The organism is Arthrobacter sp. NPDC080086, assembly GCF_040702285.1.
Genome location: NZ_JBFBKP010000001.1, coordinates 111,588 through 226,930 on the forward strand (window position 1 = coordinate 111,588; position 115,343 = coordinate 226,930).

Consider the following 115,343-nt stretch of genomic DNA (forward strand, 5'->3'; position numbering starts at 1 on the left):
ACGTTAAGCGAATACGGTGTTGGGTAGCCTTTCGGTTCGCGGACCTTCGCGTCAGACGTCAGTCCGTCGGAAAATGTGCTGTCCTAGAGGGACCACTTACTGACAACCTGTTCGGGAATATCTGCACGCACCCCGCGTATCGCCGCGACGCCGTCCAAGAAATTTGTCTGGAACATGTGCAACTGAACTGCGCACCCACGTTGAGTCCATATCTCGAAGCGACTCAACTTCCCATTCGAATTCGGGCGGGAACGGAGCTCAGTAACGTCCGACATTGGAACAACGAGTGGCTCTACTAGCCCAAATGCTCGCTTGGCCACAATCCGCTTGGGCTCAATCGCGACGACATACGTCAGTACCCACAATGCATAGGGAAACATGAGCCCCAAGACTGGATACAAGGCGTCGCTCCACTTGTGCAGAGACCAATGCGCGAGAAGCGCGTAGGCATACAAGCATGCACAGCCGGCAACAAACCAGAATGTTGCTCGAGAGTCGAGGGTCACTGTCATCGGGGTTGTATTTGCCACGTCTGGTATCTCGCGAACAAGGATTCTGATTTTGCTCATCAAGAGCAGCCATCATAGCTGCCTTCTTCCGACGGTCGCGTTAGAAGGCTCCCTGCTAGGAGCAGGTAGCGTGGGGGCCTGTAAGCACGGGGCCCAGCGCTATCGGGCTTCTTTTGGCCGGAGGTGGACGCTGACTGCAGCGCGTTCGCCATCCATGCTGTGACGGCGCTAGGCTAAGCCAGCGGGGCCGGCAGTGCAGTTCCATCCTCAAACGCGCCTAGTTCGGTTCGAGCAATCCTGAACAAGCGCTCGACTTCGACGAAAGGCAAGCCGCTATCGAATAAGGAGACTTCCAGCGAGTTGTTAGCATCGCGCCGGAAGACCTCAGCAACCACCTCTCCACTATCGTTCAGCAGTTCAAGTCCGAGGCCATCGCGCCGGACATCCGATGCAACCTGAAGTCGGAATCCCATTCCCTGTCCTCTTAAACTGTGAGCCATTGCCTTGCGTGGACGAAGCTTCGCTGTGACCGCCTCTCAGAAATGGCCGTCATAAAGGTGAGAGTCTTCTTTTGGCCGAAAGCGATCAGTTAGCCGACAGGGGGCCGCCTCATAAAGCGACTGCTCTTACGCTCTGCTCACTATTCCGCGATTTCCAGTTTCACGATTGTGTTGCCGACGTAGGACACGCGGACTTGCAGCCCCTCATGAATTGGACCGCCATGAGACCTCGTGTTGTTGAACCCGCTCGTGACTATGTAATCGGAATACTCGAAACACTTCCCCGACACGCAGAACCGTTCCATAGCGTGACCAGTCACTGGCATTGGCTTGAAGTCAGTCACCAGCCCTTCAACAACTCGAACGCAATTGTCTGCCCTGGCCTTCGACAGCGCCGAGTACTGACTGAATGTGGAAATCGCCGCCGTGCTGGTCCACAAAATCGCGAAGCCGAAGAAGTAAAAGACGAACGCGGTACTTGCTCTGGGGTGCCACTTCGACCAGCCCGGAAGCCTCTTGCGGTACGCAACGAGCACACCACCGATAGCAACGAAAATTAGGCCGAATGCAGGGAAGGTCCACGCTTTATAGCCCACTTCCGCCACATCGAATACGGTCCGATATTCCATATTCCTCACGCCTCAATAGGCGACCTGAAATACATGGATGTTAGCAGGCAATACTCGACACCACCTGGCGTGTATCGCCGAGCGATGGACTGCATTTCGGCTTCGGCATATATCGCTGTGAGACGAAAACCGGCGGATGGCATAGATGAATGTCACCTCAGCGCCGCGAGCGGACCAACATTTTGTCGGCCATCACGACTTCTTCGTGTCAGTCTCTCCCTGGCCCTGCCCTGGCGAAAGAATAACAACCCCAACAAGTACTAACCCAACAGCGACCGGTGTCGAGAACACCGCCAACAGCACTGGGACCGCGGCATGCTTAAATACGTAGGCGCTGGTGAAAAAAAGTATCCCCGCCAATGCGCACCTGACGAGAATCTTCCCGGCGAATTGAAGGGCCTTCTTATCAGTTCTCATATGCAGGCATTCCTATGCAGCGCAATCAATGCTTCCCTCCAGTGGCGGTTGCGTCGGGCGTTCTAATCAACTCGTTGGAAGGAATTGAGCTGTCCAGACGACCGCTTCTGACCGGAAACCGACGGTCGGCCTTCATTGGCGTGGAGGCACATTGCCACACCTATCCGCCAGAGCTTGTGCAGGTGCTTTCAAGGGGAGCCCCAAGGGCTGCGGCGCTGACGACTCACCTCTTGGCGTTTTGAGCCGCAACTCTCCGTCAGAAGTAATTTCGTACGTTAGCGTTGTCCCGAAAGAGGATGCTTGACGCCATGTACGCGGAATCAAGACATCGTCGTGGTCTCGTAGTCGAAGCTTCTCTTGGCTGAAATGAAGTCCGCCAAACCAAACCGTCGAACCGACGCGAATCATCATGGTGGGCGTGTGGTTGACGACGCCCGACTTGATTAAGGTTGATTCCCCGGGGTTGGCACGATACCCATCATGTTCTTCTATCACCGTTACACTGCAACTAGTGCTATTCAGAATGTAGACACGGTCGCCGGTATATCGACTGCCGATGGTGATGAGTATGGCCGGCACCGCAAGTACAAAAAGCAGAAGTGCCACAATGCGGGCAAAGCGAACAATGATGTGCATTCACGTCCTAACAGATATGCAATTCGGCAAACCTTAGCGGGCGAACTGAACCGTTCCTATCCCCAGAATGGGCAATCAATGTCCGCAATGCTGGGTTGCGGCCTGACTGGGCCGCTTTTGGCTGGAAGCGGACCGCCGACATCATCCAAAGCAGACATCGACCGCACTCCGTGCCCTAATTCCTCACGCCGTGGAGGACCCTGGCAAGGTAGGTTTGTGTTTTACACCACGGAAGAGAACGAGCGCCACGCCGAGCATAATTCCAACGTCTGCGACGTTGAACACACCCGTTCGCAATTGCCCGATGCCTATGTTCAGAAAATCAAAAACCCTGCCATCGTAGACACAACGATCGAACAGGTTGCTGAGCCCTCCACCCAGAATGCAAGCTATCGCAATGACTTCGGTGTGGCCGAGCTTGGGCGAACGCAGAAGCCAACCGAACAGGCCGACCAGAATCGCCAAAACGCCATATATGAAAATGATATTGCGAGTCGCATCAGACATTCCCGCCCCGAGGCTTAGGAACGCACCATGGTTATAGGTAGGAAGAACCAGCAGGCCTCCTGAAAGAAATGACACGACTTCGCCGGGCGTCAATATTTGTTTGAATAAAGCCTTCGTCGACTGGTCGATGATGATCCAGGCGAGCGCGCCAAGGAGCGCAGTGGCAATTCTTTGTTTCGTCGTCATCCGAGAGGTCATCTGTAGGCAGGATCCCATTCTAGTCGGAGTTAGATTCCGGGATCGGAAGCAGGAGCGCGGGGATGGTCAACAACCGCTCTGACGATATGGACAGGCCGCTTTTGGCCGGAAGCTGCCCCGCAGGAACCCGTTCGATCGACGACCGCTTCCGACCCGTTGCGGCCAGTGAAACATCTCGGCAATGACGTCCGCTTTCGGTGCATGAACCGCCGGAGCCGGCTGCGCGGATGTGGGTCACAGCGTGTCGCCGTGAATCGGGTCGCGCAATGACATGGAATGGTGTCAGCCCGGCGATGAAGCGTCCGTATCGGGCAGCGCCGCGGGCTGCGCGTCATCTTGTTCCGCTGAAGATTGCCCATAGTACAACTCACCCAGCCTGATCCGCTCGCGTCCTGTAGTGATGCGATGCTTGTTGGTATCGCGTAACGAATAGACGCACCCGCAATATTCCTGCTGATAGAAATTCTCGCGCTTGCTGATTTCGATCATGCGAGCCGAACCACCACCCTTGCGCCAGTTGTAATCCCAATACGATAGTTCCGGATAGTGAGAGGCCGCGCGTTTGCCGCAATCGTTGATCTGCTGCATGTTCTTCCAGCGCGAAATGCCAAGCGAGCTGGTGATCACCGGAAAGCCGTGTTCGTGCGCGTACAGCGCCGTGCGCTCAAATCGCATGTCGAAGCACATCGTGCAGCGAGCGCCGCGCTCGGGTTCGTTCTCCATGCCGCGGGCGCGCGCAAACCAGTTGTCGCGATCGTAGTCGGCATCCACAAATGGGATGCCGAATTTCTCGGCAAAACGGATATTTTCATCCTTGCGCAGGTCGTACTCCTTGCGCGGATGAATGTTCGGGTTATAGAAGAAGATCGTGAAATCGATCTCCGAAGCGACCATGGCTTCCATGACTTCCCCGGAACACGGCGCGCAGCACGAATGCAGCAGGACCTTCCGATGGCCGCCCGGCAAGGGCAGGGATTTGCGTTCGAACATGGGATTGGAGTCTTGGAAGGAAAAAGTATCTGACACTCAGGGCCGAGTCTCAGGCGCGAGCATTGCATGATGGTGCAGCACGGTCCGACGCAGGATACGGGTTCGCAGCTGGCCAAACGGCCAAAACGCTTCGACGAAAATCATAGAGGCTGAGCCGTGCAATATGAAATGGCATCTTTTCATCTTGCGATTAGTTTTGTTCATGTTTCAAAGCAAAACTAGTCTCGCATCTTCGATTCCGCCCATTTCCATTCCCGCGCCGCCTTCACAAACGCCGCAAGATAATCGATGTCGTCATCAGTCTTGCGCGTGCCCAGGAAAATCTGCTTCGCAATACCTTTCTTTCCAAGTTGCACGGGCGTGAGCGGCATCCAGCCCGCGTATTCTTCCGCGAGCCAGCGAGGTAATGCCGCCACGCCTCGGCCGCTCGCCACCATCTGCAGCATGATGTCGGTCGTCTCGATCACCTTGTGGCGCTTCGGCACCCGATTCGCAGGCGTGAGGAACTGCGTGTATATATCGAGCCGGTCCGTTTCGACCGGATAGGTAATCAGCACCTCATGCGACAACTGCTCCGGCGTCACATAGGCTTCCCCGGCCAGCGCGTGGTCGTCGCCGACCACCAGCACCTGCTCGTAATCGAACACTGGCTGAAAATGCAGCTCGGATTTCTTGAGCGGGTCGGGCGTGACGAGCACGTCGATTTCATAGCCGATCAACGCGCCGATGCCGCCGAACTGGAAGCGCTGCTTCACGTCAACGTCGACATCCGGCCAGCGCGCGAGATATGGCGACACCACCTTCAGCAGCCATTGATAGCAAGGCGCGCATTCCATGCCAATCCGCAACGTGCCGCGCTCGCCCTGAGCGTACTGCTTCATACGCTCTTCGGCGAGTTCGAATTGCGGCAGCAGCCGGTTCGCGAGGCCCAGCAGGTACTGTCCGGCCTGCGTGAGCCGCATGGACCGTCCCTCGCGCGTCCACACCGGCGTACCGAGCTGCTGCTCGAGCTTCTTCACCGCATGGCTTAGCGCCGACTGCGTGAGATTGAGGGTATCGGCGGCGGCCGTGAGCGAGCCCTGCCGCTCCACTTCCCGCACGACCTTCAGATGACTGCGATCCAGCATCGCTCACTCCATGAGTAGTTTTAATGTTTGCATGAAATAAATCCATTTTTATTCATGTAGGGGGCACTATATCATCGCTGCCAGTCACTTTTCTGCTGATCGGCACACGGCACACGGTCCCTACGCAATCCACGCGTACACCGCACCATGAGCATGACTAATGGTTGCATGAAGCTGCTTCATGCCCAGTCAGCCGGAAGCATTGAAAAGCAAAGAACAGATGCGGTTTTCATTTCAGAAATCAGGGTGCAAGAATCACGATGAGTAACGACTTCACATTTTCCATTAACAGCATCCCGTTCGATGAAGACTATCGCCCTTCAGAAAATACGCGCATTACGACCAATTTTGCCAATCTGGCTAGAGGAAAGAGTCGCCAGGAGAACCTGCGCAACACCTTCAGGATGATCGACAACCGCTTCAATGCGTTGGCGCACTGGGACAATCCTGAAGGCGATCGCTATACCGTCAAACTCGAAATCATTTCCGTTGAAATGAATGTCAAAGGGAAAAGCAGCGATAATTCACTCCCTTTGATCGAAATATTGAAAACCAATATTATTGACCGAAAAACCAACGAACTCACTGAAGGTATTGCGGGAAATAACTTCTCCTCCTATGTGCGCGATTATGACTTCAGCGTGGTATTGCTTGAGCATAACAAGAAACAGCCTGGATTCAGCACGCCAGATAATTTTGGCGACCTGCACGGAAAGCTGTTCAAGGCCTTCATCAATTCCAGCGCTTACAGACACAATTTCGCCAAACCGCCCGTTATATGCCTGAGCGTTTCGAGTAGCAAGATCTATCACCGGACTGCCAATCATCACCCGGTATTGGGCATCGAGTACCAGCAGGATGAATATTCTCTGACTGACGAATATTTCAAAAAAATGGGTTTGAAGGTTCGCTATTTCATGCCTCCAAATAGCGTTGCGCCTTTGGCTTTCTACTTTACCGGTGACCTGCTGGCTGATTACACCAATCTCGAGCTTATCGGCACCATCAGCACGATGGACACCTTCCAGAAGATTTACCGGCCCGAGATTTACAACGCGAACTCTCCAGCAGGAAAATTCTATCAACCCAGTTTGAATCACCAGGATTTTTCTTTGACTCGAATTGTTTACGATCGGGAAGAACGTAGCCGGCTGGCCGTCGAGCAGGGAAGGTTTGTTGAGGAGCAATTTATCAAACCATACCAGGCCATTCTTGAGCAGTGGTCCGCTGACTACGCTCTTTGATCAGTAACAACGCAAGGTCGTCTACCATGAAAAAACTGCTACCCACATCCACTGCCGGCAGCTTACCCAAACCCTCCTGGCTTGCAGAGCCCGAGAAACTCTGGTCGCCCTGGAAATTGCAGGATCAGGGGTTGATCGAGGGTAAACAGGATGCTTTGCGTTTGTCGTTGCAAGAACAGCAACATGCAGGCATCGACATCGTCAGTGACGGCGAGCAAACGCGCCAGCATTTCGTGACCACGTTCATCGAACACCTCAGCGGCGTTGATTTCGAGAACCGCAAGACCGTTCGAATTCGCGATCGTTATGATGCAAGCGTGCCGACGGTCGTCGATGCGGTTGCCCGACAGAAACCGGTTTTCGTTGAAGATGCCAGGTTCTTGCGCCAGCAGACCACGCAGCCCATCAAATGGGCTTTGCCGGGCCCGATGACAATGATCGATACGCTTTACGACGATCATTACAAAAGCCGCGAAAAACTAGCCTGGGAATTCGCAAAGATCCTGAATGAGGAAGCCAGGGAACTGGAGGCTGCCGGGGTCGATATCATTCAGTTTGACGAGCCCGCATTCAATGTCTTCTTCGATGAGGTGAATGAATGGGGCGTCGCGACCCTGGAAAGGGCGATTGAAGGTCTCAAGTGTGAAACCGCCGTGCATATCTGCTATGGCTATGGCATCAAGGCAAATACGGATTGGAAGAAGACGCTGGGGTCGGAGTGGCGGCAATACGAGCAAGCCTTCCCCAAGCTGCAAAAATCCAGTATCGGTATGGTTTCGTTGGAATGCCACAATTCTCACGTTCCCATGGATCTGATCGAACTCATTCGCGGCAAGAAGGTGATGGTGGGGGCCATCGATGTGGCAAGCAATACCATTGAAACCCCCGAGGAAGTCGCCCGCACGTTGCGAAAAGCACTTCAATTCGTGGATGCCGACGATCTCTATCCTTGCACCAACTGCGGCATGGCTCCCTTGTCGCGTGCCGTCGCGAGAGGCAAGCTGAGTGCTTTGAGCGCGGGCGCGGAGATCGTCCGAAAAGAACTCTCGAACTAGTTTCCGGCTGAACCCGGCAGTAGTGCTCGAGGGATCGAAGGCGGTGTGGATTTCAGGGAGTGCCATGAAATGGCTCCCTGAATCTGTCGGAATACGCCACCTCGACATGTCCGAGCTGCGCCCAGTTTCACCATCTACCATGTCACTTTCCAGCATGGCCATCGAGCCTTTTAGCTTTCGCGAAGCGCTCGGGCATTACGCATCCGGTATCACGGTGATTGCATCGCACGTCGATGGCGAGCCGATCGGCTTCACTTGCCAGTCTTTCTATAGCGTGTCGATGAGCCCGCCGCTGGTGTCATTTAGCGTCATGGCCAATTCAGCCAGCTATCCAAAAATTCGCCAAGCGGGTCGGTTCGTCGTCAACATCCTGTCTGACCAACAAGTCGGGATTTCCAACCAGTTTTCCCGACGAGGCGCGGACAAGTGGCGTGGCGTCGACTGGCAGGAATCGCCGCTGGGTAATCCGATCATTGCCGGCAGCCTTCACTGGCTCGATTGCGAAATCTACGCCGAACACGCCGCGGGCGATCACCTGATCGTGATTGGTGAAGTGAAGGCGTTAGACCTGCAAGAAGCTGCTGCTACGCAGCCATTGCTGTACTTCAAAGGGCAATATCGCAACATCGCCGCGCGTAGCGCGGTTTGAGCGCGAACCTTCGCTCGGCGCCCACGCAATTGTTCCTGTTCCATGCCGCCAGCTTGCTGCTGGCGGCCATCGCAGATGTTGCCCAGCGCTATCACGAAGAGGCTGCTGCTGCTGCGCCCCTCTGATTTAAAAGGTATCGAGCTGTCTTGAGTTCATTAAAACAGGCGCTAAACGAAGGACGCTTCGTCTGCGTGCTTGAGGTCGTTCCTCAATAGTCCCCTTCGCGTCTGGCCGCGGACAACGGGCACCGCAGCTCCTGGCCTGAATGGTTCAAGCCGGAAGATGCTACGCGGGGCGTTGAATCAAACCCCGGAGAATGATAGGGGGCTAGGCGATCTTCAAGATGCCGACCTCGAACACCACCAATGGGCTCGATCACGCCCCCCGTGACCACCATCTCGCTGCGGTGCGGCACCATCAACGGCAGTGATCCGGTCTTGCATGCCCCGAACAATCCGGAACATCAGATTTCGATATTTTTCATCGAGATTCGCAAAGAATTCCCGATAGCATCGTGCCGGACACGCAGCGCTACGCGCAATGGCGCCGCTCGCGGCCGCAGGCGCAGCAGCCCAACAACAAAAGCTGATCGCAAAAACCTTCACTACGGAGCCGCGGTCGGCAAGAGCGCGGCGCTTCCTGATTGCCCCATGTCGTGGTACTCGCGAGGAACCCCAAATGTTTGCTGATATCGTCAAAGGCGCACAGCGTGGCTTGCTGCTGCGGCCGCTGTTCGGTCTGATGACCACGCTGGAGCTGCGCAACCACGATACCGATACCCAGCGCGCGGTGTTGGCGCTGGTGCGCAGCCTGAACCAGGCCGTGGAAAATGCGCCGCAACCCAGCGGACTCGTCACAGCGTTCTCGCCCGAACTGTGGGGCCGCTGGCACAACCGTGAAATCCCGGTGAGCCGCCGCGTATTGGATCATTCGCCCAAGCTACGCAATACCGGCGGAGACGTGTTCCTCTTCCTGAAGACGCCGGATGCACAGACCGCCGAGCGATTGATGAGCGATTTCCGCACCGAGCTGGCCGCGCTTTCCAGCCGGATGGATGAAGTTGCGGTGGGCAAGCGCACGGACGGGCGCGTGATTGGCGGGCGGTATCTGGACGGCATCACGAACCCGAATGACCCGGTCAGCCTGGCGGAAGACATTCTGGTGGACGGCCCGTACGCGGGCGCAGCCTTCGGCTTCACGCAGAAATTCCTGTTCGACTGGACGGGCATCGCAGCCATGGCGCCCGATACCGAGGACGCCATGCTCGGTCGCGATCCGACTGGCGCCATCCTGCCGCAGAACGCCACCGACGCCCACATCCACCGCGCCCACGCGCTCGATGCCAACGGCGACAACCGGAAGCTGCTGCGCCAAGCCCTGCCTTTCGGCGAACAGGCCGGCCACCCGGCGCGCGAGGAAGGATTGATGTTCGTGGCGTTCTGCAATGAGCAGGAACGCTTCGAGACCATTTTGCACCGCCTCATGGGCGACATGCCGGACCGCCCGGCCGACCGTCTCATGAGCGTGGTGCAGGGTGTGGCGGGCGCTTACTGGTATGTTCCAGCCGCGGCGGAGCTGGGCGTGCCCAGCGTGACCAGCCTATCGGAAGCCGCCGAGGATCCCCACTGGCAGGTGCGCAGCAGCAACGGATATCTCTTCTACAACTCGCAGGATTATCTGCACCAGATGGCGGAAGGCCGCTATGCGCCCGGCGACCCGCCGAGTCCACGCTTGCTGGCCTTGCTGGGGCGGACGTTCTCCCACTGGAACGATGGGTGGCTGCGTCGCAAGTCGTTCCCGCGCTTGCCGCATCTCTCCACGCTGGTGACGCCGCAAGACGCCGATGTGATGCAGCGTTCGGCACAACTGCGCAAGGGGCTGGCCAACAAGAAGACCTTGGCCGACCTGCTGTCCGCGCCAGCGTCGCCGATTGCCCGGGATACCCAACTGCTGCGCATCTATCCGGAAGAGCTGATCGTCGGCGTGATTCCCGACTTCACGCTGGGACGCGGCAAGGAGGTGGTGCCGTATCTGAGCGAAGACGAAACGGTTGCAGCCTGGCTCAAAGGTGAACTCAACGAGTGGTCTGCCATGGGCCACGTGGTGCCGGATTACCAAACACTCGTAGCGCAGGGAATCGGTAACCTGCTGACGGATCTACGCCAAAAGCAGGCGCAGGCGGGACTGTCTGTCCAACAGGCCGAGTTCTTCCAGTCGGCAATCTGGTCGCTTGAAGGCGTGCAGGCTTATCTGCAGAACTGGGCCCTGCTGGCCGACCAGGCTGCCGCCCGCGCGCAGCAGCCGGACGACGCACAGAACATGCGGGATGTGGCGGCTCGCTTGCGGCGCCTGACCATGGACAAGCCGGCAGACTTCCACGATGGCGTGCAACTGATCTATTCGTTCCACTGTTGCCTGCACCTCGTGGGCGAGTTGACCTCGTTTGGCCGGTTGGACCAGATTCTGTGGCCGCTGTTGCAGCAAGCGCCCATCGATGACGCGCGCGCGCAGGACATCATCGACTGCCTGTGGCTCAAGATCGGCGAGAACGCCTTCGTCAACCGCGCCAACATCACCGACTACGTGAACTACGGCACCACCGCAGTCTGCGGTTTGGGCGGCAACTTCCCGCAAGGCGGTGGCATCAACCAGTGGGTCCAGCAGATCACGGTGGGCGGCTACCTGGCCAATGACGATGCCACCCCCACGGGCGGCGTGAACCCCGTCACCATGCTGTGTCTCAAGGCCGCGCGTCGGATTCCCGTCAACGCTCCGACGTTGTCGCTGCGCGTGTACAAAGACATGCCGCAGGCCGTGCTCGATGCTGCAGCGCAGTCGCTGCTCGCGGGCGGGGCTCATCCCATCCTGTACCAAGACGACAAGCTGTGTGAAGCGCTTCATCGTTCCGGCAGCGGGGTTTCTCTGCGCTGGGCGCGCGACTATGCCGCCGACGGCTGTTATGAGCCGATGTTCGCCGGTGCCACGGAGTTTGCGTTTGCCAACGTCACGCCAATGCTGGCGCTCGAGCAGGCGCTGAACCAGGGGGCCACCTATGGTGCGGCGGGGCCCGTCTATTTGCGCGGGCTCAAGCAAACCTTCCGGTCACCGCCCGTACAGGAGATCGATAGTTTCGAGAAGCTGCAAGCGCAGTTCCTGCACCAACTCGAATGGTTGGTGATCCAGACCTACAACGTCATCCTTGGGGCCTACGGCAACCTCGCAGGCATCTGCCCGAGCCCGCTGCTGTCGGTGCTAATCGATGGCTGCGCAGCGTCTGGACGTGACTTGACGAGCGCCGGCGCGCGCTTCCATGTCATCGCGCCGCTCTGCGTGGGTGTGTCGAATACCATCGACTCGCTCTATGCCATCAAGAGGCTCGTGTTCGAGCGCGACAGCGCCATCGCCACCCTGCCGGAGCTGGTGGACTGCCTGATCAACGACTGGGGTTCCAACCTGGTCGAGCCCTATCAGAACAGCTTGATGGGCCCGGCGGCGGCCGGCGAACGCACGCGCCGCTACCAGGAGTGGCGCGAAGCCGCATTGCAACTGCCCAAATGGGGCAGTGGCCATGCCGAGGTGGATGCGCTGGGTGCCTGGTTGATGGAACATCTGGTGCGGCTGTGCGTGGACGTCGTCCGGCGGCCACACCCGGCACTGCAGCCCGCGCTGGACAATATCGCCAAGACGTACGGTGCGTTCGAATTCGTCATCACCCCGGGTATCGGGACCTTCGAAGGTTATGTCGGCGACGGTCAGGGTTGCGGTGCATCAGCCGACGGCCGGCGCAACGGCATGCCGATCGCGTCCGACCTGTCGCCAGCGCCAGCACCACAGGATCTGCCGGCCAGCCCCGCTTTCCGCAACATTTACCAGTCGCTCAACAGCTGGAAGGTAGACGCCATCGACTACGGCTTGTCGAACGCGTCGCCGGTGGACATGAACATCCCGGAGAGCTTTGCGCTCGACGACCTCAAGCGCTTTCTGCGCGTCTATGCGGACGGCGAGACCGGCTCGAACCTGATCACGCTTACCTGCGCGGATCTCGCCACGTATCAGGCGGCCAGCAACGATCCGGAACGCTATGACCTGCTGCGGGTACGCATGGGCGGGTGGACGGAGTTTTACGCCGTCATGTTCCCGATGCATCAGGAGCAGCACCAACGGCGCCAGTACTTTACGCCGTAAGCGTCCCAGGCATCAGCATCAACCGGAGGGGGTGGTACGGGACCGATACAGGTCGCTTCGCAGCAAATCGCCATAAACAAAAACGGGGGTGGACGATGCAATGCAGCACACCGGAAGTCGACCAATGCCAGGCAAGCCGCCCGGCGAATCCAGCGGGCCGAACTGCTGGCGGCAGGACGTTGCGCACCGCCGCGCTGGGTGCCTTTTTCCTGAGCGGATTGGCGTGGCAGCCCGCAGTTGCGCAGGCGATGGACAACCTCTTCGCCAACCCGCCGTCCTTGCCGCAGGTGGCGCCCTCCCAAGAGGCCCTTACCACGCCGGGAGTGCCGCACGCCATGTCGGCACTCAGTCTGGCCACCACGGCCCAGCAGCACGCTGGCAGGGAGCGTGCCTTCGATCTGCATATCGACTACAAGGATGGGGCGCTGTATGACCCCGGCCAGCAGCGTTACCAGAAGGTGAGGCTGCGCGGCTATATCGGGACCGGCGTGACGTCGGACGCGTTTGTCGCCCCGCAGATCGACGTGACACCGGGCGATACCGTCCGCATCACGCTGCACAACGACCTGAAGGGCAACGACGGCTGCACTGGCGACACCGCTCCGGACAAGCCGCATTGCTTCAACGGCACCAACCTGCATTCGCATGGCTTGTGGGTCAGTCCGGCCGGTAATAGCGATAACGTGCTGCTGTCGCTAAACCCGCAGACCAGCTTCCAGTACGAGTACAACATCCCGGCCGACCATCCGGCCGGGACTTTCTGGTATCACCCGCACCGTCACGGCTCGACGGCGCTGCAGGTGGCCAGCGGCATGTCGGGCGCTCTGGTCATCCACGGCAACCGTAAGCCCACGCCCAGAGTCAATGGCGACCTGGACACCCTGCTCGTGGATGGGAACGGCCAGCCGTTCAAGGATCGCACGCTACTGCTTCAGCAGATCCAGTACTACTGCCTCGACGGCACGCAGCAAACGTGGGACTGCAAGCCCAACCAGACCGGCATCATCGAGTCTTATGACGACATGGGCCCCGACACCTGGGGCGAATCGGGCCGCTGGACGAGCATCAACGGCAAGGTCATGCCGACCTTCGCCGATGCGCGTGCGGGCCAGGTGGAGCGCTGGCGCCTCATCCATGCCGGCATCCGCGAAACCATCACGGTGCAATTCCGCAAGATGGCAAGCACCGCGACGTCCAACGCGCGTCCGACAAAAGCTGGCATGGCGCAATTTCTGGACAGCGTCTGCACGGGGCCTGTCGTGCCCTACCAGGTCGTGGCCGCCGATGGCCTGACCATGGGCAACACGCTGACCAGCGATACCGTGACGCTGCAGCCGGGCTACCGCTATGACCTGCTGGTGGTCTTCCCGGAAGCTGGCAACTACTGCGTCACCGAGGTGGCAAAATCCGGCGCCGCCACCGTCAGCCGATCGGCGACGCCGCGCGGCATGCTGGGCGTGGTGACCGTGCGTGGCGGGGCACCCACGCACGACCCGACCGGCACGCTGGTCCACCAGTTGGTCGATTCGGCACGCCGCCACATGCCGGCCGACGTGCGCGAAGACATCATCCATGACCTGACGGCCAAGGACAGCGCCGGAAAGCGGGCCGTCCGCCTGACCCGCTTCGTGCCGCATCCGACCATCACGGACCAGGAGATCGGAAACACCCCGCAGCAGGAGATGGTGTTCTACCTGGGTACCGGTATCGATCCGCAGCCCGCCGCGTTCAAATTCACCGTGGGCAACAGCTTCGAGGTTGTGCAAGGCTCCACCGGCCAATGGGTACCGAAGGGCGCATCGCCCTACGCCCCCGCCCGCGTCGACCGGCCCCTGATCCTGGGCAAGGCCCAGCAATGGGAGCTGCGGTCTTACAGTGTCAGCCACCCTTTCCACATCCACGTCAATCCGTTCCAGATCGTTGCCGTGCTGGACCCGAAAGGCAACGACGTCAGCGTGCCGGGTTATGTCGAGGCGGATGGCGACAACCAGTTCGCCGGGCTCAAGGGCGTATGGAAGGATACGCTGTGGGTCAAGACCGATCTGACACCCGAGGACAAGCTCACCAACCCGCCGCAGAAGAAGTACTACCGCCTGATCGTGCGCACGCGCTATGAGCGCTACATCGGGGAGTTTGTACTGCACTGCCACATCCTCGACCACGAGGACCAGGGCATGATGCAGAACGTGGCAATCGGCCTGAGTGATGGTGCTGGCGGCCTGGCCCACGCGCATCACTGATCGGAGCGGCAGCGAGACATGAGGGAGCGGGCGAACCCGCTCCCTTCCCTGATGATCCCGTGTCTTCCAAGCCTTACGTGACCACCATGAGTGAGTCCGCCGGTCAAGGCTTCATAAAGGCGCTGCCTCGATAAATTCCGGCGCATTTGATCCGCTTATACAAATCGCCAAATACTCAATGAGAGTGAGGCCCATAGGCTGGCATTCGATTGATTCCATGCAGCCATGTCGAATCTGAAGTTATCGACGCGGGCAATTAAACCAAATATAAAAAAAAAGCGTAATACAAAATATCTAGCAGGGACGCCATGTCACGCCGACTCCCTTCCAGATTCATGCCTTGCCGGTATATCAGATAAAGAAAAATTTCATTGGCAGGATGAGCATGACCGACCAAACCTTCTGATTAGGGTCTGGCTGCATGATAGGCATCGCTACAACAGGCTTGCGAGGTTCCAGGGTAAAGCGGTCGCGCCTGGTCGTCAGCGTAGTAACGCGGACGATATTGGCGGCGAGCCTATGAAGCAGGCATATCCATTCAAACAAAGACAACAACGGGAGAAATCAGGATGAGCACGCCCATTGCGACCACCCAGGCGGTCCGTGAGAGGTACCTCGATACGAAGGTTCGTGTCCGCCGTCACGGCACACTGATTTGGTTTCGGCTGGCACTGGCGGTGGTATTGGCCGCCTTCGCGCTCGTGCTTGCGTCCACCGCGCCCGCGCAGACGAAAAAGCCAAACGGAATCGATTACTCGATGTACTACGTGGCGGACGTGCGTGACAACGAGCACTGCAAGATGACCGTCGACAAGAACGGCAAGTGGTCAGTCGATGAGCGCATCAGCAATCCCGCCATGACCTGTCCGGACATGACCTCTTGGCGGCTGTTCGCCACGGCGGTGCGTGACCGCTTCTGGAGCGATTGGGCCGATGAAGACCAGAATTGGCCCCAACAACCATGGCCACTCTGCACGGCCACCACCGGCCCCAACTGCTGCGACCCCCACTCCTCCAAGAACGACCCGCAACACTGCCCCATCTTCCCCGGCGATACCCGCGAGCACGGTGCGATGTTGCTGAAGTCAGGCGCACCCGCGCTCCGGATCGGCCGCCCTGCCATCACGCAGCACCTGCAGGAAATTGCCACGCCGATCGATCTGGACAAGACCACGGCGGAGTTCAACGCGATACGGGCGCTGAGCGCCCAGGCGCCCGAAATGCCGCAGTGCTCAGACACGGTGGTGGACAAGCTGGTGCCCAAGAGCTACGAAAGCATCGGCCGGGTGATTCGCCAAACCAATTCGGAAATCACCATCCGCAACCGTGCTTTCCACAACTACCTGTTCGAAAACAATCTCTACAACAGCAACGGGGTGGCCGCCGTGTTTGCGGCGAACGATGAGAACCAGCGGAAGAACGCGCCATATGCGTTGGACAGTCGTTCCGCAAGCCAAGGCCAACCTGCGAAGCTGGGCAAAATCGACTTCCCGCCAGATGCCATCATGATCAAGAGCAACTGGTTGTACGAGGGCTTCGCCAAGAAGCTTGGCATCGCCAACACGCGCGAGAAGCCTTTCATCACCCAGAAAATGTCCACGGTGGTCCAGTACAACGAGGGCGCCACGTCCGTGAGCTGCAAGCTGACCGGTGTGCACTACTTGATGGCGTTCCACGCTTCGTCCAAGGACGTCCCCAACTGGGTCTGGACGACGTTCGAGCACGTTGCCATGCCCGGTCGATGCGACTTCATCGGTTGCAACGACGCCTACGGCTACAAGTCCACCGACCCGCTGCCCAGTGGCGTGGCCCGCAACTACATCGCGCCGCACGTCAAGTCAGACGGCCTCGTGATGTCACCATCGACCGTGTTCGATCACGACAAGCTGTATCCGATGGAAGCGATCAATCCCGGGCTCGACCAAATCTTTAAGAACCTTGGCATCGGCACCGCCATGAGCACGAACAGCGAGCAAGCATCGATCTCCGACCTGGGCTGGCGCAGTTACCGGCTGAAGGGTTCCCAGGTCGAGTTCACGAACTCCATGGGCCGCAAGACCGTGCTGGGCAATTCCATCACCGAGGCCGGCTTCATGAACAATTCAAGCTGCATGACGTGCCATGCCCGAGCCGGCATCCATGTGGAACGCGACAAAGCAAACTTCTTCCGGTTGAGCGTATTCAACAAGGATCAGTCCGATTACGGCTATGCGTTGAGCTATCACGGCATCCCGAATCCGGCATGGTTCCACAATGACAACAATGGCGGCACGCTCGACGTGATGCAGGTCGACTTCGTTTGGGGCTTCCTGAACGCGAACGCCGTTGTGGCTCCGACAGCGAGGGAAGGTAGTCCGCGGGCACCTTGAGCCTGTCCTGAGCATCCTGATGGGCGAACGCCCGGCGCTGATCTCGCCGGGCGTTTTTTGTTAGTGCCCGAGAATCGACGATCCACAGCAAAGGACGTAGCTGACAGCATTGCGCCTCACTCGATACATCGCTCGTATCGCCCAGGGAATCGAGGGCCTGCACTGGTGCGCAAGCTGCGCGTCCGCCCACCGAAAGGTGGCAGATTACTGGGCCTCTCGCGCTGCGCTATCGACGCTCGACGAGCGTCGAGACTTCCGCCATCGTCGGCGCATACGCCCCGCGATGCGCGCAGACAACCGCAGCGCACGCCGCTGCATGGCGCAAATGCTCGATCGCTGACGCGTCAGGACGGGCAAGCAAGCTTGCCATCCAGCCGCCGACGCTCGCGTCGCCACAGCCGACGGTATCCACCACCGCGGCCGGAAACGCCGGCTGCTCGAACACGTCATCACCGTGCAGCAGTCGCATGCCGAAGGCGCCGCGCGTCACCAGCACGGCAGCCGTGGGCGCCCACGCGCGCAACTGCGCGAGTGCTGCGGCCTCATCGAGCTCGGGAAATAAACCGCGCAGGTCTTCGTCAGACACCTTGATGTAGTTGGCTAGGGCCGTCATTTTGCGTAGCGTCGCACGGTATGACGCATCGGCCATTGGCGCACGAAAGTTCGGATCGAACGAAATGCGTTTGCCTGCATCGCGCACGGCCTGCGCGACCTCGATCAGGCGCGAAGCCAGCGGTTCGCGCACCATCCCGAGCGAACCCACATGAACAATCTCCACGGCATCCAGCCAGCCGTCTGGCAAGCTGGCCGGATCGAACGCGAGATCGGCACTGTTCTCGCCAATAAAAAAATACTGCGGCGGCTGTTTCGACACGACCATCGCCAGCAACGGCGCGCGGTCGACTTGACACATGAAGCGCATGTCGAGCCCGGCCTCGGCACTCTGGGCCATCAACTCGTCACCCAGCATGTCACGGCTCACCGTGCCGGCAAAACCGGTTGGCACGCCGAGTCGGGCGGCGACACGCGCGACGTTCCAGCATGAGCCGCCTGCAACGCTGCGCCAGTGGCCTGCGTCCTCGCGAATGAAGTCCGTCAGCGCTTCACCGAATACGACCAGTCGGGGGAGGTTCATCGTCTTATCGCGTGCTCACATGTGTCAGGCGACGGCGCCGCGCCTTGTATCGGTCAATCAATTGGTTGGTGGAACCGTCGTGCGACTGCTCGGCATCAGGCGCGGCAAGCTGCGCTTCGATGACGACGGCAAGCCGCTTTCCGAACTCGACACCCCACTGGTCAAAGGAGTTGATGCCCCACACCACGCCCTGCACGAACACCTTGTGCTCGTAGAGTGCAATCAGCGCGCCAAGCGATGCCGGGTCGAGCGTGTCCAGACAAATCGTGGTGGTTGGGCGGTTACCGTCGAAATTGCGGTGCGGCGCATCGGCATTGCACCAGCCGTTCATCAAGGCTTCAGATTGCGCGAAACAATTGGCGACGAGAATGTCGTGATGCTCAGCATGCCTGTGATGCGGCCGCATGCAGACAATCATGTCCGCCGGGATCGTAGCCGTGCCTTGATGCAGCAACTGGAAGAACGCGTGTTGACCGTTGGTGCCTGGCTCACCCCAGATCACTGGACCGGTCGCATAGCCGACGCGCTGGCCGTCAAGCGTGACCGGCTTGCCATTGCTCTCCATGTCGAGTTGCTGCAGATACGCGGGCAAACGATGGAGCCGATTGTCATACGGCGCGATCAATTGGCTCGTCGTACCGCGAAAATTCTGATGCCAGATACCGATCAGCGCGAGCAACACGGGCAGGTTGCACGCCAGCGGCGCCTCGGCAAAGTGTCGGTCCATCGCGTAGGCGCCGCCGAGCAATGCCTCGAACGCGTCCATGCCGGCCATGAGCGCAATCGGCAACCCGATCGCCGACCATAGCGAATAGCGTCCACCGACCCAGTCCCAAAATTCGAACATGTTCGCCGGGTCGATGCCAAATGCGGCCACTGCATCCGCATGGGTGGAAACCGCAACGAAATGCTTCTCGACCGCCGATTCCGCCGCACCGCTTGCCAGCAGCCATGCGCGCGCGGTACGGGCATTGACGAGTGTTTCGCGCGTCGTGAACGTCTTGGATGAGACCACGAACAGCGTCGTTTCTGGCTCAACCCGATTGAGCACCTCGGCAATGTCTGCGCCGTCGACATTCGATACGAAGTGCATCGACAGCCGTTCATGCGCGTACGGCTTGAGCGCTTCGCAAACCATGTTCGGCCCCAGGTCGGACCCGCCGATGCCGATATTGACAATGTCGGTGATCGGCAAGCCCGTATGGCCGCGCCATGCCCCTTCACGAACGGCATTGCTGAAGCGGCGCATCTTGTCGAGCACCGCCGCAACTTGTGTTGTCACGTCCGTACCATCGACCCAGCGCGGCTTGCCTGATCGATCACGCAGCGCGACGTGCAGCACGGGGCGGTTCTCAGTGCGGTTGATCCGCTCGCCCGCGAACATCGCATCCCGCCGCACTTCGACCTCCGTGGCCTGCGCAAGCGCCACGAGTCGATCGCGTGTTTCTTCGGTGATGGGATGCTTCGAGAAATCGACGAAGAGTCCCGCCGCTTCCAACGAGAACCGCGCCGCGCGCCCGGCATCGCGCGCGAACAGATCGCGGATCGATACATCGGTCATCGCATCGCGATGGGCAATCAGTGCGCGCCACGCGGGTGTCTGGGTTAAACAGGTCATCATCAGGTAGTCGATCAATGGCAGCCTGTGCGCTGCAAACTCAAGCCTCTTCGGCCCACAGCATGCCTTCGCGCGCCATGAGCGCCGAAGATGCTGCCGGACCATAGGTCCCTGCGGTGTAGCTGCGCGGCTTGTCACCCAGCGCCTTCCATCCGTCGAGGATCGGCTCGACCCACGTCCAGGCGGCTTCGAGTTCGTCACAGCGCATGAAATGCGTCAAGCGTCCACGAATCACATCGACCAGCAGACGCTCGTAAGCCTCGGCTCGGCGCCCTGCAATCGCCTGCTGCAAATCGAGATTCAGGCTCACTGGCAGCACGCGCAGTCCGCTGCCGGGCTCCTTCGCCAGCATCTGCAACTGAATCGACTCTTCCGGCTGAAGCTGGATCACGAGTCGGTTGGCGCAGTTGTGCGGCCCATTTGGAATAATCGAGAACGGCATGTCCGCAAACTCGATGACGATCTCCGAGCGCCGCCGGTGCATACGCTTGCCCGTGCGCAGAAAGAACGGCACGTTCGCCCAGCGCCAGTTGTTGATCTGCGCGCGTAGCGCCACAAAGGTTTCGGTACCGCTGCCGTTGGGCACATCGGGTTCATCCAGATATCCCCTGACCGGCTCTCCGTCCACCGCGCCGGCTGCGTATTGGCCTCGAACCGTGTCGCGGGCGATCATCTCCCTGGACATCGGACGCAACGAGCGCAACACCTTCAGCTTTTCATCGCGCACCGCATCGGGATCCAGCGACACCGGCGGCTCCATGGCCACGATGCACAGCAGTTGCAGCAAATGATTCTGAATCATGTCGCGCATCGCACCGGTATGGTCATAAAAGCCCGCGCGGCTACCGACCCCAACCGATTCCGCAACCGTGATCTGCACGCTCTTGATGTACGGCGCTTGCCACAACGTCCCGAAAATCGCATTGCGCAAGCGCAGCACCATCAGGTTCTGCACCGTTTCCTTACCGAGATAGTGGTCGATCCGGTAAATCCGCGCTTCCGGAAAGTGGCGTCCGACCGAGGCGTTGATCGCCTTGGCAGAAGCAAGATCGTGGCCCAGCGGCTTCTCCAGCACGACACGCGCGTGGCTGTCGACCAGCCCGCATGCCGCCAGGTTGTAGCAAATGACGCTGAACAGATTCGGTGAGGTCGCGAGATAGAACACGCGCAGCGCGTCGCCACAGGTTTTTTCGGCCAGATGAGCGTAGTCATCTGGCGCACCAAAATCGACGCAGGCGTAGTCCAACAGCGCGAGAAACCGCTCCCAGGCGCCGGCATCGAGCGCATGCGCGTCGACAAATGGCCGCGAGAGCTCTTCCACGAAGGCCAGATATTGCTCACGCGACCACGCATTGCGACCCACGGCGATGATGCGCGTTTGCCGGGGCAGGCTGCCATGCAGATGCGCCATGTAAAGCGCGGGCAGCAGCTTGCGTACGGACAAATCGCCTGCCCCGCCGAAGATCACCATGTCGAGTGGCTGGTCGGCCGGGCTTGAGGGTACGTGCGTCGTCATGATTGTCGGGATGCGTGAGGGTGACGAGATCGAGGGTTATTGGCCGGCGGCAATCGCCTGGCGCACCTGCGCGGCGCTGCCAAGCTTGATCACGCGCTGCGCTAGCATCCGGCAGGCTTCGAAATCGAGCGAGGCCAGTTCGGCCTTGATCGCAGCGATGGCCGGCACACTCACGGACAACTCATCGATGCCAAGCCCCACCAGAATCGCCGTCGCAGCCGGATCGGAGGCCATCGCACCACACACCCCCACCCATTTGCCGTGCGCATGCGCGCCGGCCACCGTCATTTCGATCATCTTGAGCACGGCTGGATGCAGCGCATCGACTTGCGCGGCCAGCTTGGCGTGACCGCGATCGATCGCCAGTGTGTATTGCGCGAGATCATTGGTGCCGATCGAGAAGAAGTCGACCTCCTTGGCAAGCGCTTCGGCCATCGCGACGGCGGCGGGCACCTCGATCATCAGGCCGATCTTGACCGGATGCGCATAGCGCTCCTGCGCTTCGCGCACCATGCGCTTGGCCGCCAGCACCTCGTCCAGGCTGCTGACCATCGGGAACATGATGTGCAGGTCACCGTGCGGCGCGGCGCGCAGCATCGCGTGCAATTGCGTGCGGAACAGCTCCGGATAGGCGAGGCTGACGCGAATGCCGCGCAGGCCGAGGAACGGGTTGTCCTCCTTGGGTAGCGGCAGGTAGCGCAGCGGCTTGTCGCCACCGACGTCGAGTGTGCGCACGATCAGCTTTCGGGCAGCTCCCAACTCGGTGGCCACGGCCTGATACGCAGCCGCCTGCTCATCCTCGCTGGGTGCATCCACGCGATCCTCGAAAAGAAACTCCGAACGCAGCAGCCCAACGCCTTCGGCCCCTGAGGCGATGGCCTCTTGCGCGTCGGCCGCGTCCCGCACGTTGGCGACCACCTCCACGCGATGCCCGTCACGCGTGCAGCCAAGCCGATGCGCGACCTGCGCATTTGCCTGCCGCAGGGCGGCCGTGGCCTCCATGCGGCGTGTCACGTCGGCCAGCAGTTCGGCATCCGGGTCGATACGCAGCAGGCCTGCCGAGCCGTCGAGTACTGCAGGCGTACCATCGCCAAGAGACAGCGCGGCGGGATCCATGCCGCAGATCGCGGGAATCCCCATCGACCTGGCGATGATGGCCACGTGGCTGGTTGGTCCGCCCGACACCGTGCACAAGCCGGCGACCTTGCTGCGATCGAGCGACACCGTGTCCGACGGCGTCAGATCGTCGGCCAGGACGATGGATCGATCGGCCAATACCGGCGTTGCGCGCCCCACCCCCGTCAGCAGAGACAGCACACGTGTGCCGATATCGCGCACGTCGGCGGAACGTTCGCGAAGTTGCGGGCTGGGATGCTGCGCCAAGCGCTGCGCCACTGACTGACAGGCGCGGTGCCACGCGGTCGGTGCACTGGTACCGGTGCGCAGGCTCGCATCCGCTGCCTCAGTCAATGCCGGATCTTCGAGTAGCGCCAGATGCGCTTCCATGATATCGGCCTGGCAACCACCTTCGCCGCCGGCAACCGACAACGACAGGATCTGCTCGCCCGCGATCCGCAGCGCGTTGGACAGACGGCCGCGCTCTTCGTCGTAGGCCCCGCCAAATTCCTCGAATTCGAATTCGACACTCTGCCATTGCACGATCTGACCGATCGCAAGCCCTGGCGACGCGCAAACGCCAGCGAACGCGCCGCGCAGCGCCGTGTCGCTTGCCACGCCATTTGCCGTGGCGGCAGCCGGCGGCATGGCATTGGCGAGCCCGGCCACATGGGCAAGGTCGACACGTTCACCACATCCGTCACGCAGCAGGCGCTCCAGTTGCTCCAGCGCCTGCGCGGCATCGGCACCGCATCCGCGCAAGCGCACGCGATCGCCCTGGCGCGTCGCCAATGCCATGATGTCGACCGCCGATTTTGCATCCGCGTCGAGGGCACCGCACGACAGACCGATGCGCGCGGCAAACTGGCGCGCCGCCTTGGCCAGCATCGCGGCAGGCCGCGCATGCAGGCCCGCCGGGTTCGGCAGTTCGATGAACGGCGAATGCAGCCACTCACCGTCGGGCTCCATGGACAGCGCAACACCGTGCGCGGTCTGCCCAGCAAGATGCAGCGTGAGCAGCACGCTCTTGCCCGCTTCGACGGTGCCCGAAGCCTTGTCCATCTGCGCGAGGCATTCGCCATTGACGACCACGATCTCTGTCAACACGCTGGCCGCATTCGCGGCCACGTACTCGCGATCAAAGCGCAGCAGCGGCTGCCCGGCACGCACCGCATCGCCCTTCTTGACCAGCGCATCGAAACCCTTGCCATCGAGCATGACGGTGTCGATTCCGACGTGCACCATGATTCGAACGCCCGATGGTGCCTCGATCACGACCGCGTGCCGCGAAGCGTGCAAGTCGATCACCAGGCCGTCGATCGGCGCCAGTACGAGATTGGTTGCCGGATCGATCGACAGGCCATCGCCCACCATCTTCTGGGCGAACGCCGGATCCGGCACATCTTCGATAGGGACAATGCGCCCCGATAACGGGGCCAGCACGTTCACTGGGGATTGCTTGGCCAACATGTGGGTGGCTCCTGAAAACCGGCACGAGAACCGGGGGATTGGATTGGAAATGACGGGATGTGAATTCAAGGTGGCCAAGGCCGCTCGGCATCACCACCAGCTCTCAAGCTGGGCGCCGACCATATTGGTGGAGTGGCGACCGGCCGACCACGCACCCCATCCTGCGCCCTGGGCGTCGAGCGCCGCCTGGTTCCACGCCACGTGCGTGGCGTACAGGCGCAGTTCGGGGCGTGTCATGAGTTCCGGCCCCTTGCTGAAGGCAATGGCCGCGGTGTACTTGTCGAGCCGCTGCAGCGGGCCGCCGTTGGCGCGCAAGCGCGTCCAACCGCATTCGGTCAGCAGCTTAACGTTGTGGGTCAGACCGTATGAGAGACGACCACCGAACGAGTTGCCGGTGCTACTGCCGGCGCCCTGCTCATCCTTACCGCGCTGGTAGACCGCCAGCGCCTGACCGCCAAAGCGGCCAGCCTGCCAACTCACCGAATCGATCAGGCGCACACTGCGCGTGCCGGTTGGGCTGTTCAGCGGGCCAAACCCGGTTTCGAGCGAAGAATAGCCGGTGCTGGTCTGCAACCAAACTGAGTTGGTGACGTTCGGCAGCAGGAAATTGGCCTGGTCGTATTTGAGTGTCAGGGCCTTGCCACCGTCACCCCCCTTGAAATCCCCGAACACCATCGAGCCGATCACGCGCAGCTTGCCGCCTTCGGTGACGGGAATGTCGTACAAATCGACGTTGGCGCGGGTCGCGTCCTTCCTGCCGTCGGTGGGGTTGAAGCGCTGCTGGCTGCGGAGTACCGCGATCCCCAGCTTGGCGGATTCTGCGACCGGGATATTGTTCGCACCGGCACCAAGGTCAATCGTCGGTCCGCCGACGCTGTAGAAGAAGTGGTCGACGATATGCACGTCTTCGCGCTCGACATAGCGCTTGCCCGCCCAAAACACGGTGGATGGCAAGAACGCGTAGCCGGTGGTGGTGACATAGGCTTCCTTGGCAGCATAGGAGCCATCGCTACCCAAGCCCCGCAGGTTGGCCAGACCGTTCCAGTAGGTGCCGGTATAGGCGGCGGTCCAGCTCACGCCACTATCAAGACGGAATGTTTTTTTGAGCCCAAGCTCGGCGTAGGTGTCGCCCTCGTTGCCCAGACGGAACAGTTCTGCACCGTTGCCCAGCGCGTATTTGTTGACGCCGCCCTTGTCTGTCTGGTGTTCGGACACCACGCCGGCACGGATATAGCCGACCACTTCCCAGCCGTCGCCAAGATCCATGGCCATGGCTTGCACGCCCGTACAGAACAAGGCTGCGGCCACCAGGGGCTTCAGTTTGACCTTCAATTGCATGTCTCCTCTACTGCTTTTTTTTTGTTGTGCTCGAAGTTCTCGAGTTGTTGGGAAATGCCGCAGCTACCTGGGCTGCGGTTGTAATGGCCATAGACAGAGATCGCGGAGCCTCAGCGGGTGCGTGGTGACCCAGCGCGGCGGCATTGGCTCGGATGCGGGGTAGCAGCGGGTGGTGAAGACCTCGGCGCCGTCATTGACAAAAATCTCGACCGAGCTGCGGTCGACGAACACCTGCACGCGCGTGACGGCGGTGTCGATTTCGCAATCCTTGCGCTCATCGAACTGCCCGGCTGCCGGACAGTTGCGGATCAGCGCAAGCCGGCCGTGGCTGCCTTCACAGACCAGGCGCAGCGACTGCTCGCTACTGTCGAACAGGTGCAGCACCCAATCGGCGCAATCGGCGCAATCGGCACCAGCGGGCGCATCGATCAAGACGTCCAGCTCCCACACCCCGCCGGGCACCTGCGGCAATGAAACGGTTGCCCCCGCTTGCAGCGCGGTATCGGGCATCCGGATCACCTCGCCGCGCAAGCGCGCGAGTTCGCGCAATGGCCGTTGCAGCAGACGTCCGTCTTTCAGGGTCAACTCGCGCGGCATCGTCAAACAATGCGTCCAGCCGGATGCAACGGTGGGGGTCTCGGGCTGCGTCGGTAGTCCCATCCAACCAATCAGCAGCCGGCGGCCGCTAGCGTCGAGCAGCGTCTGTGGCGCGTAGAAGTCGAAGCCACGGTCGAGCGGACGGAAGCCCGTATGCGCGAGGCGAGCGGCAGCCAAGTCAACCTCGCCCACCAGATAGCCGGCGGTGTCTGCGCGGCGGATGCCATCGGCACAGACCTCCGCCGTTTGCTGGCAGCAGATCAGCACCGCGCGCTCATCCAGCCTGAACAGGTCGGGACATTCGACCATGTAGGAAAACGGTGCCGGCTCGATCAACTCGCCAATCAGTTGCCACGCAACCAGGTCCGCGCTTTTCGCAAGCACCACCGTTCCAGCCAGATCGTCGCGCTGCGCCCCAATGACGGCGTACCACGCTTGGCCTTCCCGCCAGACCTTCGGATCACGGAAATGACCGGTGTAGCCCTCAGGCGCGCCATCAATGACCGGGCCAAGCTTCTCGAAACGCACACCATCGCGCGAACGTGCAAGGCACTGGTAACTCGAACGGCCACCCACCGCATCACGCACGTTGCCCGTGTACATCAGAAACAGTTGGCCATCGACGTCCATCGCACAGCCCGAATAGCAGCCCTGCGCGTCGTAGGGCCGATCGGGCGCCAGGGCGAAGGGAAGCCACTCCCAGTGCAGCAGGTCCGTGCTGCGCACATGCGCCCAATGCTTGTTCTGGTGATCGCAACCGCTCGGGTTCCACTGGTAGAAGACGTGGTAGGCCCCCTGCCAGAAGATCAACCCATTGGGGTCGTTGATCAGGCCATGTGGGGGGCACAGATGAAACGTCTGCCGCCACGAATCGACAATCACGTCCAGCGCGCTCAGGTCAGGCACCCGCGGCCTCCCCATACGGCGTCTTGACCTTCAGATAGCGCAACCAGGTGCCGGCAAACGCGACCGAGAACGCAATCACACCGCCAATCAGATAGTTGAGCAGGCTGTCAGGCCGCACGATGGCCAGCCCCGGCAAACCTGTCAGGCCGATGCCCGTCATGCCGACATGCGTGGCCACCACCCAGCCGCCCGCCACGGCACCGCCGACCGCCGCAGATACGAACGGCCAGAAGAACCGCAGGTTCACACCGAACAACGCCGCTTCGGTAATGCCCATCAGGCAGGACAATGCCGCCGGCAGCGCAATCTGCCGGGTCTTCTCGTCACGGGATATGAAGAACACGGCCAGCGCCGAGCCGCCCTGCGCAATGTTGGCCATCGACCAGATCGGCAGCAGAAAATTGACGCCGATAGCGGGATTGGCGAGCAGCCCCGCTTCAATGGCGTGGAAGCTGTGATGGATGCCCGTGACGACGATCAACGAATAGAGGCCGCCGAACACCATGCCGGCCAGCGCGCCACCCGTGTGGTAAATCGCTTGCAGGCCGAACGACAACCCATCGCCGAGCGCGCGCCCGATGGGGCCCACCACGGTCAGCGCGATCGTGCCCGAGATCAGCAGCGTCAAGAACGGGGTGAAGATCAGATCGATCGCATTCGGCATGAAGCGCTTCACGCCGCGCTCGATCCAAGACAACATCCAAACGGCGAGCAGAATCGGCAACACGGTGCCCTGATAACCGACCTTCGCGACCTGCAGGCCGAACAGGTTCCAGTATTCGTGGACGCCGCCGCCGAGCGTCCATGCGTTTTGCAACGCAGGGTGGATCATGATTCCGGCCAGCGCTGCTGCCAGAAATGGCGAGACCTTGAAGTCGCGGGCCGCCGAAAACGCAATCAGGATCGGCAGAAACACGAACGCGGTGCTGGAGAACACATCCAGGATCTGGAACACGGCGCTATTGCCGCTCGTCCAGCCCAGGCTCTTGAGCATGCCCAGTAGCCCCATCAGCAGGCCGGATGCCACGATCACGGGAATGATCGGCACGAAGATGTTCGACAGCGTGCGCGCCAGCCTCTGTGCCGCGTTCTGCCGCGAGACCGCTTCTTCCTTCACTTCGTCCAGCGAGCCGGTGGCCGAATCGCCGAGCTGCGCCTGCATCGCGTCATGGACGTGGTTGACGATCCCGGGGCCGATGATGATCTGCACCTGCCCCGCGCCACTGAACGACCCCTTGACGAGATCGAGCGCGCCAATCGCAGCATGATCGACCTTCGACTCGTCGTGTACGACAAGCCGCAGGCGGGTCGCGCAATGCGCCAGCCGAGCGATGTTTTTAGGGCCGCCAACGAGGGGCAGCAGCGCTTGTGCGGTGTCACTTTCCGTCATGTTCTCCTCTGTCCTTTTGGGGGTGGTATCGATGCCACATGGTATCGATACCACATTGCAATCTATTGCGATTGCCTATGCTTCACTTGCTACATCAATCCGATGCGACGCCCATGTCCGTACTAAGTGTCATGTACTGCGACGCAGCGCCAGCCGATAGGGCATCACTGTGCGCGAGGTGGCGCCATCCTTAGACTCCCGAATGCCCAACATCAGGCGAGCGGCCTCCGCTCCTGTCCCGGCGTAGTCATAGTGCACGGTCGACAATGCCGGCCGCACCATCCAGGCCATGTCGCTGTCTCCCATGCCGGCCACCGCCATTTCGTCGGGCACGCGAATGCCGTGGTCATGCAGGCACGCCATCACGCCAACCGCCAAGCGATCGGTCACCGCCAGGATCGCCGTACACCGTGCGCTGCCCTTGGCCCTTAGCAGCCGTTCGGCGGCCTCCTCGCCCGCGCCAGTCCGGAAACTCGCGCGCACCATCAGCTCCGGATCGACCGCCAAACCACGTGCCTGCAACGCTTCAACGTAGCCAGCCGTTCTTTCTCCGCCGACCTGGATATCCTCTTCGCTGACCGTCACCAAGCCGATCCGTGAGTGTCCGCGGCTGAGCAGATGCTCGGTCAATTGGCGCGCTGCGGCGCGCTCGTTCTGGATCACGCTCGTCACACCCAGATGGCTGGCATCCTGACCGATCATGACCACCGGTAGACCCGCCTCCCGGATCGCACGAATGAGGTTGTCGTTCACGGTCGTTGCCGAGTGCAACACGCCCGCGACCCGCTGCCTGCGAAACAAATCGTAGGCGGCCTCCTCTTCGTCAACCGAATTCGCGGTGTTCGCCAGCAGCATCTGGTAACCCAGCGGCTCCAGCGTCGATGAAATGCCCGCCACGATCTCGCTTGTCGTATAGGAGTTGATCTTCGGGATGATGACCCCGATAAGCCCCGACCGATGCGACTTCAACTGCTTTGCCAATTCGGACGGCGTGTAATGGGTTTCCGAAATGACCGCTTCGATTCGCTCCCGCACCTCGACCTTCACATAGCCGGAGTTGTTGAGCACGCGCGACACAGTCGATGTTGACACCCCCGCCAAGGCGGCAATGTCCCGAATCGTTATGCGTTTTTGTGGAATCGATACCATGTCCGGAACAATAAGCACCTTAAGCCCCCCTGTAAACAAGGGGAAACACGGAGAAATGCCGCATCAGACTTAATTAGCCCGGAAATATGGCTTTTGGGTCACATTACCTGCGCACGCTGCGGCGCAGCGCCGGGTTACAAAACCGCGCAGCATGGCGCCGATAGCAAGACGGGGCAATCTGCGAAAACCTTGCAGATCACATGGGCTCGACCCCGTACGCATCGCGATAGCGGTCGATGTATGCCTTCACGACTTGAGTCGGCGGCCGAGCTTCACACTAGGCCAAAGCTCGATCTGGAATGGAGAGCCGCTAACAAGACCGCCCTGGCGTCGTTGCACCTCCCGCAGTGACGAACATTCGGTACTCCAGTACGGTCTGCGTCGGCACGCTTGGCCAAGACAGTTTTGTTAGCGGCGCTAAAACTGATAGCCCACGGACAAAAAGCTCGCCAACGGGTTGATCCGCACCTTCGATGTCGTTGTCACCGTGCCAACCGGCGCCTGCGTCGTCAGCGTCGCCGTGGTGGACAGCCACATATACGACACCGACGCGCCAATCGACCAATGCGCGTCGATGTTGTATGTCAGGCCAGCATTGACGATCGGCGCCAATGACTTGCTCAGCGATGCCGTCGTCGGACCGACCAACATGGAGCCCGTCGTTGGCGAGGCGAGAATCTGCCCGGTTGCCAACGGTCGGCTCAACTCAATATCGCGATACCAGACATAGGCAAGCCCGGCGCCGAGATACGGCCTGACACGCGCGGTCGGCTCGCCAAAGTGGTACTGCACTTGCGCAGCGGGACTCCATGCCCGCGCTGTGCCCATCTCGCCGACGGAGGCCAGCGTACCGGTCCCGTTCAGATGCAGCTTGGGGGGAATGCCGAGCACGGTTTCGAGCGCCACATGGTCAGTGACGAAATACCGCGTGGTGAGCGCAAAGGTATTGGCGTTGGCCAGCGTCGACCCGCTGCCGGGCACCACGGTGGATTGCCCAAGTGCGTTCACCGTCAGCGGTTGGCTGGAATCTTGAGGGGCGAGATGCACCCAGCCCGCGTTGACCACCCACTGCCCAGCTGACTGCGCATGGGCGAGCGAGGTCGCCGCGACCGACAAGAGCATTGCCGCGCGTGTGGTCTTCATGTTGTCTCCGATTTTTCTAATGTAAGAACTGCAACTGCAGGAATGCGCCGCCATGCGGCGCGGGGCACTTCGCCCGCTCACACGGTGGTGAGCAAGCGAGGGATTCCTCCTTCGATCGGGTGCGTCAAAACGCTCGGCTCACCCGCACTTCAATTGACGGAAAAGGGAAATGGGAAACGGCCAAGCACTTCACGCGCGGCGGCAATCGATGCCGATGCGTCAAGCTTGACCGACGCAACGAGGCCCCTCGATTTGTCCTCGGTAACATCCAGAGCGTCAAACGCGATGCCCGCATCGCTGAGTGCCGCAGACAGGGCTTCACGCGTTTCACGGTGCTTCAGTGCGGGCTTGAAGATCTTGCCCACCGCAGTCAGGGGCATCGTTTCAATGATGTTGACCTGCCGGGGTAGCGCTGCACGTTCGGCAATCTCGACCTTCAGGAAAGCCAGCAAATCGGTTTCGGTGACAGAGGCACCGGCACGCAACTGCACGTACGCAACCGGCAGCTCGCCTGCATGACCATCCGGACGCCCGACGGCGGCGGCAATCTGCACCGCAGGGTGACGATGCAGCGGCGCTTCGATGGTCAGCGGATCGATGTTGTGGCCGCCCCGGATGATCAGCTCCTTCTTGCGGCCTGTGAGCCAGAAGTAGCCTTGTTCGTCCTGCCGAGCCAGATCACCGGTGTTGAGCCAGCGCTGGCCGTCCCCCGTGTCGACCCAGAGCCCTTCGTTCTGCCTTGCCTGGCGGTAGCCCGCAAAGACATTCGGCCCTGACACCAAGAGCACGCCGACTTCATCTGCAACGCAATCCCGCAGGTACTCGCCGCCCTCGCCCAACACAACGGCCTTCATCTGCTGCGTGGGTACGCGCAAACCGATGGAGCCAAGACGGCGCTCGCCCAGCGGCGGGTTGACGCTGCTCACACACGTCGCTTCGGTGAGCCCATAGCCCTCGAGAATCTTGATACCCGTCTGCTCCTGAAAGCGGCGGAACACCTCGATGGGCATTGGCGCGGCGCCGCATAGGCCGTATTCGAGCGATCGCACATCTCGCCCATCAACAGGCACCTGGAGCAGCGAGGCGTAGAGCGTCGGCACGCCGCTGAAGAAGTTCACGCGATGGTGCTCGACGATTTCCCAGAAGCGCTGGATCACGCCCTCGCCGCGATAGCCTTGCGGCGTGCCAAGTACGACGTGCGCGCCCTTGGAAAACGGCAGCAGCCCCGTCACCAGAACGCCATTGACGTGGAACAGCGGCAAGCCGCAAAACACGACCTTGCCGGGGCCGATCCCATCGCCCAGCACCTGCGCGGTGCTCCACGCGTTGACCACTTCATTCCCGTGGGTGCGCATCGCGATCTTCGGCAAGCCAGTGGTGCCGCCCGTACAGAAGTACGAAGACGCATCCTGCGCGGCAATGCGCCGCCGACTGTTCAAGCCGTCCGCACGTTGCACCTGCACCGCGCTGTTGAAATCGTGGATGCGCACCGACATCGGAACAGCGCCATGCACGCCCTGCGGACCCAGCAATCGCAGCACTTCGTTCTTTTGCACGTGCGCCGCGCATTGCACCGCGCCATGCACGCGGTCGGCCAGGTTCACCAGCACCAAGTGCCGCAGGCTCTTGATGGCGGGCAAATGCGGCTGCAGCTTGGCCCAGGTATCGGTGCCCGGAAACGGTGCCAGTGTGACCAGCACCGATGCCCCCGCAGCATTGAGCAGTTCGGCCAGCGCGGGGCCCTCCAGCAGCGGATTGAACGCGGCGACGATGCCAGCTGCCTGCCCGCCCCAGATCACGAAATGCGTTTCCGGGAGGTTAGGCAGCACAAATGCGATCACGCTGTCTGTCTTGACGCCGATGCTTTCGAAGAAATTTGCCGTCTGCGTGATGCGTGCAAGAAGCTCCGCGTAGCGCCACGTCTGCGGGGTGCGGTGGTCATTGACGCTCAAAAAGAAGCTCAATGCTGGCGCCTCGGGATTCAGGCTGGCACCACGGCGGATCATCTCGTACGTGCTCTGCGGAAGATCGGGCGGAAGACCGTGCGCCTCTGCGGCTTCCACGTCCTGCAGACTGGAAAACCCGGACATGACGTTTACTCCTCGGCAACGATGCGATTGCGCTGCGCGCCCAGATCGATCCGTCCGTCGGACGAATGGATCCGTGCTTCGACCACGTCGCCTGGTTTCAGATATTGAGGGCGCGCAGCCTGCACTTTCAGGAACATCTCCCACTTAGCCTTCTCGGGCAACATCGCGGCCATCTTCTGCTTGGTCGGCGACGGCACGGACAACGCGCAACCCGCGGGCGTGCCCGTGGCCAATAAGTCGCCAGGCTCCAGGTCGTGCACGCGGGACAGCTCGGTCAGCGTCTCGGCCGGGCCGTAGACGAGGTTGGCCGTCGTGTCGTCCTGCCGGAGCTTGTCATTGACAGTTAGCTTGAGCTGCAGGTCTCTGAGCGCCGCAAAATCGCGGGGCTCCAACAGCGTCAGCCACGGGCCCACCGGACCGAACGTACGAAACGACTTGCCCTTGTAGAACTGCATCTGCGGGATCTGGACGTCGCGCGCGGAATAGTCGTTCACGATCACGGCGCCGGCCACGTACTCGTGCAGGTTGTGGTCGGTCACATCAACCGCACCATGCATGGCCTTGCGCATCACCAGCCCAAGCTCGATCTCGTAATCGAGAAACTGCACGCGCTTCGGCTTGATCACGTCGCTGTCCGCCGGGACGATGCAGCTCGATGCCTTGGTGAAGATCATGTTGTACGTCTTCACGTCGGGGTCCATGCCGGACTCGATCATGTGCTGGCGGTAGTTGGCGCCCTGGCAGATGAACTGCTGGTTGCGCGTGACCGGAGACAGCAGCTTCACGGCGGACACCGCGAGCGTTTCACCATTCAGCGCGGCAAGCTCGGCTAGCGTCGTATTGCGGACGAAGTCCCCTGTCGTGGCATAGGCGCCTGGTACCGGCGTGATGCGTGTATCCCGAATCACGCCCCACTGGAGCTGACCTTGGTATTCAAAGCGAACGATATTGATCGACATGGCAAAAGATGCGTTGGATGAATGACGGCAGATAGCGCTTGCGGTGCCTCAGGCAAAGATCCGGGCGAGCGTTACCAGCTTGCGGAACGTCAGGTCGGGGCTGCGGCGCAGGTTGCGGATGAGCGCCGCAATGGCGGACGGTGTCAGCTTCGGCTTGGTGAACGTGGCGGGCATCGATTGGCCCCACTGCGACATGGCCTCACGGCTGACGGGGTGGACGCCGGTCGGTTGCTCCGCGGTGAACAGGTCACCGTCGCAGTAGTGCTCGTGCTTGTCGCCCCACGGGTCTTGCCAGTAGTCGAAAATCTGGCTGCCGAGGATGTGCCGGCCCAGCCCCCAGGCGTGCTTCCACCCCTGCTGACGCAGCATGCGATGCCCCATGCCAACAGCATCTGCATCGATCAGCTCGAAAGCGCTGTGGCTGTACTTCGAAACAAACCCCTGAGCAAGCGCGAGCGTGTGGTGATCGGCTGGCGTGTCGCCCAGATCCAGTCGCAAGAATGCAACCGCAGGCGAGCCATCCGGCAGCACCTGAACGTCGCTTGGAATGAAGCCGAAATGCTGCGTGTACCAGGCGCAGGTGGTCTGAAAGTCGGCAAGCTCCAGAACGACATGCCCGAGGCGAATCACCTCTGGTGCAGCAACCGGCGGCCGTTGGGTTTCGTTGATGCGCAATGGGGCGTCCACTGAGTTGAGTGGCAACGGCGCGCGGTGCGGCAATTCGGCGGTCGGTGCTTGGCAAGCAATGGCATCCACGCGGAACCCCGACGGATCGACGAGACGCACGCGATAGCCACCGCCCGGCCAATCCGACGGCTCCACGGCCGATGCCCCAGGCAGTTTTGCCAGGGTATCTAAGGCTGCGCGTCCGGCGACCTGCAACCCAAAGCCGGCAAACGCCGCCTTTGGCGCCTTGCGCACGAGATAGCAGAACGGCGCCGCGCCCGTTCCGCGCAAGAGCAATGTCGCCTCATCGCGCTGAACCGTCACGAGACCAAAGTCATTGAGGAACCGCTCGGCCTGTTCAAGATCGGGCCGATCGAACATCAGGTAGGCAAGCGCCAACGCCTTCGTCGTCGGTTGCGGATGGCATGCGGGCTGTGCTGTGGCGAGTTTCATGGCAGGACACTCAAGCGGATTGAACAGTTGCGGCAGTGGCTGGCATAGGCTCCGCATGGCCGCCAAGCAGCGCCAGGCTTTCGCGAACAAGGCGGTCAGCGTCTGCAGCGGGCCCGTCGTGTACCACCGTGCGGTCTGGGCGCAAGACGGCCGCCCAGCCAACGGGTACTGCGTCGGGAAGAAACGTGCCGTTGATGTCTTCCCAAACGCTCGACGTGTCACGATGCAGAGGCTGCCCGCGGTGAGCGATCCGAACGAACACACCACCCTGGCGCGCGAATGCGGCTGCCGTTGCGGGCTTCAGCGCCGTGTGGGCATCGCAGCCGAAACTGACGAGCGTGTATCCCTCGCCGAGCACGTCGTCGCTCAGGCAGGTGTGCCCTTCTGCATCCCTGACCCAGCCCTGCGGGATCACCCCGCCGCGCGTCAGCTTGGTCGACGAGCAGCCTCTGACAAAGAGCCCCGTCTTGAACGCGTTCTTCGGCTTGATGCGCAGCTCTTCAAACTGGGAACGCAAGCCGGGCACGAGCCGGGTCAAGCGCATCAAGCCGTGCGTCAACAGCGCGATCGGGGCACTGCGCGGCATCACCAGCTTGCCCATGAACCGCGCGAGGTTGATCATGGCTTTCGCATGCGGGCGGCGCTCCTCGTCGTAGCTGTCGAGAATCCGTGCATCCGCCCGACCTTGCAGCACCCAGGCCAGCTTCCAGCTCAAGTTGGCGGCGTCTCGCAGTCCGGCGACCAGCCCTTGGCCGACGAACGGCGGCGTGATGTGCGCGGCGTCACCGACAAGAAACACCCGGCCCACGCTGAATCGGTCGACGGTTCTGGCATGAAAGCGATAGACCGCCTTGCGCTCGATCGTGATGCTGTCAACGTCCGTCCACGGTGCCAGCAATGCGCGGATACGGCTGTCCGACTCCATATCTTCGCGGCGCTCGCCTGGCTGGAGCATGAACTCCCAACGCTCGCGCGCACCTGGCGCAACCATGTGCGGCGTAGGGCGACGGTGGTCGCAGAGAAACTCGACGTGGTCGATCGGCTTGGGGACATGACGCGCGTCGACGATGAGCCAGTCCTCCGCATACGTCGTGCCCCGGAATTCCTGGCCGATCAGGTGGCGCACCAGCGAGCTCGCGCCGTCAGCCCCCACTACGTAGCGAGCGCGGACCCGGTGTACCTGACCGTGCCCGACATCGAGCGAAGCCAACACGCAATCGCGCTGATTCGTGATGCTGAGCAGCGTGGTGCCCAACGCGAGGTGTACGCCATCGTGTGCCGCCAAGCGTGCGCGCAGGCAGCGCTCCAGATCGGGCTGATAGAACGTGACGAGCTTCGGATGGCCATCCAGGCTGCCCAGTGTGTTGACCCGGCCGAACTCGCCGAGCCAGGGCGAATGCATGCGGACATGCGGGATGGCCACCGTTTCGAAATCGCCCTCGCCAATGCCGGCCTGTTGCAGGATGCGCAAGGCTTCGTTGTCCAGCGCAATGGCGCGCGGGGCCATATAGATGTCGGGCGATTTGTCGACGGCCATCACGCTCACGTCATGACGCGCCAGCAGATTGGCCACCATGGCACCAACGGGGCCAAGCCCCACGACAAGGATGTCTACTTGAGATGGCAGGTCACCTGTCCCGTAGGGGCGTGCGCCATCCCCGATGCGTGAACCGGCACGCGCATGTGCATTTGTCTCCACCGCTACTCCGTTTCTTTGTCTACGTCTTTACCAGGCTTTGCTCGCCTTTTTTGACATTAAAATCATTGCTGATAATTTTGTCAATATCGACATTCGAATCTATAATTCCAGCCACAACAAGGACCGCACACCACCATGGCCACCACCGAGACTCGCCGAACACCGAAGCGCGCCACCGCAAAGACGCCTGCCCCTCCCGCGCCTACCGTTGAGGAACGCGAACCTCGTGGCGCACGGCGCAAGCGGGAAACACGCGCACGGCTGCTGGATGCCGCACTCCGGCTCATGGCCGATCGCGGCATGGAAGGTGTTGCCATCAACGAAATTACCGAGGCAGCCGACGTCGGTTTCGGGTCGTTCTACAACCACTTCGAATCGAAGGAAGCCATCTATGCGGCGCTGGTGAGTTCGGTGTTCGACGAATTCGCCGACTCCCTGGATAGGCAGACGGAAGGGCTATCCGATCCGGCGGAAATCATTGCCGTGTCGGTACGGCATACGCTGATCCGTGCGCGGCGCGAGCCGGTGTGGGGGCGCTTTCTCATTCGAGAGGGTTTCTCGGCGCGTGTTCTCACACACGGCCTCGGCCAGCGCTTACTGCGCGATATCGAGCGCGGCGTCACCGCAAAGCGGTTTACGCTTGCCGACCCATTCATCGGGTTCTTGTCCGTCGGTGGCACAGTGCTCACGGCCATCTCTGCCGAGCTCAACTTCCTGGCGCCCGACGCGCCGGCTGCCGACATCGTGAAAAAGCTAGGCTTCTCGGGGGAGCATTTCCCCGAACGCACGGCAGCGGTGCTGCTCCAAACGCTGGGGCTCAAACGCGCTGAAGCCGAAAAAGTGGCCGCCCGGCCGCTACCCCTCGTGGAGATTGCAGACGGCGCCAGCTGATCTAATCACCCGCGTTGAGGCGCGGGCGTCTATGGCGCCAGCTGATCGACCCGCCTCAGTTCGCCAACATCCTCGCCGACGAATCCACGCAACCAGGCATCGGCCGCACTGGCTCTGATGGTGCGGCGGCGTAAGCCAGTAGAGGCTCCGCTATCTGCGAAGCCAGCACGTTCAAGGCACGCCGCTGGCCCTGCACCACACCGTCAATGCCTGCGGACACGTCTTCGTTGACGACACTTCGGCAAGTCAGCATTGGGCGATCGTCTGCCGTGCGAAGCGTCCAGACGGCGTCGATCAGGACATGCGAGCCGCGCCACGCATCAAACCGCTGTATATCCACCGCCACCCGGTAAGCCGGGCGTTTGCCATCGTAGGGAAGGCCGTGTCGGTCCATCGCGCTGGTCCGCAACGCCAGCCCCGACGACAGCGCCGCACGAATCTCATCGGCCAAGGGCGACGCCCATCGGTCCATCTCCAGCACGTCGACCTGGCCTGAGCTGCGCTGCACCACCAGCCGCCTGCCCGCCACCGACGGCGGAACACGAACGGGCAGCACATCAACAAGCAACGCCGATGGAGGTACCGCTACCGCAACCTCATCGGCAGCAACCAAGCGATGGAAGTGTGCTTGCGGCGAGCTACATGCCACCAGGGCGACACAAGCAACCACACCGGTCAACACGCGGCACATCGGGAGGCAGAACAAACTCACCGCGCATCTCCTTTCTTGCCGAACAGCAACGATTCCGGATGGCGCTCCAGATAGTCCGTCAGCGCATTGAGCGATTGAAGCGTGCGCGTCAGCTCCTGCATCGCCTCGTGAACATCCGACTGAAGCGGCGAGTCCTGCCGCAAGGTTGCCTGCGCCGCATTGAAGGTCTGCTGCGCGGAAGCCAGCGTGTCCCGCGCCTGCGGCACCACTTCGGTATCCAGATGACCGAACAGACGGTTTGCACTGTCGAGCGCGACATTCAGGTTGCTGCCGATCTTGTCGAAGGGCACCTGGTTGAGCTTCTTCGCGATGTCGGCAAGCTGCACTTGCAACTCGTCGAGCGAATTCGGAACGGTCGGCAACTCCACCGGCGAGCGATGGACATCGACCGTCGCGCGCGGCGCCTTGGGGAACATATCAAGCGCGACGTACAGTTGCCCCGTCAGCAGATTGCCCATGCGAAGCTGCCCACGCAGCCCTTGCATGACCAAGTGCTGTAGCAATTCATGGCCGCCCGGTGTGTCGGGCGCAGGAAGCGACGTGTTGCTGCGCCGGCTGAGCCGCGACGGATACAGCGCCATCATGACCCGCATGCTGAATGTTTTGCCCGCCTCGTCGTATTCGATGCCGATGTCGGTAACGTTGCCCAGCGCAATGCCGCGCAAATCCACAGGTGCGCCGACAGACAGGCCGCGCAGCGACTGGTTGAATCGCATCACCACAGTCAGTGGTGCACCGTCGGGCTCGCGCATTGCGTCTGCTTCATCGGATGCCAGCTGGAACACGGTGTTATCCGGCGGCGGCGGCCCATCAGCCTGGCCCTGCGGCGACTGAAACGCCAAGCCGCCGACGATGACGGTGGCAAGCGACTGCGTATTCAGCTTCAACCCGCTGGAATCGAGCCGCAGGTCCACCCCGCTGGCGTGCCACCAGCGCGTGTTGGTACCGACGTACTTGTCGTAGGGCGCGTTCACGAACACGTTCACTTGCACGCCCCCACCTTGCTTGTCCAACGCAAAGCCCACCACCTGCCCCACTTGCAGATGGCGATAGAAAACCGGCGCGCCAATATCGACGGACCCGAGCGAATCGCCGTGTAGCGAGAACTGGCGCCCTTGCTGATCGGTGGTGACTGAAGGCGGGCTCTCCAGCCCCACGAATTGGGTCTGGCTGTCCTTGGAACGACCGATGTCCACGCCGATATACGCACCGGAAAGCAATGTACCGAGCCCGGAAATGCCGCTCGCGCCCACACGCGGTCGGACCACCCAGAACCGCGTGTCCTTGGTTGCAAAGCGTTCGGCTTCGCGCGCCAGTTGGATCTTCACCGTCACGCGCTTGAGATCCGGGGTGAGCGAGATGGCTTGAATCGCGCCGATCTCGACGTCCTTGTACTTCACCTTCGTCTTGCCTGCCTCAAGGCCTTCGGCATTGGCAAAAGTGACGGTCACGACAGGACCTTTCTCGGCGATGGTCTTGGCGACCAGCGCAAGCCCGATCAAGGCCGCAATCAGCGGCACAAGCCAGACCATTGAGGGAAGCCAACGCCGCCGCGGCGTGATCTCGGGAAGAGGTAGATCGATAGGACGCATTGCTTGCAAAGAAAAGAAGGCGGACGAATGTGGTGCGCGGTATCCGGTCAGGAATCGTTTCGCGCGGATTCGGCGTCGTCGGGAACGGGGTCCCAGATAAGCCGGGGGTCGAACTGCATGGAGGCGATCATGGTGAGGATCACCACAGCGCCAAAGGCCAGTGCACCCGGGCCTGCGGTGATGACGGCAAAGGAGCCGAAATGCACCAGGGCAACGGTGAGCGCCACCACGAACACATCCAGCATCGACCACCGGCCGATGCGCTCGACTAGGCGATAGAGCCGCGTCCTTTCGTGCGGGCGCCAGGTGGAGCGCCGATGCGCGGCGAACACCAGCAGCGCCAGAACGGCGAGCTTGAGCATCGGCACCACCACGCTGGCAACAAAGACGACCGCAGCGAGACCCCAATCGCCGGAGGTCCAGAAGTACGCCACCCCGCTCAGGATGGTGTCGTCTTCTGAACGACCGAGTGAGGTGCTGTGCATCACCGGCAACAGATTGGCCGGGATGTAAAGCAGCGCGGCGGCAAGAAGCAATGCGGCTGTCCGCGAAACGCTGGCCGGACGGCGTTCGTGCAAAGGCGTATAGCAAAGGCTGCACCGCTGGTGTGCTTCGCCGTCATGAAGCTGCTGCACGCTGCCGCATGTGTGGCAGACAACCAGCCCGGCCTGCTTTGCGGAGACAGCCTTTACTGCGTCAGCCACGACCGATTCTTTGCGCGGCAAGTCAGCCTGCAGTTCGGCAGCCGGCGTTGCTCCGTCCTGTGCTTCGATCTCGTCGCAGGCGTGCCAGAGCCTGCGCGGATCGAACCGCGAAACCAGCGCAAGCAGCACCGTCAACGCGCCGAATGCAAACAGGCCAGCGCCAGGAATCACGCGCGCGAGGCTGACCATTTTCACTGTCGTAACCAGCACACCAAGCATGAAGACTTCGATCATTCCCCAAGGCCGAAGCCATTGAAGGAACCGGATGACATGACGAAACCCTGGAGGCACACGGCCCGCACGCAAGGGAAGCAACACGTAAAGCAACGCGAGCAATTCCATTGATGGAAAAAGCGTGGTCGTAAAGAACACGACCGCAGCCACGATATGCATCTGCCCGGCCCATAGGGAAGACACCGCGTCAAGCAACGTGGCCTGCGACGCCATCCCCTGCGCCTTGAGCGCAATGATCGGGAAGCATTGCGCGATCACCAACGTAACGACCGCCGCAACCGCCATGGCGCAGATGAAGTCGAGTGTCGGGCGGGCGTGATGGGCACCACTCAGGTCGTTCGCACAACGCGAGCATCGAACGTGCAAGCCGTCCAACAGTGGCGGCCGCCGAAACACGCGGTCGCACTCATGACAGGCAATCAGGGGGGCGGATTCCATGGGCGTGGACTAAGCCAATCGGCACTGCAGGCGAAGCACGGCGCCCCACGCTTGCGGCGTGGGGGTCGAGCCCATCCAGAGGCAATGTCAGTCTTTGGCGATTGTCTGAACGGTGTTGGCGGGCAATTCACCCATGGCCTGCAGCAACGCTGCCGTATCGCTCATGCGCCGGCTGGTCGCGCGCACGGTATCGAGCTGCGCGTTCAGGTACTGCTGCTCGCTGGACTGCTCTGCGGATGCGGGCAAGGCTCCCAAGCGGCGGCGCGATGCGGTCTCGTTGAACGCAGTACGCGCTGCTGTCGATGCCACTTCGGCTGAAGCGAGCGTCTGCGCATCGTTCTCCAGTGCGGCGAGCGTATCGGCAACGTTTTCAAATGCCGACAAGACGGCCGACTTGTATTGCAGGACCGTCGCGTCATACAGCTCCAGCGTGGCCCGGCGATGCGCCATCAATGCGCCGCCGTGGAAGATCGGCTGAGACAGCCCGGCGCCAACGGCCCACAAGCCGCCCGCACCTGAGAGCAACGCCGGCCAGCTCAACCCGCCGCGACCGAGCGAGGCGGTGAGCGACAGGCTGGGGAAGAGCTGCGCAGTGGCCTCGCCCGCGTCTGCGGACGCTGCCTTGACCGCGGCGGCAGCGGCGCGGATATCCGGGCGGGCTCGCAGCAGATCCGACGGCACGGCCACAGGCACCTGGTTCGGCAGCGAAAGGCTGCTGAACTCCGGAACCGCAGGCGCTGCATCCGGGGTGCGGCCCAGCAACACGGCCAGTGCATGAATGGAAACCGCGCGCTGTTGACGCAACTGCGGCAACGTCGCCGCCAGCGACGCGGCGCTTTGCGTCGAAGCCAGCGCCTGCGCATGGGACAACGCGCCCAGCTCATACCGCCGCTGGCTGTCGCGCGCCGTGGCGTCTGCCACCACAACAAGGCGTTCCGTCAATGCGATCTGCTGATCCAGCGCTGCCGCGTTGATCACCGTGCCGACAATATTCGCGGCGAGCGCACGCCGTGCCGCCTCCAGTTCGCAGCCGCGCACGTCCACCCGCGCGGCACTCGCGGCATTGGCATAGCGCGTCGCGCCAAACAGATCAAACGTGTAATGCGCTTGCAACTGTCCAACGAACACGTTGTAGCGCAGCGCATCGGGCCCCACGCCTGTGAGGTTTGGCGTGCGTTGGCGCGCGACCTGCGCCCCGGCGTCGAGGGACGGCAATGTGGATGCGCCCACCTGTGCACGCAGTTCCTCCTGCGCGGCGGACAAGGTCTTCTGCGTTGCGGCCAGCGTGGGGTTGTTGCGCAACCCCTCTTCCACCAACGCGTTCAGGGCATCGGATCGATAGAGCTTCCACCATTGCGGCACGAGCGCGGCACCCACATCAAACTGCTGGGCCACGCCAGCGGCTTCTACCGTCTTCTCAGGCGGCGTGGTCACGCCATAGTGCACCGGCGAGGGCATGGCAGGCGGCGTGTTGGTCGGTGGCAAGGAGCATGCCGTCAGGGCGAGTACCGACGTTGCGGCAAGCGCGCACGTCATACGAGAGAGTTTCATGATCAATTCTCCAGGGCTGCGGTGTGGGCCGCAGGCAGCTCCCGTTCGTCGGGGCGGACCTTGAAGCACGCGGCATACAGCGCCGGCAGGAAGAAGATGGTCAGTACCGTGGCGATGGTGATACCGCCCATCAGCGCGGTGGCCATCGGCCCGAAGAAGCCCGAGCGCAGCAGCGGAATCAGCGCCAGCACAGCGGCAGCCGCCGTGAGCATGATGGGCCGGAAGCGTCGCACCGTCGCGCCGATGATGGCGTCGAAGCGTTTCTGGCCCGCCGCAATATCCTGGTCGATCTGGTCTACCAGAATCACGGAGTTGCGCATGATGATCCCGAACATGGCAATCACCCCGAGCAGCGCCACGAACCCGAACGGCTTGCCGAACAGCAGCAGCGCAGCCACCACACCAATCAGCCCCAGCGGCGCCGTCAACACGACGATGAAGGTGCGCGAGAAGCTCTTGAGCTGGATCATCAGCAGCGTCAGCACGGCAATGATCATCAGCGGCATCTCGGCGTTGATCGACGTCTGGCCCTTCACGCTCTCTTCCACTGCGCCGCCAATCTGGATGCGATAGCCCACAGGCAGCTTGGCGCGTTCACCGGCCAGCGCCTGATCAATGTCACGCGTCACACCAATACCTTGCGCGTTGCCGCGCACGTCGGCCTGCACCGTGATGGTCGGCTGGCGATCGCGTTCCCAGATCACGCCGTACTCGAGCTTGTTTTCCACGTGCCCAAGCGCGCCGAGCGGAACCGGGCCGTTGGGCGTGGGCATCGCCAGGCCAGCGAGCTTGGCGGGGTCGATACGCTCCGTTTTCGGTGCACGCAGATCGACGTTGATCAGCTTGTCGCGCTCGCGATACTGCGTCACCGTGTAGCCAGATAGCGTCATGGCGAGGAAGTTGGAGACCTCTTCCGACGTCACCCCAAGCTGGCGCGCCTTGATCTGGTCGATCTCAAACGACATCGAACGTTCTGCCGGCTCATCCCAGTCGAACTGCACGTTCTGCGTGCGGGCATCGGCACGCACCTTCTCGGCCACCTTGTCGGCGATGTTGCGCACGGTGGCGATGTCGTCGCCGCTCACGCGGAACTTGATCGGGAAGCCCACGGGAGGGCCGTTCTCAAGCTGGGCGACACGGGTGCGGACACCGGAGAAGTCCCTCTCCAACGTGGCGTTGAGCCAATGCGAGAGCGCATCGCGTTCTTCCACGTTCTTCGCGGTGATGACGAACTGTGCGAAGTTCGGCTGTTGAAGCTGCTGATCCAGCGGCAGATAGAAGCGCGGGGCACCGGTGCCGACGTAATCGACGAAGTGCTCGATCTCTTTTCGACCATCCAGCGCTTTCTCCAGACGCTTTGCCTCGCGCAACGTGGCATCAAACGAAGCCCCTTCGGGCAAGCGCAGATCCACCAGCAACTCAGGGCGCTCGGAATTCGGGAAGAACTGCTGCGGCACCCGGGTGAACGCTGCCATGCCCAGTGCAAACAGCACGGCCGTCACACCCAGAATCACCCAGCGGCGCTCGATGCAGAACGAGATCCAGCCCGACAGACGCTGATAGAAACCGGTGTTGTAGATATCGTGCTCATGGCCATGTTCCGAGGCGCCGTTCTTGTGCTCGGGCAGCATGTGATAGCCCAGCAGCGGCACCAGGACCACGGCGGCAAACCACGACACGATCAGCGAGATGGCGGACACCTCGAAGATCGAGCGCGTGTACTCGCCCGTGCTCGACTTGGCCAGCGCGATGGGCAGGAAGCCGGACACCGTCACCAGCGTGCCGGTCAGCATCGGGAATGCCGTGCTGGAATACGCGAAAGCGGCGGCGCGCATGCGGCTCCATCCCTGCTCCAGCTTCACGGCCATCATCTCCACGGCAATGATGGCGTCGTCCACCAGCAGCCCGAGCGCAAGCACGAGCGTGCCCAGTGAAACCTTGTCGAGCCCGATGCCGAACATATGCATGCACAGTGCTGTCACCGCCAGCACGATCGGGATGGAGATCACCACAACCATGCCCGTGCGCAAGCCCAGCGATACGAGGCTCACCACCAGAACAATCGCCACGGCTTCACCGACCGACCGCACGAATTCGTCCACAGAGTGCTTGACGGCATGCGGCATGCTCGAAATCGGCGACAGCTTCAGCCCTGCCGGCAGCGTCGCCTGAAGTTCGCCCGCCGTGGAATCGAGCGCCTTGCCGAGGTCGATCACGTCGCCGCCCTTCTGCATCGTGACGCCGATGCCCAGCACGGCATGGCCGTTGGCGCGCATCTGCGTCACGGGCGGGTCGTCATAGCCACGCGTGATCTTGGCGATGTCCCCCAGCCGGAACGTGCGCTTGTTCACGGTGATCAACGTGTCAGCCAGCGCCTGCACATCCTTGAAGGCGCCGGTGGGTCGCACGAATACGCGGTCATCGGCAGTGGTAATCGTGCCGACTGGCGCCACGGTGTTCTGCGCGTCGATGGCTTGCGCGATCTGTTGCGGTGTGATGGCGAGTCGTGTCAACTGCGCGTTCGAGATCTCGATGAAGACGTGTTCAGCCGGATCGCCAACGTAGTCCACCTTGGCGACGCCAGGCACACGCAGCAGAACGGTACGCAGCTTGTCCGCATAGTCGTGCAGCTGCGCGGGCGAGAAGCCGTCGCCTTCCAGGGCGTAGATATTCGTGTAGACATCACCGAACTCGTCATTGAAGAACGGCCCGACCGTGCCCTTGGGCAGCGTCGCGCGGATGTCGCCCACTTTCTTTCGCACCTGATACCAGGTCTCCGGCACGTCCTTGACTGGGGCGGAGTCCTTCATGGCGAAGAAGATCATCGACTCGCCAGGGCGTGAATAGCTCTTGATGTTGTCGACATACGGCGCAGCCTGAAGCTGGCGCCCGATGCGGTCGGTGATCTGCTCCTGGACTTCGCGCGCGGTGGCACCCGGCCAGTACGTCTGGATCACCATCGTCCGGAACGTGAACGGCGGATCTTCTGACTGCGCAAGATGCGTGTAGCCAATGACGCCAAAAAGCGTTGCCAGCCCGATCAGGAAGATCACCAACTGCTGGTGGCGCAGGGCCCATGCCGACAGGTTGAAGCCGCCTTCGTCCGCTGGAGATGCGGGCGTCGCGACCTGCTCGGTGCCTTGCACGATTTCGCGATCACCTGCACTCATGATGAAAAGTCCTCCGGGTGCAACGGCGCGACCACTTGCACGTGTTGCCCGGCATTGACGGCATGCACGCCCTGCATCACCACGCGGTCTCCATCGCGCAACCCGGAAGCGACCAACACGCTGCGTTCGTCGTAACGCGCGATGGTGACCGGGCGCAGCTCCAACGTATCCGTGTTCGCGCGCACCACCCAGACTGCGGGCTCTTCGCCGCGGTGGAACAATGCGGTCACCGGCAGCTTGAACGGACGCGCAGCCACTGCCTCGCCCTTGGCATCGAAGGCGATATTGGCGGTCATGCCCATGCGCACCGCCGCGTTTGGCGCCACAAGCGACAGCTTGACGCGCCACGTACGGCTTTGCGGATCGGCCACGGGCGACACCTCGCGCACGCGTGCTTCAAAGGTTTGCGAGGGCACAGCCGGCAGGCTCACCCGCGCCGTGCTTCCGACAGTCAGAGAGGACAGCGTGCGCTCCGGTGCATCGCAAACGATGTCGACGTCGCCCGCCCAATCGAGGTGATAGATCGATTGGCCTGCCTGGACGTTCTGACCGGTGTCGGCATCCTCGGATGTGATGACGCCATCGTGGTCCGCCACCAGCGTGGCGTAGCGCAGGCGATCGCCGACGAGTGTGGCTTGTGCCCGTGCGGAATCGCGTTGCGCGAGCGCGGATGCGTAGGCATCTTGCGTCTGCTCCATCTGTGCCGGCGCAATCAAGTTCGCCTGCGACTGCGCACGGTCACGGTCCAGCTGTTGCTTGGCGTAGACCAACCGATGTTCTGCAGCTTCCAGTTGCGCGCGGGCATTGGCCAGATCGTTGCGCAGATCCGCCTGATCGAGCATCGCCAGCACCTGCCCTTCTTTGACGGTATCGCCCAGCCGCACGCGGCGCTCAACCACCTTACCGCCAACACGGAACGACAGCGGCGTGGAATACCGCGCCTGCACCAGCCCGGGCAATGTGTTCGCCACGGCGTTGCCGTCCGGATGCAGCGTGAGCGCTACGACCGGCTTGGGCGCACTGACCAGCGTTTCACTGTGGTGGCAGCCCGCCAGCAACACAGCGCAGCAGGCGGCAATGACAACAGGCGCGCGTTTGGAACGCCCGACGACGGACAGGTTGGGGCGCGCTGTCGTTCGCGCTTGACGACCGGGATGTTTCACGATGTTTCCAAGCAAGTGATGGCCTAACGAACAATGGGTCACGCGCACTCCGGAGCCGCGCCTTTTCTGCGCAATCAGCCCTCAGGTAACGCGTAACGGAACTCGGATGTCGGGTACGCGAGTCGCCTGTCTCCACGGCGTTCAGGAACCACTTCTCGGCAAATGGGCTGCATTCAGCTGGCACGCCATGGCGTACGGCTCTCTGGCCTTTGTCGCCGGGTGCTTGCCCCATCTCCGCGTCCTAACTCAGGGCAATTCACCCTCTTCGACCCTACGGACGACATTAAACTCATAACTGATAATATTGTCAACTATGACGCAAAACACTATCATCCGCATGTGAACACCATCTTCAGATCCCTATGCGGAACCTCATGAATCGCGTGACCGAAGGCCGCCGCCAGCGGCGCGGCACGCGGCGCAAGCAAGAAACACGGACGCGCCTGCTTCACGCGGCGTTGGCGCTGCTGTCTGAAAAAAGCATCGAGTGCGTCGCGATCAGCGAGATCACCGAAGCCGCCGATGTGGGCTTCGGCTCGTTCTACAACCACTTCGAATCGAAGGAAGGGCTCTTCGCCGCCCTCATCGACTGGGCGTTTGAAGACTTCGCTGACAGGCTGGATGGGGTTGCGCATGGCTTGAGTGATCCGGCCGAGGTCATCGCCATCTCGGTCCGTCACACCTTGCTGCGGGCGCAGCGTGAACCGGTTTGGGGCCGGTTGCTCATGCGGGAGGGCATCTCTACACGCGCCCTGACGCGCGGCCTTGGCTTGCGCCTGCTACGCGACAGCAAGCGCGGGCTTGCCACCAGGCGTTTTGTGGTGGCGGATCCACTGACAAGCGTGCTTTCCGTGATTGGGACCGTGCTTGCCGGCGTTGCGGCGGAGTTGCACTTTTCCACAGGCGCGGCCACTCCGGGGCGCGGCCACCCAGCGGCGGCCGTTCGGGTGGAGCGTCTGGCGGAGCGTGCGGCCGTCTTCGTACTCCAGGCGCTGGGAGTCAAGCGTGCGGAAGCGGAACGCATCGCACAACTGCCGCTGCCAACGGTCACCGACGTCAGCACCCCAACTCCAGCCTAAGCCCTCGCAGCACCCAGCGAGGGTGCGCATCGATCAGGCTTGATAGAGCTCGCTCGCGAGATAGCGGTGACGCAGCGCCCGTAGCGCCGCCGCAAGAATGGCGCTGGCAGGCAACGCCAGCAGCACCCCAAAGAATCCGAACAGGTGGCCAAAGGCCAGCAATGCAAAGATCACGGCCAACGGGTGCAAGCCAATGCGCTCGCCAATCAAGCGCGGCGTGAGGAACACGTTCTCAAGGATCTGACCCAGGCCGTACACCACAGCAACAGCGCCGATGCCGTAAAGATCGCCAAACTGCAGCACGGCGGCCAACACGGCAAGCGCCAGGCCAGCGGCAAATCCCACATAGGGAATGAACACCGCCAGGCCAGTAAACAACCCCAACGGCAAGGCAATGTCGAAGCCGGCCAGCGTCAGGGCGATGGGGTAAAACGCGGCCAGCACGACCATCACCAGAAGCTGCCCGCGCAGGTATTGCGACAGCATCCGGTCAATGTCGATGACGAACGCCCGGGTCCTGGCAAGCCACCGCCGAGGGACCAGGCTTTCCATGCGCTGAAACATCTGGTGCCGGTCGTAGAGCAGATAGAACAGCACCAGCGGAACCAGCACCACGTTACCCACCACGGTCAACATCGCGTTGCCGCTTGTGCGCAGGTATTGCCAGACCGCGAGGACGGAGGTGCCATCGCCACCATAGTGCGGCGCGGACAGCAGATCGCGCAGATGCGCCAAATCCAGGTCGACGCCAAGCCCCAGAACGGCTAGCTTCGGCTGCAACCAGGCATTCAGGCCGGCAAGCAGCACAGGAATTTTTGCCTGGAGTTGCGGACCTTCGGTCTGGACGACGGCGAACATGAGCGTGACGAGCAGCGCCGCCATCGCCGCAAAGCACAGGATCATCGCCAGCGCGGCGATCCAGCGAGGCACGCGGTGCCGCGCCAACCACTCCACACCCGGCTGCAACATGTAGGCAATGAGCGCGCCCAGCAGGAACGGCGTCAGCACCGGCCGTAGCGCCCACATGAGCCCACCCATTGCAAGCGCGACAAGCCCCCATAGCCAGGCCTGGCGCCGTATCAGGGTGGACATCAGCGTTTTCGAACCGCGCGCGCTACCTGGGTGATCAGCGTTGCACCGTTCGCAATAGGCAACGGTGCTCGCCTGAGAAGACGGTCCCCGCATCTCACCGCTCCTCAAAGTACGCGACGGCGTGGTCAATGAAGGCCCTGACTTTGGCCGGCACCATCGTCCGGCTCATGTAGGCAAGACGAACCTCCGCTGCGGTATCCAGGATTTCGTGTTCACCCACCAACCGGACGAGGCGCCCTTCGCGCAGATCGTCTTCAACCAGTGCCAACGGCAGCAGGCCCATGCCAAGTCCGGACAGTACGACTTCACGGTTGAATGCGGCGTTGTTCGAGGCAATTTCGTACCGCAGCGGAACGACCAGCGGTGCCCCATCCGTGCGGAACGTCACGATGGGCTTGTGTACGGAAGGCGGTACGGTGACGAAGACATGGTCAGCCAGATCGACCGGATGACACGGGCGCACACGCGCGTCCAGGTAGTGCGGTGTCGCCACGATCGCCAACGGCAAGCGATGCAGCAGTCGCGTCACAGCCAAGTCGGTAGCCAACATGAACGGCAATACCAGGCCGATGTCGTAGCCCTCGGTTGCCAGGTCGACAGTGCCCTCCACCAAGGTCACCTCAACCATGACGTTCGGGTTCTTGCGCTTGAACGATGCCACCAGCGGCGCAAGCCACCCCGACGTTGCGGTCGTATGCGCAACGAGCCTCAACACACCAACCGGCAGATGCCCCTGGCTGCGCGCATCGGATTCCAGGCAATCCAGATCGTCGAGTACACGGCAGCATCCGTCGTAGAAGCGGTGTGCCGCGTCCGTCAACGAGAACTGCTTGGTGGAGCGGTGGAAGAGGCGCGCGCCGAGCCGTTCTTCCAAGGAAGTCATCGCCCGCGATACGACTGACGGCGATACCCCGAACATCTGCCCTGCACGCCTGAAGTTCCTGACTTCGACGATCGTACGAAAGAGCCGCAGGCTCTCGAAATGATCCATAAGCACCTCTAACAAGGCCCGCAGGTGCAGTCGTAGATTGACGCGGCAGCTAAGCCGCGCGCTATCCGCCTTTTTTGACTGCGTAGCAACAGCCCGTTGTTGGTGCCAGTTCCGCCGCGAGTAAGCGGAATTTAGTCACAACTGATATTTTTGTCAACTATGACGAATGAATATGAACCAGGCGACTCCCGGCAGAAACCGATGTGATGCAGAAGCGGACACGTAGCGCAGTTCAGACGTCGAACCGCACGCCCTGGGCAAGCTGCAGCGTGTTGCTGTAGTTGATCGTGTTGGTGGCGCGACGCATGTAGCCCTTCCACGCATCGGACCCCGATTCACGACCGCCGCCCGTCTCTTTCTCGCCGCCAAAGGCGCCGCCGATCTCCGCGCCGGAAGTGCCGATATTGACGTTCGCGATGCCACAATCGCTGCCCGCTGCGCTGAGAAAGATTTCCGCCTCCTGCAGGTCACGCGTGAAGATAGCGGACGACAAGCCTTGCGGCACGCCGTTCTGCAGCGCAACCGCATCGTCAAAGTTCCGGTAGGTCAGCACGTAGAGGATGGGCGCGAACGTCTCGTGCCGCATGACCGCACTCTGCGCAGGCATGCGCACCAGCGCCGGGGTGATGTAGAACGCCTGGTCGCCCAGTTCGCCTCGCACGCGTGTCCCCCCGAAGACCTCGCCACCTTCGGCACGTGCCTGGGACAGCGCCGATTGCATCGCTTCAAAAGCCGCGCCGTCAATGAGCGGCCCGACCAGCGTATCGGCTTCCAGTGGGTTCCCGACCGCGACCGATGCGTAGATGCGTTGCAGGCGGTCCACCAGGGTGTCCGCCACGCTCTCGTGCACGATCAGGCGACGCAGCGTCGTGCAGCGCTGGCCCGCAGTGCCCACGGCGGCAAAGGTGATGGCGCGCACCGCGAGTTCCAGATCTGCGCTAGGCGCGACGATCATGGCGTTGTTGCCACCCAACTCCAGGATGGCGCGACCAAAGCGGCCCGCCACCAGCTGGCCGACTGTACGGCCCATGCGCGTGCTGCCCGTGGCGCTGACCACCGGCACTTTCTCAGAACGCGCCAAGACCTCGCCAACCTCGCGGCCGCCAATCAGCAGTTCATGCAAACCCGCCGGCGCCACACCGGGGTGCGTGCGCTCGAACGCCGCAATCGCCTGCTGCAGTAGCGCGTGACAGGCCATGGCCGTCAGCGGCGTCTTTTCCGAAGGTTTCCAGATCACGCTGTCGCCGCACACCAGCGCCAGCGCGCTGTTCCACGCCCACACCGCCACCGGAAAGTTGAATGCGGAGATCACCCCCACCGGGCCTGCCGGATGCCACGTCTCCATCATGCGGTGGCCCGCGCGTTCCGAAGCGATGGTCAAACCATAAAGCTGGCGCGACAGCCCGACCGCAAAGTCGCAGATGTCGATCATCTCCTGCACCTCACCCAGCCCCTCTGAGAGGATCTTGCCCGCCTCCAGCGTGACAAGTCGCCCGAGCGTCTCTTGGTGCTCGCGCAACTGCACGCCAAGCAGGCGCACCAGCTCTCCGCGTACGGGCGCCGGCACCATGCGCCATTTGAGGAATGCTGCATGGGCCCGGTCGATGGCGGCAGTGGCCTCATTCTCGCCGGCAAACGCCACGGTTCCGATCACGGAGCCGTCGATCGGCGAGGTGACCGCATGGCCTTGCGCCACCTTGGCCTCTGCATGGATGGAAAGCGAAGTGAGCAGGTCGGAAGTGTTCATGATGCCGATGAGGTGGTTGAGGCTCGCCCACGTCACCGCGGGGAGCCGGAGTTTCCAGCGTAGTGGATTCAGCGTTCGACCGTCTTGTTCCAGCGCGTACTCCATGCCGGGCGCTGCGCGTTGATGACATCCCAATCCATGACCACCGCTGTATGCGCGTAGTCGACTGCGCGCTTGATCAGCGCATCGGTGTCAGCGGGCAGCGGCGTCTTGGGGTTGGCGGGGATGCTGGCGCCGCCTTGCAACGCCTTGGCCTGCGCACCCGGCGACAGCAGGAACGCAGCCAACTTCTGTGCGAGTGCCGGTTCGTCATTCCTGGCGATCACGCATTCCATGGTGTTCAACGCCACCGCGCCCTCCTTGGGCTGAGCGTATTCCACCGGCAGGCCCTTGCTCTTGAGCACCATCACTTGCGTCGGGGTGGACGGGAACAGCCCCGCCTCGCCAGTCTGCACCATCTCTGAGAGCTTAGCCGAATTGGCTACGTACTCGCCCACGTTGGCGCCTACGCCGGTCTTCCACGCCTTGAAGCCCGGTTCCACATTGCTTTCGGTCCCGCCGTTGAGCCGGTTCACCATCAGGAACGCATGCAGGCCGAACGTGGACGACGGCAGCGACTGGAAGATGACCTTGCCCTTGAACTTCGGGTCGGCCAGGTCTTGCCACGACGTGGGCACGGCCCAGCCCTTCTCCTTGAACATCTTCGTGTTGTAGGCCAGGCCCGTCATGCCGATGGCAACCGCCGCAGCCATGTTGCCCCGGATGCGCGCGTTGGCAGGAATCTCTTTCAGCTCCGGGCTGTCGGCCAGCTCGTCGCACAGCCCCATGCCGATCGCCCGGTACATCACGCCGTCGTCGAGGAAGATGATGTGCATCTGCGGCTTGTCTTTGTTAGCCTGCACCTTGGCCAGGATGTCGGACGATGTGCCGGGCACCACAACCACCTTCACGTTGTTTTCTTTCTCGAAGGCCGGAAAGACGTGGTCAACGTAGGTGCGCTCCATCACCCCGCCGTTCATGCCGACGTACAAGGTCTTACTCTGTGCCGACACGCTGGGCAGATACGACAGCGCGCCAAATGCAATGCCGCAGCCCACTGCCGCCTTGATGCCACAGCGGCCAATGCTGCCGATGCCGTTTCCCTGTTTCATGCGCCATTCTCCTAAGAGTCGTGAAAAGAGGGCTCGGCGTGCGTAGCACCAAGCCTGGTTTGTTGAAAACGTGCGATGGAAAACGCATCGATTGGCGTGGCGGTTGCGCCGTCGCGCACCAGCTCTGCCAACACCTCGCCAACGGCCGGCCCAATCTGAAAGCCCGCCCCGGCAAAACCGAATGCGTGGATCAGGCCGGGGGTGGTCTGGCTTGGCCCCAGCACGGGTTCGCGGTCTGGCAGATAGCCTTCTGTACCGCTCCACGTGCGGATGATGTGGGCGTTGCGCAGCGCCGGAAACAGCGCCACCGCCTGCTCCAGCACCGAGAAGATCGCGCTGCGGCCCGAGCGTGCGCGCGTGTCGTCCAGCGCATAGCCGCGCGCACCGCCGATCACGCAATTGCCCCGCCGGACCTGTCGGCCATACAAACCGCCGCCCTCCACGCCCACATTGACATTCATGAACAGCGGCAGCGGCTCGGTGACGGTCATGGCCGGGTGGGCGCTGATCATCGGGACTTCCTCGCCGAACATGCGGGCGATGTCATTGGCCCAGGCACCCGCGCAGTTCAGCAGCACGCGCGAGCGCACCTCAAGACCACTGCGCGTGCGCATCCAGAAGCCCTGGTCGTCGCGGGCGAGTTCCACCACCTGCTCGCCTTCGATAATCTGTGCGCCTTTCAGGCGGGCCACCCGCGCAAATGCCGGGGACACCAGCCGCGGATTCGCGTGTCCATCATCGGGGCACAGCGAGGCCCCCACCGCGATGTCACCGAGCCACGGGTACGCGCTGCGCAATTGAGCACGGCTGAGCAGTTGCAGGCCCAGGTCGAAATCGCGCGTGCGGTCTCGATACGCTTCGAGCGACGCCATGTCCTGTTCGCTGCGAGCGACCTTCAGATGCCCGGAGCGCTCGTATTCACCGTCAATGCCGATGGTCTGCGGCAACTGCCCCCAGATGCGATGTGCGCGCTGCGACAGCGGCAGTTGCGCCAATGACCGCCCTTGCCGGCGCACGCCCCCGTAGTTCACGCCGCTGGAGCGCGAGCCGCAGGTGTCGCGTTCCAGCAGCGTCACGGCCATCCCCATGCGCGTGAGTGCCAGCGCCGCCGACGCCCCCACGATGCCGGCGCCCACAATCGCGACGGTGGTGTCCAGCTTGACCCCGCTCATGATTGCGTCGCCTCCTCCGGGTGCAGAAAGGCGATCGGCTTGATGGGCGCCTGCGCACGCAGCCGGCCCACATCGGCGATGTCCTTGGACCCGGCATGCGCAAGAAGCTCGCACGCGGCAGCTCCGCACATGCGTCCCTGGCACCGGCCCATGCCGACGCGGGTGAAGGCCTTGGCCCGGTTGATCTCGCGCAGGCCATTGCGCTGGATCTCCGCACGGAAATCGCCGACGGTGATCTCCTCGCAGCGGCACAGCAGCAACGTGTCGTCGCAGGTGCCGGCCCAGTCTTCGGGAAACGGAAACGCGTGCTCCAGCGCCACCCGAAAGCGGGCAATGCGGGCAAGGGCGTTTTCCAAGATCGCCACGCGATCCGCCGCCACCGTCTTGCCGCAGTCTTCGAGAACGGCCAGCGCAGCCCGCTCGCCAGACAACTCCGCGGCATCTGCCCCCATGATGCCGGCGCCGTCCCCTGCAAGATAGACGCCAGCCATACTGCTGCGCCGTGCTGCGTCCACCTGGGGGACGTAGGCACGGTTGAGCGGATCAAAAACGAATGCGCAGCCAAGCAGATCGGCAAGCTGGCTTTCCGGGCGCAATGCATAGCCAAACCCCACGGCATCGCAAGCGAGGCTGCGCAGCACTTCGCCCTCTTTCCAGTGGATACGTTCGACGCGGTCCACGCCTTCCACCGAGCCGATGCGGATGCCGGTGCGGACGGGCACACCAGCCAGACGCAAGCGCGTGCGGTAGTAGAGTCCCTTGGCCAGCAGCGTGGGCAAGCCCAACATGCGCGGAGCGGCCTTCGCCTGGTGATGCAGCGGTGTGGTGTCGAGCACCGCCGCCACACACACACCCGCCTTCATGTACTGATAAGCCACGAGGTAGAGCAGCGGCCCGGTGCCGGCAAACACCACGCGCTCACCAATCGCGCAGGCCTGATACTTCAGCGCGATCTGCGCGGCGCCCAGCGTGAAAACGCCCGGCGTGGTCCAGCCTGGAAACGGCAGAACCCGATCCGTCGCCCCCGTGGCGACAATCAGGTGCGTGTACGGCACGCGCTCCGGCTGCCCGTCGCGAATGGCATCCACCACGCCGTCCTCGGCATTCCAGACCAACCGGCCTGGGCGGTAATCGAGCTGACCGAGGATGTCGCGCATGGCTGCGTGTACGCCCATGGCGCGCTTCGCTTCAAAGCCATAGAGGGTGCGGGGCGAACGTGTGAACCCCGGCGGTTGCTGACGGTAGATCTGCCCGCCCCAGGCCGGCGCTTCATCGAGCACGGTTGGCCGCAAGCCATGGGCCACCAGCGTCTGTGCCGCACGGATACCGGCCGGGCCCGCCCCGATGATGACCACCTGCGGTGTCGCCGTCATGAGCGCTCGCTCCCGCCGGTGACGATGCGCATGCCTTCGAGCGCGGGGGTGGAGCATGCGCGCAGGCGCTCGCCGGATTCCGTGCTGACCCAGCAGTCCTGGCAGGCGCCCATCAGGCAAAATCCGGCGCGCGGGGCGGACGAAAAATCCGCATGCCTGAGCACACTGCGCTGGCTGAGCACGGCGGTCAGCACGGTGTCGCCTTCCAGTGCACGGGCTGGTACGCCGTCGATCGTGAATGCGATAACGCGGCGGCCGGTTTCCGCGACTCGGCAGAACAATGCACCGGGTGCTTTTTTTGCAGGTGTCTCTATGGTCATTTGCTGCCCACCAACACTTTGTCCAGGCCGTAGATGCGATCGATCAACAGCATGCCAACGCTGGTGACCAGGATCATCAGCGCGGAGACCGCAGCCATCATCGGATCGATCGATTCGGTGGCGTACATGTAGATGCGCACGGGCAGCGTCACCGTGGAAGGGGCGGTTACGAACACCGACATGGTCACTTCATCAAAGCTGTTGATGAAGGCCAGCAGCCAGCCGCCCGCCACGCCGGGCAGGATGAGCGGCAACGTCACGCGCAGGAACACCACCATGTTGGACGCCCCGAGCGACTGCGCCGCGTGTTCCGCGCTGAAGTCCATTCCCTCCACCGAGGCAATCACCAGCCGCAGGATGTACGGCGTGATCACCACCACATGCGCCAGCACCAGCCAGGCGAAACTGCCCGTGGCGCCCATCAGCGCAAACAGGCGCAGCAGAGCGATACCCAGCACCAGATGCGGAATGATGACGGGCGAGAGCAGCATGCCGTTGATGAAGTCGCGCCCGCGAAACCGGTAACGCGTAAGCGCAATGCCAGCCGGCAAGGCCAGCGCCGTTGCAATGGAGGCCGAGAGCAACGCAAGCTGCACGCTGTTGTAGAAGGCCTGCATAAAATCGGGATGCGCGAAGACCGCCTTGAACCAGCGCAGCGAAAACGCCGTGGTGGGAATCTGCATGGTGTTCTCCGGCGTGAACGCCACCAGGCAGACAATCACCAGCGGCGCCAGCATGAACGTCACCACCAGGGTGTGAAACGCAAGGGCAATCGGTCCGTTCTTCGACATGGCTTACCCCAGCGTCTTCTTGTACCGGCGCTCCACCAGCCGGTTGTACGACATCATGATGATGAGGTTGGCCGCCAGTAGCGTGAGCGCAATCGCGGCGCCCAGCGGCCAGTTCAGCTCGCTCAGAAATTCGTCGTAGACCAGCGTGGCGACCATCTTCAAACGCCGCCCGCCCAGCAGACCGGGAATGGCAAACGAGCTTGCGCTCAGACCAAACACGATCAGGCTGCCCGAGAGCACCCCCGGCAAGATCTGCGGCAGCACGATGCGACGCATCACCGTGGACTGTGATGCGCCGAGCGACAACGCCGCCTGCTGCGTGGAAGGGTCCAGCTTCTGCAGCGATGTCCACGCCGGAATCACCATGAAAGGCAGCATCACGTGCACCAGCCCCACCACGATGGCCGTCTGCGTGTAGAGCAGCTTCACAGGTTCAAAGCCCAGCCGGAGGATTGCCTGGTTGATCAGCCCTTCCGGCCCCAATAGCAAGCTCCAGCCAAACGCGCGCACCACCACCGACACCAGCAACGGCGCGAGAATCACCAGCAGGAAAATCGAACGCCACGGCGCGCGCATGCGGCTGAGCACATAGGCTTCCGGCACGCCAATGAACGCACACAGCACCGTCGTCACCAGCGCCAGCCAGAAAGTGCGCAGGAAGATGCCGGCGTAGTAGTCGTCCGTGAAGATGGAGGCGTAGTGCAGCAAGGTGGCAGTGGGCTGAATGCCCGTTGCCGGGTCAAAGCCCTGGAACGACAGCACCGTCACCAGCAGCAGCGGCAACAACAGCAGCAGTGCGAACAACGCGCTGACCGGCGTGGCCAGCAGGATGGGCGTGCCGGCCCATCGGCGCACGGGGCGCGGGTTCATGCCACGGCCTCCGCGGGTTGAGCGGTGGCGGCGCAGGCATCGTCACCCACCAGGCGCAATTGCTCGTCGGCCCACAGCAGCCCGACCACATCGCCTTCTGCAGGCATGGCGGCGCCGTTGTTGGGCTGGACGACATTCAGCGTGCCGATGCTCGTGCCGATGGTGAACAGCCACTGGCTGCCGAGAAAGAAGCGCGCATTCACCGTGCCGCTGAGTCGGCCCGCTTCGCGCGGCGCCAAGGCGATCTTCTCGGGCCGCAGGCACACGCGCACCTCGGCACCCACCTTATGACCGGCGGTGGCGAAGTGGAACTTCAGCGGCCCCACGGAAACAAACGCGCCGGCGCCGTTCAGCGCCTCCACGCGGCCATCCAGCACATTGGCCTTGCCGACAAACTTGGAGATGAATTCGGAGCGCGGATATTCGTACAGGCGATAGGGCGCCCCCACCTGCGTGATGCGCCCGTTTTCCATCACCACCACACGATCGCTGATCGACATCGCTTCTGCCTGGTCGTGCGTGACCATGATGGTGGTGATGCCGAGATGCCGCTGGATGGAGCGAATTTCAAACTGCATGTCCTCGCGCAGCTTGGCGTCGAGGTTGGAGAGCGGCTCGTCCAGCAGCAGCACGGACGGGCGAATCACCAGCGCGCGCGCCAGGGCCACACGCTGGCGCTGCCCGCCCGACAACTCGCGCGGATAGCGCTGCGCGTGTTCATGCAGCTTCACGAGGGCCAAGGCTTCATCCACACGCTGTGCGGTCTCGCCCTTTGGCACCTTGCGCATCTCCAGGCCAAAGGCCACGTTCTGCGCCACGGTCATGTGCGGAAACAGCGCGTAGGTCTGGAACACGATGCCCAGGCCACGGCGGCTGGGCGCCATATGCGTGATGTCCTTGCCGGCCAGCATGATGGTGCCCTTCGTCACCTCGGCAAAGCCGGCAATCATCTGGAGGGTCGTCGTCTTGCCACAGCCGGAGGGGCCGAGCAACGAGACAAATTCGCCCTGCTCGATGCTGAGGTCAATGTCGGAGACCACGGTGAGCTTGCCGTAGGTTTTGGTAGTGCCTCTTAGCTGCAGGAACGACATGCGCTCTCCTTACAACAACCGACCCTCAGAAAACCCTGGCGCTGGCAGGCAATTGCACCGGCTCGCCGTTGACGATTCAGTCTACTACACTGAATTCCACCAGCCAAACTGAGTTGGACTATAAATTCCTTTCAACGGTACGTACAAAACATATAATTCTGTTCAACGGAATATTAGAAGTCGGCAAGGTAAGTCGATTCCGGGTACCGGAATGATTCTGATGACCGCGCGGGTATGTCCTGATACAGCCGCCGGCAGCGTCCAGCGCACGGCATGCCTGGCACATCCATTCAACGTTTCTTTCTCCATGCAGAACCCGATGACGCCCACCGACGACAGCAAAGCCAGCGTGCTCGACAAGGTGTTTGCGCTGATGCGTGCACTAGCCCGCGCCCCGGCCGAGGGCGCCAAGATCACGCAACTCGCACAGGACACGGGCCTCAGCCAAGGCACGGCGCATCGCCTGATGCGCGCGCTGGTGGAGCAAGGCGTGGTGGAGCAGGACAGCGCATCGAAGCGATACCGGCTCGGGCTGGAACTCTTCAGGATGGCCAGCACCGCTGGCAGCGCCGCCACGCTGCGCGACATCTTCCGGCCCGCGCTGCTGCGCCTCTCGGGCACGCTCAAAGACACCATCTTCCTGCTCGTGCGCAGCAACTACGACGCCGTGTGCATCGACCGCAGCGACGGCCCCTACCCGATTCGTTCGTTCACCGGCGACATTGGCGGCAGCATTGCATTGGGCGTCGGCCAGGGCAGCCTAGCGATCCTGGCATCGCTACCACCGGCCGAGCAGGACGAGGTCATCCGCTTCAACCTGCCGAGGCTGAAGGAATATCGACCGATCGATGAAGTCTTCCTGCGCACCGAAATTGCCCGCGCACGCGAGCTCGGCTATGTGGCCACGCAAACCGGCTTGATTGAGGGCATGGCCGGCCTAGCTGTGCCGGTATTCGATGCGAGCCGGCGGCCCGTGGCCGCCCTGAGCGTCGGCACCATCGCGGACCGCTTGACGCCCGAACGGCTGCCCGTGGTGGCAGCCATGTTGAAGAAAGAAGCGGATGCGCTGGGGCCGTTGATCAACCCGTTCGACCCGACCGTGCGGCGCCCCGCGAATTCCTTTATCAGCTAGGCGCAGCGCTGCCGCTGCCCTGCGCGAACCGCATCAGGAAGGCAGTGGCGACAGCGTACCGAGCCACGCCACCAGCGCCAGAACCAACACGGCAAGACTGGCTTCAGTCAGCACGCTGCTGCGCAACGCCGCAACGGCACGGGCGTCGTCTCCTGCGCGAATGGCGGCTGCGAGTCGTGGGCTCAGCCGATAGCGATTGACTGCGGCCAGCCCAAGCATGGCGGCAAATAGCATCAGTTTGGCCACCAACAATCGGCCATAGGGCGTCGCATACAGGGCGTCGAGCGTCGGGCCGGCAACGAGCCCATAGTTGATGACGCCTGTCACGGCCAGCGTCACCACAATGCCGGTACCCGCGGCGGCAAAACCGCTGGCTGCACGGCTGAGCATCCACACACGCTCGGGCGCGATTGCCCATCTGCGGGACGAGAGCTGAGCGAAACCAACAAGTGCGCTCACCCACATGCCAGCCGCCAAAAGGTGAGCCACATCGACGATGAGGTGAAAGGCGCCTCGCCCGCCGTCATCCATGGCCCCGTGCCCAGCCCACGCCAACGTGGTCAACGCGACCGCGCCGCTGGCGGCAAGCGCGACACATCGGCGCATCGAATCCTGGCGGCATGCCGCTGCAACGATCAGCCACGCGGCAAGCGCGGCCATGCGCACCATCCACGCCGTGCCGACAGCGGTGGCCGTCAGGATCATGCCGATCGCCTGGCTGGTCAGCGCGGCATACGTCGCGGCGCCGGTCATGGATTGGGCCGTCTCCAGCAAACTCCATCCCGACAAGACGATCCCTGCAGACGCAGTTGCGACCGCCGCCCCACCCCGCAATCGCAAGAACGCGGGAGCATCGTCCCCCGCGCGCAAGGCATAGAGGCTGAAGAGCGGCGTACCAAACAGGATCATCAGATCCAGGTAGAGCGCAAAGCGCAGGACGACGTCCAACCAGTCGTCTGGCATCGCGCTACTTCACCTGGAATGCAAGATTGCCGGCGACCCGGTGCGTATCTGCGGCAACCACTCGCCAATCCACACGGTAAGCCCCAGGCGTCAGCGGTTGTGCGGGCGAGAGGGTCAGCGCCTTGCCATCGCCACTGGTAGCGACTTTGACCGCGATGTTGGTTGGGCCGTGGCCAGGTGTGCCTGTCATGACGAGCGTTGCGTCGCAGAATTGCGCGACGAGCTTCTCAGAGAAATGCAGCTCGATGCGCTCAGGTGCCGCACCCACAGACCGGTCGGCCGGGCTCGATGACAGCAACTTGGGATGCGCAAAGGCAAGGGAAGCCGCACACACGGCGGCAGCTGCAACGCCGACTCTGGCGGCGCGAACAATGGCGGACATACGCATAGGGATACCGGGAAATCGAGAACGCTAAGGCGGTCGAGTCTACCCGCACCGGGCGCATGCCGCGTCGCGCCTCCTCCATGTGGCCGAGGCAAAGGAATGTCGCCTCACCCTGTCAGGTCAGCAGGCGTATCGACATCTCGAAGAATGCCGGCATCGTCCACGTTGATGCGAACGAGCGTTGCCGGATCAATCAGGCGCCGCGCGCCTTCGTCACCATCGAGCGACGTCAGCCCGGAAAAAAAGTCGGCGCCAAAGCCGATGGGGTGTCCACGCTGCCCCGCATGAAAGGGCGCAACGCAATGGGCGGCATCCATGGCTTGCGCGATCCGCACGATGGTTTCGGGCGCAATCCACGGCATGTCGGCCAACGCGATGATCCAGCCGCCCGCATTCGGGCGCGCCGCAACACCAGCGGCCAGGCTCGCCCCCATGCCGCGCGCAGCGCCCGGGCTGCGGAGTACTTCGCAGCCAACCTCCGCCAGCAATGCCGCCAACCGGTCGACCTGCGCGCCATGTGTGGCCGCGGCAGGCACCACGGCCACCACATCGGCCAATGCTTGCTTCAAATGCCGCGCGGCCTGCACGGCCACGGGTGTGCCTGCTGTTGGACCCTCGGGCAGCGGCGCCAGCAGCTTGTTGGCCGCGCCCGTGGGGTCGAATCGGCTACCACGGCCTGCGGCCAGCAACACCCCCACCACCGGCCGCTGCGCCATCAAACCACCTCGGTCTTGAGCGTGACTTCCACGTTATTGCGCGTGGCGTTCGAATAGGGGCACACCTCATGCGCCTTGGCGACCAGCGTTTCCGCATCGCTCTGCGACAAACCGCTGATGCGCGCAGTCAGACCCACCTTCAGGCCGAATCCGCCCTCCGAGCGCGTGCCGATACCCACATCGCAGTGGATCTCGATATGGCTCGGGTTGAGCTTGAGCATGCTCTTGGCGACAAAGTCGCACGCCGAGCCGAAGCACGCGGCGTAGCCGGCGGCAAACAGGTCTTCCGGCGTGGTGGTATTGGGCTTGCCGGGCCCACCCATGGATTTCGGCACCGACAAGTCGTGCGAGACCTGCCCGTCTTCCGTCTGCGTGTGGCCGTTGCGGCCGCCCGTGGCTTTGGCGTGGGCGGTGTAGAGGATGTTCAATGCCATGACGTGCTCCTTCAGTAGGTGAACAACGCATTCCCGGACGCAAGATTCAGTCCGCTGAACTTCGGTCCGCTTAACAACAAGGCCGGCACACATTGCTGCATGCCGGCCTCCATCCCATCACGCGATCGTGACAACTACACCGTGTCGAACGGCAGCTTGCGCAACCGCTTTCCCGTGAGGGCAAACACCGCGTTGGCCACGGCCGGTGCAATCGGCGGCGTACCGGGTTCACCCAGGCCGGTCGGGTTGTCTTCCGACGGCACGAAGAACACGTTCACCGGCGGCGCGTCCGGCATGCGCACGGGCGGGAAATCAGTGAAGTTGCTGTTCTTGGTGGCGCCGTTCTCGATGTCGATGGCAAAGCCCGGCTGGATCATCGCCAGGCCGAACACGCACGCACCTTGAATCTGCGCTTCCGCGCCCATCGGGTTGACCACACGGTTGGCATGCACGCCGGCAGTCACACGATGTACGCGCGGCTTGCCCTGATCGACGGACACCTCCACCACATACGCCACCACCGAGTCGAACGATTCATGCACGGCCACGCCCCAGGCCTGGCCCTTGGGCAGCTTGCGCTTGCCGTAGCCCGACTTATCGACCGCGAGTTGCAGCGCCGCGCGATGGCGCGCGTGCTCCTTGCCGGTAAAACGCGCCAGACGGAAGGCCACCGGGTCTTGCTTGGCCGCGTGCGCCACCTCGTCGACCATCGTTTCCATCACGTAAGCCGTATGCGTGTGGCCCACGGAGCGCCACCACAGCACCGGCACATTCACGTCCGGATGGTGCACCGTCAGCTGCATCGGGAAGCCGTACGTGTTGTCGGCCACGCCCTCGACCATCGTCTCGTCCACCCCGTTCTTGACCAGGAAGCCCTCGAACGGCGTGCCCTTGATGATGGATTGGCCAACGATCACGTGGTCCCAGCCGACGACCTTGCCGCTGGCATCCACCCCAACGTTGACGCGGTGCAGATGCATCGGACGGTAGTAGCCACCGCGAATGTCATCTTCTCGGCTCCAGATCACCTTGACGGGGCCGTTGTGGCCGGCTGCCGCATAGGCCTTGGCCACGTTGGCCGCTTCCACCAGATAGTCGGAGGTCGGCACCGCGCGGCGGCCGAACCCACCGCCGGCCATCATCGTGTTCAGTTCGATCTTCTCGGGAGAGACGCCCAGCACCTTAGCGATGGCGCCTTGGTCGATGGTCTGGAACTGCGAACCCACCCACACCTTGGCGCCGGTCGTCTTGCCGCCGTCCTTCTGCACATCGATCGTGCAATTCAGTGGCTCCATCGGCGCGTGTGCGAGGTAGGGGAATTCGTAGTCGGCCTGGATGCGCGTGGCCGCAGATTGGATCGCGCTCACATCGGCGGTCTTGGCCACCGTGCCGGGCTGACCGGCGAGCTTCTTGTACTCCGCCATCAGCGCGGGGGTGGACACGGTCGAGCCCGTGTCTTCCCACGTGACCTGCAGCGCGTCGCGACCCATCTTGGCAGGCCAGTAGCCATCGGCGATGACCGCCACACCCGTGCCGCCACGATCGGTCGGGATCTGCAGTACATCGACCACGCCCTTCACTGCCTTGGCGGCTGCCACGTCGTACTTGGCCACCTTGCCGCCAAAGCGCGGCGGGCGCGCCAGCACGGCCACCTTCATGTTCGGCAGGCGCGTGTCGAGACCAAACTTGAGCGAGCTGTCGAGCTTCGCGCGTGCATCCAGACGCGGCGTGGGTTTGCCGACAATGCGGAACTGCGACGGATTCTTCAGCGTGACCTGCGCCGGCACCGGCAATGCCATCGCGGCCTGTGCGAGTTCACCGTACGTGGCGCGGTGGCTGCCCGACGTGACCACGCCGTTGGCCGTGTGGCAAGTCGACGGATCAACCTTCCAGCGCTCGGCCGCCGCCGAGACCAACATCGCTCGCGCACGTGCACCCAGCTCGCGGTATTGCTGGAACGAGTGGTTCAGCGCAGTTGAGCCGCCTGTCATCTGAATGCCGAAACCGGGGTCCTTATACGGATCCGCCGCCGGCGCGAGCATGCCGCGCACGTTGCGCCAATCCACGTCGAGCTCTTCGGCCAGGGCCATCGGCAGCGCCGTGTGCACGCCCTGCCCGAACTCCAGCCGGTTCACCGCCACGGTGACGGTGTTGTCCGGCGCAATGATGATGAATGCCTGCGGTGGCGAGGGCGGCTTGGCCTTCGCGTCCTGCGCACTGGCCAGCGCCGGTGCAATGCCCAGTGCCAGCCCGCCGCCGGCCAGCGTCGAGAGTTTCAGAAAGCTGCGGCGATCAAGCGTTGCCACACCGGCATCCGCAGACGCTGGCTGATGTTGCGCGCCGCCACCGGCCAGCGCTTCAAGATTTCGAATACGCATCATGGATTCTCCGGTGAGGCTCAGGCCAACGTTTTCGCGGCGTCGTGAATCGCCGCGCGAATCCGTTGATAGGTCGCGCAACGGCAGAGGTTGCCGGCCATGGCAGCGTCGATGTCCGCATCCGTCGGCTTCTTTTTGGTGCGCAGCAGGCCCACCGCACTCATCATCTGGCCGCTCTGACAGTAGCCGCATTGGGCCACGTCGTGCTTGACCCAGGCATCGAGCACTGCCTTGCCGACCTTGTCGTCAGCGATATGCTCGGAGGTCGTGATTTGCTGACCCGCCACCGCGGAGATTGGCAGCACGCAGCTGCGTGTGGGCTGGCCGTTCAGGTGCACCGTGCAGGCACCGCACGATGCGACGCCACAGCCGAATTTCGTGCCGGTCAAACCGAGGTTGTCGCGCAACGCCCAGAGCAGCGGCGTCGACGGATCAGCATCAACTTCCACCGGTTTGCCGTTGATGTTCAACGTGACCATTGTGGGGTTCTCCTTGTGGGGCGTGAGAGGGGTCTTACCGTTATGAAGCCTCTGATACAGCGGGCCGGCGGTATGGACGGGGTGTATTAAAGCAGGTTCGTGTGGGTTTTGCTGGCGGCGGCTTCACATGGCGCGCGGCTCAGGAACTGTCTGAATTCGGCGCGGGCGGCTTGACAACGTCTGCCATCTCCCAGCATCATCGAAAAATGCACTCCCAGCAGACCACCCTCCTCACCGCTCAAGCCCGCACCCTCTCGTGCGTGCGCGGTCTGCTATCCGCTTCTCTACTACGCGTGTAAGCGCGTAGACCTCTCTTTCCCCCTCGTTCCGGTGTTTGACCGGTCCGTGCCCTGAGCGGCGGCGGGCCTTGTGTGTGGCGCAGTCTGTGCGCCGAATCGTTGGAGCCAATCATGCCCGCCTCGATCCTGCTTTCGCTACGACTACCGCTCGGTAGCCAGACCACGCGCCCGTGGCTGTCTGGCCGCCACACCCTCACCCCGACTCCCGCCACCCCGGACGCCGCCCGCGCGGTTGTCCCCGCTGTACATAACGCACGCAACCGATCTCGATCTCACAGGACTCACGCACCATGTTGAAGAATCCCGCCACCAAATACCGCCCCTTCCCCGCGATCGCTTTGGCCGATCGCACCTGGCCCAACAAGACCATCACCCGTGCCCCGATCTGGATGAGCACGGACCTGCGCGATGGCAACCAGGCCCTGTTCGAGCCCATGAACGCCGAGCGCAAGATGCGCATGTTCAAAATGCTCGTGCAGATCGGCTTCAAGGAAATCGAAGCCGCCTTCCCCGCCGCCTCCCAGACCGACTTTGACTTCGTGCGTGAGTTGATCGAGGGGGGACACATCCCCGACGACGTCACCATCGAAGTGCTCACGCAGGCGCGCGAAGACCTGATCCGCCGCACGATGGAATCGCTGCGCGGCGCGAAGAAAGCCATCATCCACGTCTACAACGCGACGGCGCCGGTGTTCCGCCGCACGGTGTTCAACACCGACCGCGACGGCGTCAAGCGCATTGCCGTGCAAAGCGCCAAGCTGATCCGCGAAATTGCGGAGTCGATGCCCGAGACGCAGTGGACGTACCAATACAGCCCCGAAGTCTTCAGCGGCACCGAACTGGAATTTGCGCTGGAGGTTTGCAACGCGGTGACGCAGGTGTGGGAGCCGACGCCGGAGCACAAGATCATCTTCAACCTGCCCGCCACGGTAGAGATGGCCACGCCCAACATCTATGCGGACCAGATCGAGTGGATGCACCGCAACCTGGCGCGCCGCGATTCGATCATCCTCTCCGTGCATCCGCACAATGACCGCGGCACTGCTGTCGCCGCCGCTGAACTGGCTGTGATGGCCGGCGCCGATCGCGTGGAAGGCTGCCTGTTCGGCAACGGTGAGCGCACCGGCAACGTGGACTTGGTCACCCTCGCGCTGAACCTGTACTCGCAGGGTGTGGATCCGGAGCTGGATTTCTCGCACATCAATGACGTGGCGCGTACCTGCGAAGACTGCACGCAACTGCCTGTGCATCCGCGCCATCCGTATGTGGGCGACTTGGTGTTCACGGCGTTCTCGGGCTCGCACCAGGATGCGATCAAGAAGGGCTTTGCGGTGCAGCAACCCGACGCGCTGTGGGAGATGCCTTATCTGCCGATCGACCCGGCTGACGTGGGCCGCACGTACGACTCGATCATTCGCGTGAACAGCCAGTCGGGCAAGGGCGGCATCGCGTATCTGCTGGAATCCGGCTATGGCGTGGCGATGCCGCGCCGCCTGCAGGTGGAGTTCAGTAGCACCGTGCAGCAATTGACCGACGAAAGCGGCCGCGAAGCCACCGGCGCAGACATCTGGGCGCTGTTCCAGCAAACGTACTTGCGCGGCGATGGCGCCATCGGCTACGTGTCGCACCGCCTGACCGAGCAGGATGACGGCAGCCAGCACATCCGCTTGGTGGTCAACATCGACGACCACGAGCACATCTGCGAAGGCACCGGCAACGGTCCGCTGGATGCGCTCGTGCATGCGCTGTCGCAGGTGCTGACGGCTCCTGTGTCAATCCATCACTACGAAGAGCGTGCGCTCGGTCAGGGTGCGAATGCCGATGCCATTGCCTTTGCAGAAATGGCGGCACCCGGCGTGGCAGGCAGCGTGTTTGGCGTAGGCGTGGATGCCAACCTGACGACAGCGTCGATCCGCGCGGTAGTGGGCGGCGTGAACCGCCTGATTGCACGTGCCGGCAAGGGCATGCTGCGTCGCGGCAATGCCGAGGCAGTGGTCGCCTGAGGTCAGAATCCGCACAGGTTCATCTCACGCAGCGGAGCGCCAGTTGCTAAATTGAATGGATGCGGCCCGGGAAGCGCTCGGGCCCATTCCTTCCGAAACGCAACCGCGTGCCATCCACTGCCACAGGAGAATCGACATGACCACTCGTCCGACCGCGAAAGACAATGCCAAGCGTTTTGCCAGTGTGATTCAGGCGTTGCAGGCTTGCGAGAACGCTTGCAATCATTGCGCGACGGAAAGCAGTAAGAACGGCCACGCCGCAGCCATGACGCGCTGCATCAACGTGTGTACAGACTGCGCGCAGTACTGCGGGGTCACACGTGCCTTTCTGGAACGCAACAGCGAATTCGCCGAGCTACTGCTGGAAGACTGCGCCGAGATCTGCAACCAATGCGCGGAAGAATGCGATCATCACAGCCAAGGCCATTGCAGTGCCTGCGCGACGGCGTGCCGTGCCTGCATGGACGCCTGCCTGAAGGTCGCCGGTGTTGAAGAAGCCACCGCCGAACCGACTGTCTTCTGACCCTCCCTCCAACGCGTATGAAAATTGGCGAGCTCGCCCAGCGCACGGGCATCAGCATCGAAACCATCCGCTTCTATGAAGCGCAAGGCCTGTTGCCCCCGCCGGCGCGCGCCGCCAACAACTACCGCGTCTATACGCCCGAGCACGCCGAGCAACTGGCCTTCATCGCGAAGTGCCGATCGCTCGACATGGCGCACACCGAGATCCGCCGCCTCCTCGAACTGCAGGCCAACCCGCAGGCCTCGTGCGAAGAGATCAACAAGCTGCTGGACGAACACCTGCGCCACGTCGAAGCGCGCATTGCCGAATTGACCGATCTCCGGCAACAGATCGAAGCCATCGGCCAGCGCTGCACCACAGCAGCTTCGGTGGCCGAATGCGGCGTGCTGCAATCGCTGCATGAAGAGCCGGCACCGGCCTCCAGCCACGGGCATAACCACGACCACGGGGACGCCGAACACGCGCATCGGCATATTCGTGGCGTGCATCGCTGACACCCTCCATTAGTCTCTATATCCCCAGCCGGACACGTCACTTTGACGTGCGCATTGACGTGCGATACTCGCCGCATTTCACAACACGTAGGTGGGGCGGATGAAGACGAAACCGGCAATGCATCTTCTGCATCGGCAACGCGTGACGCTCGGCGCCGCTGCGCTGGCAGCGACAGCTGCCGCACATGCGGCCACGCCTTCGCGCATCAGCGAGATCACGCTGTATCCGGATAGCGCGACGGTTGTGCGCACGGCCAGCGTTGGGGCGGGGGCGCGTGGCATTGAGCTGACCTGCCTGCCGATCACGTTCGACGCAGACAGCCTGCGCGTGGAGGCGGATAGCACCATTCGCGTGGGCGATATCCGCGTGGAAACCGTGCCCAGCGAAGGCAGCGGCTGCGCAAAGACAGCCCTGGAAACACAGATCCGAACCCTTCAAGACCAACGTGCAGCGCTAGGCGTGCAACTTCAGGCAAATGCCTTGTCGGCCAGCTATTTGAAAGCGGTGAGTGAGAACACCGGTGGCAACGGTCATGCGCCCATCGCGGATGTCTCCAAGCTCGGCCGCGCCACTGAAGCCCTGGCGCGCAACGCGCAGGAAGTCTTTACGCGTCAGGAGCAGTTGAAAAAACGCGACGCCGAATTGAAGGCGCAACTGGACGCGCTGCAGCAGACGCACGGTGCCGGCGCGACGACATTGCGCACAGCGCGGATTGCCGTGTCTGCGCCGCGCGGGGGCGAGTTGCGCATCAGCTACCAGACCTCGCGCGCGGGTTGGCGGCCGGCGTATCAGGCGAGCGTAGATTCCGTACGTTCGAACGTCATCGTTGAACGACAGGCCACACTCGCGCAATCGACCGGAGAGGATTGGCGGGGCGTGCGGCTGCGCTTGTCGACGGGTCAACCGCGTACTACGCCGCGCGGGCCTGAGCCGTATGCGTGGCAGTTGAGTATCCTGCAACCGCCATCCTCACCACCGGTCGCTCCTGCACCGATGCTTGCGCGGCCAGCCGCTCCGGCCGCCGAGGCAAAGGAAACCTCACGCTGGGGGCTAACGGGTAAAACAGATGACGCGCCGCTGTTCGACGTCACTGCCGTCCAGACCGCCTTCGCCACCGAGTTTGAACTGCCGGGCAACGTCGAGCTGCCGTCCGACGCGCAGAAGGTGACATACACCCTGGCCACCGAAACACTGCCCGCCAAGCTGGCCGCACGCAGCACGCCGCGCATCGACACGGCGGCTTATCTGATCGCTACGGTGGATCGCCCACCAGGCATCTGGCCTGCAGGCAACATGCAGTTGCGCCGCGATGGCGCTGTGGTTGGCACCACGCATTGGAATCCGGCAGGGGCCGATCAGAAAGTCACCCTGCCCTTTGGCCGCGATGATCTTGTCACCGTGGTTGTGGAAACACCCAAGACCTTCCAGCGCAGTGTCGGCCTGCTCGACAATCGCAACGAACGCCAGCTTGCGGCGCTGTACACGGTGCGCAACCGGCATCGCGACGCCATCGACGTGCAGATCCTGGAAGCCACGCCGGTCAGCCAATCCGACGATATCAAGGTGCGCACCACGTTCTCGCCAGAACCCGCCAAGCGCGACTGGGAACACCGCGCAGGCGTGATCGCGTGGGAGCAGACGATTGCGGCTGGCGAGAGCGCCCACTTCTCCGCCGACTACCTCATCACCTATCCGAAGGACGCGCGCGTCAGCGGCTTGCGCTAGGCGCGCGCCTTGCACGCGCGTCGACCTTGCTTGACCGTCAAACGCGCGTGCGCATTACCCGCAGCCCGTTGAACACCACCAGCAGGCTCGCGCCCACATCGGCAAAGATCGCCATCCACAGCGTGGCATCGCCCATCACGGCCAGCGCCAGAAACACCGCCTTGATACCCAACGCCAACACGATGTTCTGACGCAGCACGGCCACCGTGCGGCGGCTGATGCGGATGAAGCTGGCGAGCTTGCGCGGGTCGTCGTCCATGATGGCGACATCGGCCGCTTCCAGTGCGGTGGCGGTGCCGGCGGCTCCCATGGCGAAGCCGATGTTGGCGCGCGCCAGGGCCGGGGCGTCGTTGATGCCATCACCGACCATGCCGACAAAGCCGTGTTGTGCAGCGAGTTCAGCCACCACGCGCTGCTTGTCGGCGGGGAGCTGTTCGGCGTGCACGTTGTCGATGCCGACGGTCTTGGCGATGGCCTGTGCGGCGCGGCGGTCATCACCAGTGATCATGACGGGCTGTACGCCCAGCGCGCGCAGGTCGGCAATGGCTTGCGCGCTTTCTGCGCGTTCGCGGTCGCGTACGCCGAAGAGCGCCACGGCGCCATTCGCATCGCACAGCGTGACTGCAGACATGCCTTCGGCTTGCAGCAGTTCGACAGCAGCGCGCCAAGCTGGGGTATCGAAGCCGCGTTCTGCGACGAGCGCTGCATTGCCCAGGTGCCAGCGCACGCCCTTGAGCGCGCCTGCCACGCCGCGGCCCGGCAGCACTGATAAATCCTCTACCGCACCCGCATCGACCGCGCCATGCGCCGCAGCCGCCTGCACGAGGGCCACGGCAATCGGGTGCGTGGTGTTGGCGTCCAGCGCCGCAGCCACGGCGAGTGGGCGCAGGAAGACACCATCCGTCGCCGCATTCAGGTCGGACACCGCGCGGCGCGTGCCATCAGGCAGCACCACGGCATCCAGCACCGGGCGACCCGCCGTCAGCGTGCCGGTCTTGTCCAGCGCCAGCGCACGCAGACGGCGGCCGCTTTCCAGATAGACGCCGCCCTTCACCACGATGCCGCGCCGTGCGGCCGCAGCCAAACCGCTCACCACCGTGACCGGCGTGGAAATCACCAGCGCACACGGGCAGGCAATCACCAGCAGCACCAGCGCGCGATACGTCCACGCCAGCCAACCGTCGGCCGTGACCAGCGGGCCGATGACGGCGACTGCGAGCGCCAGCAACATCACCGCGGGCGTGTAGATGGACGAGAACTTGTCGACAAAGCGCTGTGTGGGCGCGCGCTGCGACTGCGCCTCCTGGATGGCTCCCGCGATGCGCGCGAGCGTGCTGTCGGCCGCCACCGCTGTGGCCTCGGCTTCCACGACGCCGTCGGTGACGATGGTGCCGGCGAGGATGGCGTCGCCGATGACCTTTTCCACCGGCAGGCTCTCGCCGGTGACGGGTGATTCGTCCAGCGCGGCGCGGCCGCTGACGATGTGTGCATCCACCGGGACGCGGCTACCCGTGCGCACCCGCAGACGCGCGCCGACGGCGACACTCTCGACCGCCACATCGCGCCAACCACCCGCGCCATCGGCCAACTCCGCGGTATCGGGCGCGATGGCGGTCAGCGCGCGAACGGCGTCGCGGGCGCGCACCAAGGCACGCGCTTCAATCGCTTCGGCCACGGCAAACAGGAAGATCACCATGGCCGCTTCGGCCCACTTGCCGATCAGCAGTGCGCCAATCACGGCCACCGCCATCAGAAAGTTGATGTTGAACGTGAACGCACGCAGGGCGATCCAGCCCTTGCGCAGTGTCGGCCCGCCGGCCAACGCAATGGACACGAGCGCCAACGCCAACACCGGCAGGGCATGATCTCCGAGCGACCACGCGATGGCCTCGGCGCCGAACGCAGCCACGCCACCGACGCCCAGCAGCCACGTGCGGCGCGAGATACCGGTGGGCGCAGAAACCGCCGCGACTGAACGGTCGTGTTCCTCGAGCACCTCGCCGTCCATGCCGATGGCGCGCAGGGCCTCCAGAAACGGCGTCACGTCGTCCACGGTGTGGTGGATGGTGAGGTGGCGCTCCAGCAGGTTGAAATCGAGCGCGACCACGCCGTCGGCATTGCCCAGCCTGGCGCGGATCATGCGCTCTTCGGTCGGGCAATCCATCTGCTCGATGCGGACCTTGGTGCGCCCCTTGGCGCGAGCGAGTGTCGCCGCATCAACAGGCGCGACCGCCTCATGTTCATGGCCGTGATCGTGGTCATGGTCATGGGCGTCGTGGTGGGTGTCCTTCGCAGCCGGGTGACTGTGGCCGCAGCAACCGCCACAACCGGAGGTTTCCGGCTTGGCAGCATGGTCGTGGACAGGCAGGGTGGAAGCGAGATCAGGTTTCATACCGCCATTCAAAACCCTGAAGAAGCTTCAGGGTCAAGTCCACACGCCGGAGACTGCTGAGTGGCTTTTATCCAATTACTCGCACAATCCATCCAAATATTCTGTTTTACAGGCAGATCGCGGCCTCCTACAGTCCTCCGTAAATCCCGCTAACAGGGATTCCGAATCTAAAACTCGGAGGAGACCATGCTCGCACTGCTCGGGCTGCTGACCATCGTCGCGCTGTTTATCGTCATCCTGACGAAGCGCATGTCGCCGTTGGTTGCGCTCATCGCCATTCCCGTCATCGCCGCGCTAGGGGGCGGCTTCGGGCTCAACACCAGCAAGTTCATCATCGGCGGCATCAAGGATGTGGCGCCCGTGGCGGGGATGTTCATCTTCGCCATCCTGTACTTCGGCATCGTCACGGACGCCGGCATGCTGGACCCGATCATCGACCGCATCCTGCGCACCGTGGGCTGCCGGCCGCCGCGCATCGTGGTGGGTTCGGCGCTGCTGGCGCTGTTGATTCACCTGGATGGTTCGGGGGCGGTGGCATTCCTCATCACCATTCCGGCCATGCTGCCACTGTACGACCGGCTCGGCATGGACCGCCGCATCCTGGCGTGCGTAACCTCGATGGCGTGCGGCGTGAACTTCCTGCCGTGGACGGGGCCGATGATCCGCGCCTCGGCCTCGTTGCATATGCCGGTGACGGACATCTTCAACCCGCTGATCCCGGTGCAGATCGCGGGGCTCGTCTTCGTGTTCGCATGCGCGTGGCTGCTGGGCAAGCGTGAAGAGAAACGCCTGGGCCTTGCCAACCACGCCGGCGGCGCGCAAGTCGTCGCGCGCCCGCTCACGGATGCTGAACAGGCGCTGCGCCGCCCGCGCAATTTCTGGATCAACCTCATCCTCACCGTCGTCGTGATGGGCGTGATGGTGAGTGGCAAGGTCGACCCGGTGGTGATGTTCATGCTGGGCGTGGTGGCCGCGCTGCTCATCAACTACCCGAACGTCGATCAGCAACGGCAGCGCGTGGATGCCCATGCCAAGGCTGCGCTGATGATGGCGAGCATCCTGCTGGCGGCAGGCGTGTTCACCGGCATCATGAGCAAGTCCGGCATGCTGACTGCGATGGCGAAGACGGCGGTCGATTTCATCCCGCCCGGTATGGCGCACCACATTCCAGTGGTGCTGGGCGTGCTGTCGATGCCGCTGTCGCTGCTGTTCGATCCGGATTCGTTCTACTTTGGCGTGCTGCCGGTGGTGGCAGAGGCATCGAAGATGCTGGGCGTGGCGCCTGTGCACGTGGCGCAGGCCGCTGTGCTCGGCCAGATGACGACCGGCTTCCCGGTCAGCCCGCTCACACCCGCAACTTTCCTCGTGGTCGGCCTGTGCGGCATCGAGCTGGCGGACCACCAGAAATTCTCGATCCCCTTCCTGTTCGGTGCCTCGCTGCTGATGACAGTAGTAGCCGTGGTGCTGGGCGTGCTTCCGTGGTGATGGCATGAAAAAACTACGCATCGGCGGCGGCGCCGGGTATTCGGGCGACCGCATTGAACCAGCGCTCGAACTCGCAGAGCACGGCGACATCGACGTGCTGATGTTCGAATGCCTGGCCGAGCGCACCATCGCACTCGCGCAGCAGGTGCGCCGCAAAGACCCTGCGCACGGCTACGACCCGCTGCTCGAAGCGCGCATGCGTGCGGTGTTGCCGGCCTGCGCGGCACGCGGCATCCGCATCGTCACCAACATGGGTGCGGCCAACCCGCAGGCCGCAGCCGAACGCACGCGCGACATCGCCCGTGAGCTCGGCCTCAAGCTGCACGTGGCGGCCGTCACCGGCGACGATGTGTTCGACCTGCTGCAAGCGCGCGGCCACGACTTCACGCTGATGGACGGCGGTGCACCTGTCGCCTTGCTGGGCGCGCGCATGGTGTCGGCCAACGCATACCTCGGCGCGCAGGGCATCGTCGATGCGTTGGCGCAAGGTGCAGACGTTGTCATCACCGGGCGCGTAGCGGATCCGGCGCTGGCGCTCGGGCCGCTCATCCACGCCTTCGGATGGCGCATGGACGACTGGCACCGCCTGGGCTGCGGCACGCTGGCCGGGCACCTGCTCGAGTGCGCGGGGCAGATCACGGGCGGCTACTTTGCCGATCCCGGCATCAAGGACGTCCCCGATCTCGCACGGCTTGGCTTTCCCATCGGAGAGGTGGGCGAGGACGGCTCGGTGCTGATCACGAAGGTGGCCACGGCTGGCGGCATCGTCACCGAGGCGACGTGCAAGGAGCAGTTGCTGTACGAGATTCACGACCCGGCGCGTTACCTCACGCCCGATGTCGTGGCGGATTTTTCCAACGTGCACATGCGCACCGCTGGCAAGGACCGCGTCGTCATCGAAGGCGCCACCGGCACACTGCGCACAAATCAACTGAAGGTCTCGATCGGCTATCTCGACAGCTATATCGGCGAGGGCCAGATCAGCTACGCCGGCCCCAATGCCGTGGCGCGCGGCAAGCTCGCGCTAGACATCGTGCGTGAACGGCTGGCGCTCACAGGCGTGCAGATGACGGAAACACGCTTCGAGTTGATCGGCGTGGATGCGCTGCACGGCACAGCCCTGTCCCGCACGAATGCCGAGCCGTACGAAGTGCGCGTTCGCGTGGCCGCCCGCACCGAATCGATGGCCGAAGCCATCCGCATCGGCAACGAGGTCGAAACACTGCTAACGTGCGGCCCCTCCGGCGGCGGCGGCGCCACCAAGAACGCGCGCGAAGTCATCGCCGTGGCATCCACGTTGATCCCCGCTGAGCTAGCCCCGCACGCCGTGAACATTCTGGAGAGCTGACATGACAAGCACACTCCGCGACCTCGCCCACACCCGCGCCGGCGACAAGGGCGACATCTCGTGCATCTCCGTGATCGCCCATCGTCTAGAAGACTTTGCCGTGCTGGAGCAACACGTCACGGCCGAGCGCGTGCGCTCGCATTTCGCTGAACTCGTCGCCGGCCATGTCGAACGCTACGTGCTGCCGCAACTGGGCGCGCTGAACTTCGTGCTGCACGGCGCGCTCGCTGGCGGCGTAACACGCTCGCTGGCGCTGGATGCGCACGGCAAATCGCTGTCGAGCGCGCTGCTGACGCTGGAGATTCCAGCGCTGGTTCCGAGATAAGCTGACGGCCGACTCGTCGGCATGCCTATGAACCTCTCCGTCAAGCAACTCCGCGCCTTTGCCGCGCTGCGCGAGCACAAGAACTTCACGCAAGCGGCGCAGACCTGTCACCTGTCGCAATCGGCCTTCAGTGCGCTGATCCAGAATCTGGAAGCCGACGCAGGCGTGCGTCTGTTCGACCGCAACACACGCCATGTTGAACTCACGCCCGAAGGCGAAGCCTTTGCTGAGTCGGCGCTGCGCCTGTTGGCCGATTTCGAGGCGACATTTGCGGAGTTGCGCGACCGTGCCGCTGCACGCACCGGCCGCGTAACGGTGGCCGCGCTACCTTCCATTGCGGCGGGCATCCTGCCCGGCGTGCTGGCGGCATTCTCCGCGCAGCACCCAGGCATTCAACTCGCATTGCACGACCAGTTGTCCGACCCGTGCATCGACATGGTCCGGCGTGGCGCGGCCGACTTTGCCATCGCCGCCATGGGCGCAGACATGGCGGGGCTCAGTGCCCAGCCGTTCTGCGCGGACGACTTCCACCTCGTCTGCCACCGTGCGCATCCGTTGGCGAATCAGCCTTCGGTTGATGTCAGCGATCTGGTGGACGTGCCGTTCATCCACCTCGCGCGCAACACAAGCATCCGGCAGTATCTCGATGCCGCGCTGCACCCCACCAAATTGCGCAGCGGGATGGAGGTGGAGCATCTGGCCACGGCGGCCGCGCTGGTCGCCGCGAACCTCGGCATCAGCGTGATTCCGACGCTGGCGTTGTTTCAGTTTCGCCTGCCGGAGCTGGTGGTGCGGCCGCTGCCGTTGCCGGGGCTGGTGCGCACGCTGTATGTGATCCGGCGCGATGGACGTAGCCTCTCGGTCGCGGCGCAAGCGTTGCTCGACCTGCTGCTTGCGCACCCCGCACATACGGGCGCGTAATCGGTTTGACCTGGTGCGGTTCGACATGGCGCGGTTTGACCCGGCGCAACCCGGCATCATCCCGGGTGCAGCACGCCCGACCTGCGCTGCTACAGTGAGGCCATTCCCATTCCAATCTTGTGGAGCGCCCATGCATCAACGCATTCTTGCCGCCTTTGATGGCACCCACGAAGCCCACCTGGCAGTCGAAGAAGCCGCCGCGCTTGCGCGCGCGTTCCACGGCAGCGTGCGCGTGGTCTGGGCGATCGGCTCGCCCGCCATGCCGGAGTCACGCGAAATCTACAGCGTCGACAAGCTGCGCGAAGAAGCCCATCGAACCGCCAGCGCCTCGCTGGTCGAACTGCAAAGCGAACTCGATGCCAGCGGCACCACCGCCGAAACCGGCATCCTCATGCTCGACGCCACCGACGACGACATCGGCAGCGCGCTCGAACACGAGGCCGTGCGCTGGCAGGCAGACACCATCGTCGTCGGCTCGCAGGGCAAGCACGGGCTCGCCCGCATCCTGCTGGGCAGCGTAGCCGAACGCACGGTCAAGCTGTCGCACCGCACTGTCATCGTGGTACGTGCACCGCACCCGGAACACGCTGCCAGCTGACATCGCCAGAAGTCGAGCCCCTCCACTATGCAACTTGTTGCATAGATTTGAACGACTGTGCTATGTTGCCCCCACGTTAATGCAATCCATTGCACTTTCTGCTCAGGAGCCAGCATGTCGCAGCCTGCAGTTCAGCCGGTCCCCAAGACTCTCAACGCCGCCGCCCAAGCCACGCTTGATGCTTGGCATGCCATGCTGGACAGCGGCAACATGGACGACCTTGATGGCCTGTTCGCCGACGAAGTCGTCTTCCGCTCGCCCGTCGCGCACACGCCCTACCCTGGCCGCACGGCTACCACGCTGGTGCTGCGCACCGTCAACACCGTCTTTGAAGACTTTGAATACCACCGCAGCTTTGCCACCGACGATGGCGCGAGCGTGGTGCTCGAATTCAGCGCCAACGTGAGCGGCAAAGCGCTCAAGGGCATCGACATGATCCGCTTCAACGCCGATGGCAAGATCGTCGAGTTCGAAGTCATGGTCCGCCCGGCGACTGGCCTGCAAGCACTCGGCGCCGCCATGGGCGCCAAGCTGGGCGACAAGATCGGTTTGCTCAAGGCCGGCGCCTGAGCCTCGCCCCATTCCCCTTTTCTGATTCCCAAACAAGTCCAACGGAGACCGCCATGTCGCTGCCGCCGATTCTGCAAAACCGCCTGTCCGTGCCCGTGGTGGGCTCGCCGCTGTTCATCATTTCCAACCCCGACCTCGTGATCGCCCAGTGCAAGGCAGGCGTGGTCGGTTCGTTCCCGGCGCTCAATGCGCGCCCTGCCGAGCTGCTGGAAACCTGGCTGCAGCGCATCACCACCGAGCTGGCCGAATACGACGCGCAGCACCCGGACAAGCCCTCGGCGCCGTTTGCCGTCAACCAGATCGTGCACAAGTCGAACGACCGCCTCGAGCACGACCTGGCGCTGTGCGTGAAGTACAAGGTGCCCATCGTCATCACCTCGCTGGGCGCGCGTGAAGACGTGAACCAGGCGGTGCACAGCTACGGCGGCATCGTGCTGCACGACGTGATCAACAATAAGTTTGCCAAGAAGGCGATCGAAAAAGGCGCGGATGGCCTGATCGCGGTGGCTGCGGGTGCGGGTGGCCACGCGGGCACGACCTCGCCGTTTGCGCTGATCCACGAGATTCGTGAATGGTTCGATGGCCCGCTGCTGCTGTCGGGCGCGATTGCCAACGGCAATGCCATTCTGGCGGCGCTGGCCGCTGGTGCGGACCTGGCTTACATCGGGTCGGCCTTCATCGCCACGGAAGAGGCCAACGCGATTGAGGGCTACAAGCAGGCCATCGTGGAATCCACCGCCAGCGACATCGTCTACACGAACCTGTTCACGGGCGTGCACGGCAACTACCTGCGCAAGAGTATCGAAAGCGCGGGCCTGGACCCGGAAGCCCTGCCGGAATCGGACCCGAGCAAGATGAACTTCGGCTCGGGCGGCGGCGCCAAGGCCAAGGCGTGGAAGGACATCTGGGGTGCCGGCCAGGGCGTGGGCGCGGTCAAGCGCGTGGTGCCGGCGGCAGAACTCGTCAAGCGCTTTGCCGAGGAGTTCGAGGTGGCGCGTCGTCGCCTGAACAGCATCGAGGCACTGCGTGCCCCGGCGGGTGACAAGGCGACGGCCTAAGTCATATTCAGTCTTAAGCGGTAACAGGGGCTGGCTCCAGCAACGGCAGCACATCGTCTGCCCACGCGAGCCAGCCTTCTTCGTAAACCATGCCGCGCTGGAGCACCGCGAGTTGCAGCCGCTGCGCACGCGTGAGTTCCGCGCCGGAAAAATCGCGCTGCTCGATCTCGCGGAAGGTGTTCAGGCGCGTCCGATGCTGTTCGATCAGGCGCTGCATCTCGTCGGCAAAACCGAGTGGGCCGATCACCGCTTCGGCACGCAGCTTCACCAGCACTTCTTCGCGGTTGTCCGACGACACGGTCGGCTCCAGCACCCAGCGCGCGAGTTCTTCGCGGCCCGGCGGCAGCACGGTGTAGGTCTTCTTGCGGCCGTCTTCCTCTTCTTCCACGCTCACCCAGCCGGCCTCGGCCATGCGGCCCAGCTCGCGGTAGATCTGCTGGTGCGTGGCGCTCCAGAAATAGCCCATGGACTTGTCAAAGCGGCGGGCGAGTTCATAGCCCGATGAGGGCTTTTCAAGCAGGGAAGTCAGAAGAGCGTGCTGGATCGACATAAGCAGGAAGTGACATAGGCCTCGGTTTGCCATCATACCGAGCAATCGCCCGGTAATGAGCCGTAGCTTGGGTCTCGGGTCGATCCCGCACTCAGCGCTGGGCCGCGCCCAAATCGGTGATCGCGCTATAGACCAGCGTGCGCAGCTGCCGGCGCACCGGGTACGCGGATGACGGCAAGACCTGCGTGAAGAACAGTCCGATCAGGTCTTCCTTCGGGTCCACCCAGAAGAACGTGCCGGCCGCGCCGCCCCAGAAAAAGTCGCCGGTGCTGCCAGGGATGAGCGTGGCTGCCTGCGAAATCGTGGTGGCGAAGCCGAGCCCGAACCCGACGCCGTCGTAGGCCGCCTCGCTGAACATCGAGCGCGGCGACAGGGTCGATATGTCGACCCCGCCCGGCAGATGGTTGGCGGTCATCAGCGCCAGCGTTTTGGGGCCGAGCAGGCGCACGCCATCCAGCTCGCCGCCTTGCAGCAGCATGCGCGCAAAGCGCAGGTAGTCCGCCGCGGTGGAGACCAGCCCTCCTCCGCCCGAAACAAAGCTGGGGCGCTTCAGATAGACGCTGGTACGCGGGTCGTCTTGCAAGACCGGTTGATCCGATACCGCCGTCGAGCCGAGCGACCCGACGGCGTAGCAAGCGCAGAAGCGCGAGGCCTTGTCCTCCGGCACGTAGAACGCCGTATCGCCCATCCCCAGCGGATCAAAGATCCGTTCCTTCAGAAAGGTCTCGAACGGCACGCCGCTGATCTTGCCGACGAGGTAGCCGAGCACATCGGTGGAAACCGAGTAGTTCCACGCCTCGCCCGGTGAGAACTCCAGCGGCAGACCCGCCAGCTTTTCGATCATCTCGTCCAGCGTTCCGTTGAGGTCGGCACCGCCCAGCTTCAGTTGCCGATACGCCGCGTCGACATTCGTATTCTGGTGGAAGCCGTACGTCAGGCCGGAGGTGTGGCGCAGCAGGTCGACCATGCGCATCGGTCGCGCGGTCGGGCGCGTCTGGAAACCGGCCATGAAGCCGCCGGTAAACACGCCCAGGGTTTCCCACGCAGGGATGTACTTGCTGACCGGATCATCCAGTGCGACCTTGCATTCCTCCACCAGCATCATGAACGCCACCGAGGTGATCGGCTTGGTCATCGAGTAGATGCGGAAGATCGAATCTTCGGCCAGCGGCACCTGGCGCTCGCGGTCAGCCCAGCCCTGCACGGCATTCACGACCCGCTCGCCGCGCCGCCACACCTGCGTGAGCGCGCCGGGCAGCTTGCCGGTCGCAACATACGCGTCATGGATGAAACGATCGACCCGTTGGAGCCGTTCGTGAGACATGCCCTGCGTTTGCCTACAGTGCTGTTCCATGCTTGCTCCTTGCATTCACGACACTTCGATCTGGTGTGCGGCACGCCGACCACGCCTGCCGTTCTGGCGACATTGTGGCAGGTGCCACTCGCGGCGCAAACCATGCGTCCGTACGGCGTGACTGTGCTTCAATGCGGTTCGCCTGCAACACCGCCTCAACATGAAGCGCTTCGACGATCTCTACCTCTTCACACGCGTGGTGGAAGCCGGTGGCTTTTCTGCCGCCGAGCGTGCCACGGGCATCCCCAAATCCCGCCTGAGCCGACGCATTGCCGAGTTGGAAACGCAGCTCGGCACGCGCTTGCTGCAACGCTCGAGCCATCGCGTGTCCGTCACGCCCGTGGGCGAGGCGGTGTATCGGCATGCACGCGACATGGCCGATGCATCTGCAGCCATTGAAGCGCTGGCCGGTGCAGCGCGCAGTGAGCCGGCGGGAGTGCTGCGCGTTGGCACCTCGCCCTTGCTGGCGGAGACGCCGGTCGCCGGCTGGCTGGCGGAATTTGCCGACGCCCACCCCAAGCTGCGCATTGAGCTGGATCTGTCCAACAACTATGTCGACCTGATCGAGCAGCGCATTGACGTGGCCATCCGCGCCGCCACCGGGCCGCTGCCCTCGCGGGATGTGGTGGCGCGCCCTCTGGCCGTATCGCCACGCGTGCTGGTGGGCAGCCCCACGTTGATCGCGCGCGTGGGTGAGCCCGTCACGCCGGCAGCGCTCGAAGACCTGCCCTGCCTGGGCCAGGGCACGCTCGCCCGCAGCCGCGATTGGGTGTTGCACGACCGGCACGGCCATCGGCTGGCGCTGCCGATTCGGCCGCGTTTTGCCACCGACAACATCCTCGCCCTGCGTGAAGCGGCCATCGCCGGCTTGGGCTTTGCCGTGCTCCCCCAGCACTGCTGCCATGAGGCGCTGCTCGATGGCCGCTTGCGCACCGCATTGCCCGGCTGGACGCCCGAGCCCGCAGACCTGCACGCGCTGTACCCGTCGCGCGCCGGTGTGCCGCCATCCGTAAAAGCGCTCATCGCGTTCCTGCGCGAGCGCTTTACGCAAGAACCGACCATGAAAGCGCTCGGCTGATTCGCGCAACGAAACCAATAAAAGTGCGTCTACACGGTTACATGAAATTTTTCCATTGCATGCATCCCGATTCGTCATGCAAAACGGGCACGCCGTCTGACGTGCCCGTGTGGGAAGGATGCTGCGGGAAGCGCTCAGAACCTGTTCACGATCCGTAGCGAGCGGCCCTCAGCGGGGTGAAGAGCGGCGCAGGAACCAGAATGGACTCAAGTACATGAGGATTCCGAGCAGCGCATGAGCCCCCGCATATGCCCCACTCGGGGCCGCGCAGTAGGATCGTGAACAGGTTCTCAGGCCAGTCGTTCAAGCGCCTGCGTAGCGATACGGCGGGTGATGGCTTCAGCAGAGTCTTCCGTCGCCAGTTGACCGGCTTGGCCTGACCACAGGTTGATGAAGTCGCCCGAGCCCGTCGGCTCCGTCTTGGCGCGCAACGGGGCGAGCGCGCCGCCCGCCGTTGGGAAAGCCGGGGCGAACGCGCTCATCGGGCCGATCTCCCGCATCAGGCGGTTGACGATGCCGCGCGCCGGGCGGCCGGTGAACAGGTTGGTCAGCGCGGTATCGGCGTCGGTTGCGCGCTTGAGCGCGGCACGATGGATGGCCGAAGTTTTCGCCTCTGGCGAGAGCATGTAAGCGGTGCCGATCTGCACGGCAGATGCGCCCAACGCAAGCGCCGCCACCAAGCCGCGTGCGTCGCCAATTCCACCAGCCGCGATGATGGGCACCCGCACCGCATCTGCTACCTGCGGCACCAGTGCGAACGTGCCGACCTGCGATTCAATCGTCTTGGCGAGGAACATGCCGCGATGGCCACCCGCCTCGTTGCCCATGGCGATGATGGCATCCACGCCGCGCGCTTCCAGCCAGCGCGCTTCTTCCACCGTGGTGGCCGCGGAGATGATTTTCGCGCCCGCGGCCTTCACGCGCGCCTGCAGTTCCGGCGCCGGCAAGCCAAAGTGAAAGCTCACCACCTCGGGCTTGAGTTCTTCCACCAGCGCGCAGGTGGTTTCATCAAACGGCGTGCGGTTGGCGGCCGGCGCCTGCGCGTTCGGGTCGATGCCGAATTCTGCGTAGTACGGCGCCAGATGCGCGCGCCATTTGGCCTCCCGCTCCGGGTCAGGCTGGGGCGGCGTGTGGCAGAAGAAGTTCAGGTTGATGGGGCCGCGCACGGCAGCACGAAATTGCTCAACCTGCTGGCGGATCTGCTCGGCATTGAGCATCGCGCACGGCAGAGACCCAAGGCCGCCGCCGCGCGCCACGGCAATCGCCAACTCCACCCCGGCCACGCCGGCCATCGGCCCCAGCACGATGGGCACGTCGATGTTGAACAGCTCCAGCACGCGGGCATCAGGCCATGCGCTCATGATTGTCTCCAGCAAAGTCGGGATGCATTCATGGTAATGCGGCGCACCCTGCGCAAGATTCCTCAGGGGACGATGGGGCTTTTCCCGTAACCTACATATTCAATTTTCTCCAGTTACAATCGGCGCATTGCGACAACCCGCCCCACCGTGCCACCGCCTGATACGCCCGCACTGATTGCCGATCACCCCGTGCTCGACATGCTCAATACCGTGGACAGCATGGACGGCCAGCCATGCGACCTTTGGCAGACCGATGGGGATGTGTCCGACTGGCTGATGCGCGCCGGCTGGTTGACGCAACCCCTGGTGGGGCGCTATCCACCCGGCGTATTGCTAGCGGTGGCGCGGCACCTGCGTGAGGTGATCCGCGTGTTGGTGGAGGCGCGCAAAGCCGGCCGCACCGCCAGCGCCGATGGGCTGAACGTATTCCTCCGCCAAGCGCCCAGCCACCCCGTTCTGGTGTGGAGCGACGGCACACCACGCGTGGAACGCCTGCGCCCGACCGATTCGGTGGAACAGTGCCTGGCACCGGTGGCCGAAGCGGCCGCGCTGTTGCTGGCCGAGGGTGATTTCACGTTGATCCGCATGTGCGAACACCCCGATTGCACGCGTTGGTTTTACGACCGCACCAAGTCGCACAAGCGCCGCTGGTGCAGCATGGCGCTCTGCGGCAATCGACATAAGGTGGCGGAATACCGCAAGCGCCAGCAGCGCTGACGCGTCGACCACATCCGGCGTTGCAATGTTGGAACGCCGCGTCGCAGCGGGGGCCGCTGCGCGTACTGCGTCGGGTTCGTAACCTGTTCTCCCGAAACATTGCATCCCTTCAGGAGAACAAGCATGTCGCAAACCCAATCCAACACGCCGGCCCGCCTGGCGGGCCGCAACGCCATCGTCACCGGCGGCTCGCGCGGCATTGGCGCCGCCGTAGCGCGCCGCTTGGCCGCGGACGGCGCGCGCCTTGCCGTGGTCTACCGCAGCAACCGCGATGAAGCCGACGCCGTCGTCAGCGCCATTCGCGCAAGCGGCGCAGAAGCGATCGCCGTGCAGGCCGATGTGGCAGACGCGACGTCCGTCAACGCCATGGTCAGCGCCGTGCGCGAAGCATTCGGCGCCATCGACATCGTCATCAACAACGCAGGCATTCTGGAAGGGCAGCCGGTCGGCAGCATCGACGCCGCCTCGTTTGATGCGCAATTCCGCACCAATGCGCTGTCGGTCATCCTCGTCACGCAAGCCGTGCTGCCGCACGTGCCGGCTCGCGGCGGCCACATCGTCAACGTGTCATCCAGCCTGGTGTATCGCCCGCGCGCAGGGCTGTCGGTGTATGCGGCAAGCAAGGCCGCAGTCGGCGCATTGACCCACGCGTTTGCCATAGAACTAGGCCCGCGCAACATCACCGTCAACGCCGTGGCACCGGCACTCACACGCACCGACATGACCGCCCCCATCCCCGACGAGGTCAAAGCCCACATGCGCGAATCCACACCGCTAGGCCGCCTGGGCGAACCCGAAGACATCGCCGACGCCATCGCCTTCCTCGCCTCGGACGACGCACGCTGGATCACCGGCCGCACCCTAATGACAGACGGCGGCTTCATCTAAGCCAACCACCAAGAGCGGCCACAACGCCAACCCTCGCACTCAGACGGTGTAGCCGTTGACGTTCCTGCCCTAGATGGCGCCTTGAATTTCTGTTGCAGAGAGGAAAAAGGAAGGGGAACTGTCTGAGCGAAGCGAGTTTTCCCCTTCCCCTCTCTGCGACAGAAATTCAAGGGGAAGTCGCCATCTCGGGCGCGCCTTTCTTTGCTTACTTTCTTTGGCAAGACAAAGAAAGTGAGTCGCCCCCGGCAGGGGGTGAAACAAGGGATGCACCCCCAACGCCCCCAAAGAAAGCAAGCACCAAACCCTTACTCCGCAACCTGCCTAACCAACCGATAAATAAACTCCCGCCCGTCATACAGCCGCGCAATCTCAATCCGCTCATCCAGCCCATGCGTACGCAAGTCCGCCGGCTCGGTAAACAACCCCGACACCCCATACATCGGAATCCCCGCATTGCGCATGAACCGGCTATCGGTCGCCCCCGTGCTCATAGCCGGAATCACCGGCACGCCCCAGGTCTGCTGCGTCAGCGCCTCCACCGTCTTCACCAAGTCACCATTGAGCGATGAAGCCGGGCTAGCCAGCGGCTTGTTGACATAGCGCACGCTGATCTTGTCGTTGGCCAGCACCTGCTTGAGCTGACGATCAATATCCGCCGGATCATCGTGCGGCAAGATCCGGCAATTCACGGTCGCCTTGGCCGACTGCGGCAGCGCATTCTCGGCATGGCCGGCGTTGACCATGGTGGCTACACACGTGGTCCGCAGCTGCGCGTTGTAGAACGGATTGGCAGACAGCCGATCAATGGCCGCCTGGTCCGGCTTGCCGGTGCCCACCGCACGCATGTCTTCCGCCAGTTGCCCCGTCGCCAGCGGCGCGCTGCGTGCAAAGTAGGTCTGCGTCACATCCGCCAGCTTGACGGGAAACTGATACGCCCCCAGCCGGTCCAGCGCCGCCGACAGCGCATAGACCGGGTTCGTCTTGGTCGGCACTGAACTGTGGCCGCCCACGTCGCGCACTTCCAGCTCGTACGTCGTGTACATCTTCTCGGCCACCTGAATGCGATGGAGTACCGGCTTGCCATTGCGCAGCTCGCCGCCACCGCCTTCGTTGATGCCGAATTCGGCCTTCACCAGCTCGGGCTTGTTGTTGACAATCCAGTACGCACCGTTGCTCGGCACGTCACCGCGTTCTTCATCCGTGGTGAGCGCAAGGATGATGTCGCGCGCGGGCTTGAAGCCTTCCTGCTTGAGCTGGCCCAACACCGACACAAAAGCCGAGGCCATCGCCTTGTCGTCAATCGCGCCGCGTGCGGTGAAGTAACCGTCGGTCTCCTGCAGCTTGAACGGGTCGGTCTTCCAGTCTTCGCGCTTGGCCTCCACCACGTCGATATGCGCAAGCAGCAAGACGGGTTTCTTGGCGCCCGTGCCCTTCCAGCGCAGCACCAGGTTGCCCTTCTTGGGGAAAGGCTCGATCACCTGCATGTCCGCGGCGGCAAAGCCTGCCTCACGCAGGCGCTTCTCCATGGCCTGCGCCGCCTGAGTGGTGTCACCGGCCGAATGCGTCGTGTTGATCTCGACCAGCTCTTTGTAGATGTCGTGATAGCGCTGCTGCTCAGGCGTGAGCGTAGTAGGCGCAGGCTTGCTGGCGGGGATAGTCTGGGCGATGGCGCCGGCGCTGCATGCCAGCACGGCAGCAGACACCAAGGCCCGAACGGGAACACGACGACACTGGAAACGCATGACACCTCCGAATAATCGTTATGAGTGCACCGCATAAAACAAAGCGGGGCCAGTCCAAAGACTGACCCAGCAGTGTAGCCCCGAGGCAGCCACTTCGCTGCCGGGGCAATCCATCCGAAACCCGCGCGTTACATCGCCACGCGGAACACCGCCACAGCGCGGCGCAATTCGTCCGCCTGCTCTTCCAGCGCTTGCGCAGCGGCAGCGGCTTCTTCCACCAGCGCGGCGTTCTGCTGCGTCACGTCGTCCATCTGCGTCACGGCTTCGTTGATCTGCTCGATACCGCTGCTCTGCTCTGCCGAGCCCGCACTGATCTCGCCCATGATGTCCGTTACGCGCTTCACGGCCACGACGATTTCTTCCATCGTCTTGCCGGCACGTGCCACCAGCGTCGAGCCCGATTCCACACGCGTGGCGGAGTCTTCGATCAACGATTTGATTTCCTTGGCGGCACCCGCACTGCGTTGCGCCAGCGTGCGCACTTCACCGGCCACGACCGCAAAGCCGCGGCCTTGTTCACCGGCACGTGCGGCTTCCACCGCGGCATTCAGCGCCAGGATGTTGGTCTGGAATGCGATGCCTTCAATCACGGCGATGATGTCGGTGATCTTGCGCGACGAATCGCTGATCTCGCCCATCGTGGCAACCACGTCCTGCACCACGGCACCGCCCTGCACGGCAATCTCGGATGCGCTCACCGCCAGCGTGCTGGCCTGACGTGCGTTGTCGGCGTTCTGCTTCACGATGCTCGTGAGCTCCTCCATGCTCGACGCCGTTTCTTCCAGCGAGCTGGCTTGCTCTTCCGTACGCTGCGACAGGTTGGTATTGCCCGCGGCGATCTGCTGCGTGGCCGAGGCGATCGATTCGCTGCCGCGGCGCACCGTGACGACGGTTTCCTTCAGCTTGGCCTGCATCTGCTGCAGACCTTCCATCAGCACGCCCATCTCGTCACGCGAGTGGATGCGCACATCGGTGGTCAGGTTGCCGGCGGCAATCTCGCGGAAGTGCACGAGCATCTCTTCCAGTGGGCGCGAGATGGCGCGCGACAGGATGAAATAGCAACCCGCCGCCAGCGCCAGGCCCACGGCAATGACGATGCCGAACGTCCACAGCAGGCCGCTGAAGAACGATTGAGACGCGGCATACGCGGCGGCAGACACCTCTTCTTGGATCGCGTTCAGACGATCGGACTGCTCTGCATAGGTGCGGAACTGCATGGGAATCTTGTCCACCACCAGTTGGCGCGCCGTTTCCTTGTCGCCGCGCTTGATGGCGTCAATGGCCGTCGCGATGCTCTCTTTGACGAGGGTCCGTTGCTTTCCGGCTTCCCCTGCCACACGCTCTTCCTCTGCCGTGGAGAACGGCAACCCGAGGTAGCCCTTCCATCCCTTCTCGCTGGACTCGATTTGCGCGCCAATGCGGCCAATGGCATCCGCCACCTTGGCCGGATCGGTTTCGAGAATGGCGCGGTCCAGTGCGTTGCGTGCCTGGGCAAGCTTGGCCTCCGCAACACCCAGCTGCCGCGTGGACGGCAGGTTGTTGGCGAAGGTTTCCTTGAGCGCCGCATTCGAGCGCAGGTTACCGACCAACCCCAGCGCACCGACGCCCGCCAGGAATACCGCTAAAACGAACAGCACCAGCGCAAGCCGTGCCTTGATGGAGAGCGTCTTCATATCCGTCGTGAGAAATGTGTGGGGCGCGAAGCGAGTCCTCTAAGAGAACCGAGTTCAGCAAAACTAACGACAGATACTCATCAAACTTTAACTACATTCCGAGGGTTTCCCCGGAGAACGAAGCCCCGTGCACGTCTTGGCTCAGGCCTGCATGCGCACCATCAGCGCGTTATCGAGCGGCACGCCGCGCACCGTCACGGTCTGGCGTGCCATTACCGCAAACCCGTTGCGGGCGAAGAATGGCTCAGCGCTCAAACTTACGTGGGCCTGCACGCGCGTCATCCGGCGTTGCGCGGCCAGATTGAGGATGTGGTTCATCAGGCTCTGGCCGACACCCTGCCGCGCGTGGGTGGCAGACACAAAGAAGTGGTCGATATAGCCAGTGGCCTGCAGGTCGGCATAGCCCACGGGTTGTCCGTCGATTTCCGCCACAAAAGGCTGAATGCGGCGAATGCGCTCGGCCCATTGCTCGGCGTCGTAGTCGGCGGGCGCCCAGGCTTCGAGTTGCTCAGGGCGATAGCGGCTAGCAGCGATGCCGTGGACGGCGGAATAGAAGATGGCGTGGAGCGCGGACTCTTCGCCCGCGCGGAAGGGGCGGATCACCAAGGGGTGGCGCTGGAGTGGTGCATTCATGGTCATTGCCCGGCGTACGGCAAATCCATGGAGGCTAGCACGTCCTTGATGTGCTGCGCCGCCTGCTGGGCATTCTGCGCGGCGGGCACGGTCGGCTGCTGATCGGTCGACAGGTTGCGCACGTGGTCATCAATGCTAATGCCGGTGCCCAGCGGCGCCAGCATCGCGGCGGATTCATGCATGGCCCATTGGAAGTCGTTGAGCGGTGCATTGCGTGCCGCTTGCAGGCCTGCGGGGTTCGCTGCCATGGCACGGGCTGCAACGGGGTCGCGGTTGTCGTCGGGGGCGCTGAGCTCGAGCACTTGGCTGAGGTCGGGCGCGCTGGCATCGCGCGCGGTGAGCGGCGTCTGGATGCTGTAGCGTACGCGCAGCGTCTTGATGATGGCGGTGTGGTCGTACGGCTGCGCGGCGGTTGAACGAAAGATGGTGCCCTTGGGAATCCACGGCGACACCACCACCGTCGGCACGCGCACGCCCAACCGGTCAAACGCAAAGAGCTGCCCCGGTTGCGGCGGGCTGGGCGGCACGGCAGCGGGCGGCGGCACGTGGTCGAAACAACCGCCGTGCTCATCAAACGTGATGACGAGCATCGTCTGATGCCAGTGCGGTGAATTGCGCAGCGCGTTGTACACCTTCGCGACCAATGCATCGCCATAGCCAACATCGTGCGGCGGGTGCATGTCGTTGGGCCAGTCGAGATCGGCAAAGTAGCGCGGTTCGATAAAGCTGTACGAGGGCAGCTTGCCGTTGGCGGCATCGTCGAGAAAATCGTCGAACAGGTGGAAGTGATCCAGATGCAGCCACAGTCGCGTGAGCGTGAGCGACTGCGCGAAGTCGTGGTAGTAGACGGCCCAATCGTCGGGCACGACGCCGTCGAGCGCGTTGAACAGCGTCGGCATCAAATACGGAAAGTGCACCGGCGAATTGTTCGGATAGCCATGCGCGGTGCCGGTGTGCACGAAAAACCGGTTGGGCCACGTCTGGCACGGCGCGGAGGCAAACCACGCATCGCACACGGCGTAGTTGCGCGCCAAGGTGCTGAGCGCCGGTACCTGGTCCGACGTGAAGAAATGCATGATGTTGCGCGGATCACCACCGTTCTTGGCGTAGTTGGTGGTGAAGCCCTGCATGGTGGGCGTCTGCCCCAACGGCATCTGCTGGCCGAAGAGCTGCTGGTTGATGTCGGTAAAGAGCTCGCCCGGGTCGGGGTTGGGCAGCGTCATCACGTTGGGTGGCACCGGTGTCGTCCACACGCGGATGGGTTCGCCGCCGCCATCGGGGTTGGTCTCGGTGCCGGAGAGGCCATCAAACTCGGCGCTCTTGGGATACAGCGTGCCGAACAGGTTGTCGAACGACCGGTTCTCCAACATCAGCACGACCACGTGCTGGATTGCGTTCAAGCCTGCCATGGTGGCCCCCTCGTTTTTGCTTGTGCCGATCACTGCCGGTCACTATAGAAAGAAACGAAGGGGATTGGCGCCGCGCTGCCCGATGCGCTGATCAACGTACCGCCGGCAGCACACGCCACGCAATCAACGCGCTGCCGGCCGCCACCAGCCACACCACCGGCCAAGACGACCACGCCAGCACATACGGCAAGCCCAGCGAAGTCACCCCAAGCGCGGTGAAAGCGCCCGTATTGCCCAGGCCCAGCGCCGTGCCTGCTCGCTGTGCACCGGCCAGCGTAGCCATCTCGGTATAGCCCACGCCATGCCAGGCCGACACGCAGATGCCGCCCGCCACGATGGCTGCCACCAGCGCGACGCGCATGACTGTCAGGTCGATCAACAGCGCCGACGTCATCCACGCCACACCGGCCAGCACGACGAACAGCGCAACGCTCAACCGGGCGCACATCCGCAGATACGCGCGGCGATTGCCGTGGCGGTCGGTCCAGCGGCCGCTCCATACGCGCATGACGGCCGCGCCACCCTGCACGGCCGCCATGGTCAGGCTGAGCGTGAGCACGTTGGCATGCGCAAAGTCGCGCAGAAACACCGTGGCGAACGCAACGACCGCCCCCTGTGGCACGCACAGCAGGCCGATGGCCAGGGCCATGCGCCACAGCATCGGGTCTCGCAATGGCCCCGGCATGGCGGATGCCGTGGTGTTGGCGGCGGTAGCGCTCACCACATCCGGCGCGTCATGCACCCACAGCCACGTCAGCACCGCCGTCAATACGCACGCCGCCGCCAGCACGCCATACACCGCAGCAAACCCGGCATGCGCGGCGAGGCTCGGTAGGACCAGCGCGCCGATCCCCCCGCCCAGCGGCACGGCAGTCTGGCGAATGCTCATGGCCAAGCCGCGCTCCCCCTCACGAAACCAGCCCATGACCGCGCGCCCACTCGACCCATTCACGCTGCCGCCCAACAGGCCGACGCTCAGCATGCCGGCCACCAGCCACGCTAGCGGCGGCACATTGCCATGCAGGGGTGCAACGCAGCACGCCATCACGAACAACGCCAGCCCCGTAAGCCCCAACCCCGCTAGCAGCACAGAGCGATCGCCCCAGCGGTCGGTCAGCAAGCCCCAGGGTAATTCGCTGATGGCGATACCCAACCCCAACGCCCCCAGCGCCACGCCCAGTTCGGCATTGCCCAGGTGATACGCCGAGCGGATGAACACGGCCGTGGTCGGAATGCCCGAAAACGCCGCCGAAAAACTCGCGTTGGCCGCCACCCCCACGCCCAACACCTTCCAGCGGTGATGGCGTGACATGGGCGTGGTCGCGGCCGGTACACACACGGCTGTCGTCATGATCGTCTCTCCAGAAATGCGTTTGACAGCCGCAGTCTGGCGGAGCAACATCCGACCTAAATGACGTTAATCCCTCATTTCAAGACATCATGCGCAGAATCGGCTTTCTGGTGTTTCCAGGCTGCAGCCTGTTGGATTTCACCGGCCCGCTGACGGCCTTTGACGTGGCGAACCGGCTGCATGCCGCCACCTCCGGGCAGCCGGCCTATCGGATCGACGTGCTGTCCGAAGGCGGCTCGCTCGTGCAAAGCGCGCCAGGCCTCGTCATGCAGACGCAGGGGCTGGACGACCCGGCCTTCGACACGCTGGTCATCTCCGGCGGCAACGGCCCGCGGGAGGATGCGTTCTCGTCCCGGTTGATCGCCTTCGTGCAGGAAGCGGCACAGCACTCGCGGCGCATGACGAGCGTGTGTTCCGGTGCATTCGCGCTGGCGGCAGCCGGGCTGCTCGATGGCCGCCGCGCGACCACGCACTGGCGCATGGCGGCTTTGCTGCAACGGCGCTATCCGCGCGTGCAGGTGCAGAGCGACCACATCTTCATCCACGACGGGCCGGTGTGGACCTCGGCCGGCATTTCTTCAGGCATCGACCTTGCGCTGGCGTTGATCGAAGACGACCTGGGCGTCGAGGTGTCACGCGCGGTGGCGCGTGAGCTGGTGGTGTATCACCGGCGGCCGGGCGGGCAGTCGCAGTTCTCGGCGCTGCTGGAGCTGGACCCAGCATCGAGCCGCATCGCCCGGGCGCTAAGCTACGCGCGCGAACATCTGCATGAGGCGTTGGATGTTGACCGGCTGGCCGACGTCGCACACCTGAGCCGCCGCCAGTTCGATCGCGCCTTCGTGGCCGAGACCGGCCAGACGCCCGCCAAGGCCATCGAAAAGCTGCGGGCCGAGGCTGCCCGCCCGCGCGTGGAAGCCGGCGATGAATCGCTGGAACAAGTCGCCCGCGCCGTGGGCTTTGCTGATCCGGAGCGCATGCGGCGTGCGTTCATTCGCGTGTTTGGGCAGCCGCCGCAGTCGGTTCGGCGCTCCGGGCGCGGCGGGCACGCACGCCTGGTCGCATAAGACGTTAGACGTTACCCTCGCCGATTCAGAAACCGCGCCTTTGACGCTTGCCTTGATGCTCGCTGACACCACACTGCCCCTGCTCTACAGCTATCGCCGTTGCCCCTACGCCATGCGCGCCCGCTTGGCGATGCTGCAGGCCCACCGGCGCTTCCAGACCTACGAGATCGTCATGCGCGATAAGCCGGCGGAAATGCTGGCGCTCTCGCCCAAGGGCACCGTGCCCGTGTTGCGCCTGCCCGATGGCACCGTGCTGGAAGAGAGCCTCGACATCATGCGCTGGGCACTCGAGCAGCCAGACACAGATGGCTGGTGGTGCCGCGCCCAATCCGACGACAACCTCGCCCTGCTGCGCACGAACGATGGCGATTTCAAACGCCTGCTCGATCGCTACAAATATCCGGATCGCTATCCGCAAGAGGCCCAAGAGACCATACGGCGCGAGACCGCCCGTGCCCACGCAGTTGAAACCCTGCTGATACCGCTGGAATCACGCTTGCAACATCAGCGCTATCTTGGCGGCTCGATGCCGTGTGCAACTGACTTGGCGATCTTCCCGTTCGTGCGGCAGTTTGCAGCGGTGGAGCCCGATTGGTTCGCCCGCCAGCCGCTGCCGGCACTGCAAGCCTGGTTGGCCGAATGGCTGAGCAGCCGGCTGTTCGAGGTTTGCATGACCAAGCAGCCAGTACAGGCCGTTGCCGCGTTTCCCGAGTATCCGCACCCGACTGATGGAGGCATGTCGCCATGAAGACCACACCGGATGCCGCACCCGACAGCACCGCAGCGCGTGTGGCCTTGTGGCGCGCTCTGCACGTGCAGATCGATGCGCCGCCGCACGTGCTGGAGGATACGGTCGGCCTGCAATTGCTCGCACCCCCTGCCGACTGGCAGCAGCGCGACGACATGGACCCGCAGTTCACCCGGCCATTTCGGGCATCGATCGTGGCGCGTGCACGTTTCATTGAAGACCTCGTCATCGAGCACGCAGCGCAAGGGCTGAGCCAGTACGTCATTCTGGGCGCGGGCCTGGACAGCTTCGCGCAGCGCCGGCCGGATGTTGCGTCGCGCATGACCGTGTTCGAGGTCGATCCGCCCAACCCGCAGGCGTGGAAGCGCCAACGTTTGGCGGAGCTCGGTTTTGGCACACCGGATTGGCTGCGCTTCGTGCCAGTCGATTTTGAAGCGCGCGCGTCGTGGCAGGACGCGCTTGTCGCCGCCGGTTTTGACACCAGCAAGCCGGCCGTGGTCGTGTCCACCGGCGTGAGCATGTATCTGACCAAGGAAGCGAACGCTGCCACGCTACGGCAGGTGGCATCGCTGGCGCCAGGCTCCATGTTTGCCATGACGTTTCTGCTGCCGCTGGAAATGGCCGCGCCCGAAGTCCGCCCCGGCCTGGAGATGGCCGAGAAAGGCGCACGTGCCAGCGGCACACCGTTCATCAGTTTCTTTACCCCGCCCGAAATGCTGGCGCTGGCACGCGAAAACGGCTTTCGTGATGCACAGCACATCTCCGCCGACACCCTGACGCAGCGTTACTTTGCCGGCCGTGCCGATGGCTTGCGTCCCCCCGCCAATGCGGAGGAATTGCTGATTGCGACCGTGTAGCTCCTAGCGTTCACGCACAGGACCCGGCAGCGCCTTCAAGCCGATCCACAGCACACCGATGACCATATTGATAGGCACACTCAACGCGCTCGGCACATAGAACAATGCCGACAGGCACGGCGTCTTGAGCGCCAGTTCCGCCACCCCACCCAGCGCATAGCAGACCGCACCGCACCAGAGCCACCGCCGCATATAGGCCAGCAGCCAGTGCGCATGCGCCTGGTTGAAGCGCCATGCAGCGGAGCGTTCAAACAGGTTGCCGTGACTGGCATCCTTGAACAGCCAGCCAAAGAAGAAGTAGCGATACAGCAGCGTACGAAAGGCGAGCTCTTGCATGATGGCTCCCTCAACCAAGCCTGCTTCAGGCAAGCAAGTTTGGCTCCAAAATTGGCCGGGCGCCATGGCCCGCGCGCGCAAGTCGGTGATGGCGCACGCACGCCGTTGAGCCTATCCTCGTCAATCCACCACGGAGGCAACGCATGAAGAAAAACGCACCGGACAACGCAAAGGACAACGCAGCACCGGCAGCCGAGCAGATCGACGCCCGCATTGCCGAGCTGAACGACTGGCGCGGTGCAATGCTCACCCGCCTGCGCACCGTCATCCTGGCAGCCGACCCTGGCGTGGTCGAAGAATGGAAATGGAGCGTGCCGGTGTGGTCGCACCACGGCATCCTCTGCACCGGCGAGGCCTACAAGCAGACGGTGAAGATGACGTTTGCCAAGGGTGCCTCCGTGCCGGACCCTGCCGGGCTCTTCAACTCCAGCCTGGACGGCAACGTCCGCCGCGCGATCGATTTTCGCGAAGGCGACACGGTGAACGAGAAAGCGCTGAAGGCGCTCATCCAGGCGGCCATTGCCGTGAACAAGGCCGCCGCAAAACGCTGAGCCGCGCGCGCGTGGCGCCAGAGCGGCTAACATACGGCCCGCCTGAACAACCCATGGAGCCACTTCAGTGATTCAACCGACCCCCATCTTCAAGGACAACCTCGCCCAACTGCCCGCCATTGACGGCGTCGAGCGGATCGACTTGGTGGACGGCCAGGGCGCCGTGGTCGCCGACATCGAGAACAAGCCGGGCAAGCAAGGTTCGCTGGCGGTGTACCACTACCTGCAGCAGGCCTTCGGCCAGCTCGATGCCAAGGCCGCCGAACACGGACTGGCCGTATTTGCCGAGCACACCGCCGATGCGCGCAACCGCCCGGGCGCGCATCCGAATGTCGACCGGCTGCTCGCCATCGCGGCGGGGGCGGAAGCGCTGCGCATCAACGTCGTGGCCAAAGGCTGACGGCGCTGTTGGCGACGCAATGAAAAGGGCCGGCACCACGCCGGCCTTTTTCTATCTTGCTGCGACCATCGCGGCGGCAGTTGCAACGCCATCAACCATCCACAGGGTGTGCAGGCGTCTCAAGGTTGAGCTGGTAGAACGCGGCATCGAGCCAGCGGCCGAACTTGAAGCCCGCCTCTTTGATGGTGCCCGCATGCACGAACCCGAGCCGGGTATGCAGGGCGACGCTGCCGGCGTTGGCCGCGTCGATGCAGCCGACCAGCACGTGCACCTGCGCCGCTTGCGCGCGCCGGATCAGTTCACGCAGCAGGCGTTCGCCCAGCCCGCGCCCACGGCAGCTGTGGTGCACGTACACGCTGTGCTCCACCGTGTACTTGTAGGCGGGAAACGCGCGGAACGTGCCCCAGCTTGCGAAGCCCAGCAGCCGGCCCGAGGCATCCACCGCGCCCACCACCGGAAACCCGCCGGCACGCTTGGCGGCAAACCACGTCTGCATGGCCTGCGGCGGGCGGGGAACGTAGTCATACAGCGCCGTGGAGTTGACGATGGCCTCGTTGAGGATGTCGAGGATGGCCTGTGCGTGCTCCGCCTCGGTGCAATCGATCAGGCGGATGTCGTCGCTCCGGATGTCGTCGTTCGGCTTGGGGGCAGGCATGCGGGGCTCCAAAAGGTAGGCGGCTTCGCGGCAGGCGCGAATTCCATCTTAATGGATGTATTTTCCAGAAAACTGGATACCACCGTCAACCGGGTTGCCCCCGGGGTTGTGCCGGCTAACGCAACGCGCGCCTCGCCAGCCACCGCTTGTAACGCCGCGTCTGGCAGGCCGTGGCCAGCTGTTGCACCACCAGCGCCCGCAGGGGCGAGACACGTGGGTGGGTACCTCGCCCCCGGCTCAGGCGATTGAGCTGGAACTTGACGACCGCCATGTTGGCCAGTGAGCCCAGCACCTTGTTCTTCCAGGTAATGGGCTGCAGCACGGGTGCGCTGTCCTTGCCGGCATGCCAGTCGCGCGGCAGGTTCGGATCAATCGACAGCGCCGTGGCAATGCCCACCATGGCAATGCCGCTGTCCACTACCTGCTCCGCTACTGCACGGCGGCGGATGCCGCCCGTCACCATCAGCGGCATGTGTGCCACGGCCGCAATGTCGCGCGCGAATTCCAGGAAGTACGCCTCGCGCGCCAGCGTGCGGCCATCGCGCGCTTGGCCCTGCATGGCCGGGGCTTCATAGCTGCCGCCCGACAGTTCCACCAAATCCACGCCCAGCGGATTGAGCATCTCCACCACACGCTTCGCATCTTCCGGGCTGAAGCCGCCGCGCTGGAAATCCGCCGAATTGAGCTTGACCGCCACCACGCACTGCGCCGATACCGCACCGCGCACGCTGCGTACGATGTCCAGCAGCAAACGCGCGCGGTGTTCAATCTGGCCGCCCCACGCGTCCTGCCGCTTGTTGGTGATGGGCGAAAGAAACTGGCTCAGCAGATAACCATGCGCTGCGTGAATCTGCACGCCGGTAAAACCGCTCTGTTCGGCCAACACTGCGGCCCGCGTAAAACGCTGCTGCACCTCGGCGATATCGGCTTCCGTCATCGCCCTGGGCACCGGAAATTGCTTGGACAAGGCCCCCAGATCCATCGGCACGGCGGATGGGGCCAAGGTGGGCTGCCCCAACGCAGCCGGCATCTGGCGACCGGGGTGGTTGAGCTGCATCCACACATGCGCGCCATTGGCCCGGGCGATCTGCGCCCAGCGCCGGAAACGGTCGAGATGCGCATCGTCTTCCAGCACTACACCGTTGGCGCCAGTCATGGCACGGTGGTCCACCATGACATTGCCCGTGATGATCAGCCCCGCCTTGCCCTTGGCCCAAGCCTCGTACAGGCGCAGCAGCGCATCGGACGGTGCGTGGTCTGCGTCGGCCATGTTCTCTTCCATGGCGGCTTTGGCCAGACGGTTGGGGATGACCGCGCCGTTCTGCAGCGTGAGCGGGGTGAAGAGCTTCATGGGGTTGCCTCGTTTGACGACCTTTCCACGTTAAGCTTAAAGTCGACTTTAATGTCAAGCCCCTTCGGAGCCGTCCGCATGAAGATCGGAGAACTCGCCCAGCAGAGTGGCATTGCCGCCTCGCGCATCCGGTTTTACGAGGCCAGCGGCTTGCTGCAACCCGCGCAACGCCAGGCCAACGGTTACCGTGAGTACGCGCCCGATACACTCAGGCGCCTGGAGATCATCCTGTGCGCGCAGGGTGCCGGATTCTCGCTGGACGAAATCCGCACGCTGCTGCCGCCCGATCTGGACAACTGGCAACACGAAGCACTGCTCGTTGCGCTGCGGCGCAAGATTGCCGAGATCGAACTGCTGGAACAGCGGCTCGCGCAAAGCAAACACCAACTACTGGCCTTGACCAACGAGATCGAGCACAAGGACGAAGCCGAAGCGTGCGCAGACCGTGCCAAGCGCCTGCTGGACAAGGTGCACGCGGACGCCGCGCAGCAGCCCCGCGCCGAACCACCAACGCAGCGCACAAAAAAGCGCGCCTGAGCCTGCGCACGCAGGCGCCCGCCATCCTCCTGATTGCCAGCCATGGGCACGGGGCGTAGCATGGGCTGGCCCTTTTTCGGGAGGCACTCCATGTCTGCCCAGCACGAAGATAAGGTCCGCCAGCACATGGCGGATGCGGTGGCCCTCGCACGCGAACGTGCACCCGATATTGCCGCGCTGTTCGAGCCCTTTCTGCGGCACTACTACGGACTGGCGGACCCCGAAGACGTGACCTCGCGCAGCGTGGCCGACCTGTATGGCGCGGCTATGGCGCACTGGCAGTTGGGGCAGAAGTTCGTGTCCGGCCAGCCGCGCGTGCGCGTCTACAACCCCACCCTGGAACAGCACGGCTGGTACTGCGGCCACACGGTGGTCGAGATCGTCAACGACGACATGCCGTTCCTGTTCGACTCCGTGACGATGGAGATCAACCGGCAGGGGCTCGCGCTGCATTCCGCCTTCCACCCGGTCTATCGCGTGCAGCGCGATGCGGCCGGCATGCGCGTGGCAGTCGCCGCTGGCGGCGGCGTCCAACGTCCCACTGCCCTGGCCGGCGACATGCCCCACACGCCCAACGATGCCGACCGCGAAACCCACGGCACCGCGCGCTTCGAGTCCACCATCCACATCGAGGTCGACCGCTTCTCCGAGCCCGAGCGCATGCAGGCACTGCACGATGGCCTGGTGCGCGTGCTGCGCGACGTGCGTGCCACGGTAGACGACTGGAAGCCCATGCAGGCCGCCGCCCAGGCCGCCATCGATGCACTGGCCGCGCGTGCGGCGCAGCCCTCCACCGGTGAGGTGGAGCGCGCGGAGATTGCCGAAACGCAGGCCTTCCTCATGTGGATGCTGGAGCGGCATTTCACCTTCCTCGGCTACCGCGACTACGAGCTCATCACGCAAGACGATGGTCATTACCTGCGCGGCATCCCCGGCACGGGCCTGGGCGTACTGCGTGAAGCGCTGCGCGATGCCTCCACGCCAGACACCACGCGCCTGGCACCGGGAGCCGCCAAATTCATCGACGCGCCTGAGCCGATCTTTCTGACCAAGGCCAACTCGCGCGCGACCGTGCACCGCCCTGGGTATCTCGATTACGTCGGCATCAAGCTGTTCGACGCGCAAGGCCGCGTGTGTGGGCAGCGGCGGTTCCTGGGCATGTACACATCGAACGTCTACATGGTGCCGACCGAAGATATTCCGCTGGTGCGGCGCAAGGTGGCCGATGTCATCCGGCGCACCGGCTTTCTGCCGAATGGGCACCTGGCCAAGACGCTCGCCACGATCCTGGAGCAATACCCGCGCGACGAGCTGTTCCAGATGGACAGCGAAGCGCTGCACGACATTGCGTTGGGCATCCTGCGGCTGCAGGAGCGCCAGCGCACGCGGCTGTTTGTGCGCCGTGACCCGTTTGACCGCTTCGTGTCGTGCCTCGTGTTCGTGCCGCGCGAGAAGTTCAACACCGACCTGCGCGTGCGCATCCAGAAGCTGCTGCTGGACGCCTACCACGGCACCGCCGCGGAGTTCACGCCGCAGTTGTCGGAATCGATGCTCGCGCGCATTCACATCACCGTGCGCACACAGCCGGGCGACGTGCCCGACGTGGATGTGACCGAGCTGGAAGCGCGCATCGTGCAGGCGGCGCGGCGCTGGCAGGACGACCTGTCGGACGCGCTGCTGGCGCGCGGCGGCGAAGAGCGCGGCAACCGTCTGCTGCGCCGTTACGCCGATGCCTTTCCCGCCGGCTTTCGCGAGGACTACCCCGCGCGCCTGGCCGTGCGCGACATCGAACTGATGGAGCCGCTGCTGGACAAGGACACCGCCGCCAACCTGCTCACCATGCAGTTATACCGGCCGCTCGAAGCGCCGTCCGGTGCGCTGCGCTTCAAGATCTACCGCGCGGGGCAGCCGACCTCGCTCTCGCACAGCCTGCCGATGCTTGAACACCTGGGTGTGCGCGTGAACGAAGAGCGCCCCTATTGCATCGAACCCGCCGACGCCGCGCCCATCTGGATGCACGACTTCGGCATGGAAATCGTCGATGGCAGCGAGGTGGACCTCGACGAAGCCCGTGCGCGTTTTGAAGAAGCCTTTGCGCGCATCTGGAGCGGCGAGCTGGAGAACGACGATCTCAACCGCCTCGTGTTGCAGGCCGGCCTGACCTGGCGCGAGGTGCGCATTCTGCGGGCGTACGCGCGCTATATCCGTCAGATTGGCTCGACCTTCAGCAATGCGTATATGGAAAGCGCACTGAACGGCAACCCGTCGATCGCGCGGGCGCTGGTGCATCTGTTCCTGGTGCGCTTCGACCCCGCGCTGGACGCGGCCGAACGCACCCGCCAGAGCGACACGCTGCGCAAGCAGATCGACGAAGCGCTGGAAGACGTGCCCAACCTGGATGAAGACCGCATCCTGCGTCAGTTCCTCGGCGTGCTGGAGGCCACGCTGCGCACGAACTACTTCCAAAATGCCGCGCAAGACGGGCAACCCAAGCCGTATCTGTCATTCAAGTTCGACCCTGCACGCGTGCCGGGTTTGCCCGAGCCCAAACCGATGTTCGAGATCTGGGTGTATTCGCCACGCGTGGAAGGCGTGCACCTACGCGGCGGCAAGGTGGCGCGCGGCGGGCTGCGCTGGTCGGATCGGCGCGAAGACTTCCGCACCGAAGTGCTGGGGCTGGTGAAGGCGCAGATGGTGAAGAACACCGTCATCGTGCCGGTGGGCTCCAAGGGCGGCTTTGTCGTCAAGCAGCCGCCACCTGCCACCGACCGCGATGCGTATCTGGCCGAAGGCGTGGCGTGCTACCAGACCTTTCTGCGCGGCTTGTTGGACCTGACCGACAACTACGTCGACGGCCGCCTCGTACCCCCGCGCGACGTGGTGCGCTACGACGAAGACGACCCCTATCTGGTCGTGGCCGCCGACAAGGGCACCGCCACGTTCTCGGACTACGCCAACGCCATCTCTGCCGAATACGGCTTCTGGCTGGGCGATGCCTTTGCCTCCGGCGGGTCGGTTGGCTACGACCACAAGAAGATGGCCATCACCGCGCGCGGCGCGTGGGAATCGGTCAAGCGGCACTTCAGCGAGATGGGCGTCGATACGCAAACGCAGGACTTCACCGTGGTCGGCGTGGGCGACATGTCGGGCGATGTGTTCGGCAACGGCATGCTGCTCTCGCGCCATATCCGGCTGCTGGCGGCGTTCGACCATCGGCATGTGTTTCTCGATCCGTCACCCGATGCGGCCACGAGCTTTGCCGAGCGCGAGCGCCTGTTCAATTTGCCACGGTCAAGCTGGGCCGACTACGACCGGGCGCTGATCAGCCCCGGCGGCGGCGTGTTCCCGCGCACGGCCAAGGCGATTCCGCTATCGCCCGAGGTGCGCGCCATGCTGGATGTGACCGCCACTGAGATGGCGCCGAACGATCTGCTGCACGCCATCCTCAAGGCGCCGGTGGATCTGCTCTACAACGGCGGCATCGGCACCTACATCAAGGCCAGCACCGAGACGCACGCGCAAGTGGGCGACCGCGCCAACGACGGCCTGCGCGTGAATGGTGCAGAGCTGCGCTGCAAGGTGGTGGCCGAAGGCGGCAACCTGGGCTGCACCCAGCTTGGCCGCATCGAATACGCACAGCGCGGCGGGCGCATCAACACCGATGCCATCGACAACTCGGCCGGCGTCGATTGCTCCGACCACGAGGTCAACATCAAGATCCTGCTGGGCCTGGTGGTGGCCGACGGCGAGATGACGCTCAAGCAGCGCAACACACTGCTGGCCGAGATGACCGACGAGGTCGGCACGCTCGTCTTGCACGACAACTACTTCCAGACGCAGGCGTTGTCGCTTGCACGCACACGCACCGCGCTGTGGCTGGAACCCGAAGCGCGCCTGATGCGGCATCTGGAGCGCAACGGGCGTCTGAACCGGCACATCGAGTTCCTGCCCGCAGACGAAGAGATCGACACCCGGCGCGCAGCCGGCGGCGGCTTGACCACACCCGAGCGTGCCGTGCTGATGGCCTACAGCAAGATGTGGCTGTACGACGTGCTGCTCGGTAGTGAACTGCCAGACCAGCCGTTCATTGCCGATGGCCTGCCGGGGTACTTTCCGCAGCCGCTGCATACGCGCTGCGCGTCGGCCATCCCTCGGCACCCGCTGCGGCGCGAGATTCTGGCGACGATGCATGCCAACGCGCTCGTCAACCGTGCCGGCGTGACCTTCGTGCACCGCCTGGCCGAAGAAACCGGCGCCGAGCCGCTGGCGGTGGTATGGGCGAGCCTGGTGGCACGGGCCGTCTATCGGCTCGATGCGCTCTGGCAAGCGGTGGACGCGCTGGACGCGCAGGTGCCACACGACACGCAAGCCGCGCTGTTTACCGCGCTGGCGCAACTGCATGAGCGTGCCACGCTGTGGTTCTTGCGGCGGCGCGTGGCGGACGTGCCCGCCACGGTGGAGCACTTTCGCACGGCAGTCGATGCGCTAGCCTCGGACATCGACTCGCTGCAGACGGAAGCCTCCATGCAGGCCGCCGCGCAGCAACAGCAGGTGCTGGTCGACGCCGGTGTGCCGGATGCGCTGGCACGCGTAGCAACCGGCATCCCTGCGCGCGTGTCGCTGCTCGACATTGCTGAAGTGGCCAGTGCGTGCAACTGCGATGCCAAGCTCGCGGCGCGCGCGTACTTCGCGCTGGATCAACCATTGAACTATGGGTGGCTGCAAGGCGGCATTCTCGGCCTACCCGCGCAAACCCACTGGCAGATGCTGGCGCGCGCCACGCTGCTGGAAGAACTCGGGCAACTGCGCCGCCGTTTGACGGGGTCCGTATTGCGCAACGCACCGTCGGGCGCCAGCGCGGACGCCTTGGTGGAAACCTGGCAAGCCACCCGGCAAGACGCATTGACGCGCTACAACCGCGTCATCGCCGACCAGATGACCGCTGGCCCGGCCGATCTGGCGATGTTGTCAGTCGGCTTGAAAGCGCTGGCGGAAGTGGAAGCCTGAGCCTGCTGACACGCAGCGCCAGCGCTGCGTTGACCTTGACGGGCGCGGTGTCGTGCGAGAGCGGTGGCTGCACCATTAACGCATCGACCACGCCCGGCGCAAAGAACAGGCAGTACGTTGATCCACCGTACTGAAAAAAGCCAAGCTCCTCGCCCTTGCGTGCGAGGGGACAAGCAAGGTCATTCAGGGTATTGGGGGTGGCGAACTAGGCGCGGACGAAAGACGTTGCGTATGGCGCGGCCCGCGCGACATTGCGCGCGAGCCTATGGGCGAAGTTCAGCAGCATGGGACTCAATGCGGCTCCATCCGCTCACGTTGTTCATGCCGTTCGTGTTCCTCATGTTCTTCGCGCGCGCGGCGCTTGATGGCCTCGCGATCGTGACGCAACTCACGGCGTGCGTGCTGTAGCTCGCGGTGCTCGTCGTGGCGTTGCTCCATCCGCTCGGCGTGTTCCATGCGCTCGGCGCGTTCCGCGCCTTCATGGTCGCGGTCCATATCCGGGCGCGTTGGCGGCATCGGTTGGGCGAATACGGCCCCAGCAACCGCCAGCAGCGCGGCAACGAGTGTGGCTTGGGTTTTCATGGTGGCTCCTCGAGAGTTGTCTTTGGATGCCAGCCTCGGGTGTGCAGGCGGTCGCCAACGCAATCGCGTTCAAACCCAGAGGTGGCATCTGCAACTCAGCAAAAACCTCGCCCCATGCAGAGTGCGGCGCAGGCTTGGGCCACTTGCCGTGTGTTTCCGTTTGTATCGGCGCACGCGCGTCACCCGTTGCCTGGGCTACGTGCCCAGACAATGCAGACGGCGTGCGGGAGAAACGGTAGGAAGGACAGTTCAGTGCGGCACGGCAGCAACGCGGCGCGCAACGGTGCGCACGTGCCCGGATGCCTTGAGGAAAACGTAGCCCTGAAGCGTCACCCTGGCATAGCAGCGGTCGGGACCACGGCGTTCCAGTGTGACGAGCTGACGTTCGATCAATGCCTCAACATCGGCGCGGTCCAAGTCCGCGGCTTCGGCACCCTCGTTGACCAAGAGCAAAACGGCAAATTCATGGGGACTCAGCACAGTTGTCTCCAGCTTTGTTTGTGTGTCGCGTGCGGCGCTTGCGACGGGGGCTTGGTTCACTGACAGCATGAGCACTGCAAGGGGAAAAAGAGAGAGAGCCGATGGACTCGCTTGCAGGAGAACCCAGCATAGGCAGACGCGCGTCGGCAATCAAGAGGGCTCCGCGCCGGTTTGCGCAACCACGCGATGCGCGCGCCGGACATTGCTGCCCAACAAGCGTTTGCTGTGCTGTGCCGCGCACTGGCGGCAACGATTGCGCATCGCATCAAGACGTTCCCTTAATCCTTATGTGTTAACGCCGGGGAATGGTGCAACGGCTTGCAATCGCGCAGACAAAAAAACGCCCCGGTGACGCGCACACCGGGGCGCTTGAGGGCCGTTGGGGCTATCCGCCCCTTCTTGTTCTCTGCGACCGCTCAACGGCCGCTGGCGACGATGTTGGCGCGGCGCCCGAAGCCGTGCAGCGGGTCGATGAGCTCGGTGCGCTCCAGTGCGGCGTATGGGTCTTCGAGCTGAGCGTGTGCACCAAAGGCGTGGAAGCTGCGGTAGCGTTCCGTGGGCCGGTCCGCCGCTTGCACTGCAGCGCGGCCATGCACGACCGCACTCACGCCGCCATAGTGGCGCGCCATGCCGGGGCGCATGGCAAAGGACTGCGTGGGCGCTTGCGGGTCCACCCAATCGTTGCGGCCCAGACGGCCACGATAGCCAAAGCGGTGAAAGCCTGCGGCCTCCGCCGTCACCTCGTCGACCGCCTTGGCCACGCGGTGCGGCTGCGACTGCGGCGGCGTTGGCGACTCGGCTCGGGCCAGCGAGGGCTCGGTACGGTCGACGCGCTCCACCACGATGACTTCGCTGGCGGCAAGCACGGGTTCCTCGGGGTCGTACTCTGGGCTGCGAACGAACGGCGTGGGCGATGTGGCCGCGCCCTCGGGCGCGGCGCGGCCGGTCCACTCTTGCCATGAGCGCACATGCGTGATGTCGCCGTCGTCATCGTGGTCGACCACCAGCAGGCGCGTATTGCGCGGGCGTTGCCAGGCGGGCTTGCGTGCTTGCAAAGCCGCGCGCGACGCCGCTGCCATTGGCGTCAGTGTTGGTGCCTTGGTACTGGCCATCTTGCGGCGGAGAGCGCGATCCAGCCGCGACAGCGCCATCCACACCACCAGCACCCCACCCATGCCGGCAATGATGTTGCCGTACATGCGCAGCTGCTCGAACGGCAGGCCGCTCGGGCCCACGCTGCTGATCGAGTAGCCCACGTACAACCCCAGCAGCCCCCAGATCGAGATCACCAGGATAGGCCGGAAGATGCGGAACCACAGCACGTGGTGCAGCGTGCCGACAATGCCCTTGTCGGAAAACGACTGCCGGATTGAATTGCGTGAAACGTCAATGACAAGCATGGTCATGGCGAATGCCCCTGTTGTTGTACGCCCCGGTCGGGGCTAGTCCAGCGAGCGCGCGCGCGCGTGCGTTGAAAGGCGACAGCCGGAAAACCGACCACCGTGGTAATGAGGTTGAGAATCCAGAACGCTACCGGGTACCAGACGGTGTCGATGAAGTAGCGCAGGATGCCGTCGTCGTAGCGGCGGTCGATAAAGCAGCCGACCAGCAACTGCAGCACGCACGTGATGAACAGCAGCGTGCCATGCCAGCGCGGGAACGCCTCCATGCGCCATTCGGGCGGCATGTCGATAAAGAAACCCGCCACCGACCACGTGATGACAAACAGCATGTTGTACGCCCACACGACCGACAGCGCGTATTCAAAGAAGATCGGCCACATCATCGATTGACGCAGGCTCAGCATGGCCGGCGCGTACTTGATGAGCGCCTGGATGCCGCCCTTGGCCCAGCGCAAGCGCTGCTTGTACAGGCCGCGGAACGTCTCGGGCATCAGGATCCACGACAGCGCGCGCGGCTCGTAGCGGATGATCCAGCCGCCCACCTGCAGCTTCCAGCTGATGTCGATGTCCTCCGTGAGCATGTCGTTGCTCCAGTAGCCCACCTCTTCAATGGCGTGTTTGCGGAACATCACGACCACGCCCGACACCGTCAGCAGCCGGCCATACACCTGCTGCGTGCGCTTGATGAGCCCCACGATCGACGAGAACTCGCCCACCTGCATGCGTCCCAGCAGCGTGGAACGCGTGCGGATGCGCGGGTTACCCGTCACCGCGCCGATGGTGGGGTTCTCCATCAGGTGGCGGATCATCCAGGCAATCGCATCCACGTCGAGGATGGAATCGCCATCAATGCACATGAGGTACTCGGCATCGGTCACCTGCGCCGCGGTGGTCAGCCCGATCGCCTTGCCCTGGTTGGACGACTGGTGGATCACCACGAGCTGCGGATACTCGGCGGCCAGTTCGTTCAGGCGCTCGCCGGTGCGGTCGGAGCTGCCGTCGTTCACGGCGATGATGTCGTAGTTCGGATACCGCATGCGGGCCAGGTGGCTGATCACCTCGCGCACGTTGGCCTCCTCGTTGTAGCAGGGCACGATGACCGATACCTTGGGGTAGCTCTTCACGCCCAGCAGCGCCAGCGGATGCTGGATGTGGCTGGTGCCACGCTCCAGCAGGAAGTAATGCAGCAGCCCCCCGATCATCCAGAAATACGACATGAAGAACGGGTAGTAGAAGACAAAGCCGGAGATCCAGCGCTTGGCCAGAAGCAGGTCTGCCACGTCAGCCTCCCGCCTTGTTGCGGGACGACGTTGCCGCTTCAGTCGTCGCGGGTTTCTTGGCGGCACCGGCCCCACCGGCCGCACCAGCATTCGGCGGCTGGCTTTGCGGTCCAATGCTGGAGCTGTCGAGTTTCTCCACGCTGCCCTTGTCGCCACCCGGCGTCTTGCGCGTCTCGATGTACGTCTTGAGCGACATCACCTCACGCAGCACTTCGGTATCGGGCCGCCCCGCGATGAAGTCGTCTGGGTAGTAGCCGTAGTTGAGTGCTCCAGCCGCGCGCAGACGGCGCATCTGGTCACGCAGTTCCGCCGGGGGGATAGGCTTGTCGTTGTTGCGCCAGTCCACGGCCTGCAGCTCGAAGATGGTCTTCTTCAGGCCGTCCTTGTGCTTGGCCACGGCAGCGGTCAGCTTCTTCATCCAGTCCTTCGGGTCCTTGGCTCCTTCCATGTACGGCATGGCTTCGAGCGCCACGTAGTCGTACGCCTCCAGGAAGTCGTCATAGCTCTGCGCCGTCCAGGTTTCGGCCTTCGGATCGAGCACGGGGCTGGAGAAGATGTTGCGCGCGGTCAGCATGTCGCGGCCGTTCTGGTAGCCCTGCATCACGGACGTCAGCTCATGTGAGAACGAGATCAGCGCCGCCGTCTTGGCGCGTGTCCACTTCTGCATCAGCTCAGGAGACTGACGGATCTGGTTGATGTCGCCGGGCAGGCCCATCGCCTCGTAGGCCTTGAGCGCGGCGGGGCTGGCGTCTTCGTAGTCGTCGAGCACGCCATCGTCATGGAACAGGATGCCGTCGATGGTCGCGTTCTTGGCCAGGTCCTCATAGATGTCGCGAATCATCTGGCGCGCCTGAGGATCAAACGGCGACAGGCGCGGCGGCTTGACTGTGCCAGGCTTCTGCGGAGCGCCCGGCACGGCCTGCACGAAATGCGTGGCCGCCGGGTTGTTGGCCGGCAGCTTGAACGACAGCATCGGCAGCCAGGCGTACACCTCCACCTTGGCGCGCGTCTTCAACTGCCACGACACGCGCGAGAAGAGGTCCGCACGCATCGGCATGTGGCGGTTCGGGAAGTACACCGAGTCCACCGCGCCATTGCCCTTCGGGTCAGCAAAGGCCTGCAGGTAAACCACGCGCGGCGCGAGATCCTTGATGCGGTCGATCAGCTTGCCGAGGTTGGCTTCCTGCTGCTTCGGGTCCGGGTCGTAGATGTAGTCCATGTCGACCTGCACCACGCGCTGCACGGGGTTGATCTGACCGTGGTGGGTGACAGGCTCGCGCAGCGAGCGCTCAAGGTCACCGGTGTTGGTGTCGTAACCCATCAGGCTGCGGCGGATGGCGGTCAGCGGCACGTCCGGCGTGTTCGGGCCCGGTTCCAGCGTGAGCATGTACTTCAGGCCCACGTTGGCGGCTTCCTGGTCGAGCATCAGGTTGTGGGCGCCGTACGGCCACACCACGGTCTGCACCTTGTTGCCGACGTTCTTCTGGATGAGGTCGATGCTGCGCTGCAGATCAGCACGCACGCGCTTGCGGTACTCGTCATCGGTTTCATACCGGCCGAGCTTGGGCAGGTATTCGTGCGTGCTGGCGGCCGGCATCTCGTTGCCCTGCGGGTTGCCAAGCGCACCGTGGTGCATGTCTGCCGTGTGGGTGGCGAACTCCGCCAGGCCCGAGGCCTGCATCTCGCGGATCTGGTTCCAGTTCATGAAGAAATCACGCGGCACGATCTGCTTGTCCGACAGCTTGACCTTCGCCCCCGGCGGCGCGTCGGTCCATTCGGTCACCAGCCCGAACACGGCGGGGAAGCGGAACTGCTTGAGTAGCGGGAAGACCTTCGTGTAGTGGCTCTCGTAGCCATCGTCGAACGTCAGCAGAATCGGCCGCTTGGGCAGCGGCTTGCCACCATGGCGCGCCTCGTCAATCTGCGCGAGCGTGACGGGGTGATAGCCGTTGGCCTGGATCCAGCTGAACATGTTCGTCAGCATCTTCGTGTCGACAGCAAAGCCATCGGGCAGTGTCTCGAAGCTGGCGCGCAGGTCGTCGCGGATGTCGTGAAAGCACAGTACGCGGAAGGTCTTGCCATCGTCCGGGTCGGGCTTGGGCAGGAAGTCCACCTGCAGGGCGGCAGCCGGACGCACCGCCGCAAGGAAGACCAACATCAGGGCCAACGCCATCCTCGGCGCCATCCAGGCGATGAATCGTCGCAACGACGGTTGTCGGGTAGCTTGCATGGGCATGAGCGCGATCAGAGCGGAATGTTGAGGTTCAGGTACAGGAACTTGCGGTTCTCGGGCTGGCCGTCGTAGCGGTGCCGGCCATAGCCGATGCCGTAAGAGACCTGCGTCTTGCGGTTGATCTGCCACACGTGCTCCAGACGCGCTTCATACATCGGACTGTTGCCGAACGACTGCTGGTTGTACATGCCGCCGGTGAGGTACACGCGCTGGGTGAACGACTTGTCGGCATAGCGCCAGGGCGTCCACGACCAGATGGCGGTGGCCTGCCCGCTGTAGTCGCGCGAGGGGCTGAAGTAGTTCAGGCCCGTCATGGTGTTGCTGCTCGTATCGGCACCCAGCAACACACCCACCGTGTGCCGTGGCGACACGAACAGCTGCTGATAGAAATTGGCGCCCCAGCGCTGGCGGAGGTTGTCGTCGGTGTAGCGCGATACGCCGTACGTGAGCGATGCGTAGCGCGTTTCGTCCCACGTGTAGCGCACGTTGCCGCTGATGGTCTTGCCCGTCACGCCCGCCTGGTACGCCTTGTAGGGCACCTCCAGGTCGTCGTTGGTGACCATGCCCGAGACCTTCCAGTGATCGCTCGGCACCCACGTCGCGTCGAGCGTGCCGCCGGTCTTGCCGGCCGAGCCGACGGACTGGTGCACCTCGCCGTTCACCTCGACCCCGGTATCGAACCATTGCAGGCCGGCGCCATTGCGCACACGGCTTTGCGAGGTGCCGTCAAAATTCGCGCGCCCCGAAAAGTTGTGGAAGAACAATCGATAGTGATCGGCAAACGGGCCGCTGTAGGCCTTCGTGTCCACGCCAAACTCGTTGTCGGCGAACACCGAGTTGCCCTTGTCCGCCGTCGATTGAATGACGAGCTGCGGGCTCTGGTACACGTCCAGATCCTTGCGCAGCGCATGCACCGAGCCGTTCTCGGGAAAGCGCTCATCCAACCCATTGGCGACATCCTTGGCGGTCTTCAGGTCGTCTACCGCCAGCGATGCGCGGCCATAGCCTGCCACTACGCTCAGGTCATCCGGGTGCTCGGCCAGCGCGGTCTTGTACATCTCGCGCGAGCGGTAAGGCTCGGCCTGCACCATCGCACCATCTGCACGCGCGCTCACGAGCGATGCGGCAAACGGTGCCTCGTGCCGCCACTTGTCCATCTCGGCAATGCCCTGATGCGTCCGCCCTGTCAGCACCAGATACTGCGCTTCCAGGCGTTTGACGCGCGAGTAGTCGGGGTTGGGCGTACCGGCTTCGGGCGCCAGGCGCACGTATTCCGGGTTGTCGGCCTTCATCTTGTCGAGCAGCGCGCGCGCGTCTTCAAAGCGGCCTGTGTCGAGGTAGGCATAGAACAGGCCCTCCTGCACATCGCCCGTTTCGATCTCGCCGGGGCTGGCATCTTTCAGTGCCTGCGCGTAGGCGGCAGCGGCCTTGTCGGGCGTATCGAGATACGCATACGCATCGCCTGCGGCCACACGCGTGTAGGCGGGCACCTTGCCGGTCTGCGACATGGCTTCGTAGCGCTTGACGGCATCCTTCATACGCCCGCGCGAGGCCAGCGCCACCACTTCGTCCGCCACGATCTCCTGGCGGAATTCCGCGTTCTCAGGCGTGTCGGGCACCTTCTTGATCAGCGCTTCGATTTCGGCCACGGCTTGGTCGATGATGACGAAGCGCTCCGGCCCGTTGATGACCTTCAATTGCTGACGCCCCCAGCGGATGCGCTGTGCAGCGGCGGCATGGTCGACGTGCCACGACTCGCTTTCCTTGAACCAGTCGGGGTGCTCGCGCAGGTGCTCTTGTGCCAGCGTGGCCGCGCCCTCGCGCGCTTCGCGCATGACTTCGTCGTGGAAGGCGGCGCGTTCGGTCGGCATGGGGCCGGCGGGCGCATTCTCTGGCGGATTGCCGGCAGCGTGCGTGGCCGCGGCGTTGGCCGCCTCGGGCGACACTTGCAGCGGCTCCAAGGCACCCGGCCCCTGTGCCGTCGGGCCAGACATGCTCGGGCTTGGCGACATGGCAGGCGCCGGCGCGGCAGCATCCGGAGACGGCATGCCCGGCGGCAAGATGACCGTCGGGGAAGGCGCCGGTGCGGGCGGCGCCGAGGGTGCGGCGTCCGCAGGCATTGGCGCGGGTGCCGGCGCGAGTGTCGGGGTATCAGCAGGCGGCACCGGCTGCTGCGCAATCAACAGCATGCTGGCCGGTGATGCAGGCAGGCCATCATTGCTTGCGCTCGCAACGGTAGCGGGCGCGTTGAGTTGCGCGTCGATCAGGTGCCGCGTAGCGGCGTTGGAGGCGTCGTCCGAGGCGGCATGCGCCAGCATGGGGGCCGTGCCGACCACCACCACGGTGGCGGCGGCAATAGCGCAGCGGCGCGGATGCCGGCGCAGGTCCCACCCAGCGGGCGCGCAGACGCGCTCCGCCGGTAGGCTCCGGAAGGTTGGCTCGTGGGCTGTCATTTTTGTGGTGTCCAGTGAGCGGCGCGTGCTTGTGCACGCCAGCCGCATTGCATCGAAGCAGCCTGAGGCGGGTCAGCCCAGGCGAGCGGTGCCGTTGGCGGTGCGCACGGGCGTGCGCAGCGGCTGGGCGGGGGCCACGCTGCCAAACGCACGCGTCATGGCGGCCCAGCGCGACTCGGCGCCCAGTTCGGCTGCCGCCGCCACATTTGGCGCTGCGGTCCTGGACGGCGCCATCACCGCATCTGCAACCGTGGCATCGGCGCACGGCGCGCACGCTGCGGTCTCGACAAACACGTCGGCCTCCTCAGCAGTCTCCACCGGTGCGGCCAGGGTGGCAGCCGTGCCACCTTGCAGCTCCAGCGGAATTCCCAGTCGCATGGCGGCATACACCGCTTCGCTCTTGTTGCGCACGTTCAGGCGGCGATACAGCGTGCATGCATGCGTCTTGACGGTGGCTTCCGAAATGCCCAGCAAACGCCCCACGCCCTTGACCGAATGCCCGCGCGAAAGCAACACCAGCACCTCGTACTGCCGCAGCGACACATTGAGCCGCTGCGCCGCTTCCGCAGCGTTGAGCGCCAGCATCGGTACTGCGGCACCCGTCGTGCGCGGCGCCAGCGGGGGATACGACTGGCCCCCGGCCAGCACCAGCCGCAGCGTTGCCAGCAACACCTCGGGCGACTGCGTCTTGGCAACGTAGGCGTCTACACCGCACGTCATGGCAACGTGCGCTTCTTCGAGGGAGAGGGATGCCGCCAGCAACACCACGTGGCGCGCCTCGCTGCTGGCAATGGCGTCGCGCAGCTGGGCGGCATCAACGGGGGCGTCGGCTTCGTCCAGACCGATGACGAGCAAATCCGCGCGCACGTCAGCCGGTTGCAGTTCGCCTGGCTCGCCCGCCGGCAAGGTGGGTGCGGTAACGTCCAGGCCCAGGGAGGGATGCGCGAGCAGTGCGCTAAGTCCGGCCCGCAGCAACGGATGATTCTCCAGTAGGACTGCTTTCATGGTTTCCTCGTTTTCTTGTGAAGCGATTCCGATCACGCGCACAAGCGCCCGCCGCGGCAGGCACACATGCGCGCAATGACCGTCGAAACCCCGGGACCATCCGAGAAAAGCGCCTTGTCACCCGCGCAGTCAGTTGGCGGGGACGAGCGTAGTGCGAATGCCGTGGGAACCGATCCGGATTCGCTTATAGGAAGAGCGTTGTTCTGCGCGTCGCGCGAAGTGACTTGCACACCGTGCTCACGCAGAGTGACCGCACGACATTGAGCAAGCATCGGGCCAGGACCGTGCAATGCAACATCCGCTTACACTTGCGGCACAAAACCGACCACGCTGAAAGTGATGGAGAACCGCAGTAGCAAAGGATTGCGGGGCAGCGATAACGTTTGCTGCGCCGCCGCATCATCACCCGGTTTCTGTAACGATGCCGTTACGACTACGTGACGAGGCGATGGCCGCGGGGATCATGCGGTCAGCCGTCGTCTGAACGTTTTTACAACCTGTTTTAAAACTTACCGAGGGTGGGAGCGCCCGGGCCGTGGATGTGTCGTGACGCGCATGAGGGTGCGCGCACTGTCACGGCTTGCGACGCATGGCGAAGAGAAAAAGGCTGTCGATGGCGCCCACCATGAAGAGCAGGCCCGCCGCCATATGCAGCATCCAGGCGCCTTCTGCAAATGGCAGCGCAATCGGCGTGTGCGGAATGGCTGCCACCACGCCGGCCACCACCGACATGCGGACGACCGGCACCCACCACGTGCGCTGCGCGGGCGGAGGGTCGTCGCGATGACGCGGCGCCGGATCAGGCGACGCAGAACGTTTGTCGGGCGTCGGACAGGGCATGCGGCGGGTGCGGAAAGTGGCGGTCATGCTGCATTGTTGGACACAACCCACCCGACCGATACCGCAAGCACGCGGGGGGATCGGTCGCATTTCTAGTCGCCGCCCGCAACCCGCAGGTCAATGTGCGCCGTGCGCCTCGCTCGGAACGGCTAAGTGCGCGAGGTTCTTGAGCATGTCGACCGTCATTTCCGCCACGCCATATTCCGGCTGCCAACCCCAGTCGCGCCGCGCAACGGAATCGTCAATGGAGTTGGGCCAGCTCGCGGCAATCGCCTGGCGGAAGTCCGGCGCGTACGTCACTTCAAACGTCGGGCGATGCCGGCGGATTTCCGCGGCCAGTTCCGCTGGCGTAAAGCTCACGCCGGCGAGGTTGTAACTGCCGCGCTCGGTGATGCGCTCGGCCGGCGCTTCCATCAACTCGATGGTGGCGCGCACGGCGTCGGGCATGTACATCATCGGCAGGGCTTCGTCGCTGTTCAGGAAGCACGCGTAGCGCTCGCCCTTGACTGCCGAGTGGAAGATGTCGATGGCGTAATCCGTGGTGCCGCCGCCGGGGGCGGTCTTGTACGAGATCAGCCCCGGGTAGCGCAGGCTGCGCACGTCGATGCCGTGGTGCTCGAAATACCAGCGGCACCAGCCCTCGCCCGCCAGCTTGGAGATCCCATAGACCGTCTTGGGCTCCATGATCGTGCTCTGCGGCGTGTTGTCGGGCGGCGTGGTCGGGCCAAACGCAGCGATCGAACTGGGCCAGAAGATGCGTTCAAGGTTGTGACTGCGCGCGGCTTCGAGCACGTTGAGCAGGCCATTCATATTGAGCTGCCAGCCCCAGGTGGGCGACTGCTCCGCCGCCGCCGACAACGCCGCAGCCAGGTGATAGATCTGCGTGATGTCATGGCGCTCGATGATCTCGCGCAACTGGCCACGGTCCGTCACGTCGAGCATCTCGTGGCGAATTTGCGGGTGGCGGCCCTTGGGGACCATGTCGCTGGTCACCACGTTGTTGTTGCCGTAGCGCTCGGCCAGCGCGGCGGCCAGTTCCGTGCCCAATTGCCCGTTGGCGCCGATGATGAGAATGCGCGGCGTAGTGCCGCTGGTGCCGGTGTGCATCAGATGATCCCCAGTTCCTTGCCGGCCGTCTCAAACGCCTTGAGCGCCGCATCCAGTTGCGCACGCTCGTGCACCGCGCTGATCTGCACGCGGATGCGCGCCTGCCCCTTGGGCACCACCGGGTAGAAGAAGCCGATCACATACACGCCCAGCTCCAGCAAGCGCTTGGACAGGGCCTGTGCCTTGTTCGCGTCATACACCATGATCGGCACGATGGGGTGCTCGCCCGGCTTGATGTCGAAACCGAGTTCGACGATCTTGCGGCGGAAGTACAGCGCGCTGTCTTCCAGCTTGTCACGCAACGCGGTGTCGGCTTCCAGCAGGTCGAGCACCTTGATCGACGCCCCCACGATGGACGGTGCCACCGTGTTCGAGAACAGGTACGGCCGCGAGCGCTGGCGCAGCAGCGCCACCACTTCCTTGCGCGCGCTGGTAAAGCCGCCCGACGCCCCGCCCAGGCCCTTGCCCAGCGTGCCGGTAATGATGTCGATCTTGCCGAACACGCCCCGGTGCTCGTGCGAGCCACGCCCGCGCTTGCCGAGGAAACCCGTGGCGTGGCATTCATCGATGCCCAACAGCGCACCGAATTCGTCACAGATTGCGCGGATTTCATCCAACCGCGCAATCGTGCCGTCCATCGAGAACACGCCGTCCGTGAAAACAAGCTTGAAGCGCGCGCGCGCCGCATCGGCCGCCTGCAATTGCGCGCGCAGGTCTTCCAGATCGTTGTGCTTGTAGCGATAGCGTTGCGCCTTGCACAGGCGGATGCCGTCGATGATGGAAGCGTGGTTCAGCTCATCGCTGATGACGGCGTCTTCCGCGCTGAGCAGTGTCTCG

General features: G+C 63.4%; 97 protein-coding genes, 1 pseudogene and 1 other annotated feature (2 of these 99 cut by a window edge). Of the genes and pseudogenes, 32 read left to right on the forward strand and 66 right to left on the reverse strand.

Annotated features, from left to right (window positions below):
* The 8 genes from AB0305_RS00615 to AB0305_RS00650 all read right to left on the reverse strand — a co-directional run.
* Positions 1 to 2, reverse strand: partial view of a hypothetical protein gene (locus AB0305_RS00615; RefSeq protein WP_366170449.1) — a 2-nt sliver only. Its footprint begins 346 nt before the window's first position; a 2-nt sliver of its 348-nt coding sequence is all that appears in the window; only part of the start codon is in view: it crosses the left edge, with 2 bases visible at positions 1 to 2; the stop codon falls past the left edge of the window.
* A 740-nt stretch (positions 3 to 742) separates the two neighbouring features.
* A complete protein-coding gene (locus AB0305_RS00620) occupies positions 743 to 982 on the reverse strand; it encodes a hypothetical protein (RefSeq protein ID WP_366170451.1) in 240 nt (79 codons plus the stop codon).
* 167 nt (positions 983 to 1,149) lie between these two features.
* On the reverse strand, positions 1,150 to 1,638 hold the full coding sequence (locus AB0305_RS00625; RefSeq protein ID WP_366170453.1) for a hypothetical protein: 489 nt from the start codon (positions 1,636 to 1,638) through the stop codon (positions 1,150 to 1,152).
* A gap of 192 nt (positions 1,639 to 1,830) precedes the next feature.
* A complete protein-coding gene (locus AB0305_RS00630) occupies positions 1,831 to 2,055 on the reverse strand; it encodes a hypothetical protein (protein ID WP_366170455.1) in 225 nt (74 codons plus the stop codon).
* Positions 2,056 to 2,187: 132 nt separating this feature from the next.
* Positions 2,188 to 2,691: a hypothetical protein gene (locus AB0305_RS00635; protein ID WP_366170457.1), complete on the reverse strand. Its 504-nt coding sequence runs from the start codon at positions 2,689 to 2,691 to the stop codon at positions 2,188 to 2,190.
* Positions 2,692 to 2,874: 183 nt separating this feature from the next.
* Positions 2,875 to 3,384: a signal peptidase II gene (gene lspA / locus AB0305_RS00640; protein WP_366170459.1), complete on the reverse strand. Its 510-nt coding sequence runs from the start codon at positions 3,382 to 3,384 to the stop codon at positions 2,875 to 2,877.
* Between the two features lie 294 nt (positions 3,385 to 3,678).
* Positions 3,679 to 4,386, reverse strand: a complete 708-nt coding sequence (locus tag AB0305_RS00645) for an epoxyqueuosine reductase QueH (protein WP_366170461.1) — start codon at positions 4,384 to 4,386, stop codon at positions 3,679 to 3,681.
* A gap of 218 nt (positions 4,387 to 4,604) precedes the next feature.
* Positions 4,605 to 5,513, reverse strand: coding sequence for a LysR family transcriptional regulator (locus AB0305_RS00650; protein WP_366170463.1), 909 nt, complete (start codon positions 5,511 to 5,513; stop codon positions 4,605 to 4,607).
* Between the two features lie 260 nt (positions 5,514 to 5,773).
* Here AB0305_RS00650 and AB0305_RS00655 point away from each other — a divergent pair, with 260 nt between their 5' ends.
* The 8 genes from AB0305_RS00655 to AB0305_RS00690 all read left to right on the forward strand — a co-directional run bounded on the left by AB0305_RS00655 (position 5,774) and on the right by AB0305_RS00690 (position 17,255).
* On the forward strand, positions 5,774 to 6,757 hold the full coding sequence (locus AB0305_RS00655) for a DUF1852 domain-containing protein (protein ID WP_366170465.1): 984 nt from the start codon (positions 5,774 to 5,776) through the stop codon (positions 6,755 to 6,757).
* A gap of 26 nt (positions 6,758 to 6,783) precedes the next feature.
* On the forward strand, positions 6,784 to 7,812 hold the full coding sequence (locus tag AB0305_RS00660; protein ID WP_366170467.1) for a methionine synthase: 1,029 nt from the start codon (positions 6,784 to 6,786) through the stop codon (positions 7,810 to 7,812).
* Positions 7,813 to 7,876: 64 nt separating this feature from the next.
* Entirely contained in the window at positions 7,877 to 8,461 is a 585-nt protein-coding gene (locus AB0305_RS00665) for a flavin reductase family protein (protein WP_366170469.1), read from the forward strand.
* A gap of 386 nt (positions 8,462 to 8,847) precedes the next feature.
* A complete protein-coding gene (locus AB0305_RS00670; protein ID WP_366170471.1) occupies positions 8,848 to 9,150 on the forward strand; it encodes a hypothetical protein in 303 nt (100 codons plus the stop codon).
* The gene (locus AB0305_RS00675) at positions 9,140 to 12,646 is read left to right on the forward strand and encodes a Dyp-type peroxidase (protein ID WP_366170473.1); all 3,507 of its coding nucleotides are present in this window, start codon (positions 9,140 to 9,142) and stop codon (positions 12,644 to 12,646) included. Before AB0305_RS00670 ends, AB0305_RS00675 begins: the two co-directional genes overlap by 11 nt.
* A 179-nt stretch (positions 12,647 to 12,825) precedes the next feature.
* A complete protein-coding gene (locus tag AB0305_RS00680) occupies positions 12,826 to 14,886 on the forward strand; it encodes a multicopper oxidase family protein (protein WP_366170475.1) in 2,061 nt (686 codons plus the stop codon).
* 225 nt (positions 14,887 to 15,111) lie between these two features.
* A complete protein-coding gene (locus AB0305_RS00685; protein WP_366170477.1) occupies positions 15,112 to 15,459 on the forward strand; it encodes a hypothetical protein in 348 nt (115 codons plus the stop codon).
* Entirely contained in the window at positions 15,456 to 17,255 is a 1,800-nt protein-coding gene (locus AB0305_RS00690; protein ID WP_366170479.1) for a hypothetical protein, read from the forward strand. The genes AB0305_RS00685 and AB0305_RS00690 overlap by 4 nt, the downstream gene beginning before the upstream one ends.
* 226 nt (positions 17,256 to 17,481) lie before the next feature.
* Here the strand turns inward: AB0305_RS00690 and AB0305_RS00695 are convergent, their stop codons facing one another.
* The 14 genes and pseudogenes from AB0305_RS00695 to AB0305_RS00760 all read right to left on the reverse strand — a co-directional run bounded on the left by AB0305_RS00695 (position 17,482) and on the right by AB0305_RS00760 (position 36,500).
* Complete coding sequence (locus tag AB0305_RS00695; RefSeq protein WP_366170481.1) at positions 17,482 to 18,390, reverse strand: carbohydrate kinase; 909 nt, start codon at positions 18,388 to 18,390, stop codon at positions 17,482 to 17,484.
* Between the two features lie 4 nt (positions 18,391 to 18,394).
* The gene (pgi, locus tag AB0305_RS00700; protein ID WP_366170483.1) at positions 18,395 to 20,026 is read right to left on the reverse strand and encodes a glucose-6-phosphate isomerase; all 1,632 of its coding nucleotides are present in this window, start codon (positions 20,024 to 20,026) and stop codon (positions 18,395 to 18,397) included.
* Between the two features lie 22 nt (positions 20,027 to 20,048).
* A complete protein-coding gene (zwf, locus tag AB0305_RS00705) occupies positions 20,049 to 21,524 on the reverse strand; it encodes a glucose-6-phosphate dehydrogenase (RefSeq protein WP_366170485.1) in 1,476 nt (491 codons plus the stop codon).
* 36 nt (positions 21,525 to 21,560) lie between these two features.
* Positions 21,561 to 24,110, reverse strand: coding sequence for a phosphoenolpyruvate--protein phosphotransferase (gene ptsP, locus AB0305_RS00710; RefSeq protein ID WP_366170487.1), 2,550 nt, complete (start codon positions 24,108 to 24,110; stop codon positions 21,561 to 21,563).
* 90 nt (positions 24,111 to 24,200) lie between these two features.
* Positions 24,201 to 25,448, reverse strand: coding sequence for a carbohydrate porin (locus AB0305_RS00715; protein ID WP_366170489.1), 1,248 nt, complete (start codon positions 25,446 to 25,448; stop codon positions 24,201 to 24,203).
* 63 nt (positions 25,449 to 25,511) lie between these two features.
* The gene (locus AB0305_RS00720) at positions 25,512 to 26,951 is read right to left on the reverse strand and encodes a glycoside hydrolase family 32 protein (RefSeq protein WP_366170491.1); all 1,440 of its coding nucleotides are present in this window, start codon (positions 26,949 to 26,951) and stop codon (positions 25,512 to 25,514) included.
* Positions 26,944 to 28,341 carry a sucrose-specific PTS transporter subunit IIBC gene (locus AB0305_RS00725; protein WP_366170493.1) on the reverse strand — a complete coding sequence of 466 codons (1,398 nt, stop codon included), beginning with the start codon at positions 28,339 to 28,341 and terminating at the stop codon, positions 26,944 to 26,946. The genes AB0305_RS00720 and AB0305_RS00725 overlap by 8 nt, the downstream gene beginning before the upstream one ends.
* A gap of 129 nt (positions 28,342 to 28,470) precedes the next feature.
* Positions 28,471 to 29,490, reverse strand: a complete 1,020-nt coding sequence (locus AB0305_RS00730; protein WP_366170495.1) for a LacI family DNA-binding transcriptional regulator — start codon at positions 29,488 to 29,490, stop codon at positions 28,471 to 28,473.
* Between the two features lie 121 nt (positions 29,491 to 29,611).
* A pseudogene (locus tag AB0305_RS00735) lies at positions 29,612 to 29,761 on the reverse strand (IS3 family transposase); the annotation flags it as partial.
* Positions 29,660 to 29,780 (reverse strand) — a sequence feature (AL1L pseudoknot). (Overlaps the previous pseudogene by 102 nt.)
* Positions 29,781 to 29,907: 127 nt before the next feature.
* Positions 29,908 to 30,633, reverse strand: a complete 726-nt coding sequence (locus AB0305_RS00740) for an OmpW family outer membrane protein (RefSeq protein ID WP_366170497.1) — start codon at positions 30,631 to 30,633, stop codon at positions 29,908 to 29,910.
* A gap of 149 nt (positions 30,634 to 30,782) precedes the next feature.
* Positions 30,783 to 32,723: an acyl-CoA synthetase gene (locus AB0305_RS00745; protein WP_366170499.1), complete on the reverse strand. Its 1,941-nt coding sequence runs from the start codon at positions 32,721 to 32,723 to the stop codon at positions 30,783 to 30,785.
* 5 nt (positions 32,724 to 32,728) lie between these two features.
* Positions 32,729 to 33,682 carry a fumarylacetoacetate hydrolase family protein gene (locus tag AB0305_RS00750; protein WP_366170501.1) on the reverse strand — a complete coding sequence of 318 codons (954 nt, stop codon included), beginning with the start codon at positions 33,680 to 33,682 and terminating at the stop codon, positions 32,729 to 32,731.
* 48 nt (positions 33,683 to 33,730) lie between these two features.
* Positions 33,731 to 34,801, reverse strand: coding sequence for a VOC family protein (locus tag AB0305_RS00755; RefSeq protein WP_366170503.1), 1,071 nt, complete (start codon positions 34,799 to 34,801; stop codon positions 33,731 to 33,733).
* Positions 34,802 to 34,811: 10 nt separating this feature from the next.
* Positions 34,812 to 36,500 carry a bifunctional 3-(3-hydroxy-phenyl)propionate/3-hydroxycinnamic acid hydroxylase gene (locus AB0305_RS00760; protein ID WP_366170505.1) on the reverse strand — a complete coding sequence of 563 codons (1,689 nt, stop codon included), beginning with the start codon at positions 36,498 to 36,500 and terminating at the stop codon, positions 34,812 to 34,814.
* A gap of 135 nt (positions 36,501 to 36,635) precedes the next feature.
* Here AB0305_RS00760 and AB0305_RS00765 point away from each other — a divergent pair, with 135 nt between their 5' ends.
* Positions 36,636 to 37,391, forward strand: coding sequence for a TetR/AcrR family transcriptional regulator (locus AB0305_RS00765; RefSeq protein WP_366170507.1), 756 nt, complete (start codon positions 36,636 to 36,638; stop codon positions 37,389 to 37,391).
* 55 nt (positions 37,392 to 37,446) lie between these two features.
* Here AB0305_RS00765 and AB0305_RS00770 read toward each other — a convergent pair whose 3' ends face one another.
* From AB0305_RS00770 to AB0305_RS00795, 6 genes are all read right to left on the reverse strand, one after another.
* A complete protein-coding gene (locus AB0305_RS00770) occupies positions 37,447 to 38,103 on the reverse strand; it encodes a PqiC family protein (RefSeq protein ID WP_366170509.1) in 657 nt (218 codons plus the stop codon).
* Positions 38,100 to 39,635: an MlaD family protein gene (locus AB0305_RS00775; RefSeq protein WP_366170511.1), complete on the reverse strand. Its 1,536-nt coding sequence runs from the start codon at positions 39,633 to 39,635 to the stop codon at positions 38,100 to 38,102. The genes AB0305_RS00770 and AB0305_RS00775 overlap by 4 nt, the downstream gene beginning before the upstream one ends.
* A 107-nt stretch (positions 39,636 to 39,742) precedes the next feature.
* Positions 39,743 to 41,071 carry a PqiA/YebS family transporter subunit gene (locus tag AB0305_RS00780; protein ID WP_366170513.1) on the reverse strand — a complete coding sequence of 443 codons (1,329 nt, stop codon included), beginning with the start codon at positions 41,069 to 41,071 and terminating at the stop codon, positions 39,743 to 39,745.
* 87 nt (positions 41,072 to 41,158) lie between these two features.
* Positions 41,159 to 42,622, reverse strand: coding sequence for an efflux transporter outer membrane subunit (locus AB0305_RS00785; protein ID WP_366170515.1), 1,464 nt, complete (start codon positions 42,620 to 42,622; stop codon positions 41,159 to 41,161).
* Positions 42,623 to 42,624: 2 nt separating this feature from the next.
* The gene (locus AB0305_RS00790) at positions 42,625 to 45,792 is read right to left on the reverse strand and encodes an efflux RND transporter permease subunit (protein WP_366170517.1); all 3,168 of its coding nucleotides are present in this window, start codon (positions 45,790 to 45,792) and stop codon (positions 42,625 to 42,627) included.
* Complete coding sequence (locus AB0305_RS00795; protein ID WP_366170519.1) at positions 45,789 to 46,955, reverse strand: efflux RND transporter periplasmic adaptor subunit; 1,167 nt, start codon at positions 46,953 to 46,955, stop codon at positions 45,789 to 45,791. The genes AB0305_RS00790 and AB0305_RS00795 overlap by 4 nt, the downstream gene beginning before the upstream one ends.
* 374 nt (positions 46,956 to 47,329) lie before the next feature.
* Here AB0305_RS00795 and AB0305_RS00800 point away from each other — a divergent pair, with 374 nt between their 5' ends.
* Positions 47,330 to 48,034: a TetR/AcrR family transcriptional regulator gene (locus AB0305_RS00800; protein ID WP_366170521.1), complete on the forward strand. Its 705-nt coding sequence runs from the start codon at positions 47,330 to 47,332 to the stop codon at positions 48,032 to 48,034.
* A gap of 33 nt (positions 48,035 to 48,067) precedes the next feature.
* Here AB0305_RS00800 and AB0305_RS00805 read toward each other — a convergent pair whose 3' ends face one another.
* The 10 genes from AB0305_RS00805 to AB0305_RS00850 all read right to left on the reverse strand — a co-directional run bounded on the left by AB0305_RS00805 (position 48,068) and on the right by AB0305_RS00850 (position 58,632).
* Positions 48,068 to 49,126, reverse strand: a complete 1,059-nt coding sequence (locus AB0305_RS00805) for an AI-2E family transporter (protein WP_366170523.1) — start codon at positions 49,124 to 49,126, stop codon at positions 48,068 to 48,070.
* A 94-nt stretch (positions 49,127 to 49,220) separates the two neighbouring features.
* Positions 49,221 to 50,117, reverse strand: a complete 897-nt coding sequence (locus tag AB0305_RS00810; protein ID WP_366170525.1) for a LysR family transcriptional regulator — start codon at positions 50,115 to 50,117, stop codon at positions 49,221 to 49,223.
* 232 nt (positions 50,118 to 50,349) lie between these two features.
* On the reverse strand, positions 50,350 to 51,969 hold the full coding sequence (locus AB0305_RS00815; protein WP_366170527.1) for an aldehyde dehydrogenase family protein: 1,620 nt from the start codon (positions 51,967 to 51,969) through the stop codon (positions 50,350 to 50,352).
* A complete protein-coding gene (locus AB0305_RS00820; RefSeq protein WP_366170529.1) occupies positions 51,933 to 53,015 on the reverse strand; it encodes an extracellular solute-binding protein in 1,083 nt (360 codons plus the stop codon). Before AB0305_RS00820 ends, AB0305_RS00815 begins: the two co-directional genes overlap by 37 nt.
* Positions 53,016 to 53,026: 11 nt before the next feature.
* The gene (locus AB0305_RS00825) at positions 53,027 to 54,187 is read right to left on the reverse strand and encodes an FAD-dependent oxidoreductase (RefSeq protein ID WP_366170531.1); all 1,161 of its coding nucleotides are present in this window, start codon (positions 54,185 to 54,187) and stop codon (positions 53,027 to 53,029) included.
* The gene (locus AB0305_RS00830) at positions 54,184 to 55,560 is read right to left on the reverse strand and encodes an FAD/NAD(P)-binding oxidoreductase (protein WP_366170532.1); all 1,377 of its coding nucleotides are present in this window, start codon (positions 55,558 to 55,560) and stop codon (positions 54,184 to 54,186) included. The genes AB0305_RS00825 and AB0305_RS00830 overlap by 4 nt, the downstream gene beginning before the upstream one ends.
* A complete protein-coding gene (locus AB0305_RS00835; protein ID WP_366170533.1) occupies positions 55,557 to 55,880 on the reverse strand; it encodes a (2Fe-2S)-binding protein in 324 nt (107 codons plus the stop codon). The genes AB0305_RS00830 and AB0305_RS00835 overlap by 4 nt, the downstream gene beginning before the upstream one ends.
* The gene (locus AB0305_RS00840) at positions 55,877 to 56,671 is read right to left on the reverse strand and encodes an ABC transporter permease (protein WP_366170535.1); all 795 of its coding nucleotides are present in this window, start codon (positions 56,669 to 56,671) and stop codon (positions 55,877 to 55,879) included. Before AB0305_RS00840 ends, AB0305_RS00835 begins: the two co-directional genes overlap by 4 nt.
* Before the next feature lie 3 nt (positions 56,672 to 56,674).
* Positions 56,675 to 57,541, reverse strand: a complete 867-nt coding sequence (locus tag AB0305_RS00845) for an ABC transporter permease (RefSeq protein WP_366170537.1) — start codon at positions 57,539 to 57,541, stop codon at positions 56,675 to 56,677.
* Positions 57,538 to 58,632 carry an ABC transporter ATP-binding protein gene (locus tag AB0305_RS00850; protein WP_366170539.1) on the reverse strand — a complete coding sequence of 365 codons (1,095 nt, stop codon included), beginning with the start codon at positions 58,630 to 58,632 and terminating at the stop codon, positions 57,538 to 57,540. The genes AB0305_RS00845 and AB0305_RS00850 overlap by 4 nt, the downstream gene beginning before the upstream one ends.
* A 211-nt stretch (positions 58,633 to 58,843) precedes the next feature.
* On the opposite strand from AB0305_RS00850, the gene AB0305_RS00855 reads away from it, so the two are divergent.
* A complete protein-coding gene (locus tag AB0305_RS00855) occupies positions 58,844 to 59,764 on the forward strand; it encodes an IclR family transcriptional regulator (RefSeq protein ID WP_366170541.1) in 921 nt (306 codons plus the stop codon).
* A 33-nt stretch (positions 59,765 to 59,797) separates the two neighbouring features.
* Here AB0305_RS00855 and copD read toward each other — a convergent pair whose 3' ends face one another.
* The 6 genes from copD to AB0305_RS00885 all read right to left on the reverse strand — a co-directional run bounded on the left by copD (position 59,798) and on the right by AB0305_RS00885 (position 65,119).
* The gene (gene copD / locus AB0305_RS00860) at positions 59,798 to 60,727 is read right to left on the reverse strand and encodes a copper homeostasis membrane protein CopD (protein WP_366170543.1); all 930 of its coding nucleotides are present in this window, start codon (positions 60,725 to 60,727) and stop codon (positions 59,798 to 59,800) included.
* Positions 60,728 to 60,731: 4 nt separating this feature from the next.
* Complete coding sequence (gene copC, locus AB0305_RS00865; protein WP_366170545.1) at positions 60,732 to 61,109, reverse strand: copper homeostasis periplasmic binding protein CopC; 378 nt, start codon at positions 61,107 to 61,109, stop codon at positions 60,732 to 60,734.
* Positions 61,110 to 61,219: 110 nt separating this feature from the next.
* Complete coding sequence (locus AB0305_RS00870; protein ID WP_366170547.1) at positions 61,220 to 61,828, reverse strand: nucleotidyltransferase family protein; 609 nt, start codon at positions 61,826 to 61,828, stop codon at positions 61,220 to 61,222.
* A complete protein-coding gene (locus AB0305_RS00875; protein WP_366170549.1) occupies positions 61,828 to 62,262 on the reverse strand; it encodes an organic hydroperoxide resistance protein in 435 nt (144 codons plus the stop codon). Before AB0305_RS00875 ends, AB0305_RS00870 begins: the two co-directional genes overlap by 1 nt.
* A 134-nt stretch (positions 62,263 to 62,396) precedes the next feature.
* Complete coding sequence (locus AB0305_RS00880; RefSeq protein WP_366170551.1) at positions 62,397 to 64,643, reverse strand: xanthine dehydrogenase family protein molybdopterin-binding subunit; 2,247 nt, start codon at positions 64,641 to 64,643, stop codon at positions 62,397 to 62,399.
* A 17-nt stretch (positions 64,644 to 64,660) separates the two neighbouring features.
* Positions 64,661 to 65,119: a (2Fe-2S)-binding protein gene (locus AB0305_RS00885; protein ID WP_366170553.1), complete on the reverse strand. Its 459-nt coding sequence runs from the start codon at positions 65,117 to 65,119 to the stop codon at positions 64,661 to 64,663.
* Between the two features lie 589 nt (positions 65,120 to 65,708).
* On the opposite strand from AB0305_RS00885, the gene leuA reads away from it, so the two are divergent.
* The 4 genes from leuA to AB0305_RS00905 all read left to right on the forward strand — a co-directional run bounded on the left by leuA (position 65,709) and on the right by AB0305_RS00905 (position 70,164).
* On the forward strand, positions 65,709 to 67,421 hold the full coding sequence (gene leuA, locus AB0305_RS00890; protein WP_366170555.1) for a 2-isopropylmalate synthase: 1,713 nt from the start codon (positions 65,709 to 65,711) through the stop codon (positions 67,419 to 67,421).
* A 136-nt stretch (positions 67,422 to 67,557) separates the two neighbouring features.
* Positions 67,558 to 67,944 carry a four-helix bundle copper-binding protein gene (locus AB0305_RS00895; protein WP_366170557.1) on the forward strand — a complete coding sequence of 129 codons (387 nt, stop codon included), beginning with the start codon at positions 67,558 to 67,560 and terminating at the stop codon, positions 67,942 to 67,944.
* A 17-nt stretch (positions 67,945 to 67,961) separates the two neighbouring features.
* Positions 67,962 to 68,438, forward strand: coding sequence for a Cd(II)/Pb(II)-responsive transcriptional regulator (cadR, locus tag AB0305_RS00900; protein ID WP_366170559.1), 477 nt, complete (start codon positions 67,962 to 67,964; stop codon positions 68,436 to 68,438).
* A gap of 100 nt (positions 68,439 to 68,538) precedes the next feature.
* A complete protein-coding gene (locus tag AB0305_RS00905; protein ID WP_366170561.1) occupies positions 68,539 to 70,164 on the forward strand; it encodes a mucoidy inhibitor MuiA family protein in 1,626 nt (541 codons plus the stop codon).
* Between the two features lie 37 nt (positions 70,165 to 70,201).
* Here the strand turns inward: AB0305_RS00905 and AB0305_RS00910 are convergent, their stop codons facing one another.
* Positions 70,202 to 72,556, reverse strand: coding sequence for a cation-translocating P-type ATPase (locus AB0305_RS00910; RefSeq protein WP_366170563.1), 2,355 nt, complete (start codon positions 72,554 to 72,556; stop codon positions 70,202 to 70,204).
* Positions 72,557 to 72,742: 186 nt separating this feature from the next.
* Between AB0305_RS00910 and AB0305_RS00915 the strand changes: the two genes are divergently transcribed.
* The 7 genes from AB0305_RS00915 to AB0305_RS00945 all read left to right on the forward strand — a co-directional run bounded on the left by AB0305_RS00915 (position 72,743) and on the right by AB0305_RS00945 (position 78,861).
* The gene (locus AB0305_RS00915; RefSeq protein WP_366170565.1) at positions 72,743 to 74,041 is read left to right on the forward strand and encodes a citrate:proton symporter; all 1,299 of its coding nucleotides are present in this window, start codon (positions 72,743 to 72,745) and stop codon (positions 74,039 to 74,041) included.
* A 4-nt stretch (positions 74,042 to 74,045) separates the two neighbouring features.
* The gene (locus tag AB0305_RS00920; RefSeq protein ID WP_366170567.1) at positions 74,046 to 75,389 is read left to right on the forward strand and encodes an acyclic terpene utilization AtuA family protein; all 1,344 of its coding nucleotides are present in this window, start codon (positions 74,046 to 74,048) and stop codon (positions 75,387 to 75,389) included.
* A 1-nt stretch (position 75,390) separates the two neighbouring features.
* Positions 75,391 to 75,714 carry a hypothetical protein gene (locus AB0305_RS00925; protein ID WP_366170569.1) on the forward strand — a complete coding sequence of 108 codons (324 nt, stop codon included), beginning with the start codon at positions 75,391 to 75,393 and terminating at the stop codon, positions 75,712 to 75,714.
* A gap of 21 nt (positions 75,715 to 75,735) precedes the next feature.
* Complete coding sequence (locus AB0305_RS00930; RefSeq protein ID WP_366170571.1) at positions 75,736 to 76,635, forward strand: LysR family transcriptional regulator; 900 nt, start codon at positions 75,736 to 75,738, stop codon at positions 76,633 to 76,635.
* Between the two features lie 130 nt (positions 76,636 to 76,765).
* Positions 76,766 to 77,233 carry a universal stress protein gene (locus tag AB0305_RS00935; RefSeq protein WP_366170573.1) on the forward strand — a complete coding sequence of 156 codons (468 nt, stop codon included), beginning with the start codon at positions 76,766 to 76,768 and terminating at the stop codon, positions 77,231 to 77,233.
* A gap of 114 nt (positions 77,234 to 77,347) precedes the next feature.
* Positions 77,348 to 77,803, forward strand: a complete 456-nt coding sequence (locus tag AB0305_RS00940) for a nuclear transport factor 2 family protein (protein ID WP_366170575.1) — start codon at positions 77,348 to 77,350, stop codon at positions 77,801 to 77,803.
* Positions 77,804 to 77,856: 53 nt separating this feature from the next.
* Positions 77,857 to 78,861, forward strand: coding sequence for a nitronate monooxygenase family protein (locus AB0305_RS00945; protein WP_366170577.1), 1,005 nt, complete (start codon positions 77,857 to 77,859; stop codon positions 78,859 to 78,861).
* Positions 78,862 to 78,874: 13 nt separating this feature from the next.
* On the opposite strand, the gene AB0305_RS00950 is transcribed toward AB0305_RS00945, so the two are convergent.
* Together AB0305_RS00950 and AB0305_RS00955 are read right to left on the reverse strand one after the other, a co-directional pair.
* Positions 78,875 to 79,411 carry a PadR family transcriptional regulator gene (locus AB0305_RS00950; RefSeq protein ID WP_366170579.1) on the reverse strand — a complete coding sequence of 179 codons (537 nt, stop codon included), beginning with the start codon at positions 79,409 to 79,411 and terminating at the stop codon, positions 78,875 to 78,877.
* A gap of 91 nt (positions 79,412 to 79,502) precedes the next feature.
* Positions 79,503 to 80,765: a serine hydrolase domain-containing protein gene (locus AB0305_RS00955; protein ID WP_366170581.1), complete on the reverse strand. Its 1,263-nt coding sequence runs from the start codon at positions 80,763 to 80,765 to the stop codon at positions 79,503 to 79,505.
* A 160-nt stretch (positions 80,766 to 80,925) separates the two neighbouring features.
* Here AB0305_RS00955 and AB0305_RS00960 point away from each other — a divergent pair, with 160 nt between their 5' ends.
* Positions 80,926 to 81,843 (forward strand): LysR family transcriptional regulator, encoded by a 918-nt coding sequence (locus AB0305_RS00960; protein ID WP_366170583.1) that lies wholly within the window; start codon positions 80,926 to 80,928, stop codon positions 81,841 to 81,843.
* 290 nt (positions 81,844 to 82,133) lie between these two features.
* Here the strand turns inward: AB0305_RS00960 and AB0305_RS00965 are convergent, their stop codons facing one another.
* Positions 82,134 to 83,204: a nitronate monooxygenase family protein gene (locus AB0305_RS00965; RefSeq protein ID WP_366170585.1), complete on the reverse strand. Its 1,071-nt coding sequence runs from the start codon at positions 83,202 to 83,204 to the stop codon at positions 82,134 to 82,136.
* 189 nt (positions 83,205 to 83,393) lie between these two features.
* On the opposite strand from AB0305_RS00965, the gene AB0305_RS00970 reads away from it, so the two are divergent.
* On the forward strand, positions 83,394 to 83,921 hold the full coding sequence (locus AB0305_RS00970) for an ABATE domain-containing protein (RefSeq protein ID WP_366170587.1): 528 nt from the start codon (positions 83,394 to 83,396) through the stop codon (positions 83,919 to 83,921).
* 123 nt (positions 83,922 to 84,044) lie between these two features.
* Complete coding sequence (locus AB0305_RS00975) at positions 84,045 to 84,809, forward strand: 3-oxoacyl-ACP reductase family protein (RefSeq protein ID WP_366170589.1); 765 nt, start codon at positions 84,045 to 84,047, stop codon at positions 84,807 to 84,809.
* 305 nt (positions 84,810 to 85,114) lie between these two features.
* Here AB0305_RS00975 and AB0305_RS00980 read toward each other — a convergent pair whose 3' ends face one another.
* The 5 genes from AB0305_RS00980 to AB0305_RS01000 form a co-directional block, all read right to left on the reverse strand.
* The gene (locus tag AB0305_RS00980; RefSeq protein ID WP_366170665.1) at positions 85,115 to 86,512 is read right to left on the reverse strand and encodes a M20/M25/M40 family metallo-hydrolase; all 1,398 of its coding nucleotides are present in this window, start codon (positions 86,510 to 86,512) and stop codon (positions 85,115 to 85,117) included.
* 167 nt (positions 86,513 to 86,679) lie between these two features.
* A complete protein-coding gene (locus AB0305_RS00985) occupies positions 86,680 to 88,224 on the reverse strand; it encodes a methyl-accepting chemotaxis protein (protein ID WP_366170591.1) in 1,545 nt (514 codons plus the stop codon).
* A gap of 141 nt (positions 88,225 to 88,365) precedes the next feature.
* The gene (locus tag AB0305_RS00990; protein ID WP_366170593.1) at positions 88,366 to 88,863 is read right to left on the reverse strand and encodes a GNAT family N-acetyltransferase; all 498 of its coding nucleotides are present in this window, start codon (positions 88,861 to 88,863) and stop codon (positions 88,366 to 88,368) included.
* On the reverse strand, positions 88,860 to 90,266 hold the full coding sequence (locus tag AB0305_RS00995; RefSeq protein ID WP_366170595.1) for an alkaline phosphatase family protein: 1,407 nt from the start codon (positions 90,264 to 90,266) through the stop codon (positions 88,860 to 88,862). Before AB0305_RS00995 ends, AB0305_RS00990 begins: the two co-directional genes overlap by 4 nt.
* A gap of 91 nt (positions 90,267 to 90,357) precedes the next feature.
* On the reverse strand, positions 90,358 to 91,617 hold the full coding sequence (locus tag AB0305_RS01000; RefSeq protein ID WP_366170597.1) for an MFS transporter: 1,260 nt from the start codon (positions 91,615 to 91,617) through the stop codon (positions 90,358 to 90,360).
* 89 nt (positions 91,618 to 91,706) lie between these two features.
* On the opposite strand from AB0305_RS01000, the gene AB0305_RS01005 reads away from it, so the two are divergent.
* From AB0305_RS01005 to AB0305_RS01015, 3 genes are read left to right on the forward strand one after another with little or no spacing between them, the layout of a single operon-like run.
* A complete protein-coding gene (locus AB0305_RS01005) occupies positions 91,707 to 92,681 on the forward strand; it encodes a DJ-1/PfpI family protein (RefSeq protein WP_366170599.1) in 975 nt (324 codons plus the stop codon).
* 55 nt (positions 92,682 to 92,736) lie between these two features.
* Positions 92,737 to 93,429 (forward strand): glutathione S-transferase, encoded by a 693-nt coding sequence (locus AB0305_RS01010; protein WP_366170601.1) that lies wholly within the window; start codon positions 92,737 to 92,739, stop codon positions 93,427 to 93,429.
* Positions 93,426 to 94,286 (forward strand): class I SAM-dependent methyltransferase, encoded by an 861-nt coding sequence (locus tag AB0305_RS01015; RefSeq protein ID WP_366170603.1) that lies wholly within the window; start codon positions 93,426 to 93,428, stop codon positions 94,284 to 94,286. Before AB0305_RS01010 ends, AB0305_RS01015 begins: the two co-directional genes overlap by 4 nt.
* A 3-nt stretch (positions 94,287 to 94,289) precedes the next feature.
* Here AB0305_RS01015 and AB0305_RS01020 read toward each other — a convergent pair whose 3' ends face one another.
* Positions 94,290 to 94,622, reverse strand: coding sequence for a hypothetical protein (locus AB0305_RS01020; RefSeq protein WP_366170605.1), 333 nt, complete (start codon positions 94,620 to 94,622; stop codon positions 94,290 to 94,292).
* A gap of 143 nt (positions 94,623 to 94,765) precedes the next feature.
* Here AB0305_RS01020 and AB0305_RS01025 point away from each other — a divergent pair, with 143 nt between their 5' ends.
* Together AB0305_RS01025 and AB0305_RS01030 are read left to right on the forward strand one after the other, a co-directional pair.
* Positions 94,766 to 95,173: a DUF1801 domain-containing protein gene (locus AB0305_RS01025; protein ID WP_366170607.1), complete on the forward strand. Its 408-nt coding sequence runs from the start codon at positions 94,766 to 94,768 to the stop codon at positions 95,171 to 95,173.
* Positions 95,174 to 95,240: 67 nt separating this feature from the next.
* Entirely contained in the window at positions 95,241 to 95,573 is a 333-nt protein-coding gene (locus AB0305_RS01030) for a DUF2322 family protein (protein WP_366170609.1), read from the forward strand.
* 91 nt (positions 95,574 to 95,664) lie between these two features.
* On the opposite strand, the gene AB0305_RS01035 is transcribed toward AB0305_RS01030, so the two are convergent.
* On the reverse strand, positions 95,665 to 96,228 hold the full coding sequence (locus AB0305_RS01035; RefSeq protein WP_366170611.1) for an N-acetyltransferase family protein: 564 nt from the start codon (positions 96,226 to 96,228) through the stop codon (positions 95,665 to 95,667).
* Positions 96,229 to 96,343: 115 nt separating this feature from the next.
* A complete protein-coding gene (locus AB0305_RS01040) occupies positions 96,344 to 97,579 on the reverse strand; it encodes an NADH:flavin oxidoreductase/NADH oxidase family protein (RefSeq protein ID WP_366170613.1) in 1,236 nt (411 codons plus the stop codon).
* 78 nt (positions 97,580 to 97,657) lie between these two features.
* Between AB0305_RS01040 and AB0305_RS01045 the strand changes: the two genes are divergently transcribed.
* Positions 97,658 to 98,116, forward strand: a complete 459-nt coding sequence (locus AB0305_RS01045) for a MerR family transcriptional regulator (protein ID WP_366170615.1) — start codon at positions 97,658 to 97,660, stop codon at positions 98,114 to 98,116.
* A 90-nt stretch (positions 98,117 to 98,206) separates the two neighbouring features.
* Positions 98,207 to 103,123, forward strand: coding sequence for an NAD-glutamate dehydrogenase (locus tag AB0305_RS01050; RefSeq protein ID WP_366170617.1), 4,917 nt, complete (start codon positions 98,207 to 98,209; stop codon positions 103,121 to 103,123).
* 291 nt (positions 103,124 to 103,414) lie between these two features.
* On the opposite strand, the gene AB0305_RS01055 is transcribed toward AB0305_RS01050, so the two are convergent.
* From AB0305_RS01055 to kbl, 10 genes are all read right to left on the reverse strand, one after another.
* Positions 103,415 to 103,705, reverse strand: a complete 291-nt coding sequence (locus AB0305_RS01055) for a hypothetical protein (RefSeq protein WP_366170619.1) — start codon at positions 103,703 to 103,705, stop codon at positions 103,415 to 103,417.
* Between the two features lie 249 nt (positions 103,706 to 103,954).
* Positions 103,955 to 104,245 carry a hypothetical protein gene (locus AB0305_RS01060; RefSeq protein ID WP_366170621.1) on the reverse strand — a complete coding sequence of 97 codons (291 nt, stop codon included), beginning with the start codon at positions 104,243 to 104,245 and terminating at the stop codon, positions 103,955 to 103,957.
* Positions 104,246 to 104,601: 356 nt separating this feature from the next.
* The gene (gene pgaD, locus AB0305_RS01065) at positions 104,602 to 105,591 is read right to left on the reverse strand and encodes a poly-beta-1,6-N-acetyl-D-glucosamine biosynthesis protein PgaD (protein ID WP_366170623.1); all 990 of its coding nucleotides are present in this window, start codon (positions 105,589 to 105,591) and stop codon (positions 104,602 to 104,604) included.
* Positions 105,588 to 106,868, reverse strand: a complete 1,281-nt coding sequence (gene pgaC, locus AB0305_RS01070) for a poly-beta-1,6-N-acetyl-D-glucosamine synthase (RefSeq protein ID WP_366170625.1) — start codon at positions 106,866 to 106,868, stop codon at positions 105,588 to 105,590. Before pgaC ends, pgaD begins: the two co-directional genes overlap by 4 nt.
* Position 106,869: 1 nt before the next feature.
* A complete protein-coding gene (gene pgaB / locus AB0305_RS01075) occupies positions 106,870 to 109,026 on the reverse strand; it encodes a poly-beta-1,6-N-acetyl-D-glucosamine N-deacetylase PgaB (protein WP_366170627.1) in 2,157 nt (718 codons plus the stop codon).
* Positions 109,027 to 109,112: 86 nt separating this feature from the next.
* On the reverse strand, positions 109,113 to 111,554 hold the full coding sequence (gene pgaA / locus AB0305_RS01080) for a poly-beta-1,6 N-acetyl-D-glucosamine export porin PgaA (RefSeq protein ID WP_366170629.1): 2,442 nt from the start codon (positions 111,552 to 111,554) through the stop codon (positions 109,113 to 109,115).
* Between the two features lie 72 nt (positions 111,555 to 111,626).
* The gene (locus AB0305_RS01085; RefSeq protein WP_366170631.1) at positions 111,627 to 112,559 is read right to left on the reverse strand and encodes a response regulator transcription factor; all 933 of its coding nucleotides are present in this window, start codon (positions 112,557 to 112,559) and stop codon (positions 111,627 to 111,629) included.
* A 573-nt stretch (positions 112,560 to 113,132) separates the two neighbouring features.
* On the reverse strand, positions 113,133 to 113,426 hold the full coding sequence (locus AB0305_RS01090) for a hypothetical protein (RefSeq protein ID WP_366170633.1): 294 nt from the start codon (positions 113,424 to 113,426) through the stop codon (positions 113,133 to 113,135).
* Between the two features lie 90 nt (positions 113,427 to 113,516).
* The gene (locus AB0305_RS01095) at positions 113,517 to 114,506 is read right to left on the reverse strand and encodes an NAD-dependent epimerase/dehydratase family protein (RefSeq protein ID WP_366170635.1); all 990 of its coding nucleotides are present in this window, start codon (positions 114,504 to 114,506) and stop codon (positions 113,517 to 113,519) included.
* Positions 114,506 to 115,343 carry the 3' portion of a glycine C-acetyltransferase gene (gene kbl / locus AB0305_RS01100; protein WP_366170637.1) on the reverse strand. The gene runs 380 nt beyond the window's last position, so 838 of the gene's 1,218 nt are visible here — the last part of the coding sequence; its start codon lies off the right edge, out of view; the stop codon is at positions 114,506 to 114,508. Before kbl ends, AB0305_RS01095 begins: the two co-directional genes overlap by 1 nt.

Excerpts from the sequence above, each read along its gene's own strand:
- AB0305_RS01020 (WP_366170605.1), bottom strand. The coding sequence starts at position 94,622 with ATGCAAGAGCTCGCCTTTCGTACGCTGCTGTATCGCTACTTCTTCTTT.
- AB0305_RS01055 (WP_366170619.1), bottom strand. The coding sequence starts at position 103,705 with ATGAAAACCCAAGCCACACTCGTTGCCGCGCTGCTGGCGGTTGCTGGG.
- AB0305_RS00830 (WP_366170532.1), bottom strand. The coding sequence starts at position 55,560 with ATGACGGCGACACCGCAGGTGGTCATCATCGGGGCGGGCCCGGCCGGT.
- AB0305_RS00955 (WP_366170581.1), bottom strand. The coding sequence starts at position 80,765 with ATGGAACAGCACTGTAGGCAAACGCAGGGCATGTCTCACGAACGGCTC.
- pgaA (WP_366170629.1), bottom strand. The coding sequence starts at position 111,554 with ATGACAGCCCACGAGCCAACCTTCCGGAGCCTACCGGCGGAGCGCGTC.
- AB0305_RS00695 (WP_366170481.1), bottom strand. The coding sequence starts at position 18,390 with ATGAACCTCCCCCGACTGGTCGTATTCGGTGAAGCGCTGACGGACTTC.
- AB0305_RS00960 (WP_366170583.1), top strand. The coding sequence starts at position 80,926 with ATGAAGCGCTTCGACGATCTCTACCTCTTCACACGCGTGGTGGAAGCC.
- AB0305_RS00935 (WP_366170573.1), top strand. The coding sequence starts at position 76,766 with ATGCATCAACGCATTCTTGCCGCCTTTGATGGCACCCACGAAGCCCAC.
- cadR (WP_366170559.1), top strand. The coding sequence starts at position 67,962 with ATGAAAATTGGCGAGCTCGCCCAGCGCACGGGCATCAGCATCGAAACC.
- AB0305_RS00840 (WP_366170535.1), bottom strand. The coding sequence starts at position 56,671 with ATGTCGAAGAACGGACCGATTGCCCTTGCGTTTCACACCCTGGTGGTG.
- AB0305_RS00745 (WP_366170499.1), bottom strand. The coding sequence starts at position 32,723 with ATGTCCGGGTTTTCCAGTCTGCAGGACGTGGAAGCCGCAGAGGCGCAC.
- AB0305_RS00790 (WP_366170517.1), bottom strand. The coding sequence starts at position 45,792 with ATGAGTGCAGGTGATCGCGAAATCGTGCAAGGCACCGAGCAGGTCGCG.
- AB0305_RS01095 (WP_366170635.1), bottom strand. The coding sequence starts at position 114,506 with ATGCACACCGGCACCAGCGGCACTACGCCGCGCATTCTCATCATCGGC.
- zwf (WP_366170485.1), bottom strand. The coding sequence starts at position 21,524 with ATGACGACGCACGTACCCTCAAGCCCGGCCGACCAGCCACTCGACATG.
- AB0305_RS00655 (WP_366170465.1), top strand. The coding sequence starts at position 5,774 with ATGAGTAACGACTTCACATTTTCCATTAACAGCATCCCGTTCGATGAA.
- AB0305_RS00750 (WP_366170501.1), bottom strand. The coding sequence starts at position 33,682 with ATGTCGATCAATATCGTTCGCTTTGAATACCAAGGTCAGCTCCAGTGG.
- AB0305_RS01000 (WP_366170597.1), bottom strand. The coding sequence starts at position 91,617 with ATGACGACAGCCGTGTGTGTACCGGCCGCGACCACGCCCATGTCACGC.
- AB0305_RS00635 (WP_366170457.1), bottom strand. The coding sequence starts at position 2,691 with ATGCACATCATTGTTCGCTTTGCCCGCATTGTGGCACTTCTGCTTTTT.
- AB0305_RS01025 (WP_366170607.1), top strand. The coding sequence starts at position 94,766 with ATGAAGAAAAACGCACCGGACAACGCAAAGGACAACGCAGCACCGGCA.
- AB0305_RS01005 (WP_366170599.1), top strand. The coding sequence starts at position 91,707 with ATGCGCAGAATCGGCTTTCTGGTGTTTCCAGGCTGCAGCCTGTTGGAT.
- AB0305_RS00915 (WP_366170565.1), top strand. The coding sequence starts at position 72,743 with ATGCTCGCACTGCTCGGGCTGCTGACCATCGTCGCGCTGTTTATCGTC.
- leuA (WP_366170555.1), top strand. The coding sequence starts at position 65,709 with ATGTTGAAGAATCCCGCCACCAAATACCGCCCCTTCCCCGCGATCGCT.
- AB0305_RS00880 (WP_366170551.1), bottom strand. The coding sequence starts at position 64,643 with ATGATGCGTATTCGAAATCTTGAAGCGCTGGCCGGTGGCGGCGCGCAA.
- AB0305_RS00930 (WP_366170571.1), top strand. The coding sequence starts at position 75,736 with ATGCCTATGAACCTCTCCGTCAAGCAACTCCGCGCCTTTGCCGCGCTG.
- AB0305_RS00845 (WP_366170537.1), bottom strand. The coding sequence starts at position 57,541 with ATGAACCCGCGCCCCGTGCGCCGATGGGCCGGCACGCCCATCCTGCTG.
- AB0305_RS01010 (WP_366170601.1), top strand. The coding sequence starts at position 92,737 with ATGCTCGCTGACACCACACTGCCCCTGCTCTACAGCTATCGCCGTTGC.
- AB0305_RS00910 (WP_366170563.1), bottom strand. The coding sequence starts at position 72,556 with ATGAAACCTGATCTCGCTTCCACCCTGCCTGTCCACGACCATGCTGCC.
- copD (WP_366170543.1), bottom strand. The coding sequence starts at position 60,727 with ATGCCAGACGACTGGTTGGACGTCGTCCTGCGCTTTGCGCTCTACCTG.
- AB0305_RS00950 (WP_366170579.1), bottom strand. The coding sequence starts at position 79,411 with ATGTCGATCCAGCACGCTCTTCTGACTTCCCTGCTTGAAAAGCCCTCA.
- AB0305_RS00870 (WP_366170547.1), bottom strand. The coding sequence starts at position 61,828 with ATGGCGCAGCGGCCGGTGGTGGGGGTGTTGCTGGCCGCAGGCCGTGGT.
- AB0305_RS00820 (WP_366170529.1), bottom strand. The coding sequence starts at position 53,015 with ATGAAACAGGGAAACGGCATCGGCAGCATTGGCCGCTGTGGCATCAAG.
- AB0305_RS00690 (WP_366170479.1), top strand. The coding sequence starts at position 15,456 with ATGAGCACGCCCATTGCGACCACCCAGGCGGTCCGTGAGAGGTACCTC.
- AB0305_RS00800 (WP_366170521.1), top strand. The coding sequence starts at position 47,330 with ATGAATCGCGTGACCGAAGGCCGCCGCCAGCGGCGCGGCACGCGGCGC.
- AB0305_RS01040 (WP_366170613.1), bottom strand. The coding sequence starts at position 97,579 with ATGAAGCTCTTCACCCCGCTCACGCTGCAGAACGGCGCGGTCATCCCC.
- AB0305_RS00755 (WP_366170503.1), bottom strand. The coding sequence starts at position 34,801 with ATGAAACTCGCCACAGCACAGCCCGCATGCCATCCGCAACCGACGACG.
- lspA (WP_366170459.1), bottom strand. The coding sequence starts at position 3,384 with ATGACGACGAAACAAAGAATTGCCACTGCGCTCCTTGGCGCGCTCGCC.
- AB0305_RS00625 (WP_366170453.1), bottom strand. The coding sequence starts at position 1,638 with ATGGAATATCGGACCGTATTCGATGTGGCGGAAGTGGGCTATAAAGCG.
- AB0305_RS00875 (WP_366170549.1), bottom strand. The coding sequence starts at position 62,262 with ATGGCATTGAACATCCTCTACACCGCCCACGCCAAAGCCACGGGCGGC.
- AB0305_RS00730 (WP_366170495.1), bottom strand. The coding sequence starts at position 29,490 with ATGGTATCGATTCCACAAAAACGCATAACGATTCGGGACATTGCCGCC.
- AB0305_RS00650 (WP_366170463.1), bottom strand. The coding sequence starts at position 5,513 with ATGCTGGATCGCAGTCATCTGAAGGTCGTGCGGGAAGTGGAGCGGCAG.
- AB0305_RS00815 (WP_366170527.1), bottom strand. The coding sequence starts at position 51,969 with ATGGAGTACGCGCTGGAACAAGACGGTCGAACGCTGAATCCACTACGC.
- AB0305_RS00985 (WP_366170591.1), bottom strand. The coding sequence starts at position 88,224 with ATGAAGACGCTCTCCATCAAGGCACGGCTTGCGCTGGTGCTGTTCGTT.
- AB0305_RS00715 (WP_366170489.1), bottom strand. The coding sequence starts at position 25,448 with ATGCAATTGAAGGTCAAACTGAAGCCCCTGGTGGCCGCAGCCTTGTTC.
- AB0305_RS00925 (WP_366170569.1), top strand. The coding sequence starts at position 75,391 with ATGACAAGCACACTCCGCGACCTCGCCCACACCCGCGCCGGCGACAAG.
- AB0305_RS00855 (WP_366170541.1), top strand. The coding sequence starts at position 58,844 with ATGATTCTGATGACCGCGCGGGTATGTCCTGATACAGCCGCCGGCAGC.
- AB0305_RS00775 (WP_366170511.1), bottom strand. The coding sequence starts at position 39,635 with ATGGTCTGGCTTGTGCCGCTGATTGCGGCCTTGATCGGGCTTGCGCTG.
- AB0305_RS01015 (WP_366170603.1), top strand. The coding sequence starts at position 93,426 with ATGAAGACCACACCGGATGCCGCACCCGACAGCACCGCAGCGCGTGTG.
- AB0305_RS00895 (WP_366170557.1), top strand. The coding sequence starts at position 67,558 with ATGACCACTCGTCCGACCGCGAAAGACAATGCCAAGCGTTTTGCCAGT.
- AB0305_RS00740 (WP_366170497.1), bottom strand. The coding sequence starts at position 30,633 with ATGAAGACCACACGCGCGGCAATGCTCTTGTCGGTCGCGGCGACCTCG.
- AB0305_RS01085 (WP_366170631.1), bottom strand. The coding sequence starts at position 112,559 with ATGAAAGCAGTCCTACTGGAGAATCATCCGTTGCTGCGGGCCGGACTT.
- AB0305_RS00785 (WP_366170515.1), bottom strand. The coding sequence starts at position 42,622 with ATGAAACTCTCTCGTATGACGTGCGCGCTTGCCGCAACGTCGGTACTC.
- AB0305_RS01035 (WP_366170611.1), bottom strand. The coding sequence starts at position 96,228 with ATGCCTGCCCCCAAGCCGAACGACGACATCCGGAGCGACGACATCCGC.
- AB0305_RS00965 (WP_366170585.1), bottom strand. The coding sequence starts at position 83,204 with ATGAGCGCATGGCCTGATGCCCGCGTGCTGGAGCTGTTCAACATCGAC.
- copC (WP_366170545.1), bottom strand. The coding sequence starts at position 61,109 with ATGTCCGCCATTGTTCGCGCCGCCAGAGTCGGCGTTGCAGCTGCCGCC.
- AB0305_RS00975 (WP_366170589.1), top strand. The coding sequence starts at position 84,045 with ATGTCGCAAACCCAATCCAACACGCCGGCCCGCCTGGCGGGCCGCAAC.
- AB0305_RS00630 (WP_366170455.1), bottom strand. The coding sequence starts at position 2,055 with ATGAGAACTGATAAGAAGGCCCTTCAATTCGCCGGGAAGATTCTCGTC.
- AB0305_RS00620 (WP_366170451.1), bottom strand. The coding sequence starts at position 982 with ATGGGATTCCGACTTCAGGTTGCATCGGATGTCCGGCGCGATGGCCTC.
- AB0305_RS01045 (WP_366170615.1), top strand. The coding sequence starts at position 97,658 with ATGAAGATCGGAGAACTCGCCCAGCAGAGTGGCATTGCCGCCTCGCGC.
- AB0305_RS00780 (WP_366170513.1), bottom strand. The coding sequence starts at position 41,071 with ATGGAATCCGCCCCCCTGATTGCCTGTCATGAGTGCGACCGCGTGTTT.
- AB0305_RS00645 (WP_366170461.1), bottom strand. The coding sequence starts at position 4,386 with ATGTTCGAACGCAAATCCCTGCCCTTGCCGGGCGGCCATCGGAAGGTC.
- AB0305_RS00675 (WP_366170473.1), top strand. The coding sequence starts at position 9,140 with ATGTTTGCTGATATCGTCAAAGGCGCACAGCGTGGCTTGCTGCTGCGG.
- AB0305_RS00805 (WP_366170523.1), bottom strand. The coding sequence starts at position 49,126 with ATGTCCACCCTGATACGGCGCCAGGCCTGGCTATGGGGGCTTGTCGCG.
- AB0305_RS00940 (WP_366170575.1), top strand. The coding sequence starts at position 77,348 with ATGTCGCAGCCTGCAGTTCAGCCGGTCCCCAAGACTCTCAACGCCGCC.
- pgaD (WP_366170623.1), bottom strand. The coding sequence starts at position 105,591 with ATGACCATGCTTGTCATTGACGTTTCACGCAATTCAATCCGGCAGTCG.
- AB0305_RS00995 (WP_366170595.1), bottom strand. The coding sequence starts at position 90,266 with ATGGCAGGCTTGAACGCAATCCAGCACGTGGTCGTGCTGATGTTGGAG.
- AB0305_RS00905 (WP_366170561.1), top strand. The coding sequence starts at position 68,539 with ATGAAGACGAAACCGGCAATGCATCTTCTGCATCGGCAACGCGTGACG.
- AB0305_RS00810 (WP_366170525.1), bottom strand. The coding sequence starts at position 50,117 with ATGGATCATTTCGAGAGCCTGCGGCTCTTTCGTACGATCGTCGAAGTC.
- AB0305_RS01050 (WP_366170617.1), top strand. The coding sequence starts at position 98,207 with ATGTCTGCCCAGCACGAAGATAAGGTCCGCCAGCACATGGCGGATGCG.
- AB0305_RS00945 (WP_366170577.1), top strand. The coding sequence starts at position 77,857 with ATGTCGCTGCCGCCGATTCTGCAAAACCGCCTGTCCGTGCCCGTGGTG.
- AB0305_RS00665 (WP_366170469.1), top strand. The coding sequence starts at position 7,877 with ATGAAATGGCTCCCTGAATCTGTCGGAATACGCCACCTCGACATGTCC.
- AB0305_RS00885 (WP_366170553.1), bottom strand. The coding sequence starts at position 65,119 with ATGGTCACGTTGAACATCAACGGCAAACCGGTGGAAGTTGATGCTGAT.
- AB0305_RS00990 (WP_366170593.1), bottom strand. The coding sequence starts at position 88,863 with ATGACCATGAATGCACCACTCCAGCGCCACCCCTTGGTGATCCGCCCC.
- pgaB (WP_366170627.1), bottom strand. The coding sequence starts at position 109,026 with ATGTTGGTCTTCCTTGCGGCGGTGCGTCCGGCTGCCGCCCTGCAGGTG.
- AB0305_RS00920 (WP_366170567.1), top strand. The coding sequence starts at position 74,046 with ATGAAAAAACTACGCATCGGCGGCGGCGCCGGGTATTCGGGCGACCGC.
- AB0305_RS00850 (WP_366170539.1), bottom strand. The coding sequence starts at position 58,632 with ATGTCGTTCCTGCAGCTAAGAGGCACTACCAAAACCTACGGCAAGCTC.
- AB0305_RS00660 (WP_366170467.1), top strand. The coding sequence starts at position 6,784 with ATGAAAAAACTGCTACCCACATCCACTGCCGGCAGCTTACCCAAACCC.
- AB0305_RS00825 (WP_366170531.1), bottom strand. The coding sequence starts at position 54,187 with ATGAGCGGGGTCAAGCTGGACACCACCGTCGCGATTGTGGGCGCCGGC.
- ptsP (WP_366170487.1), bottom strand. The coding sequence starts at position 24,110 with ATGTTGGCCAAGCAATCCCCAGTGAACGTGCTGGCCCCGTTATCGGGG.
- AB0305_RS00835 (WP_366170533.1), bottom strand. The coding sequence starts at position 55,880 with ATGACCATAGAGACACCTGCAAAAAAAGCACCCGGTGCATTGTTCTGC.
- AB0305_RS00765 (WP_366170507.1), top strand. The coding sequence starts at position 36,636 with ATGGCCACCACCGAGACTCGCCGAACACCGAAGCGCGCCACCGCAAAG.
- AB0305_RS00725 (WP_366170493.1), bottom strand. The coding sequence starts at position 28,341 with ATGACGGAAAGTGACACCGCACAAGCGCTGCTGCCCCTCGTTGGCGGC.
- AB0305_RS00685 (WP_366170477.1), top strand. The coding sequence starts at position 15,112 with ATGTCGAATCTGAAGTTATCGACGCGGGCAATTAAACCAAATATAAAA.
- AB0305_RS01090 (WP_366170633.1), bottom strand. The coding sequence starts at position 113,426 with ATGACCGCCACTTTCCGCACCCGCCGCATGCCCTGTCCGACGCCCGAC.